Raw genomic sequence first — 115,343 nt, 5'->3', positions numbered from 1 at the left:
TTTTTCCTGTTCCTTAACCTGCTGTCGGAGCTTTAAGAGTTCCTCATTAAGCGTCATGGCGCTTTGCGGGGTCTGTGAACCTGCCCCAAGGTCGAGGCTGCCAGGGCGGTTGGCCCGTACCCAGCCATACATAGTATTCTTTGGTACCCCCAGTTCTTTGGCGGCTTTTGCTTGTCCGATTTCCTTTGCGAGTTTCACTGCCTGTACTTTGTATTCATGGTCGTATTGCCTGTTTTCTGCCATTTTTGTTCACTCCTTATTCTCTTGATTATATCTCAAATCCTTGAGAATGGGCTGTCAACTTTTTTTATACCATATCAAGGATATGGGCAATCGCATTGACTTGATGCGGTCTTAGCTGAATCTCTGGGCTGATGCCGCCAAATGTGATATGGCTTCCGTCATATTCACGGGGGCGGATAGAATTAAATGTGTCATTATAATAGCGTACAAGCCTGTTCCTGCGCTCTGGGTCTTTCCAAATCCAGTCCTGAAACGCCTGCTTTATCACCTCCTGCTTTGCCTGCGCCGCCGTGGTTTCCTTATGGTTCAGAACCACTTTCTTATTGTTGTGTTCGTCATAAACATAGTCAAAGATACGGGTGTCACGGAGATTCAAAGTGTCCTCCATGATGCGGTAGGCACTTGCCCGCTTCGTGCCGTAAGTGCTGTCCGCCTTGACGTTCCCCACGTCGGAACTTTTATTCTCAATAAACCAGTCGCCGTTATATGCCGTGTAGCGTACTTGCAGCCTGCCCGCCGCATAGCTTGACGGCGTTAAAAGCTCCACCATGAACTGCTGTATATCCTCCTGCGGTATCCACGTCGCACCCAGACGGACGGAGATTTCGCTTGCGGGCAAATCCTTTGGGATGACCTTTTCCAGTGCCGCCACGTTGACCGCAAGCTCTGGGTCTGACTTTGCCGCTATCTCTGCGATTTTCAGTTCCTCCCGCACATTCCCCGATAAATACTCGTCTGCGGTCACATACCTTGCAGGCTCGGAAGATGGAACTTTATAAATAACTCCCTGCAATTCCTTAATGATTTCTTCCTTCGACCTGCAGGTGAGCCGCGCCATATAAGATAAATCGACACGGGCTTTCTCCCCGATGGAGAGGGCGAGGGCTTCGCTGGCGGTTTCCACAAAGGTCATTTCTCGGTGGGGCTTTATCGTCCGCTTCGTAAACATATCCGCTTTGCGTTTGAATTTTCCCTCGTCATCAAGCACCTCCAAAGAGCATAAAAGGAAGTAGCTCTCGTCTGCCGCAAAAGCGAGGTAGTTGCCCCTGCTGTTGATTAAGCCGTACTTTTTGGTAAAGGCATCATATAATCGGTTTAGGTTTTCCTGCTCGGTCTGTATCATTTCCTCTGGGCAGTCGTTGGTCTGGTACTGGATGAGCTTCCTCACGCAGTCACGGATTTCCAACAGCCCCTTGATGCGGTTCTCCGCCGTCATGGACACGTTGGCGGGGGTCATCCCGTTATTCTCTCGGAAGTAGACCTTTCCTCCCACAAGGGCAAAAGAGAAGTTCCGCACGTTCGGGTCGGCGGGGATGGCTTTCTCCTGTTCATCGGAGATACGGTCAACTTCATTTTCTATCTCTGGGATTTCGCCGTCTATCCGCTGCATGGCTTCATGGAGAAGCCCCGCAAGCGGCACGTCTGGGTAGGCTTTGCAGGCACTGTCCATGCCGAACCTTGTGCTTTCCATCTTCATCTCGCCAAGCACCATCTCTGGATGCTGGACAAAATAGCTGTTCATCGTAATGCCGTCCTCATTGGTATCGAGGTGTACCCACTCTGGCTCTATCTCTATCATGCGGTCACGTTTTTGTAAAATAAGGATGTCGCTCGTGACCTCCGTCCCTGCGTTTGCCCGAAACGTATTGTCTGGAAGCCTTACCGCACCCAAAAGCTCGGCTCTCTGTGCGATATATTTCCGCACCTCTGGGCTTGCCTTGTCCATCGTCCCCTTAGAGGTGATGAACATCACAACACCACCTGCCCGCACTTTATCCAGAGCCTTTGCAATAAAATAGTCGTGGATTAGGAACTTCTGGGCGTTGTAGCGGCTGTCGTTGACTTTGAACTCCCCGAACGGGATGTTGCCAAGCACCACGTCAAAATGATTGTCTGGGAGCTTTGTTTCCTCAAATCCCTCAATGGCAATGCTGGCTTTCTGGTAGAGCTGCTTCGCAATCCTGCCCGATAACGGGTCAATCTCGATGCCGTGCAGCTTTGATTTCTCCATGCTGTCGGGCAGAAGCCCTAAGAAATTGCCCGTGCCGCAGGACGGTTCTAAGATATTCCCCTGTGAAAATCCCAGACGGTCAAGTGCTTCATACATTGCCTTAATGACGATGGGCGGCGTATAAAAAGCGGTCAGCGTGGATTCCATAGCGGCATGGTATTCCTCATCGGAGAGAGCTGATTTTAATTCCTTATATTCATTTGCCCATGCCGCATTGTTGCCGTCAAACGCCATCGACAGACCGCCCCAACCGACGTATTTTGCAAGAGTTTCCTGTTCTTCGGGCGTGGCAAGGCGGTTTTCTATCTGAAGGTCATGGAGAAGCCTTATTGCTGCCATATTGTTTTGGAACTTCTCTTTTGCGCCGCCAATACCTAAATTATCATCGGTAATGCGGTAGTTGCGGCGGTCGGCAGAGAGGGCAAGGGCAAACGGTTTCGCTGCAATGGGCGTTTCCCTCGGCTGCTTATGCTCTGGCTCGTCAAAACGTATCTTCTCCACCACAATGTCATAAGGAAGCCCGTTCTCCACGGCGGGATACTCCGCCACGGTTTCCGTGGTCGGCTCTGCGGGGGATTCTGTTTTTTCTTCGGACTTTGGTTCTTTCTGTGCCAGTCTTTGCCGTTGGTTCTGTTCTCTTTCCTGCTCTAAAATCCTGCGGACATAGCCCACTTTCTCCACACGGTTTATCTGGAAACCCACGTTATTCTGAAATGTGATGTCACGCATGGAAACATCGCCGCTGATTTTTCCAACGCTTTCTATCATATAACGGCGGTTGTCAATCATAATCTCTTTGCCGATAAGGTCAGAATTATCCTGCTTTTCATCTGTTCCAGTCGGGGCAGGCTCTAAGTCCTGTTGTGCTTTCCGTTCCGCATCTTTCGCCGCAAACAGCTCCGTGATATGCTCCGCACTGTTTAAGGTATCGGCGTATTCCTGCGCTTCTTCCTCGGTTTCAAAAGTCTGGTAGATGCCACCTACGTCGTAGTATCGGTCGGCACTGTCCTCTGGGGCTTCGTTATTCCGTATAATAAACGGGTCGGCAAAGGCATCGGAAGTCTGCTCTACCGTGTAATGCGGTATCTCCTCTGGGGTATCGGGTACAATTTCTTTCCCCAATGTTCCATCAGTCTTTGCACTTCCCTCTCGATAAAACGGCTCAAGCTGTTCCTCCGTCAAGGACACTAAATCGTGGTAATACAGATTGGAAAGTGCGTTCTGGATAAGGTCGGCAAGGTCACTGTACTGCGTATATTCTGCAAGAACGCCATCCACATACGTTTCCATGCGGTACTGCAAGAGGTTGACGGATGCCTGTATCCCGTGCAAGTCATCCTCGGTATTCCGAAATGCAATCTTGACGTTGGACAAATCCGTATAGTCCACTTCGGCGTCGCCGCCAAACTCCGCATCGCAGTATGCGTCGATGCAGCCTTTCGCCTGCTCCAAAAGTTCTTCCTCGGCAGGCTCTTTCCTCCTGTGAAACCAGTCCTCCTCGGTAGCCATTATCTCGCCAAGCCGCTTTTCATCCTCTGGGGTCAGTTCCGTGTTCTGCTCCAAGAACGGGATAAACACGTCACGCCCCAGACGCAGGGATTCCATTTTCTCTCGGTAGTAATCTTCCCCCTGCCGTTTCCACTCTGGGATAAACGGACAAGTTGGGGAGAGGGAATATTCATAGAAATTTCGGATATGGTCGGTTAAATCCCCCTCGCCGTCGCCGATGTCAAACCGCCCCTCGTAATTAAATTCCTCACCGCCGATGACGGCATGGATTTCAAAATCGGTCTTATGATACCAGCCGACATGGTTCTCCTCATTCTCCCTTTCCCGATGCTGTTTTTCGTCCAGAACGCCGAGCAGCTTATTTCCCAAAGCGAAACTTAAATCCGTAAATCGGTCGTTCAGCTCCCTGTCATAAAAGGCGGGATGCTCGGAAAATCCGATAGCGAGTGTGATGCTGTCTGGCTTTTCCTCGGCAAGTGTTTCTGTTTTCTGGCTCTCGGTGATGACCGTTTTCAGATGGTCGTTCGCAGGGTTCTCCTTTAGCTTTTCTTCAAAATCGGCTCGGCTGAACTCTTTTCCGAACAATGGGAACTCCGCATTTCGCAAAGACACGGCGTTCTCATCAAAGGCGATGACCTCATATTTGTCCGCCCCGATATACACCACGTCGCCCTCGTGGTAGAGGTAGCGGAGAGGGTACAGCTCCGTAAGCTCCTGCGAGAAACGCCACGCATTGCTGCGGCTGTAAACGCTGGTCGTCTTTTTTTGCACAAGGGAGAGGAAGTCTAACAGCTCCTGCACGTTGTCGGGATGCTGCAATGCCTGTTCCATAAGGTCAGCGGGCATATCCGCAAAATCCCCGCATCCAATTACGCCCAACAAATCTTTCTCATAGCCGTCCAAGTCACGGATAAAGTCGGAGAGCCGCAGGGCGAGCGTGTCCCGCTTGTCCGCAGGGGGCAGCTCCCTTTTTTCCTCAATAAAACGCTGCCTTGCCAGTTTCCTCTGGGTGTCGATTTCATACTGCGGGGCAGATATGCTTTCCAGATAATCGGCATAGTGGTTTTTCTCTTTGGGATTGAGGTAGCGGTTATCCTTAACAAGCTCCCGCATCCGTTTTTCCGCTTTCGACCAGCTCAACAAGGTCGTGTTCGGTGGAAATGCCGTCACGGTCAATGGAGATGCCCTTGCCGCTGTACCACACATACCCCTCCGTGCCGTCTGAAAAATCAACGAAAAAGCCGCCCGTGCCGTATTCCCTTTTCAGAAAATCAATGTTCTTCTTTTTATCTTCCTGCTTCTGGAACTGGTGGTAAATGCGGTATTTCCCGTTCGCAACGCTGTTCCCTTTTACAAGGACGGCATCAATGTCCTCCTGTGAAACGGCAAAAGCAGAGGCTTTTTCGTCCTCTGCTTCAGCTATCATTTCAATCTGTTCGTCTACGGTCGGGAGATTGGCAGCAACTTCTTCCTCGTTGGCAACGCTGCCTTTTTCAGTTCCCGTCTGTTTTTCTGGCTCTGCGGTCTGTGCCGCAGCCGCTTTTTCTTCCTGCCTGCCGCCGTCCGACTGCGGCTCTGGCTCTGAATTTCCTAATTGTAAATCAGTTCTTCCAGTATCAATTCCTCCGCCTGGCTGCGGATATTGTTCATCATGCCGAGCCACTGCATCGGGGCTTTCTCTTTCAGCTCCTCCGTCACTCCCTGCTCGGCTGCTAACTGCTTCGTTAGAAGCTCCAGCCGCTGCAACGCCGTCTGTTCGGTCTGGTGTAAGTGTTCGTTCAGCCTGCCCGCTGTCAGCAGGTTGAGGTACGCCACCCTCTTGTGGTTTTCCAGATAATCCCTGTGCATCAAAGCGTACCTGCCAAGCGGAAGCTCTGGCTCTGTCGGTAATGTCAGGTCGGGAATAAGATAATCCGCCTGTTTCGTGTAAGTGATTTCGCCCATTATCTTCGCTCCTTTCGGGTTGTTTCCTGCCTTTATCATACTGGCTTGCGATGTCCCTTGCAAATGTGCGGTTCTGACCTCTAGCTTCGATTTGCACATTTCGGACTGCCGCCGAGATTTCCCGCAACGCCATCTCAGAAATGTCGCTCGTGGCTATGCCGATGGCGTTCAGCGTCTGGGGCGTGTTGAAATTTATAATCTCTGCAAAGTCCTCATGCTCAAAATACCCATCCGTATCCAGACCGCAGCGGCTCAGCAGCATATAGGCGACGCTGTTTGCGGCAAGCCGTCTGTAAATCACTTCTATATTATAGTCGTCCAGTTCCTCCAAAAAGCTGTCTTTCGTGCAGCCCTTTAGCTGTGAGAGGTAATCGGGCAAGTTGTCCTCCACGGCGTTCTCCGCCGTCCCTATTAAAAATGTGGCAAAATCGCCGCCCTCCGTGCCGCCGAACCTGTCCGCAAGCCGCTCCATGACGGGCTGCTCGTACCGCTTATCCATCTGCCATATCGGGACGGCTCGGCTGCCGTAGTAGCCCTCATGGGTGTCGGAAACGTCAAAATAATATTTCAGCGTGTTCCTGCGCCCTTTCGGGTCAAAGACCGCTATGCCTTTGCTGTCTTTATTTACCCAACGCTTAAAGAGCCTGTTCCATGTGCCAATCTCGGCGACTGCCGTAGCGTCGGGGCGTTGGGCGTAAATCAAGAGCTGCTCGTCAAAGCGGCACTTGTAATTGTGGCAGGCAGAGGATAAAAAGCCCTGCCAAGCCTGCGGGTTCTTTGCGACCGCCATCCCCGTGCGGCGGTACAGCTCCGTAATAAGCTGGTACTTTGCAGCCATAGGCTCACACCTCCTTATCGTTCCATATCTTTGTTTTTCTGCTTCCTGTCGTATTCCCCGCACCGCTCGGCGATTTCGGAATACATCTTGTCCCGCATGTCCCGCTCATAGGCTCGGTATTCCTTTGCCTTTTCCGTGGGCTTGTACCAGACACTCTTTTTATCTGCTTCATCTAAGCCCTCATAGCGGTCGTCTATCTTGTCCATATATTCCTTGTAGATGGCATGGGCGGCGGGGGCGTCCTTTGCGTAGCGGTAACGGTCAAGGCTCTTATGCGTCCCACGAAGCTCTGCGTATTCATAGAGCATACGGATAACCTCACGGTCAAGCCCTTTCTGCCCCTCGGCATCATAGATTTCCGACAGTCCCTTACATCTCCATGAATGGTAGGGAGAGGTGTCGTTGGAGCTGTGGGAAGATACATACACGCCGTCTTTCTTTACCGTGATGCGGTTGATTAGCTCCGTACTCATTCCATCCCACCTCCCAGAAATGAGATGACCTTGTTCCCCTTGATGCTTTTTTGCAGCTCATTGATGAGCGTGATGTCCGCTACCGTGATGCCCTGCATGGAGAGAATGTCGTCCATCGTCATGGCAGCAATGGCTTTTTCCTCGGTAAATCCTGCGTCCAGAACCTTGTTTAAGGCTCTGACGGCTTTTGGGTTGACTGGCATATCCCATACCTCCTATCGTTCATGGTCTTTTTGCTTCGGGGCTTTCTGTGCGGACGGCGGCTCCTGCGGCTTCGGCTCATACGTTGCCCCGTTTTTCTCCATGCGCTCGGCAAACTCACAGATGTGGTAAATGTCGCCGCCCCTGCCAGAGCTTAACTCTAAATGGGTTTCGTCGATATAGCGGCAGGCGTGTTCAAATTTTTCTTTCCACGCCGTCGTAATGATGATTTTCCCGCCGTCTGGGATGCGGAACAGTTCTTTGTAATGGGGGTCAATAAATCGGATTCCCTTTTCTGCTCTGGATATATGCCTGTCGAGCCATTCTTTCACATAGCAGTAGCAGTAAAAGTTATAGTCGCCCTTTGTCGGGTTGCAGCGGAGCAGGAAAGCGTGTTTCTCTGTATCCACACGGAAGCCGTACTCCGTGCAATAGTTCCCATTAAAGCCACTATCGGGAAATTCCTTTGTAAATGCACCCATGTCATAGCGGTTATGCAGAAGCCCCTTATCTTCACGCAGGGCGTTGATAATATCGTCCAGACCTGTCTTGAACTCGTCCGTTTTCCATTGTTCTCTGGTATCAAACCAAGTGGTATGAAAGCCATATCCAGAGGGGGCAAAATCACCTCGGAGATGCCCAATACATCCCGTCTGCCCCTCAAGCTGCATACTCTGGGCGTAGGTGTATTTCTGTTCGGATTGCGTCAAAGCCCGTACCTCCATCAGCGTTCCTCCCTGCTCTTTGATTTCTTCGCCTTTTCCTGTTCCTTGATTTTTGCGAGTGCTTCCTTTGCCCAGTCGGGCATCTTCTCTGGCTTGATTTCCCCAAGCACGTCGCACCGTTCCCATCGGGCGTGCTTTCCGTCCGCAAGGGAAGTGCCGAACACCGCCTGCCCCCTGCCGCCCAACGCTCCGTGACCGCCGTCCGCCAATACAAGCTGGTAGGCAGAATGTCGGTATTCGTGGCGGTTGACTTCGGCATTGATGACAACGACCTTTCCCACAATGCTGCCGCATTTGTCGTCTGGGATGCAGTCGTCTATGGTAAACGGGGTCATGTCAAACTTGAACTGTTCCTGCTCGGCTCTTACACTTTCTATCTGTTCCTGCACCCTGTCGGTAAACATCTGCATGGCTTCCAGATAGTCGTCAGAGCCGACCGCATCCGTCACCCATTCTGCGGACAGCGGGTTATCGTAAGTGCAACAGCAGACAAGATACGGGTATTCTTCTTTCTCATCTATGCCGAACACGACTTCCTTTTTGCCGATGTGGATGCTCTGCGTGACCTCGTAGGAGCTAATCATCCGTTTTTCTTCGTTCTCCATCGGGATTCTCCTTTCTTTGCTTTTTCTCCCTCTGCCAGTCTAAAACCTTTCGGATGCAGACGTCGCAGAAGATGACACGGCTGTCCTTATATCGGGGATAAGGACAGTCCGTGCAGTCATATTTCTTGTCATTTTCATTGTTTCCCGTGCTACCGCTCACGCCCATCGTGCTGCTTCGCCTTTTTATCGTGCTGTTGGTTGTATGGCATCTGGCACTCCGACTGGTAGCGTTCGTTCAGCTTTTCCCTCGCCGCTTCAAGGGTGTTGCAGTAGCAGCCCCAATAATAGTTGTCGCCGCCCTTGCAGTACCAGCATACATAAGGGTTCGGGGCTTTCGGGTGATGCCCGATGACAAGCTCCGTGTTCCCGATAGTGCAGCTCTCTATGATTTCATAGCCCTGATTGGAGCGTGTTTCACCGTCCATAGGCGTTCCTCCTCTCTTTAAATTTTTTATTCACTTCAAGATTCTTTCGCATATCTATGGTATGCCTTTTCCCCTTTGGCTCTGATTTTCTGCATCCGCACGCTCCCTAAAAGCTCTGGGTATTTCTCCTGCAATTTGCGGCGTGTCCTGCCCACGCTCTCAAAGCTCGGCAAGCCAAGCCCCTTATGGTTCAAAAGTATCTGGGCAAGCGGCATAGCTCCCGCATCTTTCAGATACAGGTTGCAGAGGGCAAGGTACAGCACCATGTCGTCATTTCTAGCGTCCTCATTCTCTTGCAGGACAGACTTCACTTTCCCCTCTATGGTTTTCAGATTTTCCATATCTACCTCCATACATGGAAAGAGGGCGGTCATTGAAAACCGCCCCAATCCACATCAGTAAAATATTTCTCAAACTATTTCCTGCGGAGATGCAGCCACGCAGCCGCACCGCCGATAAACGCCACAAGCACAATGGCGATGATGGTTTTTCCCCTCATCCTGCTTAGTCCTCCTTTTTCTTTCTTCTGCACTGGTAGCCTGCAAACCCGAAGATTCCCGCACCGACTGTAAATGCCGCCGCAAGGCTTACCCAAAAACCGAGGCTGAAGTCGTCGCCCGTTTTCGGGGTGTCACGCAGCTCGTTGTGCATGGTTACGGTTGCCGTTTCGTCCGTCTTGACGGTCACTTTCTGGTCGGCGGGCAGGATATAGCCAGAAGATGCCTTGTCGCTGACCTCAGACACGGTGTACTCGCCGATACGCAAGCCGTCAATGACGATTTCTCCGTTCTTGTCGGTAGTAAAGGTCTGGTCGTAATCTTTGCCGATGACACGGAAAGAGAAGCCCTCCACCTTACCGTCAGAGGATGTCTTGACGATTTTGAGTGAGCCTTTCTGTGCTTCATTTAAGAAGCCCTTGCCCGCTTCATTCTCCACATTGTAGGTCTTGCCGTTTTCCTCGATGGATACGGGATAGACATTCTCATCCAAAACAAAGCCTGTCGGGGCGGTTTTCTCACGGACAAGATATTTGCCGTACCGCAGGTCGTTCATCTGATACACGCCTTTCTCCACCTCGCCCATCTCGCCGAGAAGCTCGTCTTTCTTGTCCAGTTTTCCATCTTCGTTTGTATCAGAGTAGACCTCGAATACTGCACCCGTGAGCTTGTTGTCTTGGTAGTCCTTGTCTACCTTAGTCAGAGAGATATTGCCTTTGATGAAATAATTTACAAACTCAATCTCCACAACCTCGTCAACCTCACTGATTGTCACGCTGATTTCTTCCTCGGAGAGTACATATCCTTTCGGGCTTTTGATTTCACGGATTACCCATGTGCCATACGGAACTTCGGCAAAAGAAAAACTGCCGTCATCCTCGGATGTGGCAGTTGCGATTGCATTTTCCTTTGTATATTCCGTTGTCCCCACCTTAAAGATGCCGATTAACGCATCGCCTAAATCTTCGCCGTCCTCATTGGACTTTTTGCCGCTGACAGAGCCGTAAATCAGTTCGTTTTCAATGGCTTCGCCCTCGTTTGCCGTGATGGTTACAACGGCTGTTTCCTGCCCTGCGTACTCGAAGTCAACAGGGTACTTCTCATCGCTGATAAGGTAGGCGGCATTTGTGCTGATTTCCTGCACATAATAGCTGCCCATCGGCAAGTCGCTGATTGCTTTTCCGTGACCGTTCTCATCAAGGAAGATGACTTCAATCAATCCGTCCGCAGGGATAACAGAACCGTCTGCGGCGGTCAGCTCCTCGGCTGCATACAGACCGAACGTGACGTCCTTGATTTCGCCGTTGCTGCCCACGCCGTATGCTTCATCAACCTCAAGGCTCTTGATTACGTCAATTTCTACACGCTGACGCTCATTGTAAAACTCCGTGCCTGTTTCCGTCACTTCGATTTCCTGCCCCGCATACACAAGCTCGACCGCATGGATTTCATCATTCAGCACCATGCCATACGGGGCGGACACTTCCTTTACCTCATACTTTCCGAGATAAAGCTCCTGATTTTGTCAAGATTAGTTGACACATTTTTCTCAAGGGTTTTGTATTCTATGCTGCTTCTTCCAGAGAATCATAGTATCGCTGTCGTTTGATGATGGGAGGAAGCCCTCCATTAGCAGAACAGATCCTCCGGTTATTCCAATAGCTGATGAAATATCTCCAGATCAGGGTTTTCAGTTCATCTGTGCTCATCTTCTCAGTATCATAGCGGTCATATAACAGTTCTGATTTCATTCTGGCCCACATGCTTTCACAGCGGGCATTATCATGGCATCTTCCACCCGCGCTGTTCATGCTTTGTCGGATGCCATATTGATTGATTGCGTCCCGATAAAGCCGGCTGGTGTACTGGCTTCCCCTGTCACTGTGGATAATTGCTCCGCGGATGCCTGGATACGCTTCCGCCGCGTTTTTCAATGTCCGCACACATAACGGAGCTTTCATGTTTGTATCCATTGCCAGGCCAACCACGCTGGAATCGAAGCAGTCGAAAACAGCGGAAACATACAGCTTTCCATCGCTGGCTTTGATCTCTGTTATGTCTGTTACGCACTTGGACAGCGGTTCCTCTGACTTGAAATCACGTTTTAACAGATCTTCTGATTTCCGGGCTTCCCGGTCTGCTTTCGTGATTCCGTTTGGTTTACGCCTGGGATGATGGCTGATTCCAATATCCTCCATGACACGGTAAACAGTACGTTCGCTGGGAATATCCACATTTTCAGGCTGTTTTAACATTAATGCCTGATACATGCGGATCCGGCCGTAGGTGTCATTACAATCGTCTTCCTCAAGGATCTCCATCATGGCATCTGCCAGAGCCTGGTACTTCCATGGGCGGTCTTTATTTGCAAGGTACCGGTAAAATCCCTGCCTGCTGACACGAAGGGCTCTGCAGTAAAAAGAAAGATTTCCTTTTAATTCGCCGTCTTTGGTTTTAAACGCAATAAACTTCATTCTTTCGTTTTTGCTGACCTCAGACGGCTCGCGGCGAAAAAAGCGCTGGCTTCCTCAAGAAAGTCATTTTCCTTTTTCAAACGGCGGATTTCTTTTTCCTGTTCCTTAACCTGCTGTCGGAGCTTTAAGAGTTCCTCATTAAGCGTCATGGCGCTTTGCGGGGTCTGTGAACCTGCCCCAAGGTCGAGGCTGCCAGGGCGGTTGGCCCGTACCCAGCCATACATAGTATTCTTTGGTACCCCCAGTTCTTTGGCGGCTTTTGCTTGTCCGATTTCCTTTGCGAGTTTCACTGCCTGTACTTTGTATTCATGGTCGTATTGCCTGTTTTCTGCCATTTTTGTTCACTCCTTATTCTCTTGATTATATCTCAAATCCTTGAGAATGGGCTGTCAACTTTTTTTATACCATATCATCCTTACTTTCCGCCGTTCCGTCCTCGCCAGTCGTTACAGTATCTACCACCTCGCCTTTTTCGGCTCTGACTGTTCCGTCTGTCGTGATGATGTCCTCGGCTGCGGTAATCTCGTAAACTGCACCCTCTAAATTATCCACGGCAAAAATCGGCTGGTACAGCCCCTTGTTTCCTGATACCCTGCTGAATACCTCCCCAGACTTTCCTACCGTGATTTTCCCTTTCTGTGCCATATTGGAGCGTTCCACCTTTACAATGGTGACGCCGCTTTCTTCCTCGGAGTTTTCCTGCCCCACGTCAAAATAAACTGGCTCGGAGTCTAAAACATAGCCGTATGGGGCTTGCACTTCCACAAGCGAATATCCCTTGCCGTATTCTAAGGTCTGCGGCGTGATAAGCCCGCCGTCCGCCGTGGTGTAGAATGTGTCAATCTCCGTCACTTCTGGATAAGTGAATTTCATTGTTACAAGGTTTCCCTCTGGGTCGTAAATCTGGAAGCCTGCGCCCGCATAGGGAATAACTTTAGCCGTTTCTATATCCTTTTTCACAATCTTGATATAGCTTTCAAAGTTGGCGTTGTTGATAAGGTAGCGGTAGGTCTGGCTGTCCTTGCAGATGAACACGTCAAAATCTTTCATCAGCTCCCGACCGTCCCATCCAGAGGTCTGATGCACGGTATAAATGCCGTATGGCATATCCTTTGTCTGGGCAAAGCCGTTCTCATCGCAGATAAGCGTGTCACGCTCGGTTTCCTCCGCCGCATCAAAGCTGCCTGCGGATTTCAAATACACCTCAAAGACAGCCCCCTCCTCTGGTGTTTCAATCTGGGTTTCGCCGTTGTCGGTGTGCTTGATGACGGCGATGTTCCCCTTAATGACCTGCTCATTTACGTCGTTCTTCGCAGAATTGTATTCCACGGTATAAAGTTCTGGCTCTGCCCCTACATGGTGTACGGTCGTGTCCAGAAGATAGCCCTCGGACGGGGTAATCTCACGGACGCTCCAATCATTCCCGCAGATATAATATTTCGTTGTGAACTGCCCGTTTTCATCGGTGGTGTAGGTGTCAACCAATTCCTCGCCCTTATAGATGCCGTAAACCGCACCTGCAAGGGTGGCGTCGCCCTGCGGCTTCTCGCCCGTTTCCACGTCGGTCTTTAATACCGTGACATTGAATTTCTTCAAGATGTTTGTAAAGCTGCGTTTCGTGACCTTTTTCCACTCAATCGGGGCGGTCTGGGATGCAGGGACAACGTAGCGGATAGCCGTGTCCACTTCCTCAAGGGTGTACGGCGTGCTGCCGCTGATAAGGACGTTCTCAAACTTAGCCAATCCATTCTTATCGGTCACGGCGTATTCATCAACCGCCAATCCGCTTAAAGAAGTGCCGTAAAGGTGGAATTTCACGCCCTCCACCAGATTATCCTCGGATGTTTTCACAACCTCAAGGCTTCCACGTTTCAAGGTATTGCTGAACGTCACCGTAGAGGTTTTCCCGCCGATGATTGTCACGGTCTGGGTTTTCTGCGGCTCATAACGGTCGATGGACTGCTCCGTGACGGTGTAAGTGCCAGGGAATAATCCCTCAACCGTGATATTTCCGTCCTTGTCTGTTTTTACGGTCTTGTTGAAGCCGTCGCCCTTGATGGTAAAGGAAATCCCCGCAACAACGCCGTCCTCGGAAGTCTTTTTCAATGCGACCGTGCCTGTCGGCGTTTCCACGTTGATATACGCCGTCATGGTGTCCACGTTTTCCACGCCCGTAATGACATCCTGTAAATTCGGGTCGCCGTAGGCAATCATCTTCGCTCCGCTGCTGACCGTCGGCGTGTTGTTCCTCGTTGCCGTAATCCTCGCCTTGCCGTCAATCGCCTTTTTTGACGTGATGGTGAGCTTGTTCCCAGATTTGGAAACTTTCACATTGCTGTCGGAACTGGTAAAGGAATACTCGGAAAGAGCATTATTCTTATCCGTCAATGTCAGGCTGTACTTCCCGTCCTTATAGGCAAGTTCTTTTGTAATATCTTTTTTGCCCGCCGACATGAAGCTTGGAATCGTGCTGTGCCTTGTCATGAATGACACAATCTGGTCGTAAGCCGCCCTCGCCCCGCTGTTGGCATAATTAGAGCCAAAGTGTAGGCTGTAAACGGTCGTGCTTGTCTGGCTGTACGGGCTTGCTGAATTACGGCATCCCGTGACGAACTCCCATACAAGGGTCTGCGTGGCAAGCCATTTCTCATCATCGCTCCCAGATAAATTCCCGCTGTTCCCCTGATAGCCGTAGAGCAGGGCAAGCCCCACCGCCTTTTTCTGGTCTGCGGAGAGGGCGTTCCATGTGTTGGAAGACGCCTTTGCCAGCGTGTTGCCTGTTTTTAAGGGTACGCCCGGCTGAAGGCAGAACGCCGTTTCCCCGTCTACATACATGCGGTATTTGTATTCGCCCGTGCCGCCTGCGGTATGACCTCCAATGTTTGCACTGGAATTATAACGGATGGCGTTCCCTGCGCCGTCGTAGGTGTGGGTAAAGGAAATTGTGCCGATGTCGCCCGCCGCAAACGCTGTCGTGGCAGGGACGGCGGACAGTGCCGTGACCGCAGCAAGGGCAAACGCCGCAGCCCTTTGAAATAGTTTACATATCTTCATTCATTACCTCCTGTTCGTACTCATGTTAATAGTTGACTTTCTGGCAGAAAAAAAGCCGCCCATGTGGACAGCCTTTAATATTTCTTTTCTCGGATAGTTACTGGCAGTATCTAGTATAGCGAATATTAAATTGTTGATAGTTTAAATAGTTGCTGCTTCATCGGGATTAATTTCATCCATTTTATATGTCCAATGATAAACGATTGGATCGGCATTGATCTCATCGAAGTAGCGGTATATCCGCTCCGACAGTTCCTCCTTTGAATTGACGCGGATGCCTTTTAACATCTGCTTTGTCATTTTGCTGAAAAAGCTTTCAATCATATTCAGCCATGAAGTGTGTGTCGGGGTAAATACAAACAAAAAACGGCCTTCGGGTAACGTTGCAAGAAACTGTTGGGTTTCCTTTGAAGTATGGGCTGAGTGGTTGTCCAGTATCAGCCGTATTGTGTCACCCTCCGGGTATTTTACATCAAGAATCTTTAGAAACTCGATAAAATCAGAACTTTTGTGTGTCTGGCTGACCAATGGAATTGCCTCCCCTGTCAAAAGGTCAATACCTGCAGGCAGTGACAGCGTCCCAAGCCGCACATACTCATAATCCCGGCGGACATAACCTTTTTCCTCTGTCGGGGTATGGTCGGGATATTTGTTGGCAACAGCCTGGATGCCGGGTTTTTCATCATATGAAACAGTATGTGTCAAATGCCCGTTTTCCGGTATGATGATATTCCCATCAATGCCAAACTGCATCTCGACCTGCTTATAGACCAGGAGGACGTCATGCATCTTATTCTCAAAATCAGGGTCTTTCCGTTCAAGATAATACTTGATCCTGAATGGTTTTATATCCATCTTTTTGAGATATTTTTGGAGCCATGGTTTGGTAACTGTCTTTAAGCGTGGATAGCCGGCTTCTTCAGCATATGCCTGTATATGTCTGTGCAACGCAGCCAGTGTCCATAATTCTGCAGCATAGCCAGGGTCACAGGGTTTTTGGCAGGCTATACTGACAATCCATGCTTTTGCATCGTCAGTAATCTCAACTGGTCTGCCGGAACGCTCGTCATCAAATATGGCAAGGTTAATTCCATTGTTAAGATAACGGTCAATACAGCGCCGGACGGTATTCACACTAATGCCCAGGCCGTCTGCGATAGCCTTGTCTGTCCTGGCTTCGGATTTCCATAGCAATATTCGGGCACGGTCAACAACCTGCGCCTGGATAGTTCTGGCTTTTATCAATGATTTTAGGTAATCACGTTCTTCATCTGATATTGTAATGCTATAAGATAACGCTGGCATAATCAGCCTCCATAAATTATATTTATTAAGTCTATTATACCAGATACCGAAACTATCAACAACTTAATTTATGATATACTAGGGGGAGAGGTGTGGAGAGGGGGAAATTAAAAAATTTTTTCTGTTTCCCAAAGGGCAGACTTCCCCCTCGGTGTCCCATCCTAAAATCCCTATTTTTCCTGCCTTACCTCTCGTGAGCCTTGTTCCGCTGCAAATGGCGGTTATAGAATTCCAACGCTTTTACGACAAAATCCGTTTCCTGCCCTCTGGGGATGGATTTCGGTATGAGCTTGGTTATCCGCTCGTCCTTAAAGGGGGGCTTCTCTTTCTGGTTCGGCTTTTCCTCCTGCATGATGCTCTGGATAACCTCATCCGTGAGTTTCCCCTCCTGCATGAACTTTTTCATCTTGATAGCCTGTGCAAGAGAGGGCGTGGCATCGTTGTAGCCCATCGCTTCTAAAAGCGTATATTGCTGTTCCTCGGACAGATAGGAGATTTCCACCGCAGGGCGGAAAGCAATCTGGCGTTCATCAACCATTTGCAGGATTTCGGGTACAAGCTCGGTCAGACGGATAAAACGGCGTACCTGTTCGTGGCTGTCGCCCGTATCTTTACCAATCTTTGAAACTGATAAAGCATCTTTTCCCGCCGACTTCTCCACCAGTGGTGGAGAAGTTAAATCACTTCGCTCACCTTGCCGCTTCATGGCTTCAAGCCGCATCTTATACGCAAAGGCTTTCTCACTCGGCAAGATAGTCGTCCTTTGGAGATTACTCTCAACCATGACAATAATCGCTTCGTCACGGGTCAGCTCCTTAACTTCGCATTTGAGCGTTTCAAGCCCTGCAAGCTCGCAAGCCTTTTTCCTCCTGTGACCGCTGATAAGCTCATACCGCCCGTCCTCTTTCAGTCGGTCATTTTTTGCGGACAGTTCATACATGCTATCCTTTTCTGTTCTCTGCTCCTGCGTTTGCTCTCGTTTGATTTCTCCCTCCGTATCTTCTTGGCACAAGCAGGACAATACCTTGATGCACCAGAGCCCGGGACATATTCAACGCCGCACACCGTACAATTTTTAGCGGGCATTGCTGCCCACCGTTTTGTAGGTATGATATGTAATTCATCGACAAAGCCGATGAATTTATAGTAAATCTTGATTTCCTGCTTCACTGTTCCGTCTGCCATCTTCTCACGCTCCGAAACAAGTATCTTGTCTATGAGTGCGTTTATAACTGTTGCATCCAGTTCTTTTAAGCCTTGATAATTTCGGATAAGGGCGAGGAAGTCACGGATTCCCCGTGATTTCTCGTAGCTTTCATTAAGAGTTTCCGTCACCTCTTTCAGCCTTGCTTCAATTTCAAGCTGCTCTTTCTGGTATTTCCCCGACATCATCTCAAAATTCCGCTCGGTAATACGCTCCATGACCTTATCCTCGTAGAGAGAGGAAAACAGCCTGTCCAGTTCCGCAAGGCGTTTGTTCAGCTTCTTACGTTCTTTCTCTAATGCTTTCGCCCTGCTCTGGTCTGTTTCCGTGAGCCGCTTTTCTATGGCCCTGACCGCCTTTTCATCATTCACTGCCATATCCGCAAAACAGTTGATGTCGGCAAGAACGGCATTGAATAAATCCCTTGCTTCTATATTGTGGGCACTACACTCGCTTCTTCCGTTTCTTGCATAATTATTACATGAATACTGTACACAGTCGATAATCTCTGGGCGTTTCCTCCTGTGTACGTTCATTGCCCGCAGAGCACATCCGCAGTCCACACACTTGATAACGCCTGCAAAAATATTTACAAATCCTCCCTTGTTCTGTGGAAGCCTACGACTTGTAATAAGCTGTTGGACAATATCAAATTCCTCCTGCGTGACTATTCCCTCATGGGTATTGGGTATCACTTCCCATTCTTCGGGCAGCTTAGAGGGGCGTTTCTTGCTTTTCATATTGGCGGCAATCCGTTTGTAGCCTACAAGATTTCCCGCATATATCGGGCTTCTTAAAATGCTCCTCACGCTGTTCCCACTCCAAATATAGCGTTTGTCCTCGTTCCCCTCAAAATGACGTTCAAAGCCTGTTTCGCCACGCTCCGCCGCATAAGCGGCAGGGCGTAGGATATGCTGTTTATTAAGATGTCTGCAAATTTTGGCAACTCCATTCCCTTTTAATGCAAGGTCGAATATCTCTTTTACAACATGTGCCACTTTATCATCTATCAGCAGATGGTTGTGGTCGGCAGGGTCTTTGATATAGCCATAAGGGGCGGTAGTTCCCATGAATTTCCCCTGTTGAAACCTCGCCCGATATGCCGATTTTATCTTAACAGATATGTCAGCGGCATACATTTCGTTTAAAATGTTGCGGAAAGGCGTGATGTCCATAGCAGATTTATTCAAGGTATCTACGCCGTCATTGACCGCTATATACCTCACGTTATGCTCTGGGAAGAAAACTTCCAGATATAACCCACAATCAAGATAGTTTCTCCCCAGACGGGATAAATCTTTCGTAATCACGCAGTTTATCAGACCGCTTTCAATGTCTTTTATCATATTCTGGAAACTTGGTCTTTGGAAATTTGTACCAGAATAACCATCGTCCACATACGTTTTTGCTATGTGCCATCCCTGCTTTTTCACATAATCCGTGAGGATGGATTTCTGTGTCGCAATGCTCGCACTCTCGTTATCCGTACCATCGTCTTTAGATAAGCGGCAATAAATGCCGACTAAATAGATTTTCTTTTCTTCTTTGATTCCTGCCATACTGTAAAACCTCCGTATCTGTCCTATCTGTTTTCATGTCCCATTGCGTACATTCTAAGCGGACAGCCCCTCATTGTCGAAGGTGTCGCCCTCGGCAATCTTCTTCCGAATATCCTCGGAGATAATCGGGACAAACGCTTCTGTAACGGTCTGTGTGCCGACATATTCACGGCTGATTATCATCTGCACTGGTGCTTTTGGCACGATACGCTTTCTCTTTTTATCTGCTTTCTTATCCTCGCCCATACTTAAATCTTCCTTTCCAGACAGGGCAGGGAAGAGTTTGGAAATGTCCCCGCCCTGCCAATCAGATACCATTAATCCTCGCTGTTTAATTCTTTCTGTAATGCTTTAAGGAGTGCCGCCGCTTCATCAGCGTTCAGCGTGATTCCCTTGCCGCACTTTTCACGGTTCGGGGAAAAGCTGCGGATGTCATACTTCGGCTCTTTCCCATTCCATGAAATGAGATTGATTTCCTTTGTGTAGCCACTGTCGCCCGTAGACAATACTGCGATTTCCTTTACGATTTCATACTGGATTTCTCTCATTCTCCATACCTCAACTCTCTGTATTTACTTCCCGAAAAAAGAAGATTAGCGGCTGTCACGGTTGCGTTTCCTCTGCAACTCACGCTCCAAAAGTTTGATGATGGTTTCCTCCATCTGCTTCGGCGTTGTGTTCTTCGGAAAGTATTTTTTCAGCTTGCTTGTGTTGATTTTCAAGGTTTCTTTCTGGTTGCCCTTTTCCTCCGTCATAATCGCAAATATCGTATCCATGTCAAGCCGCCCGCTCTGGCTTAACTGTTTCATCCGCTGTGCCTGTGAGAGTGAGGGCGTTGCTTCTTCGCTCTCCATCGTGGCAAAGAGGTTTTCCTGCTCGTCTTTCTTCAAGAAGGACAGTTCCACCGCAGGCGTGAGGGCGATTTTCCCCTCGTCCACCATCTGCAAAATCGGCGGTATCAGTTCCGTCAGGCGGATAAAACGCTGCACGGTCATCCTGCCCACGCCGAAGCCCTGTGCCACCTTGTCGTCCGTCCGCAACTTCGTCACAACTTGTGACGAGGTTAAGTCTGTGCGGAAACCCTGCCGCTTCATGGCTTCGGATTTCATCTTGTAAGCAAACGCCCGCTCCGATGGCAGGATATTCTCACGCTGCAAATTGCTGTCTACAAGGGTGATGATGGCTCGGTCACGGTCTAAGGGCAGGACAAACGCAGGCACGGTATTTATCCCTGCAAGTTCAGAAGCACGGACACGCCGCTGTCCTGCAATCACTTCATAACCGTCCCCGTCCTCTTTCGGGCGTGTGATTATCGGCGTGACAATGCCAAATTCCTTGATGCTTTCCGCTAACTCTGACAGTGTTTCATCTTCTGCCACATGAAACGGATTGTCGGGGAACGGGTACAAGTCTTTGGTCTTTAACACCTTAAAATCCTGTTTCTTCATTCACATATCTACCTTTCTTTCGCTCTGCTTCTATGATTTTTCTGCAATTCTTCCAACACTTCGGGCGGTATTTTTGACAGCAGCCGCCCCATCTGCTCGTTGGTTCTCTGCAATTCAAATATCTTCTGATTCGCTTTCTGCACCTTTAGTTCCTGCTCGTACTTTTCATCACGCATACGCCCCGCATAGTCTGATTCCTGCCCAATTCTCTCTTTCAAACTGTCGATATACGCCTGCTGTTTCCCGATTTCCTTAGAGAATTTCTCCACGTCTGGCAGCCATGCAGAGAGTAAATCTAACGCTTTATCCCTTTTCTTCCCTGCGTTAAAGGCGTTGATGTCGGATAGGGCAGACACGATTTCTTCATACTGTTTATCAAGCCTGCCGCCTAATTTATAGAGCCATGTGGGGACGTGTTTCCGCTTGGTTTCCATTGAGGACTGCCCCCGTTCAAGCTGATTCCACCGTGAGGACATCCGCTCATGGTAGGCGGTCTGCCACTCGGATAATGATTTCTGGTTGCCTAAGATAGCTTTCGCTGACAGCTTATTGTCTGGCGTAATCGGCACAAAGCAGAGGTGCATATGGGGCGTTCTCTCGTCCATATGGACGACAGCGGAGAGGATATTCTGCTTTCCAACACGCTCCGAAATGAAGTCAAGAGCCGTCTGGAAATACGCTTTTTGTTCTTCGGGCGGTAACTGGTTCATAAATTCTGGTGAAGCTGTGATGAGCGTTTCCACCATCATCACGCTGTCTTTCCTTGTCCTGCACCCCGCTTCGGCTACCATGCGGTTAATCTCTTTCTTGTAGGTGTACTTTGGTGGTGCTATGAGATGGTAATTGTTTTTAGAGCGTTCCATATCTATATCTGGGTTGCTTTTGTAGGCTTCTTTCTTCCGCTCGTTGTGGCGTTCACAAGCCGCAACGCCGCCCGCTTTTCGTTTCTGGAAACGCAGGATTGCATAAGGCATAGGCGGATTCCTCCTTTCTTTCGGCGGGTGACCGTCCTTTGGGGTGACAGCGGTGACGGTGGTGACAGCAGTTTTGGGATACCCCCTGCCGACTGCCGCAACTGTCACCCTCACCCCCTGCATGACGGTCATGTCGATGATGACGGTGTTTTTGGGATACCCCCCTCGCAAGAGCCGTCACCGTCATGCCGCCATTCTTTTATCCGAAGCCGTAAGGCGTAGGATAGCAGGGCACAGCCCTGCCTTAAGGGAGTCCAGAGGGAACGTCTGGCACACGACTTTGCAGGGCAAAGTGTAGTGTGTTACACCCTGTAAACGCAGTCGGAAAAATCGGAATGATTTTTCTGACCGCAGGGGTGGTTTTACACGACCGAAAAGGGCGAGTAAATCTCACGCCTGCATTTTGCGTTTACGGGGTGTTCTCCCGTAGGGATGACAGCGGCAGGGTATCCTAAAATCACTGTCACCACCGTCACTGCTGTCACCCGCAGGGCAGAGCCGCCAGCTTTACATGGCTTTAAGCGTCAATGACAGTAACAGGGGGGTATCCTAATATCGCTGTCACCACCATCACCGCTGTCACCCGCCCTCCTTGCAAGGGCAATCCGCCTGCCGTCTTTCCTGCGGCTGTACTGGTAGCAGATACGGTTCTCGCTTAAAAATGTGGTGCGGTATTCATTCAGCCATTTCGTAATCACCGTGGGTATGGTTTCCGTTTCCCCCATAGCGGCTAACAGTTCCGTTGCCGTGCCTATCCATTCTTCCTTATCCCTCATAAAATCCACCAACCGAAAAAGGACATCTGGTATCGTTTCTTTCGCAAGCTGCTCCTGCGTTTTCCGCTCCACAAGCTCCCAACGGCAATCACGGAAACGCAGCGTGTATTCCTGATAAGGCGTGTCCCTGCCCGTCACATACAGCTTGGCGGTGTCAGACGCACGTTTCTCCTTTTCCAGAACAAAGGTAGCGTCCGCACTCCCCGTTAATCCTGTCGTCCCAGACACCTTGTTGAACACGTCGCTGTCATTCTGCTTTCGGATGTGGTGTACGACAATGACCGCCAGAGAGTGCCTGTCGGCAAAGTCTTTGATGAGGGAGATGTCCCCATAGTCGCTTGCATAGGCATTGTCTTTTGAAGCTGTACGGACTTTCTGCAAGGTATCAATGACAATGAGCCTGCTGTCTGGGTAATCTTTCAGATAATCTTCAAGCTGCACGATAAGACCGTCTGACAGCTTGCAGCTTGCCACGGCAAAGTGGAGCCGCCCGCTTGCTTCGTCCGTCAAACGAAATAACCTGTCCTGTATGCGGCAGAACGTGTCCTCAAGGCAGAGGTAAAGCACATCGCCCTCCATTGTCGGCATATCCCATAAAGGGATTCCCTGCGACACGCATAAGCATAGCTTCAGCATGAGCCAGCTTTTGCCTATCTTCTGTGAGCCGCAGAACAGCGATAAGCCTGTCGGGATAAGGCTGTCCACCACAAAGGATGGTTTCTCAAGCGGTTCATAAAGGAGCGTTTCGGCGTTGACTGTCTGTAACTTCTGCATGGCTTTCCTCCTTTCGGGCGGTGTCTTTGTTTTCGTTGCACATAGGCGTTGACCTCCTTAAAAATAGATTTACTCCCACGGAAAAAAGTGAGAGTATGTAATGCCGCCAATCCCACACAAATAAAAAACAGATTTCTTTTTCGGGCGGTGTCGGTCACGGTTGGAGATATTTCTTCAATTTCCGCCTTTACTTTCTCCTTTGCAATCGCAACAGATTTCTGTATTGCCGAAGCGGTGCAATGCTCCATAGCGGCGATTTGGTAAAAATTGAACTCATACTCGTAGTAGAGCAGGAAACGCCGCCTTTGTATCTCTGGAAGGCTCCCAACCGCCTTATAGAGCGTTTCATTCCGTTCTTCCTCAACCATGCGTTCATCAAGGCTCTTAGGCACACGCAACGCCCGTCTGTAAAGGGTTTCGTCCCATACCTCGTTAAACTCCCTGTGCCGCTCGTCCCATTAGAAAAGATTCCTGTTCCTGCGCTCCATCTGCCGAAACTCCATAAAGAACTGTTCCGACACTTCCAACTCGTGGGATTTGCCCTGCCCGTCCTTAAAGCTGATAAAATACCTTGTGCCGCTTTCCGTGGATTCCTCCCGAAGCGTGTATGCCTTAACCCTGTATGCCATCCTGTTGTCCTCCTGCAAAAAATGAGTGAGGGGATTTCCATCCCTCACCCAGTAGCCCGCAGGATGGCAGGCTGTTTTAGAAGCTATAAAATTTTCCGCAGCTTCTTCCGCAGATGGTCTAACCTCGCATAGATGGCACCAGTCGTCAAATGCACAAGCGGGGCAATCTCCTTTGTGGAATACCCCTGCATTTTCAGCAGGACGATTTTCAAGGTACGCCCGTCCACCGTGACTAATACTTGATAGAGATTTTCGCTCTCAATCTCTTCCAGTAACTCCGCAACCGTACCCACTTCCGCCTGCCGCTCCCTGCCTGCCATGTCCTCAAGATATTCCGCAACGTCATTCGTCCATCGGTAAAACCGCCTGTTGGAATTGAAGTCTGCCCTGTCCGCCATGCGTATCTGCTCAATGGTCGCTTCATCAACGCCGCACTCACGCAGCAGCTTTTCCTCCGCTTCTTTCCAGATACGCCATTTCCTGTCCTCCCGTCCGTGGTTGTATGCCATTCTTACTTCCTCCAATCAGAATTGATTGAGAGGGCAGAGAAAAGCCCCCTCATCTTCCCAAAGGAAAAAACAAGGGGGCTGAACGCCTTAAATTTTAATTTTCTATTATCTTTCTTAGTTTTATTAGGATTCTGGCTTTGCGTTTGTTTACAACGCTCTGGGTTATGCCCAACCTCGCCCCGACTTCACGCTCGGAAAGTCCGTCAAAAAAGATTGCCTGTATCAGCTCCTGTTCACTATCCGACAGCAAAGGCAGGGCGGCTTTCAGCCTGTCCACCATGACCGCATTGACAACGGTTTCTGCAATGTCCACCGCTTCATCAGTGATAAAGTCCAGAGGATTCCCCTCGCTGTCCGTAAATCCGTCGAGAGATAGCAGTCTATTCTTTGTATCTAATTTTTGCAGATAACGCCACCGTTCCTTGTCACGGTAGAAGTCTGTGTATTGCTCCCTCACGACTTCAAGCAGACAGCCTTGAATGGGGATAAACAGCTTGTCCATATAGGTCTGGTCGGATTCCCTGCAACGGCAGAACTCCGTGTAGGATAATTCCACATAGCCGCCACTTTCTCTGATATATACCTTTCTTGGTGCATATTTCACCATAAATACCTCCCATCTGAATTTTTGAAATGTAAAAAATCCAGATGGAGAGGCGGAGAACGACACCGCATATCAGAAACAGCCCTACGGCACTTTCCAACAAAAATCGACAAAAGAAAAACCGCAAAGGCTCTGTGACCTTTACGGTTATAGGAAATAGTAATTCTATTGTATGGAGATTGTACTTCTACTTTCAAGGTGAGAAGTACCGTTGCACTGGCAGAAATTTTTTTAACTGGTTTCCTGCCGTTCTCTGATATGCTATGTATTGATAAATTTTGCTTCGTATGAGCAGATAGATAACTGCCCGAAAAAAGGACATAAAAACCTGCTAACAAAAGTCAAGACTTTTTAGCAGGTTTTTAAATATATTTTTCGTATGAATTTTTCCTACGACAATTAGACCGGTGGAAAATCCGGTCTGCCGTATCCGCTGTTTTAGTTCTTTTTACTTCTGGTATACTTCCATCACACGTGCATAATAAATCCTAAGGAATTTATTTAATCCCGCTATTTTTGCTGCACGTTTTGACTTTCCTTCTTTTTCTTTCTTCAAAATAAATCTATACACTGCTGCGTCTGCTGGCTCTTTATGGGTTTTCAGACATCTCATCACTTCATATCCAATCTTTCGCAGGCTGGAAGAACCTCTCTTGGATATTTTCCTCTCTGTCCCCATAAACTGCCCTGACTGATAGGGCGGCGCGTCGATTCCTGCGTGGGCTATCAGGGCTTTTCCGCTATGGAATCTTCTCACATCCCCAATCTCTGCAATCAATTTAGGCGCAAGGACATTTCCAACACCTCCCATTGCCCTGACAACCGGATATTCCGGCAGACTCTTGGCTAATGCCTGCATCTGTGTTAGAATGGTCATCAGAGTGTTATCGACTTCTCGTAACACCCGTACTGCCTCCTGTACCAGCATTTTGGTCGATGGGGTATCGGAGGGTACTGTGGGGATGCCTTCTTTTGCCAGTGCATAGATCTTGACGGCTTTATCCTGGCTCTGATGGTATCCCTTCTCTTTTGCCCATTTCAGATAGCTCTCTATAAACTGTTCCTCCGGTTTCTTCGTGATATTGTCATAATGCCAGTATTCTTCCGCAAAATCCCCCAGCTTATCTTTCCCATTTGTTTCATTCCAGCCTTTCAGCAGCGTTTTGATCCCAGGCATCGTATAGTCCAGAAGATGAGTCAGTTCCAACACGCTCTCCACACGCATCCGCATATAGTGACGGTACTGCCTTCCCAAAAGCTTCAGCTCCGCATAGACGCTTTCTTCTGCCTCATAGTCCTTCAGCCTGTACCAATGGTCAATCCCATAGTTAGAGATTGTAATGGCATCCTGCTTATCCGTTTTCACACGTCTTAACCCCTGACAGCGGTATTCCTTCATCTCAAATGGATTAATCACTGCCACAAACAGCCCTTTTTCTTTCAGATAGCTTAATACAGGCAGATGGTAGATCCCAGTAGCTTCCATGACCACACGGATGTCATCATTCAGACGCAGCAGCATGGAAGTCAGTTCGGACAGTTCTTTCTCCACATGACAGACTTCAAAAGGCCTGCTCACAACCTCACCATAAGGCTTTAAGATACATACGGTACTTTTTTCTTTTGACACATCAATTCCTACACTTATCATCTGTAACCTCCAAAATAAATCTGTAATTGTCCCATCCACACTTATTACCACTCATTTTAGTTCGTTACACGAAAGCACCTTACGGGTTTCAACCTGCTTAAACGACTGCTTATAATAAGGGATGGTTGACGGTTTTTATGACGGATGTGGTTAATCCAAAAATCGCTTCGCCAGACCAATTACTCCCTTATCATAAAAAAATAAGTGCAGAAGGTAAAGCACTATTGATATGCCTTATCTCTTACACTTATATGGTACTAAAAATCCCTCCAAATTTAAAAACAAATTCAGAGGGTAATTTAGGGTATAACAAAATAACCCACCCGAATATCGTTTTTTTTATTTGGTGAGTTTGTTCTTTCAAATACGAAACAAAAAGAGCCGATGATTCGTGAATTGTTCCACAATTTCATCGGCTCTGCGTCTTAAGCGTCTGGCTCTTTGATGACAGTTATCTTCAAGTTGTCAACTTTAATCAATCTTTCTTGTCTGCATTTTGGACAATAAAGGGGATAATTCTCCAAAACAGTGTCCTTCCTAATTTTATTACGGGTTTTGCTCCCACAAACAGGACACAATATCCATTCGCATTTCATCATAATTAGTCTCTAATCCTTTCAAATCTCATTTTATATGACTTTTGCAAGCTGTTAAGCTAACTTGTGGAACATATGCCGAACCTTATCTATACGGCTATTCGGGCGGCGGGGTTGGCAAATAAATTTACCAATAGCTGGCTGGTATCCTTTTAACTCTGTCAAGCAGACTCCCTGCCCATTTGTGAAATAAGTTAAATCGTTCCTGTATTCTTGAATACATCTAGCAGGGATTTCTCCTTTCAGAATGACCTCGTCATTCTTTATCTGAGTACTTACAATATCTGCACAATACCTTGGAGCATCATGATACGCCCGTGAGAGATATTCCTGCGGTGCATAAATTTCAAAGTGGAGATATGGCTCTAATAGTTCTGTCCCTGCTTTTTTTAAAGCCTGCTCCAATACGATAGGGGAAAGCAGCCGAAAGTCTGCGGGGGTACTTACAGGACTATAATACAATCCATATTCAAAACAGATTTTACAGTCTGTCACTTTCCATCCATACAGCCCCTGCTCGCAGCCATAAAGAACCCCCTCCATAACCGCATTTTGGAACGATTGATTTAAATATCCAAGTGAAACTCTGCTTTCATACTGCACTCCGCTTCCAATAGGGAGCGGCTCTATGGACAACCCGACAGAAGCCCAGAAAGGATTTGGCGGGACTTCTATGTGGATGGTATATTCTGCTTTTCTAAGCGGTCTTTCCATATATATAACAGTAGGCTCTTTTATTTCTGCCTCCACATGATATTTTTCCTCAAGGATGGCACAAATGACTTCCATCTGCACATTCCCCAAAAAAGAAAGTATAATCTCATGCGTTGTAGTATCCACATAATATTTTAAAAGAGGGTCGCCATCTGAAATTTCTGTAAGTGCCCCAAGCAATATTTCCCGCTGTTCAGATTTCTTTACTGCAATCGTTGTTTGGAGCATAGGGAGAGGATTTTCAATAAATTTTCTCTGCGGCAACAGTATTTCGTTCCCCAAAATACTGTTTAGCTGCAAAACATCATTTGGTAAAATTACAATATCACCAGAGCAGGCTGTATCGGATGAATATAATTCACCGTTTGTCGGAACACACATCTCTGTGATTTTTATTTTCTCTTTTTCAGATATTCTAATAACATCCCTCAAATGCAATGTTCCGCTATATATACGCACATAAACAAAACGCCGCCTTTTCTCTGAATATTCAATCTTAAAAACCTGCCCGCATAGTTCAGATTGACCTTCAGGCGTTGATGAATAAAATTTACTGGCAATTACTTCTATAAGCTGCCGAATCCCCAGATTGTTTTTAGCGCTTCCGTGATAAACGGGAAATAACGTTCCGTTTTGGAATCTCCTGTTTTCTTCCTGTTCCAGTTCTGACATTTTAAACGGTTTCCCTGACATATATTTCTCTAATAGTTCATCGTTTCCCATAATTACCGCATCCCACTGTTCCATATCGTCATTGTCCGTTACATTTATATGGGGATGCTGCCCAACCTTTTGCTTCACTATAATTTCCGAAGAAAGCTTTGCTTTCATTTCCCGATATACCATTGGCAAATCAATCCCCTCTTGGTCAATTTTATTGATGAAAAAAATTGTCGGAATCTTCATTATCTGTAGTGCATGAAACAGTATACGGGTCTGTGCCTGTATGCCATCCTTTGCAGAAACTAATAATACTGCTCCGTCTAATACGGATAAAGAACGGTATACTTCCGCCAAAAAATCCATATGGCCTGGCGTATCTATAATGTTGACTTTTACATCCTCCCACTGAAAAGATGTCACTGCTGTCTGGATAGTGATTCCCCTTTGACGCTCCAAATTCATTGTATCTGTCCTTGTTGTGCCTTCATCTACGCTCCCTAGTTCTGCAATTGCACCACTGGTATACAATAAACTTTCCGTTAATGTTGTCTTTCCTGCGTCAACGTGAGCCAGAATGCCTAAGTTAATTATTTTCATGTGATTTTCCTCCTATCAACACCCAAAAAAGGGCATAAAAATACCCAGTGATAAATACTCCTATCACTGGGTAAATAACTCCAATAGCCCCAAAACACTTATATGTTTTCGGGCATATAAAATTACATGATAAAAGTATTCTTAAACTGGGTACAAAAAACTAAGCCCCATATTAAAAGTGAAACGGGACTGCTACTTTTTGTTCCCACTATCAAATTGACAGTTTATTTAAGAATACCTTGCCGCATATTTATTAACTCCTTGTATAATACTGAATCTAATTATATTCCTTAACCCTTTATTTGTCAAGCTGACAAACTAAAGCAGAAAAAGCGGCAGGATTTCCCCCTGCCACTAATCATCTGTTTATGCAAAAATAATTTCCTTTTCCACAATCTCCCTCGCACAAGCCCTTATGTTATTGAGGCATCCTGTCCATTCTAAGGCGTTTTCTGCCTTTAGCTGTTCCGTTATGCCCTGTGCCTGTTTCATACCCTCTATGAGCCTTTCAAAGCGTTCCTGTGCCTGTCTGTTGATGTCGGCAAGGTAGGCGTTTAGCCTGCCGCTTGTAAGAAGATTGGTGTATGTAACTTTACGGTACTGTTTTAGATAATCTAAATGCCGTTGCCCCCAGATGCCTATTGCCTGTTCTTCTTCGGCGGGTACAGTTAAGCACGGTATCAAATAATCCCCTTGCCTTTCGTATTTGCCGCCCAGTTCCTCAAATAATGATTTTGCCATTGTCTGTTACCTCCACATTCTTTTTTATTTTGAATGTCCGCAAAATCCGTCCTACATCTGGCGGACTGTGGCAGGGGTCATCACGCCGCTCCGCCTTACGCTGTCCACAAGCTGCTCCATGTCCTCGTCCATTAAGACCTTGAACGGGTGGTCTGGAAACTCGTCAATCTCCGCAATCGGGATTTCCCTAATCTTGCTTAGATTCACTTCCGCACGGCTCTCGTCCGTTTCAAAGAGGTCATCGTATGCGGTCAGCTCGATTTTGCTTCCTCTGTTTCTCGCCAAGCTCTGCCACCTCCTTTCCGAACTGCTCGTAAGCGGCGGCTACTTTGCCGCCTTTGTCGTAGGCAAAAATGCTCTTTCCCTCTGCGGTGGCTTCCACGGCACGGATGGAGTGGGGTATCTGTGCGTCGAATACCTTGATTCTCTGCCCGTAGGCACTTTTTACCGTTGCCGTGATTTCCTTAGAGATGTTCGTGCGTGGCATTACCATCGTCATAAGGATGCCGTCAATCCGCAGGTGTGGGTTGATTTGCCGTTTCACTTTAGACACGGAGCGAAGCAACAGCTCTAAGCCTTTGGCGGAAAGATAATGGGGCTGTGTCGGGATAACCACGCTGTCAGCAGCCGCAAGAGCGTTGATTGTCAGCATACCCAAGCTCGGCATACAGTCAACAAGGACAGTATCATAATTCTTTTTTACCTCGTTGATGCAGGTTTTCAGCACGCTTTCACGGCTTATGGCGTTAATCAGCCTTACTTCCAGCCCCGACAGCTCAATGTTGGACGGGAGCAGGTCAACGCCCTCGTCATGGTGCAGGATGCTTCTGGAAACATCGACAGGTTTATCGTCAATGATGTCCTGCATGATGGTGGAGAGCGTATCGGGCAAGTCGTCTGGTCGGCTGTAACCGAGCGACATGGTTAAATTTGCCTGTGCATCGGCATCAATAAGCAGTACCTTTTTGCCCTGCTGTGCCAGAGCCACGCCCAGATTGACCGCCGTGGTGGTCTTTCCAACGCCGCCTTTCTGATTGGTTAAAGCGATTACTTTGCAATTTGACATAGGGTGCGTCCTCCTTTCGCATAGATTTAGCCACTTTGTCAAGGTGGCTATGTAAGAGTACCAGAGAACGCAAAAAAGCCACTTACTCTTAAAAATCAATAAGAATAAGCGGCTCTGTGATGTGCCTTAGACATATTCAATTTTCATTCTCTTGACTGGTGCGTTTACGACTTTGAATATCAGCTCGTCAACGCAGTCTGTATATCTGCCTTGCTGAATGAGCTGATTTTTCAGCTCCACAAGGCTATGTAATAAAATGCTCCGTTCTTGGCTATCCACATACAAATGGACTTTCTTTTCTCTCATAAATTTCACCAACCTTACTTGTCCAACTATGCAACATCGGGAGTAGATACCAAAAGGTTAATTGTACGTTCATTACCTCGTTGAACCACTGTCGGATGTTCCGAAAACTCAACTTGATTATTTTCACCATACCGTACCACCTTATCCGAAGTCTTTAAAGAATATACTAAAAAGCCTGTAAAATCAGATGATTCATTACTTTGTGATAATGGAACATTACCGCTGCTTCTCTGGGTCGAAATTTTTTCAAATAGCACACTTCACTTTTTATCATTTTAATCAACTCTGTGGGACAATCCTAAAAGCTCTATCCATAAAATCAAGAATTGCATCGTACATCTTAATTATATCGCCATATTCCAGATAAAGTTGATGGTCTTCTTCTCTGTAGCCAATACCAAACTTATCATATTTTTCAAAATCCTTGTGTATTCTACCTCCATTGTGTACAATCATATTCCGAGCGTCACGAATAGCAGTAATATATTCCCATTGCTTATCAGCAGTAAATCCAATTATGCCGACTTCTTCTTTTAAGTATTTAGCTGCCCTCTCTAATCCGCTTCCCTTAATATCTTTCAACTCTTTATCTAAATGTTTTATGCCATGATATAATCGACAAAGAGTATTTACCGCTTCCTCCAACAACGCTACCATTGTTAAAAGCAATGAATATTGTGTCAATAAATCCACCCTGCAAGAATGCAACCCTCCACTTGTCATTGCCCATTCTTCGGTTACAAAATCTTTATCACCTCTAGCTTCTTTTGCTATTTTTCTATAACTTTCAGCTATTACATCAAGAGCTATTTTATTATTTTCTATAACACTTTTAAAAGGATAAAAATCACAATGAGCTAAATACAAAGCCATATCACTTGCCTTATCCATATCATAGTATTCCATGTTTGGAAACTTTACATTGCTATTAAGGCTATACATATTTGTCATTTACACCACTTTACAACTTTTCCATAAAAAAAATGTCATACAGGACTTTCTGATGTATAATAAGTTTGCAAACAAAAAAATACGAAAGAAAGTGATCCTGTACGACAGACTTATTATACAACGAAAAAACTATAATTGGTAGACTTTATCATTATTTTTACATTTATTTTGAGGCTTGTTCCATTCCTACAGCCGAGACATTGGTCCTGCTCCTGCTGTCCATACTGACACTGGAGTCAGCGGATTCCATCCGTTTCCTTTACAGACATTTCCTGTCAAAGCTAACAGATAAATCCCTGAATGCCTTTTACTATGCCTGCTCCTATGCCAAAGTGGATTATTCCAGGTTTATGAATGCAACAGCATCTATGGCATTGAAACTAATCCCGAAATCCTTAGAGACGCAGCCCGTTTTTTTATGCATGGATGATACCATTGTTCCCAAATATGGAAAGAAATTTGAGGATGTCTCAAAACTCTTTGACCATTCCGCGCACAACGGCAGCGGCTACCTGAATGGGCACTGCTTTGTAAGTGTCATGCTCTGTGTGCCAATGTGGGATAAAGGCAAGATTGTTTACCAGGCGTTTCCGCTTTCCTACCGTATGTGGCAGAAAGAAGAGTCAAAATTAAAGCTGGCTGCTTCCATGGTACGCCAGGCCATGCCTGAATTACAGGAAAAGGCGAATGTCATTATCCTATGCGACAGCTGGTATACAAAAGGGGATCTGGTTTCTGTCGTGGATGAATACCCAAACCTTGGCCTAATCGGAAATGCAAGGTATGACTCTGTCCTTTATGACCTTGCCCCGCAGCCGACCGGAAAAAGGGGCAGGCCTGCAAAACATGGGAAACGTCTTTCGGCGGAAAAAGATTTTACACTTTCGGATGAAAAAATAGGCGGTTATTATATTGGGATGCGCCGTGTCCTTACAAATATTTTCGGCACAAGGGAAGTTTTTGCCTATGTGACAGCCACAGAGAAGGAAGGCGGTTCCAGGCGCCTGTTCTTCAGTACGGTTTTCCCCACACAGCTGCAGATTTTTTGTGCATGGCAGGAAAAGACCCCCCTGAACCAGACGGGGAGTGCATGGATGGATTACATCCCCTTGTTCCTGTACTCATTCAGATGGAAGATAGAAGTCAGCTATTACGAACAGAAAACCTTCTGGTCACTATGCAGCTATATGGTGCGCAGCCGGAAAGGGATTGAAATGCTGGTTAATCTGATCAACATAGCTTATTGTGCGATGAAACTGCTGCCATATCAGGATGAAGCATTTTCAAAGTACCGTAGGGAAAGCGCACAGGATTTCAGGTTTGTGCTCAGCGAGCGGATCAGGCAGGAGGTATTTTTTGCCACTTTCGTGAAAAAGAGCGAAAGTATAATAAAATCATCTGCCCTTATGAGAGCCTTAAAATACCTTGTTCAGCAAAAGGAGCGCTATTTATAATAGTTGTAAAGTGGTGTGTCATTTACTTACCTCCAAAAATTTCACGGTGATGTATTTATATTAAACCTTTGTCGTCTCTCCAATTACAACGAACATATCTTTTAAATTCCTCTTTGCACTCTAAATTCTCTCCATCCACATGGTCTACTATAATAATTTGTGGTAAAATTCCTGTATCTTTGCTAATAGCTTTAATTTCATCAAAAATTGTTTTATACATTTTATTAACTGCCATTAAATCAGCCTGTGTTATCTTGTCATTATCACTATCACCTTGCGGAAAATAAACTTGGCTTGGTTGGTCAAAAAACATAGTTAATGGCATAGGAGAATTCTTTTGCTTTGCAAAAAAATGGAGAAACCTCAAAAACAATGCAATATGACAGGATACCCAATTAGCCCCACTTCCCATTTCATATAAATAAATGTTTTCTCTATTATTCTGATGTTGATAAATATCAAAACTTCCATCAGTCAATCCAAAGTTCAAATTAATGGGTCTATATTCCTCCTCAAAATCCAGAGTAATGGCAAGGTGATTCATATTTTCTGACAAAAAAGATTTAGCCTTTGACATTTTTGTATCTACATCAAATCCTTTAATCTTTTTTTCTAGCCGTTCTATTTTTTCTTTAAGGTCTTCAATATCTTCATCAACTGTTTCAAAAATTCCAGAATCACTCATTTCAACAAATAGTGATATATTTGCTTTTGCATAATTTACCTTTTCTCTTTTCGAAGCAAGGGTTTTAGACGAAATAAATTTTTCCTCAATTGTTCTAATCTGCTTCCATACTTCTCGAATTTTAGCATCAATTTGAGATTGTATTTCCTTAAGTTTTCTGACATCCTCTGAAAAATCAGCAGTATATTTTTCGGTTATCTTTAATTCATTATCTAACCATTCAGTAGCTTCAATAAGTTCAGAATCTTTTTCTGCAATTTCTTTGCAATCATGACCGCAAAGCGGGCAAACATATTCCGTAGTCTCTATTTCTGCGACTCTCGTTTGTTGCTTTAACTCATTTAACATTTCTGAAAAAGCATTACCAGTATTTGAAGCCTTATCTATATTTTTAATTTTCAATAAAACTTCTCTTTCCTTATCCCTCAACTCATCCAATTCTTCATTTAACGCACTATAACGAGCCGCTATTTTAGATTCTCCAAAAAGTTGTGAATCATCAAATTCGGGTAGATTAGTCGCCAATCTCAACATTTTTTGTACAGAAATATTACTATCAAAATCCTGTTCAATCAGTGCAAAGTAATTTGCTAATAATGGGGATAAGTTCTCTTTTATATAAATAGTACTTTTTTCATTAGCCTTTTGTTTTTTATATTTTTGCTTTAATTGAGCTTTTAAACTATTGAGCTGAATCAAATCACTATAGTATTCTTGACTAATCATTCCAGCAAAAACAGGAAATTGGTCTATCACATCTTTTCTTTTATAATAATCAGAAAATCTATAAAACAATGCAAACTTACTTGCCATTAAATTCTGATGTTGAAATAAATATGAAACCATATTTCTTAGTGAAGCCCTTTTACTTTGCATTTCACCATCTGTAGCCATATTTGTTACAAATAGTCCCAATGCACATTCAATCTCATACTTAACATCTTTATGGGACAATGGATTCATCTCTGCAAAATAGCCTATCTCTATTGTTTCCGGCTCAAAATTTATGGATTCTTTAGAAAGGTACATTTTACCCCCATTTTCCCAATTTTGACGAGCAATCACATAGGTGTGCTTACTTATAGCCATTACAAGTACATAGAGAAAGGAAAACTCCGTTATTTTGCCCTTAGGTATAGTACAGCGAGTACTACACAAGCAGTAATCCATTATCTCAACTAAGGCACTTTTTCCTGTTTTTGATTCTCCAGTAATTATATTAACCCCCTGTTTGAGCGGGACAATTCTTTTTTCCCCATTTTCATTAAAAATAATGATTGCTTTTACATAACTTTTCATTTACACATCAACTCCTAAATAGTAAGATAAATGGTCTTCGGTTGTCTTTGAAAACACTACTCCAAGATAAAATGCACATTTAATCCAGTCTCTAATTGTTCCTTCAAAATTTTTATATTCAATCTTTTTTATAAGCCTTATTTTATGATTGTTGAAAACTATTTTATCTTCGGAAGAAAGGATTATTAAGGCTTCCTTACAATACGGTTTAAGCGAATTATATCTATCCACATATCCTGACAAACGTGTCTTTCCAGAAATTTTACTTTCTTCTATAATTTGGGACGACTGAAATAAAGTATCAATTCGACTTCTCTTATTTGCAGTTACTAGTTTTTCTCGCGACTCTACATATAATAAAATAGGAAGTGCCATAAATGGCAATTTCATTTCGCAAGGCTTATCATAACCAGAAAGGAATCCTTGTATGAGCAATGAATAAAAATGAGTATTCATCGAAAGTTTCTTAATATTAGTTATGCTCATCTATTTCTTCACCCACTTTCCATTTAAAATCAGTTTCATCTACTATGTTATGTATAATTCCCCGCTGAAAAAATCCCTGATTACGAATAATCGAGCCAAAATCGTGTACATCCCACATCATTACATCATCATAAAGCGATTGTGCCGTATCAATTTGTTTCTCAAAGGATTGTCCCTTTGCATTTCGTTCGCTAATTCGTTTTTGGCGGTGCAACTTTTTATCTAATTCATCTATGTAAGGCTCAAGGCTATCCAAATACATTAGATTATTGTGAAAATAATTAACAACTGTCATATCAGTTTTCCAGTAATCTGAAATAGCTTCCGTAATCTCAGAAGTATATTCTATTTCTCGGATAGCTTCAACAAATTTTTTTTGTTCAAGTTTTTTAGCTTCTTTTTCAGAAACAACCGCTTTGATATATTCTTGGGGAAGTGGAATAGAACCTTTAGTACCATATGCTGACGCTTCAACTTGGCAAATCTCATCAAATTCTTTTTTTGCCACTTCCCACTTATGTGGTGGATTCTTTACTTTATTTAATATCCGCCCAAGTAATGCTCCAATATATCCATCTCTATTCTCTTCTGGAATTGAGCGTATATATTTTGAAAATTCACCAGATATGCCAACTAATGATGTTTTTGCAGCATCAATTATAAATTTATCCAAAATTTCTAAAAGGCGATTTTCATCATAAGAATCAGTAAAAATTCTATTATACTGACTTCTAAATGTTTCTTCTTTCTTTTTATATACTGCTCCTATACCTTTTAGTCGTTTTAATTTTTCACCTTTTTCTATGTTGTTCCATTCATAAAAAGGAGACTCTTTAGCAATTTTAGCCGTGGTACTGAGTATATAGTGAGAAAAATTCTTTACCCTTTCATAGTCTACATACCAATTAGCTAATGTTTTCCAAAAATCCACATCTCTATCCGAAAGAAATGTTTCACTAAAATGATGTTTCACCTCTCTTTGAAATAGACCACCTGTATTATTTATAATGCTTACATCACCATTTATCTCTATCTGAAGAGTCTCACCATCATTCAATTCAAAGCAATCTCTTAAAGCATTTAGATATTGATAAATATCGCCAGCTTTGGTTAGTGTTGCATCATTAACTGCTCTTGTCACTTTCGATACCTCCTTTCAAATCCAACCATGTGCCTGAATTGCTGTTCCATTCTTTATCCCATTCTCCCTCATCCACTATCGCATCAAACACTGGCTCAAGAAATTTCTGCATCTCCTTAATAACCACCGCAAATTCCAACGAACCATCTTTAATATTTTTCAAAAAATATCTCCACCGCTTCTGCATATCTTCATCTTCGGAAAGTGCCAGAATACGCTTAAAGCTATCTCTGTCATAAGGTGTTTCTCTTTTCTTCAATGTTTCAAAAATTGCCGCCCGCAGCTTCGCTCCCTCAAAATCGAATGTTCTTGCCAGATAATATATATCGTAAAAGTCTTTCATCCTGCCAGTCAATTCAAATCGCTGCAAGATAGCGTCAAATTTCTCTGCTATCGTACTTTCCAAAGAATAAGTTTTTATCACTGGCTTTTCAAAATCTGGAAGCTGTGTATTGATTCTCCTTTCCTCCGCTTTCGGCACAATAATATCTCCCACACCAATATCCACATTAAACGGCACACGTACATTTTTTATCTGACCGATAATTTGAGTGCTGATGCCGTGGTATTTCCTCTGTGGGGAAATTTCTTCAAATCCCTTTGCTATCATGGAAACAAAGTCATTTCCTGTTGATGTCTCAATAATCTTACCAATCATACTTTTTACATCTTCTATGGAATTGGAAAATCCACGAAGCAGGAAATCAACATCTATCGTTGCGCGGCTTTCAAAATTGGTAAGCGTATAGATGAACAATCCGCCTTTCAGAATAAGATTGTCTTCATAACCAGATTTTGAAAGTTTCCGCAAAAATTCCTCCTGCATAAACAACTGTAAACACTGTTGATAGCTGATTCCAGAAATCTTAGCTTTGTTTTTCAATTTTGCAAGAACGGACGCCGCCTTATCTGTCATTACAACCACACTCCAATCAAATCCTTTACACGCTTTTGCACCCGCAAAGTCTTTGCGTACTGCATAAGGTTCGGAATATTTTTTTTCTGGTCTTTTACATAGCCTTGTATTGCCTTATTAAAAATCTCTTTATCCATCTTATTCATATTCCTCAGCACATCACAAATGGTACGGTCACGGTCATAAATATGAACTTCTTGGAAGTCAATTTCTCCTTTTGTTTTTCCAATGAAAAGCAGCTCTGGCTCCACCCGATAAGCCTTAATGAAAGGATAATCAATATTTGTACGCTTTCTGGAAGTATTTTTGTCAATGGTAATATTCCATTCAGCGGGATTCCTGTCACTGTATCTATAATAGAAAAGGGCTGTTTCCATACAAAGAACTGCATCAGGGAACAGGCGGTTGACAATAACCACCTCACTCGTACCATAGTCATCCACCCAATGGTAACAGCCCCTTTTTATTCTTTCAATCAATCCTTGTTCCAGCATACGTTGAATATCTCTATAAAACAATTTTTCATTTGTAAGCTGTGCCGTTGTCATGACATAGCCATAATCAGAAAATATTTTGCTTAGTATTCTTATATCATTTTGTGTTAGCATTATTTCCTCCTTCTGACGCATTTACTGCGTCATTCAGGTAGATTTGGAAGTTTACTTCCAAACTTTCACCTCTGCACTAAAATACGCATAAATTTTTTATCGCTTGTGTGCTTTACTACATTATATCTATTCAACGCAAAAAAATCAAGCGAATCAAATCGAACAACTTCAAATCTTATACTTGTGTGCTTTACTACATAAAATCAGACCTACTTGTCCACAATAAAACAAATAGGTCTGACACAATTTAACCTGCTATATCAAATCTCGTTGAAGCAATGCCATATATAGTTATCGTTCTTTCCGTATCTCTAACTTCGATAGAATAAGGCTTCCCGACATTCCCCGCATCCTCATTTTCATCATACTTCTTTATCCTCTCAAATGTCGAAAAGCTATGTATCGGGAATCCCACCGTTTCATGCCCGTCCGAAAATACAATAAGTGGAACATTACCGCTGCTTCTCTGGGTACAGAAGAACTGGCTCACATGGAAATGATTTGCACTATCGTCTATCAGCTTACCAAAGACCTGTCACCGGAAGAAATCAAAGCATCCGGTTTTGACAAATATTATGTGGACCATACACTGGCACTGTGGCCCCAGGCAGCAGGCGGAATCCCCTTCAATGCCTGTGAGTTCCAGTCCAAAGGCGACCCCATTACCGATTTGACTGAAGACCTGGCGGCAGAACAGAAAGCCCGCAGCACCTACGACAATATCCTGCGTCTGGTAAAAGACCAGGAAGTTGCAGATCCTATCCGGTTCCTGCGCGCCCGTGAAATCGTTCATTTCCAGCGGTTTGGCGAAGGCCTGCGGATTGTGCAGGATAACCTGGACTCCAAAAACTTCTATGCGGCAAATCCCGCCTTTGACTGCAGATAACAGCATCCGCATAAAAACGCATTTACAGCAACAGAGGACTGTCAGAAAATTTCTGACAGCCCCCTGTTCTTCTGAATCAGGGGCGTTGGCATATTCATATCCGGAGGTGGGAAGTCACTCCGTTATAATCCGCTGCTCCAGCTCCTGTATGGGCTGATTTGTACCCGTTCCGGAAAAAATTGCCCAGGTCGACGCAGGCACAGTATATTCTTCAAACTCCCCGCCTGTTTTTGTACTGGAAACGGCGATAAAATATTTCCACTGTTCCTCATCATTGCAGGCACTCACGCCTAAAAGTCCCATTGGCGGCGTATCCATCATTCCTGCCAGTTTCTGTATGGTTCCATTTGCAGACAAATCCTGCCACATTTTTGGCACAACCATAAAATTAGTTTCGATTTCCTTATCAAGCGGCGCAGATACGCCCGCAGTCTTAACGGATGACGGGGCTATCCCGTGAAAAGCCTGAAACGCCCTGTTAAATGCAGTCGGGGGACTGATAGCCGTACTTCTCTGCAATATCAATAATCCGTTCCTCCCCACCCTGCAGGTCCACCGCCGCTAAAGACATTTTTCTTCTTCGGATATACTCTGCCAGAGGAATACCGGCCACGTAAGTAAACATCCTCTGATAGTGATAAGCGAAACAGCAGGCAATCCGCCCAAGCTGTTCATAATCAATTTCATCTGTCAAATGTTCCTCAATATAATTCATGCTCTGGTTTAATTTTTCGACCCATTCCATGAAATACCTCCTTATCCGCACATACAGTACTTTGTGGACATATATTTGTCTTTATCATTATAATTCTTATTCTTAAATTTATCCTCTCTATCTCTGCACAAAAAAGAGAGGCGGCAGGGTTTGTTTCCTCAATCAATGCCCTATATCATATGGGAAATCCACGCACTTTACAGAAAGAATGCGCCTGCGCATCCCGCCCGGAGGGCTTTATCTTATAGAAAATCTATATACTTAGTACTTCACAGTAACACAGTGGTTCCTATAGGATAAAAAACCGCCACTCTGCAACAAGTGACGATTCCTTTTCTGATTATTTCATTGTTACCGTACCAGCCATCCATAATCCTGCCTGCAATCCACTACATAATCTGCATAAACAATATCATCCACAACCTGGAAGATTATCATATACCGTTTTTCAAACATGATAAACCGATAAGCGTTTCCGGGTATATATTCCCCTGTGTGTGAGCCACGAACATCTCTGCGGCATAATTTCCTGTGAATTTGCGGCTTTTTCAAATTCTGCGGTCAGCTGTTCCGCAGCTTCCGGGTTCACCTGCGCCAAAAATCCAGCATGGGAAACCAGCATCTGCGTTGCCCGTTCTGACACAATGACATGGTATCTATTCCGCTGTTCCATGACCTGCCGCCTCTCTGACTGCATTACGCATCATTGCAGCTGCTTCATCAACGGAATAACCTTTACTGCCACGCATTCTGTCCTCCTGGGCTGCTAAAAGTTCTTCTCGGAGCCTCAGCATCTTTTCCCTGCGGTTATACGTCCCAATATCCATAACACCCAAATCCCCTCGCCATTTTTGGTAAGGAAAACCGGCTCTGCAGTCTTTCTGCACTGCTCGGCAATCTTATTGTAATTCTGTCTGATTGCCGCTGACGGACGAATATTCATAGCGGCACCTCCTCAAATCAAACATAGTAATATTCTATCCATGTTATATCCATTTCATGTAATGAAGTCAACAGAGTAACGCATTTTACAAGCCCGGCGTAACGGATTCATGAGACAGTTCGCACCTTTTCCTGACTATGCTCAGCCAATCCCGCACAGCTCATCCAGAGAATCCAGAACTTCTTTGATTTCTCTGCTGCCTCCCGGACGGCTTTTTACCAGATTTTCAATTTCTTTCCGCACATTGCGCATATCTTCCACCTGATGTTCGATTCCGCCCCGCAGCTTCTGGCGGCGTACCAGAAGCTCATGCTTCACTTCCACCATTTCCTTCGGCTCCAGCAGCGCCCTGGCCTGATGAATCCAGATTTTGGCGTCATACAGCTTATACCGTTTGAGCTGGCGGATTAATTTGTCGTTAAAATACTCCAGGTCGTCATTGGTACGCTGGTATTTCTCCCGTTCTTTTACCGCTTCCAGATACTGGTCCCAGATATAGCCCAGTTCATAGGCATTTTTTACATGGTATTTCTCACAGGCATAATCCACCGCATTTGTTACATTCACATATTTGAACTTTACCTTGTTCATCAGCACAATGGCGCGGTTGATATTGGCCTGGGATTTCTTCTTCTCCATTCCGTCATTCTGAAGGCGCCAGACCATAAGGCCGCCGGCGGCCCCCGCAACCAGAGCAGCTATAAAAAACGGCATGATAATGTCAAATTTCATCACGGTTCCCAGTATGACAATCACTGTAGCTGCCACAACGAATAATCCCAGCAGCCCAAACAGCAGTCTGCGCAGAATTTTTTCTTCCTGCTCCAGAGATTCCTGGTAATAGCGCCATTCTTCCCGTTCTCCCTCCAGGTACTGCATATCCCGTTTCACCACAGTCTGATAAGATTCATTTTCCTGAAGGCGGCGGATGATTTCCGGCATTTCCCCTTCCAGCTGCTCCATCTGGGCAAACTGGCTGTCGGAAATGGTTTTGGCCTTATTCAGATACGCGTCTCTGGCCTCATTCAGATTCACAACGTTCTGGGCCGTTTCCTGAATCTTTGCAAACTCAGGCTCCGGAAGATTCTCAATCATCTGAATGTCGGTAAGATAATCCGTGACAATTTTATATTCCCGCTTTGTTTCTTCCAGGTTTTTCGCCGCATCCTTAATCTGCTCGCAATATTCCGAGGCAAGATTTTTTTTCGGCTCTTTCGGCTTCGGCCCTTTTGATTCCTTCTGCTTCTTCCTGGTCTCCTGCTTCGGTCTGGCCGGAACCTCCCCTTCAAATTCCAGTATTTCCTCTACATATTCCGGTTTTTTCTTTTTTCTGAATAATCCCATTTTTACTCACTTTTCCTGTATTCTAATCTAAAATTCTCCAGCAGCCGCTCTATCATCCTCTCATACCCGGCCCGGTTCCCCGCCTGTTTCTGTTCCGTCAGCTTCTGCCTGGCTTCCGTCAGGCTGTCCGCCTCACCGGTCATTTCTTTTCCGTCCCTGCAGGCCAGGGCCATAAGATAAGATTCTCTGCTTTCTTCTCTTTTACTTATTGCATAAGCAGTCTCATAACATTCTGCTGCCGGAGCAAACAACATCTGACGAACATAGGCGGTACCCATATTATGCCATATCAGTCCCAGCACCGGGTCATTGTCCTGATCTGCCTGTCCAAGGATTCTGCGGTATTCCGAAACAGCATCCCGGTACTTCTCCGCCCTCAGCAGCCGGTCTCCCCGGAGCTTTGCCCGCTCCAGAGGGGTCTTCTGCTCCATCCGCTCCGCAGTTTTAAGCACCTGCTTCAGTTCCTCAGAACTGTAAAACCCTCCGGCTTTTAAAATCTGTTCCATACACCAACAGCCGCTCCGTTCCTGCTCAATACCTCTCCTGAGCCGGTCGGAAAGCTCCGGCTGGCCCACATCCTGCGCCAGCCAGAAACAGAGTCTCTCATTAAAGAAACTTTCTTCCAGCACACCGGTGTTCCGATACAGATAATAGCACAATTCTTCAAAAGAGTACAGGTTCACCTTTTCTTCTTCCAGGAAAAACGGATGCTCTGCTGTCAGTTCCTCACATAACCAAACTCTGCTCATAACATTCTCCTATCTCATATTCCCATTCCCGGCCGGTTCCGGGCAAAAGTTCTCCCCAGCCCATATCTCTTATATTTAAGAGGATTTTTCCTTCTTCGCCGGAATAAAGAGACAGTGACAGACGATATCGTTCCATGTCTGAGGACAAAAGCTCCGGCAGTTCCAGGCTCTCAATTTTGGCTTCCCGGCTTCCGGGTTTCTGCATCCACAAATCCAGCGTTCCCTCTCCTTCCAGAAGAATCCGCAGTTTCTTCTCAATCTGATGGCGGTTGCAGCCTGCCTCCAGCAGGGGATAAAAACCCGTATCGTCTCCTCTTGTCACTTTCAGAAATATATGCTCCTGAATCTTGTATTCACAGAAATAGACTGTATCTGCTTCTTCCTGATGTACTTCCAGCATACCGGCATAACAGGCCCCTTTGGTATACAGGTTTTTCCCCTGAAAAGCCCGTTTGCCCCGGCAGATGACCTGCAGAGATTCCTTCATCCAGTTTCCTTCAAATCCGCTTCCAATCAGATATACCGAAGATACAATTCTGCCGGACATGGCATTCTGTACCATATGGGCAAAGGTAATATCCCATTCCCGCACGTCTTCCGGCAGCCTGCCCAGGCACACTTCTTCCACTTCTGCAATTTCAGGCCGGGTTTTCTTATTGCAGACCAGATGTTTCATCCAGATTTCCTCGCCGCTGCAGGAAAACAGCACCACGTCATACTGCCATAATTCCGGTTCCTGGCAGACTGCATAGGCATAAAAACTTTCCCGATGATCCTGAACCACCAGCTGCTGCCCGGTGAGTCCAAGCTCTCTTCCCATATGCTTCAGCAGGGCCACCAGTTCGTCCGTCACCTCTTTTATGGAAAACACGCACCTGGTAACTGCCTCCACGCCTTTGGCCGGAAGGGCAATCCGAAGCACTTTCCGGAAAAACACCAACAATAAGTCCTCCGCCTGATACTCTTTATCCAGAAGAATTGTTTCTTTTTTTAAAGCACGATTTAATAAATCGTCCACATAAATCCCTTCTCCGGTCTCTGCCATCCGGCTGGCCTCCTCGCCAAAACACCATTTTCCGCTGATTCTGCGTTTACAGATGGCTGTGGGAATCCGGTACAGTTCTGTTCCCGCCACGGTGCTCCGGGTTTCCGGCTCCGTCAGGTTCCCATGGTAACAGCTTATCTGTGTCCATCTGCTTCCTGCGTCTATTCCTATGTACCATTCTCCTGCTGCCGGCTTCATTTCCTGCACCTGCCTTTCATAAAATACCGAACTGTTCCCTTATCATTCCATCCAGCCTTCCATAGGCATCCAGCCGTTCCAGAAGAGTTGCCTCATCCTTTATCTGCCAGCTCACCATCATATCATTTAAAATGTCATAGCGGCTTCCCTCTGCATTTACGCAAAGTTCCTGCGTCTGTACCTGTCCGCTTTCCGTTACCATCCAGGTATCCTCTTTTTCCTCTTTTATATAATAGGGAATCTTCTCCCCGTAAAACACCAGAAATTCTTTTACAAAAATTCCGTCATACATTTCCTTCATCTGCAGTTCCACATAGTCCTCGCTTCCCACCGGAAGATAATAAAGCATAACTCTGCTGCCCGGACTGGTGCGGTATTCCAGAAATACCCTGTCGTGATACAGGTATTTTCCGGCAAATTCCGGCGGAAGTGTCTGGAAAAAGGCAAAACAGCACTCTCTGGCACTGCATTCCGCCAGTATAATCTCTGCCTGCTGCTTTTCTTCCGGAGATAACTCCCTGCCGGAAGCGCACCATTTCAGAAATCCGATTCTGCACACCGGATTCAGTTCCCGCCCTTCCTGCAGCAGGCGGAAAATTTTCTGAAATACATAATCCGCCACCACCGCGTCCTTTGTGACAAACTGATGCGCCATCCAGGAAAGATATGCCTGCACCACCGTCTCCCGGCCCAGATTTTCCCCATAGCTTTCAAATATTTTCTCCACGCTCAGAGAAAAATCTTCCGTATACAGAAACTGTACGATACAGCGTTCCTCCAGCCTGTAAGTATCCAGTTCAAAATCACAGGAAGCCTGCCATAGCTGTATCATCTCATCCAGCGTCCCATGAAAGAATCTGCACATGTAATTCAGGATCCGCTCATTATATTTGCCCCGCAGAAAAACACTCCGGCACAGGCCAAGTAAAAATTCATCCGATTCATCTTCCGATTCCAGATGTTCCATCTGGTGGCAGACAACATGCACCAGTTTGGCAGCCGAAAGATTCTCACATCCATAGGATAACAGCAGGTCATAGGCCCGCTGATAATGGCGCCTGGCCACCAGCAGCTCCATGATTTTCTCTCTTGCCCGCTTCTGCATTCCTTCAAAGGACAGAGACAGCAGAAACTCATCCAGCTCAGCTCCGGTATAATTATAGTAATACCAGGAAATCATCTGAGGCCGCAGCTCCTCCCGGTATTCATCACTGATTGCTTCAGAATCCATAAGTATCTGAAGATATGGCAGGTCTTTTTTTTCAAAGGTCTGCCATATTTTCTTTCCGTCAAAATATTTCAGAAGCCAGGGCAGCTTTTCCTCCGCACAGTTCATTCCCTTTTCCAGAAATTTTTCACAGTCCAGAAGCGGGGTCACAGAAATCTCTTCTTTCGGAAGAAACCGCCCGCCTCTGGAATCTTCCAGCAAAATCTGGTATGAACTGCTGTACAGATTCACGTAACCCATTCCGTGATTCAGCGAAACCGTCTGCTCTGCCTTCAGCGGATGCTGGCGCACCACCAGACGCAGCGCCCCCGCATCCTTACACCTGACTTTATGCACAAACAGGATTCTGGCCAGCGGTTCCACTAAATCCTCGGTTATCATCTCCGGCGTCAGGACTTCCTGATAAATCACTGCCATATCCTTATCTATTCTGCCCGCAGAAATCTGCTTTTTTGCGAACTCTTCCATCATTTTCAGATAATGAGGATACTGATTCTTCCAGGACGTTTTATTCTCAATGATTGTCCGGAAAAGTATGGTACGGGGATGATATGCCAGTTCATTGTGATACTGGAAATAGAGCACGGCAGATTTGGGAATCCTCTTTAACTGCTGCTTCCCCGCTGACAGAATCCAGGCTTCATAAATCCCGGCTATGCGCAGCTCTTCAATCACTCCCTGATGATACCATCTCCAGTAAGATTTCCCGTAACAGTTCCATTTCATACAGCAGCTGCAGATGGCGTGGAGCATTTCCTTTTCCGGAAATACCCTGTAGCATTCACACAGAATCTGATACCAGATGGGATGATATGACGGAATCTCCGGTGCAATCTGACAGACCTGTTCCGCCATTCCTCTGGTCAGGACTTCATGCTTCACAGACCAGTTCAGTACCTTCCGCTCAAATTCATCGGCCCGGTACATCAGAAAGGGCTCCCTGGCCAGAATCCGCCAGGCTTCCAGATACAGTATGGGGCTTTCCCCGCCTGTTGCAATCTGCCTGGCAATTACTTCCAGCTTTCTGCCTTTGCTGTAATTTAATTCTTCGTCCAGAAACAGAAGTATCCACAGCAATAAATTATTTTCCTGATGTCTGTGGTATATCCTGCGGATTTTTCCCGTTAATTTATTCACATATACCGGCTCCGGCTCCCGCAGTGTGCACAGATACATATACCAGGCATACAGGGGCGATTCTTTGTCCACCTTATGTTTGGGAAATGCATCCAGAGCCCATTCCCCTTCCTGCCGCTGCCGGTTGACCAGAAATGCCTGAGCCTTTGCCAGCAGGTACCAGAGGTTGTCAGGCTCCAGAGCCATAAGTTCTTCCGCCCGCTTTACCGTCTGCTTCGCCCATTCCCCTGTTACGATTTTCTTTATCCCCATATCTATATAAAGACTGACCAGTTCCGCCTGTTTCCTGCGGATTATCTGACGGGAAGATTCCCGATCTCCGCTGCCCTGGTCCACCACAAGCTCCACCTTCCTGGTCAGAAATGGCGTCTGCAGGGTAATTCTGCCGAAATTCTTACCTGCATGAAGATATTCCGGCTCAATCATATATTCTGCCAGCCCATGGCCGCCCACAAAGTCTGCGGAAGTAATCATATGTTTTACCGGCAGCAGCCAGGTCGCATCACTGATTACCTCAATGGCAATATGGCCCCATTCTTCTTTTTTCAGCGTGATATGCTGCTTTACCGGCTCGTGGATTCCTGAAAATTCCCGTTGGGCTTCCTCAATCCGGAAAGTGACCCGGTTCTTTTTCCGGACGGCTATTAAAAATTCTTCCACCTGTCCCATAGTACAGGGCCTGCGCCTGAGTATCCGGTAAATCAGCCGTTCTTCCGTCTCCTGGGGCTTAAAAACATGGATAAATTCCGGCTGGCTGAAAACCTTCACTGCTTCCTCATAAGAATTCCCGGCCAGATTGGCAAATTCAAACAGGCTCTTTATTTTTCCCATGGAGCTGTCCGCATAATTGCCGGAAACAGACACAGTAAAAGGAAGGTCGTATTCCCCCTGATTGCTGACAATATGAAAACTGCCCTTCTGCACATCCCCTTCTGTGAGGCCCTCGCTGTGAAATTCAAATGTCTGCGTAATTTTTACTCCCTGAAACTTTGGATTATGACACTCCATCCTTGGACTGGAGGAATAGATAATACCGTTTACCGGCATCTCGCTGGTGCTTTCCATGGAAAATTCACCTGTATAATCGGTTCCCTCCACCACTTCAAATTCCAGCTTCTCCGCGGAAAACTGAAGAATGGAAGCATTGCTGCCGCAGTTCCCGGCTGCCAGTTCCTCTAATTTCTTCTGCAAATCGTCACCTGCTTTGTGGTTGCTTTTTTGTGTGTATTCGTTATAATATCAATTGTATTAATTATAAACCATTCAAACATTTGTGTAAACATTTTTGGAGGAAATTTATGTTACAGCATAAGGATCATTTTCACGGAAGTGATTTGGAAAAAATTGAACAGATTTACGGTATCCGCAAAGAAGAAATTACCAGCTTCAGCGCCAATGTGAACCCTCTGGGGATTTCGCCCCTGCTGCGGGAAACTCTGGCCAGCCATATTGACGCCATCAGCACCTATCCGGACCGGGAATATCTCTCCCTGCGTAAATGTATCGGAGCATATCTGGATACGGATTATGAATCCATTCTCATGGGAAATGGTTCCACGGAGCTGATTTCTCTGTTTATTCAGATTGAACACCCGAAAAAAGCTCTGATTATCGGCCCCACCTATTCAGAATACGAGAGGGAAATTGCACTGGGGGGCGGCACATGCCTTTATTATCCCCTGAAGGAGGAACTGGACTTTAAACTGGATGTGGAACATTTTACTTCTCAGCTCAACGAAAGCATTGATTTTCTGGTTATCTGTAATCCAAATAATCCAACTTCCGGCGCCATTTCCCGCAAAACCATGCGCTGGATTCTGGACGTATGCAAGCAAAACGATATTTTTGTGATGGTGGACGAAACTTATGTGGAATTCGCCGACAACTATGAGGAAATTACCTCTGTTCCCCTCACCGCTTTCTACAATAACATTGTGATTCTGCGGGGAACTTCCAAATTCTTTGCAGCTCCCGGTCTCCGGCTGGGCTATGCGGTAACCGGAAACCGGGACTTTATCAAAGCGGTCAACACCCGGAAGAATCCCTGGACCATTAATTCTCTGGCTGTAATTGCCGGAGAACTTATGTTCCGGGATACCGATTATATTCAGAAGACCAGAAGCCTGATTTCTGCTGAGCGAGCCCGGATTCACCGAATCTTTTCCGAAGATCCCCGGTTCAAAACCTATCCTCCCAGCGGCAATTTTATACTGGTGCGCCTGCTGTCGGATTCCATGACCTCCGGAGAACTGTTCGACCGGGCTATCCGGGAGAAAATGATGATTCGGGACTGCTCCACTTTCCCCTTTCTGGATAACCGTTATATCCGGTTCTGCTTCATGAGCCGGGACATGAATGACAGGCTGGCGGAATGTCTGATGAGGTAATGGTCGTTAAGGGGTATGTAAAAAGCAGGAGAACACATCTCTGTGAATCCTGCTTTTATTCCCGCGGACAATAAACCAACAGACGCCTGCGGGGTATCTGTCTTCAGCACCTGCAAAAATTATGTCCAGATTCAGAACCCTCCTGCAAAATACGCTCTTGCTATCACATAAGACGGCTCAAAATATGCGCTGCAGTTATAGTTATCCAGCACGTCACAGATTTCATGATTATAAACTCGGAAAATTCCTTCCACGTAATCCTCATCCTGCTGGGATGTATCTCTGATCAACCTCTTGTAGACCCTTCCCATCTGTGTGGCAGTGGGCACATGGGATACCAGTTCTTTTTCAACCCTTAACACGTCAAACTCTCCGTCCTGAAGATGATAGGACGCAATCCACTCATCTTCCACAGATAACGGATTTTCTGCATGAAGTACATTTGCAACGCTGATTAAATGATACATTTCATCTTTACCAATTTTATTTACCACATACTTATTTTTCTGATGCAATTTCCTTGCAACACGCTCAATCATATAGCATATAAAATATAAATCATTACTCTCTATCTCTTCATCTGCGAAATAGCGGTTTTTCATAATTTTATGCTCCCTTCAAAGGTCAGAGTATTCAGTGCAGATTCTGTACAGAACACAATTTGATGAGTGGGGTATTTAAACTTTACCAATTCCCAGAATGCTGCTTTTGAAATATTGTTTTCCATAAACTCCTCTACATAATCCCATATCTGATCATCGGCCATCGGCCCCTCCACAATATCATACTGATGTTCTATTCCTCTCCTGCAATTGACAACAAACTGCAGCCATTCTTCTGTCATCTGCTGGAAAATGCATATTTTTAACCTGTCATTTTTTGTATAGGAGTAATGGTTTACAATAGATTCTCCATGTCTTGTCAATGCCCATCGTTTTGCCTGTTTCTCCAGATTCGTACAATAAAACCCGTATCCAAAATCTTTATAATGCCCATTTATCATAATTTCAGGTCTGCTCACGATTACATTGCTTCCATGATAAATTTTATAATTTGTCATGTCGTTCTCCTTTTGCAGATATTGCTACAATAAATCCAATTTTTTCTATACAGACTGAAAACCTGCCAGTTCCTCTACTTCCTCAACAGTAAGACCGGAACCAACAGCTATATCTTCAACAGTGAGCTTTCCCATTTTCAGAAGTCTCTTTGCTGTTTCCACTTTTGCTGCATTTTCAGCCTCTTCTGCCGCCTCATATCTTTCACTTTCCACATATGATTTGATTACTTCTTCCTGGTCATACAGTTCCATCAACATATATTTCCACCTGTTCCTCGCATACTCTGGTAAATGACACATACTGATTTATTATATCTCCATCCCGGCCATCGTATATCATCCTGACTTTTACATCCAGACTAAATCTCCTCCAGAAAACTCCTCTAAAAAACTAATCTCTTCCGGCCTTTTCTCCCTCTCTCCTGTATAAATCACATATAATTCCGGCCGGGGGATTTCCAGTTTTCTGCTTTTATATATGTCCTGTCTGGTTTCCCTGAAATATTCCCGGTATGTCTGTACCAGATACATCAAAGCCCTGAATATAAAACCGTAACATCTTTCAGATCATCTTCTGTGACTTCCATATCCTCCGGATGAATTGCTCTGTATAACTGTATCAGGTTTTTCTTCTTTCCCTTCCAATCATTTCAGCTCCCGTACAGTCCTTTTCCTATAACAATATTACTATTCTAATAATCAGAAATCTTTTCCATCCGGCAGTATTGTCGGATTTTTCTCTATACAGACTGCAAACCTGCCAGTTCCCGGACAACTTCTATTGGAAGGTCGGAAAATTTAGCTATTTTATCCATTGAAAATGTTCCATCTTCCAGCATCCTCTTTGCTGTTTCCATTTTTATTGCATTTTCGGCTTCATATTTCTCACTTTCCACATATGATTTGATTACTTCTTCCTGGTCATACAGTTCCATCAACATATCCAGCACCTCCTGTTCTCTGCTTTCCAGATAATCTTTCAGTACATCTCTGTCCTTGCAAATCCGGATGGTTTCTTTTATGGCTTTCCCTGTCCTTCCATAAATCTCCACCTGTTCCCTGCACACTCTGGTAAACGACACATACTGATTTATTATATCTCCATCCCGGCCATCGTATATCATCCTGACTTTTACATCCAGACAAATCTCCTCTCCTCCAAAAAATTCCTCTGAAAAACTAATCTCTTCCGGCCTTTTCTTCCTCTCTCCTGTATAAATCACATATAATTCCGGCCGGGGGATTTCCAGTTTCCTGCTTTTATATATGTCCTGTCTGGTTTCCCTGAAATATTCCCGGTATGTCTGTACCAGATACATCAAAGCCCTGAATATAATATTGGGCGTCCATGTGGACTGGCATTCTATCAGAATTAATAACCTTCTTCCTACTCTGAACCCCACATCATTATAGATATCATTTACCAGTACATTGCTGACCGTAACATCCTTCAGATCATCTTCTGTGGCCTCCGCATCCTCCGGATGAATTGCTCTGTATAACTGTATCAGGTATTTCTTTTCCCTGAACAGAGATGTAAATACACTGTCCTTTATCGTGTATTTCGACACTTTCTCATTCATCTTTTCTTCTTTCCCTTCCAATCATTTCAACTCCCGTACAGTCCTTTTCCCATAACAATATTATCATGAATTATTTTCATTTTCAATTTCAATTTCCCGGCCGGATTCAGAATTTCCTCCGTTCACAGACAAAAACAGAATGAAACAGGAACCCCTCCCGGCAGGCTCACCATTTCATTCTGTTCTGTAAAATTACCTTATCCTGTTCTGAAATAATCAGAAAACTTTTCCATCCAGCAATATTGCCAGATAATTCAAAAGTATAATTCCGAAAAAGTTAATCAGTATGATTCCCATCCCTTTTAACAGGTCTTTTACGGTCTCTTCGATTTCCCCCTTCATCATTCTTCCCCCTTAATATGTTTTAGAAACGCTGCTGCAGGATACTTCTTCTCCTCCCACAGTAAAGATAGCATATACGCGATAGGTTCCTCTGGTACTTAACGTAAAAGTTTTATTCATAATTTTCCCCCCGGCATTCGCTGATTCCACCCAGGAAGATACCGTATGCCAGGAACTGCCTTCCTTCCGCTGCAGACGCATAACCACATTGATAAAGCATACTTTTTTTGCCGCAACTTCTGCATTACAATAGGCTGTATTTCCCTCAATTTTTAACCCGGCGCTGATTTTTGAGGTATTTACATAATAAGGCTGTGCGATTCCGCCTCCCCCTGCGGCTGTGGGCTGTACACCTGCAGCCCCTGCGGCATAGCTGACCGTGGACAGATTCAGCAGTAAACACAGCACTGCCAACATCATTGATACTTTTCGCTTCATAACATCTCTCCTTCCATTTCTCTTTTGTATAATCTGGTAACAGGCATACTGCTACATTTAATATAACAACCGAGTATGGAAAAATATGACACTTTTTGCCCACTTTTTTATATTTATTTTTCCTGCATAAATCTATGCAAAACAATTCATCTTTTCCATTTATGATTCATCTGCAAGTTCCAGTTTGCCTGCAATTTCTATCAATTCCTGTTTTGAAAAAGGCCCGGACAACACCAAAGTATAAACGCCATTAGAAAGTATCAATGAACCATTTTCTCCATCTTCTGCATAGTAACCGGTAAATCCACCTACCTCCACATCTTTCAATGGTTCTGTGTCAGATGTAATATTTTCTGGTATTTCATCTCCTTGCCAAGTTTGTTGGAAGAATAATACATCTTCTTCATCACTACTATAAAATATATGATATCTTTGCAATTTTTCATCAAATTCTTCCATATCTAATGAATACCCTTCCGGAATCTCCGTCAACTGATACTTCCGAAATGTACCTCTTTCCCCGTCCTCTGCTTCCTCCGGGTTATCTCTCTGAATCTTTACATGGTCGTCATACTGGTCCACATAGTAATTGCACAGCCATCGTATCACTGGTTCCGTGGCAAATGCAGTTCCGCCAAGTACCATGATAATCAGCAGAATAATTGCTGTTCTCCGCTTTCTGGAATGAACGGAGCGATACAGCCCCATAAGAGAATGGCCTTTTTCGTCTCCGGAATTATCTTTCCCTGTTTTCATTTTCCGTAAAATCCGGTGCATTTTCCACCGAAATTTCAGAGAAAACTTATGTTCCGGTATTACCTCCGGACGATTTTCAAATTCTTCTTTTGCAATTTCATCAAATGCCTGTTTTAAGAGCTTGTCCATATCAGCCATTTTTCCCCTCCTTAAATGTATGATGGTAGTTTATCTGTTTCTGAATCTATTCTATCATATATTATAATAACAATCCAGAATATCCTTTCATGACATATTCTGATAAAATAATCAGAAATAGTAAAATAGTAACATTCAAATTCTGATTTCAGACAAAAAGAGGCTCCCAATACCAATAGTATCGGGAGCAAGCTGATATATCAACTGAGGGGAAAGAGTGCTGATATATCGTAGCTATGTATATATAGTATCACTAATATGCGGATTCGTCAAGATGTTGTGTATAATTTTTTATAACAGTTCAGCCATAGCCTGTATTCTGTGCGAATCATGCTGGCATGGAGGGTCAAATACCCCGTTGCTTGCAGTGGGGTATTTGATTCCGGAGATTCAGCTGTTCCAGAGGGGCTGTTTTCCGAAAAGAGCTGTTCAGATATCGCCGAAAAGAAAATCTGCGTTTCTTTTCTCTCAGCAATTCCTGTAACTGATGAACCATCTGTTCCTTTTCTTCTATGGTAATACACTCTTTTTCATACTCGAAAATGTCTGTATCAATACGGTTCAGCAGCTCATACATATTGCGGCAGGGGATATTCCGGTTTCTCTTTCCTGTACACTCCGGTTCTTCTCCCACATAGAACCGATAAAACAGTTCCTGTTCCTGTTCATTCAGGCAGCTCAGCATCATCTCTTTTTCTTCGAGAATTTCTTTTTCTATCAGCCATGCAATGGTAGCTTCTTTCTGATGAGCGGCCAGATATTCCAGACAGCGGTACCGGGCCACAGAGCCAATCCAGTTTTCAAATTCATTTTCCGAATCAAAGCTGTCTATATGATTCCAGACAGAAACAAAGGTATCTGTCAGACATTCCTGCTGCAGGTGAGGAAGCGTGAACAAATGTTTCCGAATAATGGATATCAGGCGTTCTCCATGTTCCAGAACCAGAAATTCCAATGCTTTTTCATTATGAAGCTGTAGCTGTGCGATAAAGTTGTCTTTTCCTATCCTCATAAAAACACCTGCCTTTCTGCCATGGAAGGATTCTGTTTCTTATGTTTTAATTCTATCACAATTATTTTCATTAATTCTTTCTCTAATTCTTAAGTTTTTCTTAAATGATTTTTGGAATTTTCCCCCTGTGCGAGTGCGCATATTATTTTTTATCTTATAGGAAGATACTTTGACGATTTAGCGTGAAAAAGCCTTTCCTGTAGAATAAAAAAGAGAACGGTGGCAAGTTCCGCTCTCTGCTGTTCCTCAGTCCTCCAAATCCTGCTGAATTTCTTCAATCATTACATCAATCTTCCTGTCCCTCTCCTTTGCGTCCTTTTCGTTTATATCATCTGTTCCTGAATCCTTCAAGCATTTTTAAACTTTTTTATAAATATACCGGCTGCATATGTAACCTGTTCTGTATTGATATCATCAAATGAAAAAGCTGCAGCCTGTCCGGCCCGCCAAAGGAAGCAGTTCCATTCATTCTGAACGAAACTGCTCCTTTTTTATCTTCCGGCCGGTCAGAATCCTGGCAGCCCGGCCTTTGCTTTGCTGTAATCTGCCAGAGTTTCCGGCCCTTCCAGTACGTCCCGGCCAATATAGACCATATTATCTTCCCGCACTTTCATACTCCACTTTACCAGGGAAAGAGCTCCGCGCTCCAGCTCCAGCGCGGTAATACAACGGGGATGTACACAGCTTCCGTCATTAAAATAATACCCTTCTCCGGGTTTTGGAAATACCGGCCTGTGGGTATGTCCGGCCACCAGCAGGGTCTCATGCTTCTGTGCCCAGGCTGCCAGCCGCGTTTCGATTCTCTCCATTTTCTGATAGTTTTTGGCCGCGCTGGTGGGATCATTGCCTCCGGCCAGCTCCAGAGGGCGCCAGAGATACCGCACCAGAAAGCGTGTGAGCTTCCAGAGGGTATCGTTCCACAAGTCTCCCTGATGGCCGTGAACCAGAAATAACTCCATTCCGCTGCAGGCGTCCTGCAAACGGATGGCTTCATGCACCTTCATGCCGGGAAACAGCGCCACCTCCTCATTTTCAGCTTCACAATAGTAGGAATTGCATTTGTTTTTAAAATACTTTTCTTTCTCTTTCTTCCGGTCATGATTGCCATACAGCATATACATGCGGTTTTCCTGGTAAAATTTCCCCATCATCCAGAACTGATTGCTGTGTATCCGCACAATCTCCTGTAAATTACGGTTTTCCCACAGCTCATCACCGTCTCCCAGTTCAATATATATAAATTTTCTGCGGTTATAATACTGCAGCGCCGCAAAATACAGGTTCTGGTTGGCCTGAAAATTATCTCCCCAGTTCCCCACGCCTCGATGGCAGTCACTCATAAGCACAATACGGCTTCCCATATGGACTGGAACGCATAAAGCCTCCCCATAGGCTTTATCCAGCCTTCTGGCGGTACGCTTCATAAGCCTTTTTTCTCCCAGGCAATTCTTCCGGTGTTTGTAATCATGGCAAATATTCGGGGATATGCCAGCATCAGATAATTCAGTTTATCCAGGGTTTTGGTGAAATCCCTGGTTACTCTGTGATACGTGTTGCAGTTATGATGATTCTGCCACTGAATCAGTCTCCGAAACAGCCTTCCGTAATGAGAATTCCGGGAACTTTCAGGCTGATACATGGAAAATGCCGCCCGCTGGGCCCAGACATGAATATCCTCCGGCTGATAGCCTGCCTGATAACAGCCTTTCAGAAATGCTTCCAGCATTTCATGATTCCGGAATGTAACGGCAACTTTCATCATCAGTTCTCCCGGCCAGGAAAATTCTCCCAGTTCAAAGCCCGTCAGCCACCAGTGATTTTCCTGTCTCCGGAACACCTGTCTGCCGTTTTTGTAAAGAACCATTTCCATCGGAAGTTCTTCTTCCTCTGACACGCATTCATAAAATACATCTTCCGGATTCTGCTGGCTGCCCCGTTCCCGTTCCACATAGAGCCCGATTTCCGCTCCGGTAGTAATTCCGTACTGGCCTTTCCAGCATTCAATCATCCATCGTTTGTTGTCATATTCAAAATAAATGGGCTCACAGTCGATAATCATATTCATAACAGGAGCCATTTCATCATATATTTTCCCATATCCAAATTTGCGCTGCCAGGCGTCTTTCCTGGAATAAAAAATATCTTTCTGCTGGTCATATACAAAACCAAAAGGCGCCAGTGCCTGATTAAGTTCCGTGAGTTTTTCATAGTCGCTCCTGGTACATACCAGGCGTTTTGCCTTCTGGCAGCACCGGTATCTGTACCATATCCACAGGCATAACAGCAGCAAAACGGCTGTGATAATACCAAAAATAATCCAATTAATATTCAAAACTCTCCAAATCCTTTCTTTTTTTCTAATATATGTCAGAAAGGTTTGGAGAGTTCTTTTGATTATTTTTTCCCGGCCTCTGTTTCAAACAGCTCGTTGGCATATCTTACGGAGCCCATGGCGTCTCCGGAATAAAAATCTGCACCAATCATGTCCGCATAGGTCTGGGTCAGTACTGCGCCTCCCACCATGATTCGGCAGTCCGGCAGCTTTTTTTTCAGCATCCGGATAGTCAGCTCCATATTTGCCACTGTGGTGGTCATCAGAGCACTCAGGCCCACCAGCCTGACCTTATGCTCTCTGGCTGTTTCCAGCACCAGTTCCGGCGAAACGTCTTTTCCAAGATCCAGAACCTGGAAACCATAATTTTCCAGAAGTACCTTCACAATATTTTTTCCGATATCGTGAATATCTCCTTTTACGGTTGCAAGCACAATCGTGCCTTTGGATTCTGAGCTGCCGCCCTGGGACTTCAGATGTTCTTTTACAGCGTCAAATCCTGCCTTCGCTGCCTCCGCACTCATCAGAAGCTGGGGCAGAAACACCGTTTTTTTCTCAAATCCCTGCCCCACCGCGTCCAGGGCAGGAATCAGTTCCTGGTCTATCACTTCCAGCGGCCCTCTGGTTTCCAGCTCTTTGCGGGCTGCCTGTCCGGCGCTTTCTGCAAGTCCTTTCACCACAGCGTCAAACAAGGTAATCTCCCTGTTTTTGGAAGACTGCAATCCGGGCTGGGGCGTCTGGCCGGAATAGCGGCTGATATAGGTCCTGCACTGGCTGTCGCTGCCGTTCAGGGCGCAGAAAGCGTCATAGGCTGACATCATAACGTCGCTGCCTGGATTGATAATTCCGGCGCTGAGCCCCTGGGACAATGCCATGGTAAAAAAGGCTGTATTGACTTTTTCCCGCTGAGGCAGGCCGAAAGAAACATTGGAAACTCCCAGTGTGGTATGGACGCCCAGCACATAACGTACATGACGCAGGGCTTCCAGTGTAATCTTTGCATTGCTCTGTCCGGTGCTGATGGTCATAGTCAGTGTGTCCATCAGCAAATCCTTTTTCCGAAGCCCGTATTTCGCCGCTTCCCGGATGATTCTTTCAGCAATTTCAATTCTGCCCTGCACCGTATCCGGTATACCGGATTCATCCAGCGTCAGACATACCACCATACAGCCATATCTGGCTGCCAGCGGAAATATCGTATCCATGGACTCCCGTTTCCCGTTGACAGAATTCAGAAGAGGCCTGCCATTGTAAAGGCGCAGTGCTGTTTCCATGGCTTTGGGGTCAGAGGTATCAATCTGCAGAGGCAGGTCTGTGATTGCCTGGAGTCCGGGTACCACTTTCCTCATCATCTCCACTTCGTTGATTTCCGGAAGTCCCACATTCACGTCCAGAATATGGGCCCCTCTGTCCTGCTGGCTCAAAGCCTCTTTGTAAATGTATTCCAGGTCCCGTTCCCGCAGTGCCTGTTTGAAGCGGGATTTCCCCGTGGGATTGATACGTTCCCCAATGATTTTCGGATGATCTCCGAACACCACCGCATGGCTGTAGGAGGAAACCACCGAACGGTTTTTATCTGTGATTTTCAGAGGTTCCATTCCTTTGCAGGCCCTTACCAGCTCCCGGATATGTTCCGGTGTGGTGCCGCAGCAGCCTCCCAGGGCGGAAACTCCTTCCTGGGCAATTTCTTTCATAACGGAGGCAAATTCTTCAGGTCCCACATGATAGGAAGTTTTGCCGTCCACCACCACCGGAAGCCCTGCGTTGGGATTTACCACGATAGGAACAGAACATATTTCCCGCAGCTTCGGAAGGAATTTTTTCATCACATCCGGGCCGAAACCGCAGTTCAGCCCCAGTGCGTCCACCCCCAGTCCCTCCAGCATGGCTACTGCGGCCTCCATATCCGCTCCTGTCAGCAGTTTTCCGTTTTCGTCAAACACCATGGTGACTACCACCGGCAGACTGGTATTTTCTTTGGCCGCCAGTACTGCTGCTTTCATCTCATAGGTGTCGTTCATAGTCTCAATCAGGCACAGATCAGCTCCTGCCTGTTCTCCTGCCAGGCACACCGGCCGAAATGCTTTATATGCCTCCTCAAAGGGCAGATCCCCCAGAGGTTTCAGCAGCCTTCCAAGGGAACCGATATCCAGTGCCGCATACGCATTTGTTCTGGTCTCCGTAATGGCCTTCCTGGCCAGACGGACTCCCTTTTCCGTCAGTTCTTCACAGGTATACCCGCTGTCTTTCATTTTAAATGGATTAATCCCAAAGGTATTGGTTTTTATGATGTTGCAGCCGGCTCTCAGATAGCTTTTATGAATCTTTAATATCACATCTTCTCTGGTTACATTCCAGATTTCCGGCAGTTCTCCGGGCTGCAGGCCCTGATCCTGCAGCATGGTTCCCATGGCACCGTCAAAAAATAACAGTTCCGTTTTCAACCGTTCTGTAAAATTCATGCTGTTCCCCTTTCAATTTGTCTGTTTTCAGGTTATTGGGCAATCACCTGACCCCATACCGTTTTTTTCCGTATCACTGCTCCTGCGTCCGCCGGAATTCACAGTCTGTTTTTCCACACTGGCTGCAGTCTGTTCTGTGACAGGATTCCCGTTCCTGGGTAGTCAGCCCGATAATTGCGGTGACCGATTTGGAAGGCAGCATCAGATTCCCCTGCGTCAGCGTAATACCCACCCTCCTGCTGCATTCCAGCATGTTAAAAATGTCTTTCTGATATTCCAGGGCAAAATCTCCGTACCCCGGACTGAATCTGGGCCTCAGATACAGTCCGCGCTTTTCCGCTTCCCGGCGTATGGAATCTTCCACCTCGTCCACATAGCTTTCCATGCAGGCTGCTCCTGCTGCCTGTACAATCACGGCGCCTGCCAGATTTGTCACCGAATACTGCCGAATCATCAAATCTGCAGTCCGGCCAATGGTGGCTGCCAGCAGCACCACCTTTTCACATCCCCTCAGATTCCTGGCCAGATTCCTGCTGGTAATGGTAAGCCCTCCAAAGGAAACGGTGTCGTCCGTGACCCTGCAGTCATATTCCCGGTATATACTTCCGGGGGAACTGTTTTGCTCCAGTTCCGCGCTTATTTTATCCAGAAGTTCCTGTGTCCGGCTGTCAATTTCCTGGCCCCGGTATCCCAGGTAACGTAACGTTTCCGCTCTGTCCGCTCTCATATATTCTGATTCCTTCCGTCTTCCTCATCCTGTTCCGAACTGTAGATTTCAGAAAGATTTCGGAAAATCGCTCCTGCCACATCCGGCTTGTTCATGGTATAAATGTGTATGTTGCTGACTCCATTTGCAATCAAATCAATGATCTGGTCCGTGGCATAGGCAATGCCTGCCTGCTTTAAAGCCGCCGGTTTATCGGCAAACCGTTCCACAATGGCCCGGAACCGGGCAGGCAGCGTGGTTCCCGACAGAGAAGTAATCCGCTTAATCTGGTTCACATTGGTTACCGGCATAATACCTGCAATCACCGGCACCTCAATCCCCTTTTTCAAAGCTCTGTACAGGAAATTATAGAGGATATTGTTATCAAAGAACATCTGAGTGGTGAGAAATTCGCAGCCTGCTTCCACCTTCTGTTTCAGATATCCGATGTCCGCCTCAATGGAATCTGCTTCCGGATGGCCTTCGGGATAACAGGCTCCTCCAATGCAGAAATCTCCGAATGCTTTGATTTCCTCTATCAGCTCGCTGGCATGGTGATACTGATTGGGCAGCGGAAAATCAAGATCCGCCGGGATATCCCCCCGCAGCGCCAGAATATTTTCAATTTTCCTCTCCTGTAATTCTCCCAGAACTTCCTGAATCTTGTCCCGCCCGGAAGAAGCACAGGTCAGATGTGCCAGAGCCAGCACACCGTTTACATTCTGCACTTCATTTGCCAAATCCACCGTATGCTCGCTGATGCCGCCGCTGGCCCCGTAGGTTACGCTCATAAACGCCGGCCTTACCCTGGCCATTTCCCGGACTACCTCATGGGCTTTGGCCAGTTCGGAACCTTTTTTCGGGGGAAACAATTCGCAGCTGATGGTTACTTCTTTTGTTTTTAATAATTCTGAAATTTTCATATTTTATGCCTCTGAATCCTTATAATTTTTTTATATTATAAGGATTTATCCCGTAAAAGTCAAACTGCCTGCCGCATAAAAATTCCTTTTTTCGTCATACTGTTACTGTAAGGAGGGATTTTATGAGTGAAATGGACAGAAAAAAAGACACCCATCCGGTGCCTGACCTGCATGATGAAAATTATGATTATTTAAAAGCAAGTTCTGTCATGGACTGTACCGGCGCAGTGCCGAGGCCGCCGCAGACCAGCGCGGAACTGGATTCCTATCTGGATGTTTACAACTTCCTTCCCCAGTGTGCCTTTGCCCACCCGAATGAAGTGGAAATCGACATGCTGAGCAATAAAAAGGAGCGGGAACAGACAAAATAAATAAGTCTGTATGCAGGGGGTGCCATGTATCCGGACACCCTCTGCCTTTTTCCTTCTTTATTCCGTCTGCTCACCTGCTTCAGCTTCCAGTTCTTCTGTTGGGATTCCGAGGATTTGAAGTTCCACCTTTGCAGCTCTTTTCTGGAAATTAAATTCTTCTTTCCCGTATTTCTCGATTCTTAAAAGATTCATGTACTTGTCAATTGCTACTTTCTTCTGCCCGTTTTCGTTCATCTGTTCCGTTGCCTCCATCCTCCAGTCTCCTTTCCGTTCGTCAGATTTACCTGCCTTTTTCTGCACTTCCGTGTACGCCATCCATATTCAGTTCCGACAGAATAAAAATCAAATACTGTAATCAAACCGGCCGCCCACCCAGGTCTCTTCTCTGGTTCTTACATCATCCCCATAAGCGGACACCGTATCATTGATTTTCCGCAGAAGTTCGTCCCAGGAGGAAGCTGTCACCGTCACAGTATCATCTTTATCTTTCAAAGCGTCTGCACGTTTCTCCTCCGCCCGTTCCTTTTGCTCTTTTGCGTCCGTTTTCTTCCTGTCTTCTCTCCTCTGCTCTGCTTTGTCCTCAATCCGTTTCTTCTGTGCTGCCAGAGATTTGTCAACTACCGCGAAGAAAGAAGCTGTTCCGTCATCATTCACTTTCATGCCGAAGGATTTCACCATATCTGCATTGCTTCCCAAATCACTCTTCATCTGGGCAAACTGAGTGGTTGCGCCCCGCAGTATCTTCTCATATTTTTCACGATACGCCGGGTCTTCAGCCATTTTCTCAATTTTCTCTTCATCAATCAGCACTGTCAGGCTCTTATTGCTGTTTCCGCCGTACTGAGCGGCATTTGCCTGCACTTCTTCTTTCTTATCTTTGCTGACCAGAATAAAATCCATATTGGAAAATTTCTTCTGTAACTGGTCGTAATATTTCTGCGCTTTCTCACTTAACTGAGGATTGCCGATTTCCTTCTGTCCGGTTCTTCCTGTTCTGGCAGTTTCCCTGGGTTTCGCTGCGGCTGCAGCCTGCGCGTACGCATTTCCGATTCCGTTAGTGTTCATATCTGTTTCCTCCCTGAAATAAATCTGTACTCCATGTCACTACTTATATCGGATAAATACGGGAAACGTTTAATCGGCATTTTCCTGAATATTGGGGCAATGCTCCAGAAAATATGCTTCCGCTTCTGCATTCCACAGACCGTCATGTTTCTCCACCAGGGCTTTCAAAGCCGCTCCCAGCTCATCCTGCTCTGAAAATGCCCCCACATCTGTAATGGGATAATTTTTCTGAGAGTAGACAATCTTCTTCCCGCCGGGCAGTTCCGGAATTTTCAGAATAGATTCACACACATCATTGAGCCCCATCACATGAGTGGCAATTTTGGCCAGATTGACCGTTTTCTTCTCAATACAGGCAATGGCGTCTTTCATATCCTGGGTATTGCTTCCGCTGGTGCCCACAAAATGGGTGGCATTATAATGCAGGTTATAAAAATTCATCCGGGCGGAAAATCCGGAATCTGCGGGACCTGCAAAGAAATTCAGGCAGCCGTCCGGTGCCAGCAGAGCTTCTGCTTTTGTCACCATGGATTCCTGCGCCACCATCAGGAAAATATCGTCAAATCCCTGATTTCCAGGCGTCAGAGATTTTAATTCTTCCACAAAATCGCTCTCTCTGGGCGTTAATACATAATGAAGGGAGACGCCGTGTTTCTCTGCTTCCTCCGGAGGATACAGCTTCCGGCTCCGTTCCAGCTTCTCTTTCGTGCTTCCGGTCACCACCAGCACCGAAGGCTTCTTTTCCCCGTGGACGGCGTAATCCACTGCCAGAGAACCCATGGGGCCTGTTCCGCCCAGAATGGCCATGGCGCCTCCCTCCCGGATTCCCATGGTATGGTCATATTCGTTCCGGTCCCTCAGATGGAAATTGGCTTTAAAGCCTGCAATCACACAGGAAAGGGGCTCCACCAGGGCACCCTCAAAAAAGCTCTCTCCCTGGTAGGGAAGGAGACAGCCCTTTTCCATGGCCTCATTCATAATAATAACTTTTGTGGCTTCACCGCCCACATAAGGGAAAGAATATCCAAGAGAAAAGGTATCTGCCCGTCCCAGATTGGGCTGGGCCACAAATTTATCCCCCGGTTTGTAAAGATGCTGCCATTTCTTTCCCACAGCCTCAATCACACCGCAGAATTCATGACCCATAATGACCGGATTCTCCGCCAGGTTATCCGGCAGTTTTTTATGCCGGGCTCCCTGATTCGCCACTTTGTACGTGGACATGCAGAGACTGTCTGTTATAATACGGGCCTGTATTTCATCTTCTCCCATAACCGGAAGTTCAAATTCCTCCAGTCTTAAATCTTTTACTCCATAAATGCGCACTGCTTTTGTCTGCAAACGACTCACCTTTCCTTTCCGGCTCTTTACAAGCTGTTCTGAAACTGTTTTCACTATCATACAGTATAATAAAAATACCGGATTCTGGCAAGCATTCCCGATTAATTGGACAACTCCAGCAAATCTTCCAGCCTCCTTCTGACACACTCCTGCGTCACCTTGAAAATATCAGACAGATATTCCACTTTCCGGTCATAGTTTTCTTCCTCCTCAGACCTGGAAATACTTCCCGCCAGCATTCTGCACACCATCTGAAAAATATCCAGCGGCATTAACATACTTCTGGCAAAATAATCTGCCTCCAAATCCTCCCGGCTGCTGCTTTCTCCCGTATCTTTATGGGCAAATTTCTTTAAATTTCCCCGGTGCAGCATATAGTGGCCGTATTCGTGGGCTGCGATAAACCGGCTCTTTTTCAGTTCCAGCCCCGCCTCGTTTTCCGCATTTACAAATCCTCTGTTGATTACAATCCATTTGTGGCTCTCGGTTCCTTCAATAAACTCTTCCTCGTTGACCGCCAGAAATCCCACCGTTTCCGGGGGAAGATACACCTTCTGTACCAGAAACCCTTCCCGTTTCGCAATGGAAACGATGTCCACGCCTCCGGCCGCTTCCACACCTTTTTCCTGTAAAAGTTCACGTACAGCAGCTTCTATTTTCTTTTTGTCTGCTCTGGAAATATCCTTCCGTTTCTCTCTTTTCGTATATTTTACGCCCGCAGGGCATTTTCTCTGGTAGTTCTGAAATTCAATAATATTGCTTTTCATACCTTACCTCGTCATTTTTTTCTGATAAATCCAGGAATTACCAATAATATGACATACCTCTCTTATCTGCATTTGTAAAATACTGTCGACAAAATTTCACTTTCAACACCGTAAGGGTTTTAACCGTAATTATAAATTCTCCCCTCCATAAAGAAGGATACACTCATCTACAATACTTTCCACCAGTCTGACCTGCCGGGGTGTAAGCCTGTCCAGTTTGTGTGACAACAGCAGCTTATCCTTGTCAATAATGTCACCGGTAAGAAGGTAATCTGTGCTGACGCCCAATGCCTCTGCCATCTTCATCAGATTCTCAGGTCTCATGCCTCTCTTTCCGCTCTCTGCATAAGAAACAAACTGGGTCGTCAGATCACTTTTCTCAGCAAGGGCTTCCTGGGTCAATCCCATGCCCTTCCTCCTCTCCATAATTCTTCTCCCCATTTCCTTCAGGCACAGTTCTACATCCATTATTCTCTCCACCTTTCCTTTTGATGTTAAATTATATCAACAATGTGCCTTGTTTGTAATCCTGTATTGTTGACAAGTTACAACAGTATGATATACTTTATTTGGAAACCTGTCCGTAATTGTCTGCAAAATAAGCAGCCCGCCAAAAATGTTATGATTTTCCTACAATTTAAAAGGAGGTTGGTTTATTATGCCAGACACAATTCTGAAATCCATAAGTGCATGGAAATACCGGTTTGATTTTGCCAGTGATGAAATGCTGTATTCTGTTTCTTTTGAGGGGAATATCCTTCCGGAGGAAATCCGGAATATGCTGGAAACGGTACAGATTCATCCATATCACAGTATGGCCGGAGCCATCCGGACGTATCTCTTACAGCATTGTCTGAAACATTCAGGCTTCGTTTCCTGCGAAATTCCTGCAGACCCCGATAAAACAACAGAATCCGCCGATTCCATCCTGCATTCCGGCACATGCAACATTCTGGACAGGCTGTCCCGGAATGCAGATTTCTATTATGCAGCCGCAGACTGCCGGCAGCATGGCCCGGAACACCAATGCAGAGGCTGCTATCTTGCGGCCAGAAAACTCCCGTCCGACACCGGAACACCCGAATACCATGTGATTGGACAGACATTTTCTTCCGATATACCTGACTTCGACGAACATGGATATTTTGCTATCCGTAAGGGTAAAAACGGCCGAATGTATGATCTGGAACGGTCAGAAGGGGAATCTGTCCTTCCATCCCTTGGCTGTGTGGACGTAGTGGGTCTGCTGCTGCATATCGAAACAGTCCGGACCCGGAAACAGGCAAAAAAGACTGCGGAACGATAAAGCTGCATTTTGCGGCGTCCCCATATAAAAAAGAATGTGTGCAGCGCATATTTGTTTTTATCTTACAGGAAATTCATACACTTTAACACATCGCAGTAACACGGTATTTCCTATAAGACAAAAAACTGCTGCACCGTCGGCTTCTCAACCGCCGGTGCAGCAGCTTTTCCGGATGCAATGCCCCTCGCTGTTCTGCCCTCATCTCATTTTCTCATTATATCGGGAAGTCTCTCAGAATTCTTCATATTCCACGCTTCCGTCCGAATATGTGATTTCATAATACCCGTGTCCGGAACCGTCGCAGTCATAAAATGCCTTTTTCGATACAATCTCTCTTCCGGAACCGCCGGAGGATGATGATTCTTTTGTTCCCACTTTCACGACCTTATGAACCGGTTCTTTTGTGACAGTTTCACTTACCACTTCTCTGGATTCTTCAACTCCGTCCACATAGGTAACTTTATAAGTCACTTCCTTTTGGCCGTTCTCCCCTTTGACACTGACTTCTTCCTGCCCTTTTGCCATGGAGCTGTCGTCTTCATATACCGTTTCGTACTCTGTTTCCTCTGTTTCCACAACTGTGTCAAAGGTCACCCGGTTTACCACAATTTTCATGCCTTCTGTCACTGCTTCGGTGACTGCCGGAGTAACCCGGTCGTCTTTCCCCGGTGTAATATTCAGTTCTTTCAGCACGTCGCCGACGGTTTCCGCCTCCATGTCCTGGCTGTAAGTCTTCCCGTCGCACTGAACCTCAATACTGAAAGAATACGAAACTTTAATTTCCATTCCATCTGTCAGATACTCGTCCAGCGCATAATTCACGTGCTGCTTTTCTCCCAGGGTGATTTTCTCCTGCTCCAGCAGATCGCCGACGGTTCCTCCAACCATCTCCACTTCTCTGGTCTTCCCGTCCATAGAAAGGCTGACGGTATTTTTTCTGGAAATCACAATCTCCTGCGCCTCAGAAACCTTTGTGTCTGAGGCAGGGCTTACCTCATCCCCTTCATTTAATGCAATTTCTCCTTCCTCCAGAGCCTGTTCCACCGTTTTTGAGGAGGAAACCTCCAGCTCTGTCACAACGCCTCCATCATTAATCTGAACGGTCACCTTTCCGCAGGCGCACAGCCCCATCAGAAAAAAGACGGCCAGACCGGACGTCAGTATTTTTTTTATTATTTTCATGGCAGTAATTCTCCTTCTTCTATGTTCTTTCTCTGCACTGACCTGTAAATTCCCTGCTCCTCTGTCAGTATCTCAAGCTCCGCCGGCCAAATCCGTATTTCTTCTTTCTTCATATAGAGTTCATAACTATTTTCTCCGGTATAATAGGGCCTGTAATACGTGTCATTAATCCGTACCACAATGTCTGTCTCATCTCCCAGAAGCTCTTTTTCCACCTTTCCGCTGATTTTATAATAGTTAAAATCATAATCCAGTGACTCCAGGGAAACCGTGGCGCCGGATTTCAGAGTTTCCTCAATCTGTGAAATCTCCGTCTCCATTCCGGAAATAATCGGCGGCATATCAATGTATTCGGAAAGGTTGCGCTCCACTTTCTCAAATATCACCGTATCCGGATGATACTGTTCCATCAGGCTCTCCAGTCCATAGGGAACCTCTTTCGTAAACCAGGCTTTTTCAAACTGGTCTGCAAACAGAGGAAGCAGCGTATTTCCAAAAGAATCACGGAACATAAGCAGTGTGCCGTTTCCGGCTCCGCCCGCCGTTTCAATCCATGGGGCTTCCACGCTTTCCGCCCCGTTGGTACAGGTATATTTCTGCTTTGTATCGTATCTGTAATTGAGTTCTTTCTCACCGTACAGGGTATAGAGCATTCGGTTCAGATCTCCGTCTTCATCTTTTGCCCGTCTCACAGGAGTGTCTCCATAATCTTCATGGACGTATCCCAGCTCATCCATCATGCAGTTGTATGCCAGGACAGCTCCTTTCCCGTTCCAGTGGGAATCCCGTTTTAAATACAGAACCTCGTCTTCCTTCCGAAACAGTTCCGGCAAATCCGCACAGGGAATCTTAAGTTCCCGCAGCTTTGGCGCCAGCAAATCCACATTGTGCACCGAATCTACAATCCAGGAATCATACCAGGGCATATGTTCCCCGTACAATGTATTTTTATTGGGCGGAACTGCCAGAAGAAAATCGCTTCCGGCTTCTTCCACATACTGATGAACCAGAGAAAGATTATGGGCAAGGCTGTATATCTTCCGGTCTGACATCCTGCCGGTTCCCAGATAATCATCCAGCGTGGACGTATAATACAGCCATCCGTCTGTTCCATACGTTACGGTATCCACACTGGAAACCTGGAACAGGGAAGTCTGAATTACCGCATCCGCATAGACCAGTTCATTGCGGAATGCGAAATGCTCATTGAAGTATTCCTCGAATTCCCGGAAAAAATCCCAATTCCAGGAGCCATCCTTCTTTTTCAAATCCGGGAACTCCGACATTGTTCTGTTCTCCGTACTCACCGTTGTGGGATGTACGGTCATCCCTGCCAGCGGCAGCAGACAGACTCCCATGCAGGCCAGGATGAATATCAAATTTTTCTTCATATACATTCTCCTCTCCGCGCAGACATTCACCTGCCGACTTTCCTAAAATCTGAAATAAATAAAGGGATTATAGGAACCTCCTGACAGTCTGATGATACACCACAGAAGCAGTACAAACGCAGCCAGGTACAGCATTGCCTGCACCGCCTTTTCTTTTGCAGTCACTGCAGTCGCTTCCTCCTTTCCGGAAATGTCTCTTAACCGCAGGGTAAGGGGACGGACCGGAGCACATCCAAGTACAGCCGCCAGCAGCATGGCAAGGAAAAAAGGCGTTATCTGCTGACATACAAAGGACATGGAAGCTGCTGAACATGTGAAGCCCGTAAACATTTTTCCAATGAAACAAAAGGCCAGACTTAAGGTGTCTGCCCGAAAGATTACAAATCCCACGGTGACCACCAGCATGGTATACACATGGAGCAGCACACGGGGCACTTTCCTCAGGGATGGTACGAATTCTTCCAGAAAGCTGAAAGCCCCATGGAACAGCCCCCATACCACAAAGGTCCAGTTGGCCCCATGCCAGAGTCCGGTCAGAAAGAATACCGTCATCTTATTGAGTCCTGTCCGCACTTTTCCTTTCCGGTTGCCCCCAAGAGGAATATATACATATTCCTTAAACCATGAGGACAGGGAGATATGCCAGCGGCGCCAGAATTCCCGAATGGTAAGGGAGCCGTAAGGATATTCAAAGTTCTCTCTGAAATGAAAACCGAACATCCGTCCCAGACCGATGGCCATATCGCTGTAGCCGCTGAAATCAAAATAAATCTGCATGGTATAGGCAACTGCCCCAAGCCATGCCCCCAGAATATTCAGGGAAGCCATGTCCTGTGCAAATACCCGGTCCGCAGTCAGGGCCATGGTATTGGCAATTAATACTTTTTTTGCCAGGCCGCAGATAAAGCGTCTCAGCCCCGCGGCAGCTTCCGGCAATTCCACTTTGCGGCTGTCAATTTCCAGGGCAATGTCCCTGTATTTTACAATGGGTCCGGCAATCAGCTGAGGGAAGAACGATATATACAGCAGTACTTTGCTGAATTTCCTCTGTACTTCCACCTGCCCCCGGTATACGTCAATCACATAGGATAATGCCTGAAACGTGAAAAAGGAAATCCCGATGGGCAGTGTTATCTGAGGAACTTTTATATGTACATGCAGCAGGCTGTTTATGGTTGTGATAAAAAATCCGGTATACTTAAATACGCTTAACATCCCGATATTAAGCACAACTGCCCCGGTCAGCACCGCCTTCCGGTTTATTTTTTCCATAAGTACTGCGCACAGGTAGTTGAGGAATGCACTTATCACCATTACAACCACGTAAACCGGCTCGCCAAAAGCATAAAATATCAGGCTGGCCAGAATTAAAAGGGCATTCCTCAGCTTCACGGAAGGGAGCACACTGTGCAGACAAAATACAATCGGAAAAAATATGCATAAAAACACCAATGAACTGAAAACCATTTTTTCTCCTCTGTTCCGAAACTATCTCACATTATCTCATCAGATTTTCACGCGCATCCAGGGTTTTCCGGCTCCGATGGCTCCTTTGTAGCCCTGGTCCGTAGGGGTATCATAGCTGAGGGCAAAGTAGTTATAGACATGATGCCATTTGCTCCATTCCGGGTCATAAATCAGTCCGTCAATTTCAGCCCATCCGTGACCGCCGCTGTTGCAGCAGTATACTTCGTCGTATCCAATGGCCTTTGCCATATATGCAAATGCCGCCGCGTAACTGCAGCAGTTGCCGGCTCCGTTTACAAACATATCATTTGCATAAATCACCGGCCAGTCCATACCAAGATAATGAGGGATTCTCGGCTTGATTTCCAGGTAAGCCTCTTTCACGTAGTCAAAGCAGACTCTCAGTTTTTGTTCTTTCGTCATGCTGTCATTTGTGATACCTGCCACAACCGCCTGCGCTCTCAGCAGCGTTTCCAGGGATTCCGGACTCATTCCTTCCATTGCTTTTCCATTTATATACACGGTGGTTGCGGAAAGTGTCTGTATTTTTTTTGCATTCTGGCTGTAATAACCGGTGCCGGCATTCAGTGTTGCAGTAACCGGTGAGCAGGTTCCTTTATTTACACTGTACATAAGATTTCCGCTGTCCTGATAATATCCTGTGTACACTTTTCCATCCACATACAGAGTATCTTTTGACAGCTTCTGATTTTTTCCTGCTTTATACCCATAATATTGGGTTCCGGCCTTCAGGATTCCGGTTTCCAGGGTACATGTTCCCTTTTTCGCAGTGTACATCCTGTTTTTACTGTTCAGGTAGTACCCGGTGTAAGTTTTTCCTTTGACATATAAGGTTTCTTTTGACAGCTTTCTGGTTTTTCCCGCACTGTAACTGTAATATTTACTTCCTTTTTTCAGGATTCCGGTTTTCAGAGTACGGGTTCCCTTTTTCACACTGTACATCTTCTGTTTGCTGTTCAGATAATTCCCTGTATATGCTTTACCTTTGACATATAAGGTCTCTTTCGACAGCTTCTGTTTCTTCTTATCCTTATAACTGTAATATTTACTTCCTTTTTTCAGGATTCCGGTTTTCAGGGTGGGGGTTCCTTTCTTCACACTGTACATCTTCTGTTTGCTGTTCAGATAATTCCCCGTATACACGTTTCCATCCACATATACAGTCTCTTTCGGAAGCGTGGCCATTCCATTGTCCGGAATGCTGTAATATGCGGTTCCCGCACTCATAATTCTGGTTTCCGGCTCCGGAACTCCGCCTGTTACTGTGTACAGAATTCCGTCGGCGTCCAGATAATATCCGGTATACACCTTTCCTGCAACGTACACTGTCCGGGCAGGCAGGGTTATCATCCCGTTCTCCGGCATACTGTAATATGTACTTCTGGCGTCTACCGTTCCGGTCTTCACTTCTGCTGCTCCGCCGGTCACTGTGTACAGAATTCCATCCACATCCAGATAGTAACCGGTATAAATCTTTCCTCCCACAAATACCGTCTGAGCTGCAAATGTCTTCATTCCGTTCTCCGGCATACTGTAATATGCAGTTCCTGCGCTTACGGTTCCGGTTTTTACCGCCGGTACTCCATTGGCTGCCAGATACAGAATTCCGGCACTGTCCAGATAATAACCGTTATAAAGTACGCCGTCCAGATAAACCTGTCCGTCGCTGCTCACCTGCAGACCGGATGCTGTTTCCTGTCCTGCTTCTGTTCCCGGTTCTGAAGCAGTTTCCGGTTCTGAGCTGATTTCAGTTCCGGTTTCATTCGTCTGTTTCAAATCCGCCTCCGGAATGTCAGATATTCCCCCTTCAGATTCCGGCTGAATTTCTTCCGGTTCTGCGGCCGTCTCCATATCTTCTGCAAAACGGATGTTTTCATCGGCTGCTTCCTCAGTCTGCTGCTTATCCCCAGCCGACTCTTTCCATACGGAGGCCGCAAATGACGGCAATGTGTCTGCAACACTGAGACTTGCCGCCAGTAAACATGCACAGATACGAGCCGCAAATTTCTTTTTCTTCATAAACTTTTCCTTCCTTCTTCATTTTTTATAGCCTGCATGTAAAATTATATCATATTGACGATATAATTCAACAATAAATGATAAAAAACTGAACGCACCTTATGAACTCTTCTAAGGCACGTTCAGTTCTTTTAGTTTTCTGTTTATTTTCCTGGTTTTATTTTTTTCTGATTCTGCTGCCACTTAAACGATTGGGAGTGATGGTTGTCCTCCATCCGTCTGTCCAGTTTGCCATATACATCACGTTTTCATCTTCCAGTATCTCGCACTCAATTTTTCCTGATTTATTGGCAATATCAAGAAGAAGCTGATACAGTTCCAGGTTTGATGTTGTATCATTTTAGTTGACATCTTATACTCAAGGATTTGATGTATAATCAAAGAGAAATAAGGAGGCAACTACAATGGCAAAAAAACAAAGGAAATACGACATGGATTTCAAAATCCAGGCCGTGAAACTGGCAAAAGAAATCGGCGGTGCAAAAGCGGCTGCTGAATTAGGAATTCCCGAAAATACCATGTACGCATGGACAAAAGCAGCCAGGGAAGGACGGCTGGATGCCGGCCCTGGTTCCCATACGCCCCAGACAGCCATGAGTCTCGCAGAGGAACTGACAGTTCTACGCAGACAGGTCAGGGATCAGGAAAAAGAAATCCGCCGTCTGAAAGAGGAAAATGAATTTCTTGAGGAAGCAAGCGCTTTTTTCGCCGCCAGCCGTCGGAAGTCTGTAAAAGGCAGAGAATGATGTTCATTGCTATAAAAACCGAGGACGGCGTTATCAAGGGGAAGATTTCTTTTTACTGCCGGATGTTAAAAGTAACACGGCAGGGGTTTTATAAATATCTGGCAAACAAAGACCGCCCGTGGAAATATCAGGCTTTAGCTGATGCCATGCGGACAATCGTATCAGAGGATGAATGCAACGATGCCTGCGGAAGAATCCGTATGTATCAGGCGCTTCTTCTGAAACAGCCGGAAGGAGTCCGCATTCCCGGCGAAAGAACCGTTTACCGCATCATGAAGGAAACCGGACTCAGCCACCGCCCGAAACGCAAACCGAACGGAATTACCAAAGCTGACCGTGAAGCACGCAAATCGGATGACCTGCTGAAACGGGATTTCAAATCTGCAGAGCCACTGAAAAAATGCGTCACGGACATAACCGAAATCAAGGCAAAAGACGGAAAACTTTATGTATCTGCCATATTTGACTGCTATGATGCTGCAGTCCTCGGGCTGGCGATGGATACAAATATGAAAGCGGTATTATGTAAACGAACCCTTGACAATGCCGTCCACTCGTATCCGGCGCTCAGGGGAGCCATTATCCACTCTGACCGTGGAACGCAGTACACCAGCGAAGCTTACCGGAAAGCAGCTGCCAAATATGGCATCCGCCAGAGCATGAACAGTGCAGGGGGACGCTGCCATGACAATGCCCGGTGTGAGAGCATGTGGGCGAGGATGAAGGAGGAACTCCTCTATGACCGTCATAATACGGAAGAAATGACCATTGAGGAACTAAAGACACTCATCTGGAGATACTTCATCAGCTACTGGAATAACAGGAGGATATGCTCAGCCAATGAGGGACTTCCTCCTATGGTTAAACGACAGAGATATTATGAATCTCTGGGGATTGCAGCTTAGGCGTTCATATCCTTGTAAAAAAAGTGTCAACCAATATTGACAATATCAATTGGAGGCTATTACATGGCTGTGCGTCGTGTCCTTACAAACATTTTTGGCAAAAGGACAGTCTTGGCATATGTTACATCAGCGGACAAGGAAAATGGTGGCAGGCGTTTATATTTCAGCACAGTTTTTCCAGAACAGCTGCAAATATTCTGTGCCTGGCAGGAAAAATCCCCACTGAATCAGACAGGAAGCAGCCGTATGCAGTTTATACCTCTGATGCTTTATGCTTTTCGGTGGAACATCGAAGTTAGTTATTACGAACAGAAAACCTTCTGGTCATTATGCAGCTACATGGTGCGGAGCCGCAAAGGAATAGAAATGCTTGTCAATCTAATCAACATAGCGTATTGTGCAATGAAACTTTTGCCGTATCAGGACAAGACGTTTTCCAAATACCAGACAGAAAGCGTCCAGGAATTTCGTTTCGTACTGAGCGAACAAATTCGCCAGCAGGTATTTTATTCCATTTTCGTGAAAAAAGCCGAAACACACATAAAATCAAAAGCTATCATTAAGGTTTTAAAACAACTGATTCAGCATCAGGGATATTATTTATAAAGTTGTAAAGTGGTGTCAGTTTTATTAAAAAACACTAAAAACTCTAACCCTAAGTTTACAGGAGAAAGCTAAATATTTCACTACACGTTCTTATTTAACGCTTACGATATGGTTCTCTATATCATACCTAAGCGCGAAAATTAGCCCTATATTATTCTCTCAAACAAGGCAGGGCACCTATAAATGCTCTGTCTATTATACTTACAAATACATTTTTGCTGTTTCTTCCGCCAAATGAAACTTTTCCTGGATTTTATTCAAAATAATGCTATCTGCAATTTGTAAATCCTTTAATGCTGATACCATAGCTATTATTCCTTCCTGTCTTCCCTTTTCAATTCCTTTCTCCTCCACACCCTTACTTAAATTACACATAAGCGACACCTCACTTTCCAACGTCTGAGTCATTCTAATATGAAAATCTTCTTCCAATATCTGGCATTTGTCCTGTGAACCTGTCTCCGTGGACAGAAGCACATTCAACAGTTTTAATAAATCTGTACCCGAATCTCCTTCTTTCCCAAGACATATCATGACAGCCGCCATCAAATCATAATCTGCTTTTCGTTCCTTTACACTGCCTACCAGATTTTCTTCCGCAATATAATAACGTGTAATGCTGTTTTCACGGCTCTTTGGCGGATTCATGCAAATCCATATGCTGTATACTTTTTTGATATTCTCATAGTGGGAATTTGTAAACTCTGTTCCATATTGGGCGGAAATCATCCGGCTACAGTAATAGATTCCCCTCTTTATCAGCGGATAACCCGGATAAAAATCATTCTGGGCTTCTATATTGATAATTAAACGAATCAATTCCCCGGATACAGGAGCTATTGCAAGAAAGCGGATATCATAGGTAACAGTTCCCTCCGTTAGAGAAGTATCTTCGTTTCCGGCTCCCTGTATCATAGAAACACGGTTGGATTCATCCGGGGCAACTGCCACTTCGCCCACCTGTGGTGTACCTTCAATATATTTTTCCGCAATCTCTTCCACATCACAGTCACGGTATTCTTCCAGGCAGTTCTTCATAATCCATGCCAGAATAATCCTTTCCGAAAGCAGCCGCTTGCAGGCCGCATCATAACTGGCTTTCTCATCAGCCACACGGATGTTTTTCGCTATGGTAGCATCTGTATTCATGGCCTCACCTCCTGCTTCTCGTTTACATTTTATCATATTCCATGCTAACAAACCAGCTTATTATCACTTTAAGCTCTCTACAACATAGACGCCCATTATTTTATCCTTATGTGCTTTCAAAGCATAATCGTAATAAAATTCTGCATCATCCTTATCAAAATGAAATTTATCCTGTATCTTTAATACAATAGCATCATCACCTGCATTTACCTTTTTCAAATCTGATATTATTTCACACAGGCTTTTTATGAAAACTGTATACTTATCTATTTTTTTATAGCTTCTTCTGCTTCTTCAAGATATATTTTTGCACTTTCTTCTGATAATTTTTCTTCTTCCTGCAATATTTTCATAATGCGTTCTTCTGAAAAATTGTTTTTTCTACACACATTAATAATGCCATAAATTTCTCCTTCTTTCCTTTTTTCTCTATCCCGCATTTCCAATGTCATAATTTCCGCTCCCATCTACAACGTACCTAAGTGCATAAATTCGTCAAATATTATCTTAAAACAACATTTGCCAACCCTCTATTTCCCGCCTAAATCTTAGCTTTCCTGCACTTTCTGCCCTTCCTCAAAACTTCGCCTTTACCTATGGTACGGCTGTCCATAACATGCCTAAGTACGTAAAATACCTAAATATGAATCTCTTTTAAAGATCATCTTTCCAAAAGCTATGAAATACGGATAAGGCAGAACATTTTGATACGCTCTGCCTGTTCCTTTCTGCTCTTAGATAATATGGTACTTTACATAAAGTTTTTGACGATGTTCAATATCTGTTTTCATTCTTGCAATATCATCAAAACATCCATCTTCTATCAATCTTTCCATCAATAAAAACATCTTTTCTTCTCCACGTTTTTCTCCACGTTTTTCTCCACGTTTTTCTCCAATTTTTTGATTTTCCTGGTCTCTCATTAACAACGTCATATATTCATGCCTCCATTCCCTGTTTTTCTTTGCTTCTTTCACCGCTTCTTCCAGTTTCTCTACATAGGAATCTGCTGGTTTTTTACCAGTTATGTAATCAAGAAATGCCTTTACTTCCTTACTGACATCATCCATCGTTCCCTTTGCGTTCAGGAATATCTTTACTGTTTCATCTCCCATAAAAATGCTGTCATCTTCTTTACAGATATTTTCAAATGTATAGATGTGCCTGCCCTTTCCAAATGCATCGAACGGACAGATAAAGATAACATAGCTTCTGTTTAATTCATTGTAATACTGTCCTTTATCAATAAGCTGCAAGTCTATCATGCTCTGATAATATCTGCTCCTTTTTGAAAGCTCTTTTGTATCGCTTACCTGCATTTCTATGTCATAAACAACTGCTTTCTCATCTTTCACATATACATCCAGTCTGACACTTTTTGCGTCTATATCCTGTTTGATATTTTTTTGTAATTCCGGGTATTCTACGTGGTCTATCTTTAAATCCGGCAGGATTCTCTGTATCAATTCTTTACACAGTTCCGGGTTCTGCATGACTTTCCCAAACAGGAAGTCATTGGATATGCCTAATTCTTCCCAGCTTGTTTGGCTGTCTTCCATACTTTCCATCTGTTCTGTTTCATTGCCATTCATTTTGTTTTACCTGCTTTCTGTCACTTCCTTACCGGGAAACTGTATATATCATAATCTTGCTTTTTTCCTTATGATTCTATTATACACAGTCCCCGGCTAAATTACAATCATCTATGCTTCTGCTTTTATGGTTTTTACTCTTTCAAAATAACCAGCTTATTGGGGAAGCACTCCACACGCATACTGCACCCCGCTTCAAATCCCCATTTCCTGACCCGGTTTCCCTGCAGCATAATCTGCGGCACAGTTTTCCCACTTCCTGTTGTGGCCGCATATGCCTTTACCCTGCGGGTAATTACGGAAATCTTCCGTTCCCTCCATAGGAACCCAATGGTAACCCAAAGGCGCAATCCCTCCGCACCACTCCCCTGCACGGGCTTTGGCTTTCATCCCCATTTTTACATTCTGTGCAATGGTATTTCGCTCAAACTCCCCCACCAATGCCATCATCTGGAACTGCATTTTCCCTGCCGGTATATCGGATTCAAAAGGCTCGGAATAAGAGCGGTAAGCTATCCCGTATCTGTCCAGCGTGTTCACAATCTTTATGGCGTCTTCCAGTTCCCGGCTTAAGCGGTTGATTTTCCATGACATCACGATATCAAACTTCTTTTCTGCGGCTTCTTTTAACAGTTCCTGTATGGCTGGCCTGTGGGCAATGTCTTTTCCGCTGATTCCGGCGTCAGAAAAGACCTTGTAGACTTCATAGCCCTGCTTCATGCAGTATTCCCTTATCAGACGCTCCTGCTCCCCGATACTGTAGCCTTCTTCCGCCTGCTCCCTGGTGCTTACCCTGCAGTAAATAGCAGCGGTTATTTTCTGTTCTGTATGGCTCATAATCTTTCCCTCCCTTTCTTTCATGGTTCAGAGTTATAATATATATTCCGGTATCATAGTTGATTCAGGTTCTTTTCCATGTTTGGATATGCTGCCAGATAAAGGGGCAGGATTACAGGGAAACTTACTTCCTGCAGCATGCCTGCAATTCCATCCCATTATCCGGCTTTCTCTGTCAGGACAGTTACCTGTCTTCCTGTTCTTTCTTCGCCTTTTTCTCATTAGAATAAACAGTGGCTACAATTTGTGCCATTAAATCCATAACTGTTTCCAGCCACTCTTTATCTATATGCTCCATCCCCTTTCTCTATGGCGACGGTGGCGGCAAACCGGAAACTCCCTGCTTAAACTTATGCAGTTTCCTTTTCGGCTGCATCGGCGCGACCTTCTATTCTTTCCATATCTCAATATATCCGGCGTCTTTTCCTTTTCTTACATCATAAAAGATTCCGATATCCTCAAGGTTGCTCCTGTTCTCTGACATTCTCCTTGTTATAACCTCCGGCGCACCCGGAAATCTTCTACCATCAATGCCATACTCTTCCAGGGCATACAGCTTCATTTCTCTGTAAAACTCTGACACTTTGGCTTTCAAACCCTCTTCCATCCCCTTCTGGCTCATGTACCCTTCCAATACGGTAAGCAGAATATTTCCTGAAACAAGGGAGTCATTGATTTTTTTCCGATTGGTGCAGAATGCTTCATGTACCTGTTCTTCTTTATAACCAATCTGTCTGCCCGCTTTCACTGCCATCTCGTAAAAATCAACCAGCCTGACCGGGGAATAATTTACAGCCGGTTTTTTATCCCCCAATATCCCGCTGACAGCCTGGCATAATGCGCCGAAGAAAAAGGGCAGGTCATCTTCCCGTTTTTTCTGCAGTTCCTTATCCCCCTGCATTTTTTCCGGGCTGATACGCGCAAGCTCAAGAAAAATCGCACGGTCAGCCAAATCGCTCCTTACAATGCACTGTCTTGTGCTGTTGAAGCATACAACAGCGTCCGGTTCCAGAATAGACCGGGAATCATCTGTAAAGAGTTTTCTCTTTACCTGTGAACCTCCCGTACAGTTCCGGCAGATTAAATCGCTTGTATTCTGGGAAATAAAGCTGATATTGTCAAAACATACCATATATTCCGCCGCAAGGCACATAGCCACCTCATTTTCCCTCTTTGGCATGGAGAACAGGGGATTGACCGTAAGCGGGTCTATTAAATTCTGCACCCTCTTTAAACAGGTAGATTTCGCGCTGGATTTCTGACCGTAAACTTCCAGCACAGGTTTTGAAAACTGCTTCCCGAAAAAACAGCCTGCCAAAAAAGCGGCAAACAGTATCTGGTCCGTTTCGCTGTGGAAATTAAAATGCTGTGCAATAAAATATTTTACATCTCCTGCACATACCTGTTGCATTTCCGGTTCTACCTGCGGTGCAAAGAGTTCACTGCGCTGGAACAGGATATGGGAATTTTTTGCCATCCTTACCCCGTCAGCAGTTATTTTCAGGTATTTTCCATCGTTTCGCCCCAAATCATAATAGACGGTATCCGTTTTGGCATAAATACGTTTATGAATCCTGGAACGCTTCCCATTCCTTTTTGCCAGCATTTTTATATGCGCCTGTGCCTGTATATGCCCGCCGGATGGCAGTATTATCCCATACCCGTCATAGCAGTAGGAACGGAACCATTGCTGGAATGATTCACTTTCAACTGCGATAAGGCGCATTCCCTCTTTCTCATTGGCAGCCCTGATATATGCCTGCCCTGTAGTGGAACAGATTAACTCAATCTCCTGTTCTGCTTCTTTGATAATCTGCTCCATTGATATATCATTTCTCGCCATTTTCTCCCCCGCTTTCCTGTTCTTCATCCATACCATAATATTGGTAATCATAGGAAACTCCTGCAATTTCCCATCCATTTTCTGTACTGGCAAGTCTTATAAGCACTCTCATCCCAACCAGCCAATCCATGTCCAGCTTCCCTTCTTTCGTAAAAGCTGGGAAATTTTTGAAAAATTTGCAGGCTACTACAATATATTTATGGTTAATACCCCTTACAGCCAGTAAGGAATTACCCATCTTGTTGCTTAAGCTGTTAGAATGAGTAAGGCAATAGGTCTGGCCTCCTCCTTTCAGGACTTAGCGTCCGTAAAAAAGTCAGCCAACCAGCCCTCATTCGCAGCATTCGTTTTACGCAGGTTGAACCTAAAGGCGTTCGTGTGATACCCAGTAGATTGAACAGGCAATGGGAAAACTGGTATTGACCATTGCTAATACATTACAAAGGAGTACCTGTTATGAACGCTGTTGGTATTGATGTTTCCAAAGGCAAGAGCACTGTCACCATCCGCAGATCCGGGGATGTCGTTATCATGCCTCCCCGTGACATTCCACACACGCAGTCCGAAATCAACGCCCTGATTGAACAGATCCAGGGGCTTGACGGGGAGACAAAGGTCTGCATGGAGCACACCGGAAGGTATTACGAGCCGGTCGCCACATGGCTTTCCGACGCCGGTATCTTCGTCAGTGCGGTAAATCCCATCCTCATCAAAGACTTCGGGGACGATTCCCTGCGCTCTCCCAAAACCGACAAGGCTGATTCTAAAAAAATCGCCCGCTATACCCTTGACCGCTGGTCCAAACTGCGCCAATATGGAAACATGGATAAAACACGCAACCAACTAAAGACAATGAACCGGCAGTTCGGCTTCTACATGGCGCAAAAGACTGCCATGAAGAACAACCTTATTGCCCTGCTCGACCAGACTTACCCGGGTGCCAATGACTTCTTTGACAGCCCGGCCCGCAGCGACGGCAGCCAGAAATGGGTGGATTTCATCCATACCTACTGGCATGTGGACTGTGTCCGCTCGAAATCCTTAAAGGCCTTTACCGTGCATTATCAGAACTGGTGCAGGCGCAAAGGCTATAACTTCAGTGCAGACAAGGCGGAGAAAATCTACCGTCTCTCATCTGACCTGATTGCCGTATTCCCAAAAGATAATAACACAAAGATGCTGATACGGCAGGCTGTAACGATGCTGGACACTGCATCCGAAACCGTGGAATCCCTCCGCCTTGAAATGGATGGGCTTGCCGCCACCCTGCCGGAATACCCGGTTGTCATGGCAATGAATGGTGTCGGTCCCACGCTTGGCCCACAGCTTATGGCTGAAATCGGGGATGTTACACACTTCACGCACCGCGGGGCGCTGACCGCTTTTGCAGGTGTCGACCCCGGAAGGGATGAATCCGGGCAGCGTGTCCGTAAAAGTGTGCCTGCCACAAAGAAAGGCTCTCCTTATCTTCGCAAGACCCTCTTCCAAATCATGGACGGGCTTATCAAGCGTTCCCCCGCTGATGATGCCGTTTACGCCTTTATGGATAAGAAACGGGCACAGGGCAAGCCTTACTACGTCTACATGACTGCCGGGGCAAACAAGTTCCTCCGCATTTATTACGGTCGGGTAAAGGAATATCTTTCTACGCTTGCAGAAGCCGAAGAAATCTAAATCAATGCTATCGCCTATTCATCAGGCCAGCGTATCGCGGTTGCCTTTTTGTAGTGCTTATTTTTCAACCTGTATAAAATTTTCAAGTTCACAAATTTCTGCCTGACTTTTTATTTGCAGACTACTACTGTCACCCTGCATTTTAATGTACGCTTTCCCACCTTTGCATATCACTCACTTCATCACGATACACCTTTTATTATGCGGTAGTCCGCCAATACTTTTCTCTATACGCTTTCGTACATTCCAATGTCCTTTTATCATAATACTCTCCGTTTGCATATCAAAACTGCTGACTGATTCCCATGCCAATCAACAGCCTTTACCTTCTTAATTACTTCGCATACATTGAAATGCATACTGCAATCGCATTTATTAATGAAACGCAGTATGCCCTCCAAAATACATAATATTCTTTTATTATCTATAAGCACATCAAGCCATTATCGAAAGTACTTAAATTCTTTGCTTTTGTTGCATAAAAATACCCGTACTCCCCGCTTCCCAATCGCTGAAAATCAGAGAATCTTACCTGTTAATTCTTTCTTATATTTTGCTTCCAACTTAAAACTACTTCGCACTCCTATTCCCAATTTTACGGTTGATTATCATCGTAGTAAGTACATATATTTTTTCAACTATCCCCGAACAAAAAGCATACTTATGATACAAAGCAAACAACCTAATAGTCCGCTCCAATCATACTGATATTCCGTTTGTCAAATTTCTATATGTTTCATCACATCATTTAAATCATCAATGTTATCTTTTCATGATATGGCAGCTCTCCAGCGTCTGTAATGCCGCCCTGTGTTTATCCGGTGTAATTCCCGCACAGCAGGATGCATCCACATAGATTGGCACTTCCGGCATATATGCCTTTAGTAAGAGAGCATTGGAAATCACACATACATCCGTACAAAGCCCAATCAGTTCAATTTCCTTTATGGACTGCTCTTTGTGGATTTCCCTCAAATCCTCCGCAAGTCGCTGCGATGCGAATGTTGGCTTATAATATACTGCTCCGTTTCGTTCCGCCTGCACCTTTGCCAGCTCCTGTACTAACTGCCATCCTTTTGTGCCAGCTACACAATGCTTTATTGGCAACAGCTTTCCTTCCTGAGTAAAAAGATAATCTTCTGTATGGGTATCCATTGAAAAAAACACATAACCGGGATATTCTCTGGCTTTTTTTGCAGCAGCATTTACAATGGATTCCGCTTCTTTTGTTCCAAGTGCCCCTGATACGAAATCATTCTGCATATCTACGACAATCAGATAGCAGTCAGGACTTTCCACAGGTTTTATCCCCTGCATTTGACAGATTAAATTCTTTGCAAAAGTTACCATCCCTTTTGCTTCCTCTGTCCTTAAAAATTTTATATCCAGTCCATTGGCGGACAGACGGAATCTGTCCAATGCATCTGCATCCTTAAAAATCTTGTAAAGCACCGCTCTATTCTGCTCCAATGGACTCCTTCCTGAAATGACATCAATTCCAGTCTGGTCGTCACGATCATGATAATAAATAATATCATAGCACTTCTGTTTAAACTCCAGTTCATGGGATACACAATATTCCCGATAATAATCTGCCGCACGCTGTCCATGTCCAACATCCAGCCAGTCATCCAGCCGTCTGGAATCATGAAATGCCGCAGCAGCTCCCAATATATCCTTATCTTCTTCCGGCAACCCCTGACGCTGTGCGATTGCTAATGCGTAGAGCATTACACGCCTGCAATGTGCGCCTGTGTGCTTTTCACTGTCCTCCAATGTAAACGTAACCTGATTTTCCAGAATATCATTCCACTTATCAAATACAGGTTTTATCCGTTTCCATTCCGGTAATCCCTCCATCCATTTTTCCTGCATAGCCTTACCCCGCTTTCACGATTTCACGCAACGCCGCTGCAATATCCTGATCCACACCAATGGACTTTTCCTGTATCCCGTCAGGAATGTAAATCTCACCTTTGTTGAAAGTAATATACTTTGCATGAGGTTCTGCTGCCGTAAGCTGCATAAATGGCATTTTTATCATCTGATTGCGCCAGCCAACACCAAACTCTAAAATGACAAGGTTTTTTCCATGCATACGATTTACAAATCCCTGATAGCGGGCAGCTTTTTCCTGCCAGTTCTTTTTCCCCTGAAAAGAGGAGTACTCCCCATAATTTACTTCCATACTCCCACTGCATTTTGGGCATCTGGGCAAAAGTCTTTCCGGCACTCTGCCATCTGTTTCCGCCTCTGCCATGCGAAGAACTGCCTCCCTGTCCGAATAAACATCATCACAGCAGCCCTTTGTGCAACGCATTTCTGTCAGCTTGCCTTCCATTTCAAATACACGTTCTTCCTCGAAACCTGCCGGGATAAAGTGATCCTCCCCATTGGACATGACCACAAAATAATCCTTTTCCTTTACAAGTTCATACATATCCTTCATAATCTGCGTCGGTTCATCCTGCAAACACTTTTCTTTGATGATCCGGCTGAAATATGCCCATCTTTCTTCCTCGGAAGAATAGGAAACAGCCATCCCCTGCAAAATACAGTAAATACCATATTTTTCCCTGAAATCACCCATTCTTTCACGAAACCACGCATCATCCGCAAATAAATGATACCCCTCTGCTATGGATAATCCGTTGCTGGCTCCGATCAACACCCCGTCAGCTTCACTGATGATTTGCTTTATTTTCTGATATACATTCACTTTCCTGTCCCTGCCTTTCCTTTCATAATCTGTTTTAAATCCCGTAAGGTTTTCAATAAATCATCATTTATATACAGGCTTTTGTTTTTCAAATGCTCCGGGGAAGAAGAATCTTCCTGATTCATACAGACATAAAAAGCACCTGTATTTTTATATGCCATTTCCCAAAAGGGCAATTTAATAATACCTGGCGTCATTTCTCCTACCCCTAATTCCAGCAGCAAAACGCTTTTTGCATTTTCTTTTGTCAGATATTGTTTCAGAAAAGATTCGTAGCGTATTACACCATCTTTCCAGTCCTGCCCCTCCAGAAACGTATCATCTCTTACCCACGGAACCATGATCCGTCCACATTCCCGGCATCTTGGAAGCAGTTCCGAAGGTATCCGCATCCCCAGCATATTTTCACACATCTCCCGGATGATGTTCTCATTCGGATAAATCCGGTCATGGCAGGGCTGGCTACATTGAAAATAGCCCACATTCCCCTGATAACTGCAAATAGAATTTTGGGGAAATACCCGTTCAAACTGCATATCCACATTGGTTGTTAATACAAATACTTCTTTTCCACTTACAATTTCCGCCAAGTCATAATAGGTCTGCCCCGTTGGAGCATCCCACAGACTTTGTATATAACGTGCGTAATATGCCCACTGTTGTTCCGGTGAAGAATAGCAATAATAAAATCCTGCAAAGGGAGATTGAAAGCCATATACTTCTTTAAAATCCTGCAACTGTCCTTCCAGATAAGGCATCCAATGGTAGTGATTATAGCCTGCTGCGCTGGAAAGCCCGGAACCACCCCCAATCACAACTGCATCTACCTGACGGATTTTTTCTGCCAGGAGTTCCAGATTTTCTTTATTCTTCATTCTTTGCACCATATTTTTTTATTTTTTCAACTGTTCTTTCCAGAACCACTGCAATATCCTCTTTTATCGCAGTTCCTTTTCCTTCTAACTCCTTTGGAAGCAGTGCATCTTTTGGGTTGATTGTAATGTAATAGGCTTGCGGCAGGGAGTATGTCATATTCCAAAAGGGCTGCTGAATGAACATGGGCGTCATGCGCCCCACTCCAAGTTCCAGAAAAAGTATTTTTTTATGTTTATTTTCCATCAGAAAATGATTCCACTTTTCATATTCCTCTTTATATTTTCTGCCTTCCAAAAACGTGTAGCCTCGAACCCACGGCTCCAGTTCCCTTCCACATTTCGGACAGTGCGGAATCAATTCTGTAGGAATCCGGCAGTCCTTTATATTTGCATACATCTCCTCAATCATACTTTTACTTTCAAACAGCTCGTCATGACAGGGACGCACACACTGAAGCCATCTGAAATCTCCCTGAATGGTACTGACTCTTTCTTCCGGAAAGCGTCTGCTAAATAAGGTGTCCTGATTGGTTGTCACCACAAAATAATTCTTTCCTTTCAGAAGTTCAAACAGATTTTCATAGGCAGGGCCGTCCGGAAGCTCCAGATTTGCATGGATGGAGGTCGCCAGAAATGCCCAGCGTTCTTCACTGGTCGGGTATGGGTAATAATATCCGTTAAAGCTCCCCTGAAACCCGTACTTTTTTTCAAATTCTCCAAAATATTTCTTGAAATATTTATCGCTGTGATATGCCATATCATAACCAGTAGCAACAGACATTCCCGCAGCCGCTCCTACACAGACAGCTTCTGCCCACTCCATCTGTTCAAGCAGAATCTCCGCTTTTTTATCATATTTTCGATTCATGTTTGCTTTCTTTTCCTTTCAACTCTTTTTATTGACTTTTATCCTATTTGTTGTTATTATATAAATAACAACCAGTTAGAAGTATAGCACTATCCATATAACAAGTCAAGCGGCTGTTAAAATTAAATTTACAGCAAAGGAGTTTTTCATGAAATATTCTACAAAATTAAGTGACGCAGTGCATATCATGGCTTTTATTGCAATCCATCAGGAGTATGACCTAAGCAGCACTGTAATTGCTGACAGTATTCAGACAAACCCGGCTTTTGTCCGACAGATCATGATGAAATTGAAAAAGGCAGGATTGATGTCCAGCGTAAACGGTCATGCAAAGCCTTCCCTGGCAAAACCCACAGAGGAAATCACACTTTTGGATATTTATAAAGCTGTTGAGGGAAGTAAGCCGCTTCTTCATCTGGACACCCACACCAATCCGGAATGCGGAGTAGGGGTTAATATCCAACTGGCTCTGCAGGATTACTACAACGAAATACAAAAAGGAACCGAAAAACATATGTCCAGCATTTCTTTACAGGATATAATCGAACTGTATCACACAAAAACAGGTCAGACAGATAACTGACACAGAAGGCAGGTTGAAATACCTCCGGAATAGAGAACTTATGCCAGAGGTATTTCAATTTATCAGTTTATTTTTTATCTGTACAATGAACAACACATTCAGCACAATTCCCATTGCATTCGTTTATTCCCTTTCTTCGGAAATAAACAATGGATAATATCAACAGACCAGCTACAATGCAAAGTACAGCGATACTTGCCAAATTCATCATCAAATCCTCCTCTATACAAGCCCAACAGCAGCCCCTACACTGTGAACAGCAAATGCCACAATCCAAGCGATTGCACATTGTACGATTACAGTTCCAGCCGCCGCCTTAGCTCCGCCCATTTCCCGTTTCACAGTTGCAACCGCCGCAACGCATGGTGTATACAGCAAGGTAAATACAAGAAATACAAATGCGGTAAAAGGTGTAAACAGTGTTCCAAGCAAAGATACATCCCCGCCCAAAAGAACCGTCAGCGTAGATACAACACTTTCTTTGGCAGTAAACCCGGTAATCAATGCGGTAGAAACTCTCCAATCTCCAAATCCAAGCGGTGCAAATAATGGAGCAACCACCCCGCCCAACAATGCCAAAAGACTTTCTTCCGCAGAAGCCGCAACATTCAGCCTTATATCAAAGGTCTGTAAAAACCAGATTACAAGAGAAGCCACAAAAATAATGGTAAATGCTTTCTTAGCAAAGCCCTTCGCCTTTTCCACGATAAGCTGCCACACGCTTTTTGCCGAAGGAAACCGATAGTTTGGAAGCTCCATCACGAAGGGAACCGGCGCTCCCTTATATTTCGTCCCTTTTAAAATTAACGCATATAAAATGCCACAGATGATCCCCAGAGCATACAGCCCAACCATAATGAGCGCCTGATAGCTTCTTGGGAAAAAAGCACTGATCATTAGTGTGTAGATTGGCAGCTTAGCAGTACAGCTCATAAATGGAACCAACAGAATTGTCATCTTATGATCCCGTTCACTGGAAAGCGTTCTGGTAGCCATAATCGCAGGAACAGAACAGCCAAAACCAATCAACATAGGAACTATACTTCTTCCGGAAAGACCAATCTTACGAAAAAGCCTGTCCATCACAAAAGCCACTCTTGCGATATATCCAGTGTCCTCCAAAATGGAAAGGAAGAAAAACATGGTAACAATCGTTGGCAATAAACTGAGTACACTTCCCACGCCGCTGCAAACGCCATCAATCACGAGAGAATGAACCACCGGGTTGACCTGCGCCTTTGCAAGTACCCCATCAAGCAGAGCAATCAATATATCAATTCCCATACCCATCAGGTCAGACAGTGCCGCACCAATAAAGCTGAATGTCATAACAAATACGAGTGCCATAATCCCGATAAAACAGGGAATCGCTGTATATTTTCCTGTTAAAATCCGGTCTATCGCCATACTGCGCTTGTGTTCTCTGCTTTCATGAGGGCGGACTACGGTTTTTGCACATAGAGCTTCAATAAATGAAAATCTCATATTTGCAAGTGCAGCCTCCCTGTCAAGCCCTGTTTCCGTTTCCAATACAGAAACCAGATGTTCAAATATGTCAGCCTTTTCAGGCGCAATAGTAAGTTTCTCTTTCATCAGGCGATCATTTTCTACCAATTTTGTTACTGTAAAGCGAACTGGCAGCCCTTTTTCTTTTGCCTCCGGCTCCAATATATGTATTGCCGCATGAATGCACCGATGTACCGCACCAACGGAATCATGTTCATTATTACTTGCCGGACAAAAATCAACCCTACCGGGACTTTCCCTGTGCCTCGCCACATGAAGTGCATGGTCAATCAGTTCCGTGGTTCCCTCATTTTTTGCCGCTGAAATCGGCACTACCGGAATACCAAGAATTTCTTCCAGTGCATTTACCCGGACAGAGCCGCCGTTTGCCCGGACTTCATCCATCATATTCAATGCCAGCACCATCGGAATGCCAAGTTCCATGAGCTGCATGGTAAGGTACAGATTCCTCTCCATATTGGTAGCATCAACAATATTGATAATCCCGTCCGGATGCGTATCCATCAAAAAATCCCTTGTCACAATTTCCTCACTGGAATACGGGGAAAGGGAATAAATACCTGGTAAATCTGTTACAACCGCCTCTGAGTGTTTGCGGATCGTACCATCTTTACGGTCAACTGTCACTCCGGGAAAATTCCCTACATGCTGGTTTGCCCCTGTAAGCTGATTGAATAAAGTGGTCTTTCCACAGTTCTGATTTCCTACCAGCGCAAAAGTAATCTTTGCACCTTCTGGAATCTCATTCGTTGCATTATGAACATGATAGCTGTTCGCCCTTCCAAGTTCACCGACTCCCGGATGTTCCACTGCCATTGTCCTTTGTGTAGAATGGTTTTTTTCCGCTTTTGTATGGACTTTCTCCACTGTGATTTTTTGCGCTTCATCAAGCCGCAATGTCAGTTCATATCCCCTTAGCTCAATCTGCACCGGATCGCCCATAGGTGCAATTTTTTGAAGCGTAACCTCCGTTTTTGGTGTAAGCCCCATATCGAGTAAGTGATGCCGAAGTGCGCCTGTTCCTCCTACGGAACGGATAAAGGCGCTCTGCTTTGGCTTCAATTCATCCATTGTCATCTTATCATCACCTCATTTTTACCGTTGCAGAATGTGTTCTGTTCCTTTTTCAAGAACCATCTGCACATGTTCATCCACTAAAGTATAAAAGATCATTTTTCCATCCCTACGCCGCCTCACCAGCTTATTTGACTTTAAAAGGTTTAGCTGGTGGGACACCGCAGACTGCGTAATTCCAAGCTGCTCTGCCAAATCACCAACACATGAATCCTGCTCCATTAAAAGGAGCAGGATTCGGATACGGGTAGGGTTCCCAAGCACCTTGAAAAATTCCGTTAATATATACAAATCACTTTCCTTCAATTCTTTGGAAAAATGACTATCCTGATATTCTGTCAAAGGAACCCCCTCCTTCCTTACAGTTTTTTCACAAACAGGCAGCGGATCGCATTCAGCACCGCAAGAATCATAACACCTACATCCGCAAAAATAGCCAGATACATATTTGCGATTCCCACAGCCCCTAATACAAGGCAGGCAAATTTCACTACAAGCGCCATCGAAATATTCTGGTAAACAATCCGCAGACATTTCCTTGAAATCTTGATTGCCTTTGCTATCTTGATTGGATCGTCATCCATCAGAACAATGTCAGCCGCTTCGATTGCCGCATCTGAACCCATTGCGCCCATAGCAATACCTATGTCCGCTCTGGAAAGCACTGGTGCATCATTGATACCATCGCCAACAAATGCCAGCTTTGCTTTGCCTAACTTCACCTGCAGAAGTTCTTCTACCTTTTCTACCTTGTCAGCCGGAAGAAGCTCACTGTAAACCTCATCAATTCCAAGTGATGTGGCAACCTGATTTGCCACTTTCTTTGCATCCCCAGTCAGCATGACGGTCTTATCTACCCCTGCTTTCTTTAATTCCGCAATTGCAGCCTTAGAATGAGGCTTTATAATATCGGAGATTACGATATGTCCCGCATATTTCCCATTGATTGCCATGTGAATAATCGTACCTGTCTGATGACAATCCTGATAAGGAATGTTTAAGTGCTTCATCAATTTGTCATTACCAGCGGCAACCTTTACGCCATCTACTTTTGCAGTCACCCCATTTCCGCTGATTTCCTGTATATCTGCCACACGGGTTCTGTCAATCTCTTTTCCATATGCCCGCTGTAAGCTCTTGCTGATTGGGTGGGAAGAAGCGCTCTCTGCAAGAGCCGCATATTCCAACAGTTTCTCATTGTCTATGGTGGAGTGATGAATCCCATTTACTTCAAAAACACCCTTTGTCATCGTTCCCGTTTTGTCAAAAACAACATACCTGGTCTGTGAAAGGATTTCCAGATAGTTGGACCCCTTTACCAGCACGCCCTCTTTGCTTGCGCCTCCTATTCCTGCAAAGAAACTCAAGGGAATACTGATAACAAGCGCACAGGGGCAACTGATAACAAGGAATGTCAATGCCCGGTAAATCCAAACACCCCAATCAGCAGACAGTCCCATAAAAAGCATTCTGACAACTGGAGGAAGCAATGCCAACGCCAATGCTGAGTAGCAGACAGCCGGAGTATATACTTTCGCAAACTTCGAGATAAAATCTTCTGATTTTGATTTGCGGGAGCTTGCATTTTCCACCAAATCCAAAATCTTAGAAACCGTAGATTCTCCAAATTCTTTTGTTGTCTGTATCTTCAATACTCCAGTCATACTGATACATCCACTGATTACCTCATCACCAACTTTTGCCTCTCTGGGCAGACTTTCCCCGGTCAATGCGCTGGTATTCAGGCTGGAAGATCCCTCAACTACATTGCCGTCAATCGGCACTTTCTCGCCCGGCTGTACAACAATCACGCTGCCAATCCCTACCTCATCCGGATCAACCTGCTCTAATTTCCCATTTCTCTCAACATTTGCATAATCAGGACGAATATCCATCAGGTTACTGATATTGCGGCGGCTCTTGCCCACAGCATAGCCCTGGAACCATTCCCCGATCTGGTAAAACAGCATAACGGCAATCGCTTCCAGATAATCACCGTTCTCATAAATAGCAAGCGCCATCGCCCCAATCGTAGCCACTGCCATCAGAAAACTTTCATCAAATACCTGACGGTTTCTGATGCCTTTTGCCGCTTTCCTTAAAATGTCATATCCGATGATAAAATAATTTATCAGATAGCACGCAAAACGAATCCACCTTCCTGCGGACGGAAATAAATAACTGTCAGCCTTATCAAACAGCTCTGCTGAAACAAACTGGAGTGCCAGTAAGATTCCGGCGCTAATCAAAATACGGATCATCATAACCCTCTGTTTTTTTGTCATACCATCCTTGCGGCTGCCGACAAAAATAAGAAGTACAGCAGCCATTATAATAACAACTGTCAGCAATATGCTGATTACTAATTCCTGCATGGTAAAAACTCCTTTCAAAATATGCTTAACTGTTTAATCGTTTCTGATAAAAAAGACACCCCAAAACTGCAGCCGGACATTTTCAGGGTGTCACCTTTTCATAGGCAGCTCTGGCTTACAGGAAAATCTCGCAGTCCGGCTCCACTTTCTTGCAGGCATCCAGCACGTTCTTCATAACGTCTTTCGGCTCCTGCCCTTCGTCAAATTCCACGATCATCTTCTGTGTCATGAAATTGACCGTTGCGCTCTGTACTCCTGCTGTTTTACGGGCTGCATCCTCCATCAGATTTGCACAGTTGGCACAGTCTACCTCGATTTTGTAAGTCTTTTTCATTGTAAAGTCCTCCTTGTTATTTTTAAATTCAGTGATTAAGTATTTGTTTAATCATCATAGCCGTAGTATAATACAGAGAAAGGCACACGTCAATATCCCTAAGGCATTCCTTCCTAAACGGGCGAAAAGTATTTCCGTTTGGGCGAAATGCAAACGAGAAGAAAGGAAAAATAATATGGACAATATGAAATTACCACACCAACATGGAGAAGGACCGCAGACCGCACTGATCCAGAAACAATTAGACCATGTAGACTATTTCCAAACCGTAGCTGAAGTTTTCAAACAGCTTGGTGATACCACCAGAATCCGAATTTTCTGGCTCCTATGCCATTGTGAGGAATGTGTCCTCAATATTTCAGACATGCTCCATATGTCAAGCCCGGCAGTTTCACATCATCTCAGACCATTGAAAAACAGCGGTCTGATTATTTGCCGACGTGAAGGAAAAGAAGTTTACTATCGTGCCGCAGATACACCACAGGGGCGTCTGCTGCATCAGATGATTGAGCAGGTTATGGAAATCACCTGCCCTGAATTGTGAGGTCTGTCTTATGAATGAGGAATTGAGAAAAATACAAAAAGAAATGGAAAGATTTCATCAAAAGGTAGCAAATGCTGGCATTCCGCTTTATCCCGGTATAGAGTTATGTTATCTTACTTTTTCAACCGATTCTTTTTCTGTGCAGCATAAGGCTCTATCACACATCATTCAGATTAACTACTGCAAAGCCGGACAGATGATGTGGGAGATGAAAAACGGAAACCGAATTTATTTGAACCCGGGAGATTTCTCCCTGCATACCATGAAAGCCTGTACGGATTCCGTACTTACCTTTCCAAACGGTACGTATCAGGGACTTGGCATCTATATTGATCTGCAGGAAGCCTCTGACACTCCCCCCGAATTGTTAAAAAACTTTGGTATTTTTGAAACCATATTACCCGAAAAATTCTGCAAAGATGACAGACCTGTCTTTCTTGCCGGAAATGAACAGACAGAAAGTATTTTTTCTGCATTTTATAACCAGCCTGAAACGCTTATGCTTCCATTCCAAAAAATCAAGATTTTGGAATTGCTGCTTTACCTTGTCAAAATGGAGTTTACGCCCCAAAACAAACTGGCTGAATATCAATTCGAGCTGACTGAAACGATCCGGAAAATCCATGACCAGCTTTTGCAGCACATGGAGCAGAGAATTACCATAGAGGAACTTTCAAGACAATATCTCATCAATCCAACAACTTTGAAAAATGCTTTTAAGTCAGTCTATGGAACTTCCATTGCGGCACATATCAAGGAACATCGAATGCGACAGGCTGCAAAACTGTTAAAAGAAACGAATAAGAGCATAGCTGAAATCGCACAGGCTGTCGGCTATGACAGCCAGAGCAAATTTACTGCGGCATTTAAAACATATTTTGAAGTCCTACCGAAAGAGTACCGTAAGAATTGAGCGGGAGCAACACATCATTCTAAAACAAGTTGCTCTTGTGGTAATACTGTTTCCATGCATAAAGAAATGGATGAGAAAAAAGGCTGCCAAAACAGCCTTTTTTATTTTATCTCTCTATACGCTCTTTTTTATCATTTTTATATTACTATCTCAAACTTCGCACATAGATTTTAGCTATGCACCTTGAAAATTCAATATCTGGCAATGATTCAGTTATCAAAGAACAGCCTTTTGGAACACTATGCTGCTACTAATTGGGATTGTAGCAGGGCTGGTAAGGTGCTGATGAAAGTGTCAACCAGTTCATCTATCTTTTCATCAACAAGATCACAGTGTTCCTCTAAAAGTTTCCGGAACATTTGAAGCAACATTTGAAATGCCTGCATCCATGTGATGTCAGACATTTCATCAGCAAAGTACAGAAACAGTTCTCCAAGTGAGCGGTTGTCGTTTGATTCCCTGTTTTCGATGGACAGCATCATATACCTGGTAAAAACAACTGCTGCCTGTGCAGTGTTTATCGGTCGGTGGTATACCAGATACTGGTAATTTATTTCGGAATACTGGAATGATTATAAGGCTTTCATTTTTCATCGTTTAACGCATTTCCTGTAATTTTGTTTCCTCAATTTCACGTTGAAATGCCCATCCTGCCTGATTATAATAATCCATTCTTTCTTTGTCTGTCATGTGCTTTGTTATTTCGTAATTATATTCCCGTAACTTATGAATGTCTTCAATTGTAAAATCTGGGCTTAAAACAGGTTTTTCCATAATCATCCCTCGCTTTCTAACAATACAGACGGGCTCCAAATCTCTATCGGTTTATAACCCTCCAGATTTGTGATAGCCCTCACACCACGGATAGTTTTAATATTTACAATATGTTTAAAATTCCACGATATAATACAATCGCAGTTACCTGAAACAGCCGCACCTATATGTTGACAATCATCAAGGCTCTTTTCTGTCAATATGCCCATACTGATAATCTGCTTTGCAAGTTCTGACACTTCCTGCGTAATATCAATCGTAGAATATTTTATCTGCTTCAAATAATCTCTCAATGCACTTCTTTTCGGTTCCGGACAGTCCGAAACCTCCTTTAATGTCACCGTAGAAAGGCATACCTCATACACACCACTCCGAAACATTCCCCACAATTTCCTTGTATCTGCCATTTTTTCCGGTACATCTTCCTGCATCAGATGGCTGATAACAGATGTATCTAAATATACTTTTAATTTCCTGCCCATTTTTCTCACTTCCTTTTTATTTATTTTAGCACGATTCCTTTTTTCTTACAATAAAAACTATCGTTGTATTTTAAGCAATATGAGGGAACTCTCCATTATTAGGATAGCTCCCTCATAAACAATCTCGAAAACCTGTATTTATTCTGAACTGGCATTAACTACTCTTTAAACAACGCCTTAAAAATAACAACTCCTATTAACAAAAGCATTAACAAAATTGCTCCATAGGTAATATAAATCAAGAATGAAAGAATCTTAGAGCCAAACCATGCCAATAATGCCACAATCCCCAAAAACAAAATTGCCTTTCCTTCATCCGAATTTGTCATGAATCCCCATATAATAGCAATCACTATAATAGCAATAATTATTCCCATTTTTTCTCCTTTGCTTACTAAAAAATATTATCCCTTAACCCAACTATGCGGTTTTGGCATCCCTGCTCTGTTTTTACCTTTTTTAACACAAATTCCTGGAAGCGGACGCCCGCTTGTCGTCAATCTTCTTCCACAGTATGTACATACCCAATGCTGCATTTTCATTAAACTTACCTCCTGTTCATTTTCCATTTTATCTTTTACCAAGTATATCATATTATTTAGACTTTTGCAATATATCTATTTGCATTTGCATATGTATAGATTGTTTATGCAAATAATTTTATTCACTATACTTTTACTTGGAAGGAAAAAAGAATGGATAAAAAGACAAAATATGCTGAAAAATATATACGAATTGGATTGAACATTGCTTATTACAGGAAACTGCGCGGTATGACACAATTACAGTTAGCAGAAGCTGTAAATATCAGCAGGACGCATATGAGCAATATCGAAGCCCCTAATGTCCCAACTTCTGTGTCTTTGGACACACTTTTTGAAATAGCTGATATACTGGACGTTGACATTACCTCTTTATTTGACCTGAAAAAATAAAGATTATATTTACAATGGCAGATACCACAAAAGATTTTCACTCCTATGGTATCTGCTTTTTTATGCTACCACTTACCATACCCCTGCTTTTTATTCTTTCAGGATAACCAGCTTCTTCTGGTAGCATTCCACACGCACACTGCAGCCTGTTTCAAAGCCCCACTGCTCCACCCAATTTCCCTGCAGTACAATCTGCGGCACGGTAGCCCCTCTGCTCCCTGTGGCTCCATAGACTTTTACCCTGCGGGTGATTACATTGTAGTCTTCGCATTCGTTTACCATGCTGCCATCCATGCCGGAGTTCTTCATCACCTGGAACATCCTGGACAGTATGGTGTCTTTCCCAAACTTGCAGGGTTCCATAAAATTACGGGTTTCCTGCGGTTCTTTCTGCCCATTTATTTCACGGAACAAATGCTGCCTGTTCTGATATACAAACCCTGACAGCATCCAGAAATTATTCAGTGCATATAAAGTGTCTGCCACTGAATAGAACTCCCTTCCGGTCAGGATTCCTTTGGAATAGTAAGCGGAAAACTCCCTTTCACCTGCCATCATCAGGAAACGTATCTTTTCCACAAATTCCCTCTGCTCCCTCTCTGTTTCAAGCCTTCCATATTCCCTTACAATATACTGGTTCAAATCATGCCCCATCTTCTGTCTCCTTCTCTTTCACTTCCCGGTATCATTGGTTCTGGTTTTGAAACATAAAACACTGGTTTACAGATACCACAGAGGAATCCCTGCGGTATCTGCTTTTCTATGCTCCTTCTGGTTCTTTGATACTTTCCGGGAACCCTTTTCTTTACTTCCCTTTCTTCCAGGAATCCACCGCACGGTTCACCTTATCGGATTTTGTGCGCTTTCCTGTTTTAGCAATCTCATATACTGTTGTCACACTGGTAAAACCCAGTAAAAATAAAAATACATTTGCCATTTTCTTTCCTCCTTACTCTCCATACGCCAAAAACAATTCTGCTCCTGCAATTACCACACATGCCGCCAATATACCATAAATGAGGTATTCCATAAAACCACTCCTTCCTGTGTTTTTCTATGCCGGGCAGTATAAAACTGCCAGGATAATCTTTCTTTCTCTTATTCCTGCCCTGCAGGATAGACCAGCACCAGTGCGTCATCTGAGGACAGCAGGTAAAGTTCTTCCTGCCATGCTCTCCCATCTTCCGTACCGCTGATTCGTTCTGTATATTCCGAAAGGTTTTTCTCAAGATGGTAACACTCCATAAGTTTTGAAAAATAGCACTCATATGTTTCCCGTTCTGTGAAAAGCAGCACATAGCCTCCCATATCAGAAGAACCCCGGCAGCAGCCATATTCACGGTCTAATACCTCCACCAGTTCTTCCATGCGCCTTAATACAGCGTCTTCCACCTTCTCAGCCTTCAGGGATTCTTTCACGATTTCCAGGTCAAGTTTGTTCTTTATCCTCTGGTACATCCTTTTTCGCCCCCTTTTTCTTTTTTACAGCTTCGCTTTCTTTTGTTGCCTTTTTCTCCCCGCCCTTTAAGTCCTGGAGGGCTTTCTCCAATGGATATGGCTTTAACTTCCATACGTCTTTGGAATGGCGCAATCCCAGATACAGAGGGTGTACGCCTTCTGTTTTCAAATTATCGGTGACAATGCATTTGACCTGTTTTACAAGCCCTTTCCCTTTCATCATTGCAAGGAGGTCTGCTTTTGCATGGATAGTCTGTGTATGGGAGGTAAGCGTGTTGCCCCATGCAATGATAATGTCATAGTCCTTAATGTCCGGCTCTTCCAGAATCTCTTCGATATAGGAAATGTTGCTGCTGTCTTCCGCCAGTTCGCTTACCTTCGGCTTTTCGGAAAACACTTTGGAATAAAGGTTCACAATCCGCACTTCTCCCCACCCAAGTTCCTGCACATGGTTCATTAAATGCATGGTTGATACGTCCATGCTGCCGCACCTGCTGGCTGTGAGTGTGGGGTACAGTTCCACCACTAATGATTTCTTCCCTTTTTCTCTCCACTTTCTCTGAATCTCATAGGTATGCGTCCCGTCATCGGAACCCACTGCTGTTACCTCCATCTGAAACCGTTCTGTTACCATATTTCCCTCCTGTTCTTTCTGGAACCATAATAGCGGCGGCAACACGTCACTTCCATGTTTACCGCCGCATTTTTTCTGCCTGTTCTTCTTTGATACGGGCTTTTATCTGCTTTCTTCTGTAATATGGGCTTCCACCTGCTTTCTATGCTGCAAATAATTTCTGCCTGTTCTTCTTTATTTTGCAATAAAGATTTCTACCTGTAAGTCCCTCCACTGGTTCGCCCGTATGAAATTCCCATACTGTTTTCGGTATGCCTTTGCTTCCTCAAAGCATAAGCAGAAGGAATCACAAAAGGTATACTCTTTTTCATCAAATGTTGCGTCTTCTGTGGCTTTGCAGTTCAGATACCATTTAAAAACGCCTTCTTCTGTCGGTGTCACCCGCTCCACCAATGCTTCTATCAGGTTTCCATCTATTTTCTTCTGCTTCAGGTTGCAGGCATTTTCCAGCACGTCTTTTACTTTCCGTATGGCACTGCTGATATCTTCTGTGCTTTCTGTCACTTCCTGCCCTATGCTGGCTTCCAGCCTTTTTTCTATTTCTGTGGTTCGCTCCTGAATCTGCCTTCTTTTTTCCTCAAATGCGCTTTCTTCTATCTGGTTATCCAGGCGCATATCCAGAAGCCTTTCTTTCCTGCATTTCAGACGTTCAAGCTCCCGTTTCAGGCATCCCAATTCCGTATTGGTTTCCTGCCCTTCCACATAGTTTTCTTTGATGGTTTCCGTCAGTACTGTGATGGTCTCTTTTGGGTTTTTCCAGATTTTCTGTAAGATATGTTTCAGCATGAAGTCCAGCTTCCATTCACAGATGGATGGCACGTCACAGTACCCTTCTGCGTCCAGCCCGTTTTTAATTCTGTAACTTTTCTTCCGGTTGTTCACCTGGTTCCAGCACTGGTAGCCGCAGCACTCCTCCCCGGATTTATTGACTCTCCACTTATATTTATGGTATGTCCTTCCACACCCACAGACAAGAACCCGCACCCAGCGGTCTTTGGAGCGTTTCTTCCCATATTTTCCCTGCCCTGCACAGGTCACTTTCTTCTGTTTTAAGGACTGCACCCGGTTCCATTTCTCTTCCGGGATGATTGCAGGGAAATCCCCTTTCACATACTCGTATTGGGAACGGTCTCTTACAGGAACCCTTGTATGGTCTAAAAAGCTGGCGGTATGGGATTTATGGTAGCCGATATAGCCTGCATAGGTCTTGTTGTCCAGAATCCTTAAAACCTTTGTTGCGTCCCATTTACAGCCGGATTTGGCTGTCTGCCTGTGAAGCTCCTGCATTTTTGCCGCAATGGTTTTTACCCCCATTCCTTCCAGATAGAAGTCGTAAACCATGCGCACCGTCTCCGCATCCTCTTCTATAATCTCATACGTGTTTTCACTGGATTTGCTGCCTTTTACAAGCCGGTAGCCAAGGATGTTCCCATTCCCGTAAAGGACGCCTTTTTTTCTGGATATGGACTGCCCCGCAAGCACCCGCTCGCTGATATGCCTGGATTCCTCCTGCGACATGGCGGACATAAGTGTGAGCCTTAATTCCCCATCTGATTCACAGGACCAGATATTGTCATTGTAAAAATATACTTCCACACCCATTCTGCCAAGCTGCCTGGTATAGTTCAGGCTGTCCAGGGTATTCCTTGCGAACCTTGACACCTCACGGGTACATATTAAGTCAAATTCGCCTTTGGAAGCGTCCTCTATCATCTGCATGAAGCCCTGGCGTTTCTTCGCCTGTGTACCGGTAACCCCTTTATCCACATAGACATTTATTTTTTCCCAGTTTGGATGGTCTGACAAAATGCTTTCATACCACTGTATCTGGTTTTCCAGTGCGTTCATCTGCGCTTCATGCTGTGTGGAAACCCTCCCATAGAAGCATACGCGCACTTTATCCAGCGGTGAAGTCCGGTATTTGTTGCTGGTATGGCTCTGCAGCTTTTTCATTGTCAAATCCCCCATCTGACTGTGCCTCCTCCTTTCTTTTCAGGCTTTTCACAGCCCTGTCATAAGTTGGCTGGTTGATGGCTTTTCCATAGAACAGCATCTTAAGCAGCCGGGCAGAAAATAATTCCTCCATTTGATTCTTCTGCTGTTTTCCATTCATAAGACCTCCTTTCCGCCTTATCAGTCATAGGCGTTTGCGAAACGCCAGAACCCACATAAATACGGGATTCTCTTTGTTACAAAATAAAACAACTCCTCACTGGTCTGTGGTATAATTGAAATCTCCAGTAACAATTATCCATATCCACCAGTAAAGGAGTCGTATCTATATGATAACACATAAACAGCTCTCTTTGGCAGATATTTTTACCGATTGCCAAAATAAATTTGATAATGATAAATATCAGTTCCTTGCACTTCTCGAAAATACCATCAACTTAGATGAAATGGTCCCAGTGTCCTTTATTTCTCATTTCCATGCTGCCACTGGCAGGCCCCGTAAGCATCTGCTTTATCCAATGCTCAGGGCTCTGTTATTACAGCTTATCTTCTCAATCCCAACAACATCCCTGCTGATCATATTCCTGAAATACTCCCAGGAACTGCGGGACTTCTGTGGGTTTGATGTTGTCCCGGATGCCTCTAAATTCACCCGGTTCAAACAGGATTTTTTATCGGACTTACAATCCATGTTCGATCATCTTGCTGACTTGACCGAACCGATCTGCCATTGTATTGATACACAGAAAGCTTCCATGCTTCTCTTTGACACCTCCGGCATTGAGGCATGGGTTACAGAAAACAATCCCAAATATGCCAACCGTATCATCAAACAGCTGAAAGCCTTCAAAAAAGCAAAAGGGATGGCCGATTCCTTTGACCCTTATAAAGCCGCCTACGGCTCCATGCCTTCCCATGCTGCCGCCAGTCCAGCCATTCAGCAGATGTACATTAACGGGCATTTCTGTTATGCTTATAAATTCGGCATTATTACCAACGGACTCGGCATTGTCCGGGATATTTCCTTTTATAACAAGGACTTTCTTGCGGCTCATCCTGACATCATTGTTGGAAAAAAATCTGATTCCCCGGATGAAGATAAGAGTCTTGCCGATTCCAGGGCATTGATTCCCACTTTAAAGGATTTCTTTCGCAAGCATCCGCTTATCAATCCGAAAACTTTTCTGGGAGACGCCGCATTTGATTCCATTGAAATCTACAAATACCTGTTACAGGAAGCTTCCTTTGAGCAGGCTTACATTCCCCTCAACGGCAGAATCTCCCTTCCAAAATCCGACTGCCCGCTGAATAAGGACGGCATCCCCTGCTGCCCCAAAGACCCATCCCTTCCAATGAAACGGGAAGGAAGCAAATCCCATCTCCGCTGCGGACTGCCAACCATGAAGTTTGTATGCCCGAAAATGAAATGGGAATATGATAAATCAACCGGTAAGAGCAAACGCGTCTGCCACTGTGAAAATCCCTGTACTGAATCCCCCTGCGGCAGGATGTTTTATATTTATCCCGAGAAAAACCTGCGCGCCTATCCTGGTACGCTCCGTAGTACGGCCGAATGGGATTCCACCTATAAGATCAGAGTAAATGTTGAGAAATCAATCAACCATTTCAAGGACAGCTTCTGTGTTGCCGGGCGTAAAACGCAGAATGAAAAAACGCTTCATGCTGACCTGCTTCTCGCCGGGATTACCCAGCTTATTACTGTAATGGTGGCTGATAAACTGCACAGGCATGAATATATCCGCAGTTTAAAACCTCTGATTGCATAACCTTACATACCGCATACCATTTCACGGGCAGATATCCTTATCTGCTTTGTTTTCATGTCTTAAAATCCTTGTTATCCACATCCACCTCCTGTAAGTCCGGCTCAACCGGGCCTTTGCCCTATTGGAATCAAGATTTTGAACTTGTTTCGCAATTACCTATTATCAGTCAGCCAAAGATATAATATATACCTGATATCCCTGTTTGTTCCGCTGGCTGGTAAAGCAGAAAAATTTTTGATTTTTTTGCGGCTGTTGCGAAACTATATCCCGCCTTAGTTTATCTGTATGGTTTTTCAGCCTTTCGCAAATTTCGCAAGGTTTTGCAAAATTTTTTATTTCTTCCAAATCGTTATTTCTTTGAAGGTTGAGGTTGGCTTCACTTCATAATGGATGCCGGACTCATTCTCCAGATTGCTTTTTATCTTGTCAATCCTGATTCTTAAGTGGTTGGGTGTCTTTGGAAGCACATTCCCTGCCATTCCGTTCTCTGCCGCAATGTCCTGCAAGTCGCATAGTAACATTGACATAGAATTTGTATATCTTTTTCTTTTCTTCATCAATTCTATAATGCACAGTGCAACAATGTCCCCGTCCAACGTGCTTCTGTTAATATTTTTCTGGTTTTCCCATAGTATCTCCGAAACTTCTTCTTCCGCCATGCCCAAAACTCTGCCCGCTTTGATACATGCAACATGGAAATCAGCCATACGTATCAGCTTCTGTTTTCCCACAGGTTTTTTATCATAAAAAGCTGCTGCCAGTACCTTAAAAATACAGCCTAATATTTTGGGTCTGTCTTCTTCAAACTGGTTCTGTAACGCTTCCTCCGTCACGATTTCATCCGGTTCTATCCTTTTGAGCGCGATAATCAGGGAACGGTCGAGCAAATCGCTTTCCTTTGCAACCAGTGAAACCCCGTTCATGGCGACCACTGATTTCAAATCCAATACGATTTCATTTGTATTCTGATACAGGGCGCGCTTTGATACGCTGCCCCCTGTCACTGCAACTGCCAAAATATCAGACACTCTCCGGCTTAAGGATGATAAATTATCCAATGAGGTAAAATAATTGTTGTTCAGCTTCAATTCCAGACCGTCACTTCCTTTTGGAATGCCGCCGCCTACATCCGTGGCTTTGGGGTCGATAAGGCTTTCCAGTTTCCGAAGAGTCGAGCTCTTTCCCGCGCCTTTCTCACCTGTCAGCACCAGCATGGGATGGTTAATGCCCAGCCCCCAGAATGATGTGACAAGGAACAGCGTAAGAAGTTTTACCTCCCTGTCAGATTTCAGGTTGAAATTCTTTCCTACATAGTGAAGCAGTCTTCCCGGCTTGATTCTCAGGTCGGGCTTTACCTGGTCTGCGTAATTGGCGGAATGCCGGAAAATGACGCCTTCTACTGTTTCTATGGACGCCTTCCCGTTTTCAATCCATACAACGGTTCCATTTTCCCTGTTTAATTCGTAAGCATATTGGGAACCATTGTTATAAATCCTCTTGCATACCTCTACCTCCTGCAGGTTATCTGCCCCAAGAATCTCGGCTATGTCCACTGCATTCTGTACCTCCTGCATAAGAAGCACTTTTTGAAACTGCTGGTAATATAACTTTTTGAAGGCTGTCCTGAAGTCATTTTCGTAAATTGGATAAGCCATCGTACTATTTTTTTCATTGTTTATCAGTCCATAGTAATTTCCCCTGATGTCTTTCGCAAAGCTTAAAAGCCTTTTGTTTACCAGTTCCTGAACGTTTTCTGTTAAATCTGAATTTTTACCCATTTTCAGTCCCCACTTTCTATTCCGTAATAAGATACGTCATAGGCTATTTTTTTCACAAATACCCTGTTACCGCTTTGAATTATCTCAATAGATACTGGCATACCTTCCAGACTTCCAAAGTCCAATGAGCCATCCTTTCTGAAAACTGGAAGGTTCTGGAGCCTGTGATTCAGTCTCCATACTGGTATTTTGTAAGCAAGGTTCTTTCTATGTCTGTTACTATCATAAAATGACAAATGTAATATTACATGCTTCTTCCTGTAGCTATAGCTTTCTACTGTGCCATAACAATCCCTTCTCCTGCATTTATTCTTCATCCTGCTCCTCCTGTTCATAGAATTCAGCATCCAGTTTTATCTTGTCAATGAAGAACTGACCGTTATCTCCCTGATGAAAAGTCACCAGCACCCTGGTTTCTATAAGCAAATCCAAATCAGCCGACAGGTCATCATTAAACAAATCAAGCTCATAGCACAATTTATAAAAATGGGAATTCACTTCAAGCCTCACATCTATTTTTCTCATGAATCGAATTGTCGGCTCTTTATCTACTATTACATAAATCCTCAGCGTATTTTTTTCCATATCCAGCGAGTAATCTACAATCTCACCTTTGTACCATTTATTTTCTCTCACCTTTGGTTTTACAAATTTAACAATGTTCATTTTGACAACCTCCTAATAAAAAATTGATACTTCATTAAAAATCCACTTTTCGGTTTTCCCGTGCGCACAGGAAAGTTTGATGTTTCTTCGTTGAATCAACTATCTACTATTATACAACATGCAAGTTTGCAACTATTTTTACATTTTTTGGTATATCGCCTAACTATCGTTCATAAGATACCGTATATACACCAGTCCTACTGGACTTAAAATTCATAATAAAACCAGTACTTTTTCATTTTTCCAAATCAAGTACTTTTTTTCATTTTTTTAAATTTTTGGAGGTACATATCATGAACGATTTTATCAATGAGCTAACAGAAGATTCTACAAATGATACCATGAATAAAAACATTCAATCACAAACCAAAAAAAAATCAAAGGGAATTACTGGAAGGAGTTCTAACAAAGATATCCTGCAAAGAAAAAAAATCTGTAAAGAAATTATTCGGAAATCGCCAGGAATAACAAAATTACAATTTATTAAACTATATAAAAAAGAATGCACAAAAGCAAAAATAAAGATACCAGCACAGCCAACTATTTTAAAGGATGCCCGTAGTTGTAAAATAGCATTTGATAGAAAGGGAAATTCAATGACATCCCCCATATTTTCATCCTTTAACAGAATTGGGTATGATATAGGTTATTATCTTAGTCAAATACGCGTCTTATGTTCTTCATATGACATTACTGTATTTGATATCAGGGAAGACAAAATTACTAATATAACAAGAACATTACCATTAAAAAAATTTCTTTCTCGTATAGATTCAATTTATACTACAAATACTAATGATTCTGATAATTATCAAAAGATAAACAACACGTCTTTAACTACGATACTTCTAATTTTCAATGAAAAAGGATTAGAAAACTATATTGAAAGTATATTTGAACAAGAGTTTCAGATTAACAAACCTTATTTATATACTGAAACATCTGGTTATTGTTTCAAAATAATATTTGAATTTCAGGATTTAAAACTTATCATGCGCAATGTCTACGGAATACTCGAATTTACCCAGCCTTCTTACTTTTCACAGGAGAATTAAATCTTACTCCCCTTATACCTTGACGGTGTAAGGGGAACCTTAAGCCAAAATATAAAAAGTATATTTGTTTCTTTAAATACTATAGAGAGTTTAAGGTATTACCACCCTCTTCTCTTTGGATATATCACCGTAATTCCATATTCATTCGTAACCATATACAAATCAGAATGCCATTCCCATTTTCCAGATTTACAGAGAAGCGTTTCCATTTCTTCGGTATCTATGCATAAGTGGAATTCTTCCAATAACTTCAAATACAAAGAATCCATATCCGCTGATTCATCCTCCGGCAGCAGCAAAACCACATAACCGCCATCTTCGTTATCCACATCCCGTTCAGAACCATAATGGTAATTCAGCAGTTGTACCAGTCGTTTTACTTCTTCCATCACCTGTAATGGCACTGTAATTCCTGTCTTTAAGCCATACAATTTCTCTGCTTGCTGTGCTGTCCAAATCTTTTCTGTCATACGTTTTAATTCCTTCCATATCAGATTCTGAAAACCTTAACAATACCTGAAATCTTTCCAATACATATACATTTGCTGCTATACAGGAATTTCCTTATGCGCCACTGTGCATAAAAAAATCCCCTGCTACTTTTTTGATAAAGTAACAGGAGATTTCTATTTATATATCCTGTGATATAACCAATATACTATTTACACAGCTTCCAGTGTACTACTTCTGGGCGATAGCCGCCTGTGCTGCTGCCAGTCTTGCAATCGGTACACGGAATGGTGAACAGGAAACATAGTCCAGACCAATCTTATGGCAGAACTCAACGGAAGAAGGATCTCCGCCATGCTCGCCGCAGATACCGATATGGAGCTTCGGATTTACCGGTTTTCCTAATTTGATTGCTGTTTCCATTAACTTGCCAACGCCAGTCTGGTCAAGTTTTGCAAACGGGTCATTCTCAAAAATCTTAGCGTCATAGTATGCTTCCAGGAATTTTCCGGCGTCATCACGGGAGAATCCGAAAGTCATCTGTGTCAGGTCATTGGTACCGAAGCAGAAGAAGTCAGCTTCTTTTGCGATTTCGTCTGCGGTAAGTGCAGCTCTCGGAATCTCAATCATGGTACCTACTTCATACTCTAACTCTACGCCTGCAGCAGCGATTTCTGCGTCAGCAGTTTCCACTACTACTTTCTTCACATATTTTAACTCTTTGATATCGCCGATTAACGGAATCATAATTTCCGGTTTCAGAGCCCAGTCAGCATGTGCTTTCTTCACATTGATAGCTGCACGAATCACTGCGCTTGTCTGCATTTTGGCGATTTCCGGATAGGTAACTGCCAGACGGCATCCGCGGTGTCCCATCATCGGATTGAACTCATGGAGAGAATCAATCAGTGCTTTGATGTCTTCTACAGATTTGCCCTGAGCGTCTGCCAGTTTCTTAATATCTTCTTCCTCGGTAGGAACGAACTCATGCAGAGGCGGATCCAGGAAACGGATGGTAACCGGGTTGCCTTCCAGAGCTTCGTATAATTTTTCAAAGTCTCCCTGCTGATACGGAAGGATTTTAGCCAGAGCAGCTTCTCTCTCTTCTACGGTATCTGCACAGATCATTTCACGGAATGCAGCAATTCTGTCTTCTTCAAAGAACATATGCTCGGTACGGCAGAGACCAATCCCTTCTGCACCCAGTTCACGTGCTTTCTTAGCGTCAGCAGGTGTATCTGCGTTGGTACGAACCTTTAAGGTTCTGTATTTGTCTGCCCATGCCATGATTCTTCCGAATTCACCTGCGATGGTTGCGTCAACGGTAGGAATCAGGCCATCATAAATGTTACCTGTGGTACCGTCGATGGAGATAGGATCTCCTTCATGATACTCTTTGCCTGCCAGGGTAAATTTCTTATTTTCTTCATCCATGGCAATGTCTCCGCATCCGGATACACAGCAGGTTCCCATACCACGTGCAACAACGGCTGCATGGCTGGTCATACCGCCGCGGACAGTCAGGATACCCTGAGCGGCTTTCATACCTGTAATATCTTCCGGAGAAGTCTCAAGACGTACTAATACAACTTTTTCACCTTTCTCTGCCCATGCCACAGCATCGTCAGCAGAAAATACGATTTTACCACATGCAGCTCCCGGAGAAGCGCCAAGGCCTTTGCCTGCAGGTGTTGCTGCCTTCAGTGCGGCAGCATCGAACTGGGGATGCAGCAAAGTATCCAGATTACGCGGGTCAATCATGGCAACTGCTTCTTCTTCTGTTCTCATGCCTTCGTCCACTAAATCGCAGGCAATTTTCAGAGCAGCCTGAGCAGTTCTCTTACCATTACGTGTCTGAAGCATATAGAGCTTCTCATTTTCAACGGTAAACTCCATATCCTGCATGTCTCTGTAGTGATTTTCCAGGGTAGCGCAAACTTCTGTAAACTGTTTGTATGCTGCCGGGAATTTCTCTTCCATCTGAGCGATTGGCATTGGAGTACGAACTCCTGCAACCACGTCTTCACCCTGAGCATTTGTCAGGAACTCGCCCATCAGTTTCTTCTCGCCGGTTGCCGGGTCACGGGTAAATGCCACACCGGTACCGCAGTCGTCGCCCATATTACCAAATGCCATACTCTGTACGTTTACAGCAGTACCCCAGGAATACGGAATATCGTTGTCACGACGGTATACGTTTGCACGGGGGTTGTCCCAGGAACGGAATACAGCTTTTACTGCTCCCATTAACTGTTCCTTCGGATCATCCGGGAAATCCTCACCGATTTTCTCTTTATATTCAGCCTTGAACTGAGAAGCAAGCTCTTTCAGGTCGTCTGCTGTAAGCTCAACGTCCTGTGTTACGCCTCTGTCAGCTTTCATTTTGTCAATCAGTTCTTCAAAATATTTCTTGCCAACTTCCATAACCACATCGGAATACATCTGAATGAATCTTCTGTAGCAGTCCCATGCCCAACGGGGATTGTTGGATTTTTCAGCAATAACATTTACAACGGTTTCGTTCAGACCAAGATTCAGGATGGTGTCCATCATACCAGGCATGGAAGCTCTTGCACCGGAACGTACGGATACCAGAAGGGGGTTCTCTTTATCGCCGAATTTCTTTCCTGTAATCTCTTCCATTTTGCCGATGTACTCGTTAATCTGAGCCTGGATTTCTTCATTAATCTGACGTCCGTCCTCATAATACTGAGTACATGCTTCTGTTGTAATTGTAAAACCCTGTGGTACCGGAAGACCTAAGCTGGTCATTTCAGCAAGGTTTGCGCCTTTTCCTCCAAGAAGTTCACGCATGTTTGCATTTCCTTCTTTGAAGAGATAAACCCATTTGTTTGCCATTTGAATTCCTCCTAATATTTACTTTGGTTTATTGTTATGCGAATACGGATTGCGGACCGGCAACTGCCCCATCCCACCATATTCTGCCATTACACAAATGAGACAGCACACTTCACAAAGCGCACATATATATTCTAACATATTTTGGAATAATAGCAAGTCTGTTTTTTCGTTTTTTTACCAACTATAATGTGCAAATGAAAAACTGCACAGGAGCTGTCATCAGTCAGAGACGGATGGCAGCTCCTGTGCCCTCATTCAGATATCATTCTGCATTATCAAAAATCAAATTTATCTGCAAAATATGCGTCCAGTTCTTCAATTTTCACACGTTCCTGTTCCATACTGTCACGGAACCGCACAGTTACTGCATTGTCATTTTCCGATTCAAAATCGTATGTAATGCAGAAAGGCGTTCCGATTTCGTCCTGTCTCCGGTAACGTTTTCCGATATTTCCTCTGTCGTCAAACTCACAGTTATACTTTTTGGACAACTGCGTGAAAATCTTCTCCGCTCCCTCGTTTAATTTTTTGGAAAGGGGAAGCACGCCGATTTTTACAGGCGCCAGCGCCGGATGGAAATGGAGTACGGTCCGCATATCCGGTTTCTCCTCTGTTCCCAGGTTTTCCTCATCATAAGCGGCGCAGAGGAATGCAAGTACCACCCGGTCTGCTCCCAGAGACGGCTCAATCACATAGGGAATGTATTTTTCTTTCTTCTCATCATCAAAATAACTCATATCCTGTCCGGAAGTCTCCTGATGACGGGTCAGGTCATAATCAGTACGGTCCGCAATGCCCCAGAGTTCTCCCCAGCCAAAGGGGAACAGGAACTCAAAGTCTGTGGTGGCTTTGCTGTAGAAGGACAGTTCCTCCGGGTCATGATCTCTGAGACGAAGTTCTTCTTCCTTCATGCCAAGGCTCAGTAGCCAGTCGCGGCAGAATCCTCTCCAGTACTGAAACCATTCCAGATCTGTTCCGGGTTCACAGAAAAATTCCAGCTCCATCTGCTCGAACTCTCTGGTACGGAACGTAAAGTTACCGGGTGTAATTTCATTTCGGAAAGATTTTCCAATCTGGCAGATACCAAAGGGAACTTTTTTCCGGGAGGTACGCTGTACATTCTTAAAGTTTACGAAAATACCCTGAGCAGTCTCCGGCCTTAAATAAACGGTATTTTTCGCATCTTCCGTAACGCCCTGGAAAGTCTTGAACATCAGGTTAAACTGACGGATATCAGTAAAATTATGTTTTCCGCAGGTAGGACAGGGAATCTTATGTTCTTCAATAAAATTCACCATCTGCTCCTGATTCCATCCGTCCACGCTTCCTTCCAGTTCAATTTCTTTTTCTTCCGCAAAATCCTCAATCAGTTTATCTGCCCGAAAACGCTCATGGCATTCCCGGCAGTCCATAAGAGGATCTGAGAATCCTCCCAGGTGTCCGGAAGCCACCCAGGTCTGAGGATTCATGAGAATGGCGCAGTCCACACCCACGTTATAGGGATTCTCCATTACAAATTTCTTCCACCATGCCTGTTTCACGTTATTTTTCAGTTCCACACCCAGATTACCGTAATCCCAGGTATTGGCAAGGCCTCCGTAAATCTCGGAACCGGGATAAACAAAACCTCTCGCCTTGGCCAGCGCCACGATTTTTTCCATGGTTTTTTCCATACTGTTACCTCTTTCTTTTCTATATTTACTGATAAATTACATACACAAGAGACGATTCCTCCCCGTCCTCCACTTCCTCCGGAAGCTGGATGGATACCGTATCCTTATCCTTCATGGTGGTGTACCGGGAAGAAACGTACTGAATGGTTCCGTCCACCTTCACGTCCACCTTTTCACTTAACACAATAACCTTCGCATCCAGATCCGTTATAGTCTTACTGTCCACGGTTCCGGCTGCTTTTCCATCCGCAATCTCTGTAAATTCTTCGTCAAATCCATAGCCTTCCGCCAGCGCCTGGGGAATGGTTCCGGAAAATAAAGTCACTCCGTTAAAATCTTCGTATTCCTCACATCCCGCATATTGAATCAGCAGTTTTGCAACGCCTTCCTCCACAGAAAATTCATCCACACTGACGCTCTTTTTTCCATGTTCTTCCTGGTAATCCTCCACACGCTCATCAATATACTTCTTCAGTTCTTCCTCATCATAATAATCTTTGTCAAAATCTGCGATAGCCGCACTGACGACTGTGCCTTTTTTCTGTACGTATACGGTATCACGATCCGCCTCCAAAGATTTTCCGCATCCTGTCAACAGCCCGGCCATCAACAGACACACCAGACCGATGGAATATAATTTCTTCATCCTCAACCTCCTCAAAGTCTTATACGTGAATCCCACATATTATACTCTTTTCCGGCGGTTATTGCAACTGTTGATTTTCATCGGAACCTTCACCGGTACTCTGAGAAGAAAGCAGAGCGGCCGTCAGCCTGTCATTTTCTTCCAGAATCTGAAGGGCATGAAAGCTGCGCTCCACATAAACTGCAAAATAATCATCCATAATTTTCTCCAGATTTTCAAGAACCTGCGGAGCAAGGGCAAAAGTATAGAGCTTTTCAATGTCGGAGGTAATAATATACTGCATGGCATAAAGAGTGGAACGGTCCAGCGGAACCGCCGTTCCCAGGGTTCCGCAGCGGCTGCACAGGGTTCCGCCCCGTTTCGTGGAAAACCAGTGCAGTTCTTCTTCCCGTCCGCAGTTCAGGCAGGAAAATACATTTGGATATTCTCCGTTGATTACCAGTGTTTTCAGTTCAAAAACCCGGCGTACCAGCCGGTTGGAAAGGCTCTCCTTTTCCAGAGCCCGCAGCGACTGGTACAAAAGTTTTAACATATGTATTTCATCCGTATTTTCTCTGGCATAGTAGTCCGCCAGTTCCAGAAAATAAAACCCATAACAGGCATTATCCAGATTCTGCGCCAGTTCCCGGAAGTAATTGGATATCTCTCCTTTTACCACCGTATAGGAACTGCGCCCCTCGTACACTTCAAACTGGCCGAAGGAAAAAGGGCTGCAGGCCGCCATCATCTGGCTGCCCGGACGCCTTGCCCTGCGCGCAAAGGCTGATATCTTTCCTCTCTCCTTCGTCAGAAGTGTGATACGCTTATCATATTCTCCCACCGGGACTGCAGATAACACCATGCCCGTCAGCACTATGGTCTGTCCCATATTCTTTCACGCTCCCGCTTATATGTTCCCTGTCTGCCATCATGGAAACCGTCGCGTCCCCTGTGACGCCCTCCGAATCCCTGCGGCCCCTGTAGTTTAAGTAATCCTGAATACTTCCTGTACTTGCAAATTTCATCCATTCCTGTTCTACCATCTGGATTCCCCCTTTGTTCTTCTGTTCCTTTCCGCAGCAGCAAGCCGGTACCGTGCGGATTTCATCCGGCCTTTTGGCCTTCTGTCACTCATTAGGGTATCCTGTCCGTATCACAGATATACTATATAAATTCTGGCAGAAATGTCAGGCTTCCTCGTCCCTGCGGTATCCAAAATTCTTAATCAGGAATTCACTGTCCCTCCAGTCTTTCTTCACCTTCACCCAGAGCTTTAAGTTCACCTGATGTTCCAGCATTTTCTCAATCTCAAACCGGGCGTTGCTTCCTATCTTTTTCAGCATGGCGCCCCCTTTGCCAATAATAATTCCCTTATGGGAATCACGCTCACAGATAATAGTCGCTTCAATATCAATGATTCCACTCTTTTTCCGCTCCTTCATCCGCTCAATGGTAACCGCAATCCCATGGGGAATCTCCTCGTCCAGCGCATGGAGGGACTTCTCCCTTATAATTTCTGCCACAATCTGGCGTTCCGGCTGATCTGTCACCGTATCTTCATCGTAAAACATGGGGCCGTAGGGCAGATATCTGAAAATCAAATCCGGCAGAATCTCCGTATTTTCTCCCCGCAGGGCAGAGAGAGGCACAATTTCCGCAAAGTCATATTCTTTCCGGTACGTGTCAATATACAGAAAGACGTCTTCTCGTTTCACCGTATCTGTCTTGTTGATAATCAGTATCACCGGGGTATTTACCTTTTTCAGCTTTTCCAGGATATGGCGTTCCCCGGCTCCGATAAAAGTGGTGGGCTCCACCAGCCACAAAATCACATCCACGTCGTGCAGGGTCTGTTCCGCCACATTTACCATATACTCTCCCAGCCTGTTTTTGGCCTTGTGGATTCCCGGCGTATCCACAAATACAATCTGTCCTTTTTCTTCATCCGTATACACGGTCTGAATCCGATTCCGGGTGGTCTGGGGCTTTTTGGAGGTAATGGCGATTTTCTGTCCGATCAGATGGTTCATCAGTGTGGATTTTCCCACGTTGGGTCTGCCGATTAAAGTAACAAATCCTGATTTAATTTTTGAATTCATATCCTCTCCTTAGTGCTGATTCTTCTGTAATTTAATATGGATTAACAGTTCAGCCACAGCCTGCATTATGGATGAATCATGCTGACATGAATGAACACATAATACGGGCGGTCTGTGGCCTGTTTTAAGGGGCGTGAGCTGAACTGTTCAATATAGATTTCTTTTCCAGGGAACATTTTATCTCTAGTACAGATTTTTCAGTTCCATAAACAGTTCCTGTTCTGCCTTCAGCTTTTCTTCATTTCCGATTACGCAGAAAGCATGTTCTGCCAGCACTGCCTTTACCAGACCGGACAGATTTCGAATATCTTCCTGACTGGCATTCAGTATTTCTTCCCGCTCTTTCTGAAGCATTTCCTCCGTAACACCGGTAAGATATGCGGTGGCGCTGCGTCCGGTTTTCCCGGCGGGAGTCAGCGGTGCATCCACGCTGCTGAATGTTCCGATGATATATTTTGTCATTTCCTGTTCATCTGCCTGGAAGTGCTCCAGATATTCCGGTATTTTCTCATAAACCTCATTGGTTTTCCCCAGATTCGGATCCCGGTAGGAAGCAAAATATCCGTCGCCGCTTCGGGTAAATCCGCTCATGCAGCCGTAAGCGCCGCCTTTTACCCGTATATTTATCCAGAGATAATCATATCCCAGCAGGACTTTCAGAATCCGAAGAACGCCCGTATACCGATACCCTGCCGATTTATAGCTTCCGGCCCGCGATACATACTGAACCTGAGAAGCGTCCAGAAATCCCTCGTTCTTCTTTTCCAGAGAAATGCCTGTATGGATTTCCTCCGGGCCCTTCCGGGAAAGAACCGCTTTCATGGCAGGAATCTCCTGTTCCACCAGCTTCATGCCTTCCGGCTCTGCCCCAACGCTGAACATCAGATTATCTCTCCGGAAAATCTTCTCTGTCAGTCTTTCCAGCCTGCCGCTCAGCTCATCTTTCCTTTCCTCAAAATGCTCCTCCAGTTCTTTTACCACCTGATAAAATTCAATGCCCTGAGTCATATCCGTATATCTGGCGCTCTCCGAAAAATAAGACATGGCACGCATGGCGGAGGTGGAGTGCCCGGCGCTGTTTAAGCTCATCTGGAGCCTGGACTTTAACTGGGCCAGAATTTCATAAAGCCGCTCCTGCCTCCGGAAATTGCTGCAGGAAAGAATTTCCCGGACAAGCTCCATGGCTTTGGGAATTTCCCGGTATAAGGTCTTGATTTTTATTTCATATTTCAGGAGAATGCTGTCCTGCTCCGCATGGGGATAAATGCCGAAATTGCTGAAAATCCCTCCCGTATACAGATTGATTTCATTGGCAAGTTCCTGAAAACTGTAAGTTTCGGTATCCACATACCCCAGTACGGATTTCAGAATCCCCAGGTACGGATAATCTTCTGCCGGCAGGTCTCCCACATCGAACATCAGACTGAAATAGGCAATTCCATTGGTATCAATATCATGGCAGAGCACCAGGGTATCATCCACTTTCTCAGGACGGATATACAGTTTTTCTCCTGTCTTTTTGATGTCTTCTCTGGAAAGCATGGGTATTCTGGCCAAATCTTCCGGAGCGGAAGGCTCCTCCTGATACTGTTTCAGATGGCGGGTGAAATCCACAATCTCCTGCAGCTCCTGAGTATTCAGAGAGGCTCTGTATTCTGCAAGCCGTTTCTTCAAGGCTTCTTCTTTTTCTGTATTCAGTCCGTATTCCGGCTCCGCAATTACCACTGTGCTATGGGGATTATCCAGAAGATACTTCCGAACCAGTTCTTCAAAATATCCCGTTTCTACCTGCGTTTTCAAAAATTCAATGACTTCCAGTTCTTCCAGATGAAGAAAGGGCTGGCTGTCTTCATAAAGCCAGCTGTCCAGACATTTGATTCCCAGAAGCAGCCCTTTGGGGAACTGTCCGTAATCTGCCTCACGGTACCGGAATTCATAGCTGTTAATACCTGCCCGCAGAGATTTCTGATTGATGCCCTGGTCTGCCTGTTCTTTTAAAACAGTCCGAATAATATTCAGAAATTCTTCTTTTTTCTCCCGATTGCTGTTTTTGGCCATAATGGTGAAGAAGGGCTGCAGGCTGTTGCAGTCAAAGGAAGCCAGGATATCCTTTCCGATTCCGGCATCCAGCAATGCCTGCTTTAAGGGCGCTCCCGGTGCGCTGAGCAGGGCGTAATCCAGTATGTCAAAGGCGACATACAGCGTTTTGTCCAGTATGCATCCAACACTGACATTATAAGTCAGATATGTGTTGTCCCGAAGGCTTTCACCTCCGGCAATATTGTAGGGAATGACGGTTTCTCTTAAGGCTGTAAAAGGCTCCTGGCGTCTGACTTCGGAATCCACCGTAATTTTCTCATAATTACTGAGATATTCCCGGTCCATCCACTCCAGCTTTTCTTCCATATCCATGTTTCCATAGAGATAAATATAGGAATTGCAGGGGTGGTAATATTTCTGATGGAACTCCAGGAACCGCTCATAAGTCAGTTCCGGAATGTTCTCAGGATTTCCGCCGGACTCATAGGTATAGGAAGTGTCCGGATAAAGGCTGCTTAAAATCTCCCGCTCCAGAACCCCGTCCGGGGAGGAAAAAGCTCCTTTCATCTCATTATAGACCACTCCATTAATCGTAAGAGGGCTGTCCATATCTTCCATTTCATAATGCCAGCCTTCCTGGCAGAAAATCTCCCTGTGCTTATAAATATCCGGATGGAGCACAGCGTCCATATATACTTCCATGAGATTCTGAAAATCCCTGTCATTGCAGCTTGCCACCGGGTAAATGGTCTTGTCCGGATAGGTCATGGCATTTAAGAATGTATTCAGAGAACTTTTTTCCAGCTCTATAAACGGGTCCTTCACCGGAAATTTCTCAGAACCGCACAGTACGGAATGCTCCAGAATATGAGCTGCTCCGGTGCTGTCCAGAGACGGCGTGCGGAATCCGATATAAAATACTTTATTTTCATCTTCATT

General features: G+C 44.9%; 107 protein-coding genes and 10 pseudogenes (2 of these 117 running past the window's edge). 15 read left to right on the top strand and 102 right to left on the bottom strand.

All coding sequences use genetic code 11. The features are described 5' to 3' along the window. The 34 genes and pseudogenes from VSQ32_05255 to VSQ32_05090 form a co-directional block, all read right to left on the bottom strand. A protein-coding gene (locus VSQ32_05255; protein ID MEH2942276.1) for a transposase crosses the window boundary here: on the bottom strand, positions 1-243 show its 5' portion. 96 nt of this gene lie to the left of the window's left edge; only the first 243 of its 339 coding nucleotides appear in the window; the start codon lies at positions 241-243; its stop codon lies off the left edge, out of view. Between the two features lie 76 nt (positions 244-319). Next, positions 320-4,594 (bottom strand): annotated as a pseudogene (locus VSQ32_05250) (LPD25 domain-containing protein). 265 nt (positions 4,595-4,859) lie between these two features. Then, entirely contained in the window at positions 4,860-5,426 is a 567-nt protein-coding gene (locus VSQ32_05245) for a hypothetical protein (protein MEH2942275.1), read from the bottom strand. After that, positions 5,354-5,707, bottom strand: coding sequence for a TnpV protein (locus VSQ32_05240; protein MEH2942274.1), 354 nt, complete (start codon positions 5,705-5,707; stop codon positions 5,354-5,356). The genes VSQ32_05245 and VSQ32_05240 overlap by 73 nt, the downstream gene beginning before the upstream one ends. 852 nt (positions 5,708-6,559) lie before the next feature. After that, a complete protein-coding gene (locus tag VSQ32_05235) occupies positions 6,560-7,018 on the bottom strand; it encodes a hypothetical protein (GenBank protein ID MEH2942273.1) in 459 nt (152 codons plus the stop codon). Then, on the bottom strand, positions 7,015-7,221 hold the full coding sequence (locus VSQ32_05230) for a hypothetical protein (GenBank protein ID MEH2942272.1): 207 nt from the start codon (positions 7,219-7,221) through the stop codon (positions 7,015-7,017). Before VSQ32_05230 ends, VSQ32_05235 begins: the two co-directional genes overlap by 4 nt. A gap of 12 nt (positions 7,222-7,233) precedes the next feature. Continuing rightward, complete coding sequence (locus tag VSQ32_05225; protein ID MEH2942271.1) at positions 7,234-7,944, bottom strand: hypothetical protein; 711 nt, start codon at positions 7,942-7,944, stop codon at positions 7,234-7,236. After that, positions 7,944-8,549 carry a hypothetical protein gene (locus VSQ32_05220; protein MEH2942270.1) on the bottom strand — a complete coding sequence of 202 codons (606 nt, stop codon included), beginning with the start codon at positions 8,547-8,549 and terminating at the stop codon, positions 7,944-7,946. Before VSQ32_05220 ends, VSQ32_05225 begins: the two co-directional genes overlap by 1 nt. Then, positions 8,521-8,715, bottom strand: coding sequence for a hypothetical protein (locus VSQ32_05215; protein ID MEH2942269.1), 195 nt, complete (start codon positions 8,713-8,715; stop codon positions 8,521-8,523). The genes VSQ32_05220 and VSQ32_05215 overlap by 29 nt, the downstream gene beginning before the upstream one ends. Continuing rightward, on the bottom strand, positions 8,699-8,974 hold the full coding sequence (locus tag VSQ32_05210) for a hypothetical protein (GenBank protein ID MEH2942268.1): 276 nt from the start codon (positions 8,972-8,974) through the stop codon (positions 8,699-8,701). The genes VSQ32_05215 and VSQ32_05210 overlap by 17 nt, the downstream gene beginning before the upstream one ends. A 35-nt stretch (positions 8,975-9,009) precedes the next feature. Then, positions 9,010-9,315, bottom strand: coding sequence for a hypothetical protein (locus VSQ32_05205; GenBank protein MEH2942267.1), 306 nt, complete (start codon positions 9,313-9,315; stop codon positions 9,010-9,012). A 163-nt stretch (positions 9,316-9,478) separates the two neighbouring features. Continuing rightward, positions 9,479-10,996: pseudogene (locus tag VSQ32_05200) on the bottom strand (SpaA isopeptide-forming pilin-related protein). 40 nt (positions 10,997-11,036) lie between these two features. Continuing rightward, positions 11,037-11,945, bottom strand: coding sequence for an IS3 family transposase (locus VSQ32_05195; protein ID MEH2942266.1), 909 nt, complete (start codon positions 11,943-11,945; stop codon positions 11,037-11,039). Further along, complete coding sequence (locus tag VSQ32_05190; protein MEH2942265.1) at positions 11,942-12,280, bottom strand: transposase; 339 nt, start codon at positions 12,278-12,280, stop codon at positions 11,942-11,944. The genes VSQ32_05195 and VSQ32_05190 overlap by 4 nt, the downstream gene beginning before the upstream one ends. 44 nt (positions 12,281-12,324) lie before the next feature. Then, positions 12,325-14,999, bottom strand: a pseudogene (locus VSQ32_05185) (SpaA isopeptide-forming pilin-related protein). 141 nt (positions 15,000-15,140) lie between these two features. Then, on the bottom strand, positions 15,141-16,304 hold the full coding sequence (locus VSQ32_05180; protein MEH2942264.1) for an IS630 family transposase: 1,164 nt from the start codon (positions 16,302-16,304) through the stop codon (positions 15,141-15,143). Positions 16,305-16,488: 184 nt separating this feature from the next. Then, on the bottom strand, positions 16,489-17,244 hold the full coding sequence (locus tag VSQ32_05175) for a ParB/RepB/Spo0J family partition protein (GenBank protein ID MEH2942263.1): 756 nt from the start codon (positions 17,242-17,244) through the stop codon (positions 16,489-16,491). After that, entirely contained in the window at positions 17,211-19,067 is a 1,857-nt protein-coding gene (locus tag VSQ32_05170; protein MEH2942262.1) for a recombinase family protein, read from the bottom strand. The genes VSQ32_05175 and VSQ32_05170 overlap by 34 nt, the downstream gene beginning before the upstream one ends. 54 nt (positions 19,068-19,121) lie before the next feature. After that, the gene (locus tag VSQ32_05165) at positions 19,122-19,313 is read right to left on the bottom strand and encodes a stage II sporulation protein R (protein MEH2942261.1); all 192 of its coding nucleotides are present in this window, start codon (positions 19,311-19,313) and stop codon (positions 19,122-19,124) included. A 71-nt stretch (positions 19,314-19,384) separates the two neighbouring features. Next, complete coding sequence (locus tag VSQ32_05160) at positions 19,385-19,615, bottom strand: PC4/YdbC family ssDNA-binding protein (protein MEH2942260.1); 231 nt, start codon at positions 19,613-19,615, stop codon at positions 19,385-19,387. Between the two features lie 45 nt (positions 19,616-19,660). Next, positions 19,661-20,515: a ParB/RepB/Spo0J family partition protein gene (locus VSQ32_05155; protein MEH2942259.1), complete on the bottom strand. Its 855-nt coding sequence runs from the start codon at positions 20,513-20,515 to the stop codon at positions 19,661-19,663. Positions 20,516-20,523: 8 nt separating this feature from the next. Then, on the bottom strand, positions 20,524-21,489 hold the full coding sequence (gene mobV / locus VSQ32_05150; protein MEH2942258.1) for a MobV family relaxase: 966 nt from the start codon (positions 21,487-21,489) through the stop codon (positions 20,524-20,526). Between the two features lie 524 nt (positions 21,490-22,013). Next, entirely contained in the window at positions 22,014-23,039 is a 1,026-nt protein-coding gene (locus VSQ32_05145; protein MEH2942257.1) for an AAA family ATPase, read from the bottom strand. A 154-nt stretch (positions 23,040-23,193) separates the two neighbouring features. Next, positions 23,194-23,668, bottom strand: a pseudogene (locus VSQ32_05140) (sigma-70 family RNA polymerase sigma factor). An 83-nt stretch (positions 23,669-23,751) separates the two neighbouring features. Continuing rightward, positions 23,752-24,177 carry a sigma-70 family RNA polymerase sigma factor gene (locus VSQ32_05135; protein MEH2942256.1) on the bottom strand — a complete coding sequence of 142 codons (426 nt, stop codon included), beginning with the start codon at positions 24,175-24,177 and terminating at the stop codon, positions 23,752-23,754. 94 nt (positions 24,178-24,271) lie between these two features. Further along, positions 24,272-24,784: a sigma-70 family RNA polymerase sigma factor gene (locus VSQ32_05130; GenBank protein MEH2942255.1), complete on the bottom strand. Its 513-nt coding sequence runs from the start codon at positions 24,782-24,784 to the stop codon at positions 24,272-24,274. Positions 24,785-25,229: 445 nt separating this feature from the next. Beyond that, positions 25,230-26,432, bottom strand: a complete 1,203-nt coding sequence (locus VSQ32_05125) for an IS110 family transposase (GenBank protein ID MEH2942254.1) — start codon at positions 26,430-26,432, stop codon at positions 25,230-25,232. Between the two features lie 425 nt (positions 26,433-26,857). Next, complete coding sequence (locus tag VSQ32_05120) at positions 26,858-27,031, bottom strand: cysteine-rich KTR domain-containing protein (GenBank protein MEH2942253.1); 174 nt, start codon at positions 27,029-27,031, stop codon at positions 26,858-26,860. A gap of 51 nt (positions 27,032-27,082) precedes the next feature. Then, the gene (tet(O), locus tag VSQ32_05115; protein ID MEH2942252.1) at positions 27,083-29,002 is read right to left on the bottom strand and encodes a tetracycline resistance ribosomal protection protein Tet(O); all 1,920 of its coding nucleotides are present in this window, start codon (positions 29,000-29,002) and stop codon (positions 27,083-27,085) included. A gap of 366 nt (positions 29,003-29,368) precedes the next feature. Beyond that, positions 29,369-29,743, bottom strand: coding sequence for a TnpV protein (locus tag VSQ32_05110; protein MEH2942251.1), 375 nt, complete (start codon positions 29,741-29,743; stop codon positions 29,369-29,371). A 60-nt stretch (positions 29,744-29,803) separates the two neighbouring features. Beyond that, a pseudogene (locus VSQ32_05105) lies at positions 29,804-30,028 on the bottom strand (chromosome partitioning protein ParB). Next, on the bottom strand, positions 29,982-30,809 hold the full coding sequence (locus VSQ32_05100; GenBank protein ID MEH2942250.1) for an AAA family ATPase: 828 nt from the start codon (positions 30,807-30,809) through the stop codon (positions 29,982-29,984). Before VSQ32_05100 ends, VSQ32_05105 begins: the two are co-directional and overlap by 47 nt. Positions 30,810-30,935: 126 nt before the next feature. Next, on the bottom strand, positions 30,936-31,115 hold the full coding sequence (locus VSQ32_05095; GenBank protein MEH2942249.1) for a hypothetical protein: 180 nt from the start codon (positions 31,113-31,115) through the stop codon (positions 30,936-30,938). A 279-nt stretch (positions 31,116-31,394) separates the two neighbouring features. Continuing rightward, positions 31,395-32,006 carry a hypothetical protein gene (locus tag VSQ32_05090; GenBank protein MEH2942248.1) on the bottom strand — a complete coding sequence of 204 codons (612 nt, stop codon included), beginning with the start codon at positions 32,004-32,006 and terminating at the stop codon, positions 31,395-31,397. Positions 32,007-32,296: 290 nt separating this feature from the next. Here VSQ32_05090 and VSQ32_05085 point away from each other — a divergent pair, with 290 nt between their 5' ends. Beyond that, positions 32,297-33,520, top strand: a complete 1,224-nt coding sequence (locus VSQ32_05085) for a transposase (GenBank protein ID MEH2942247.1) — start codon at positions 32,297-32,299, stop codon at positions 33,518-33,520. A gap of 55 nt (positions 33,521-33,575) precedes the next feature. On the opposite strand, the gene VSQ32_05080 is transcribed toward VSQ32_05085, so the two are convergent. From VSQ32_05080 to VSQ32_05060, 5 genes are read right to left on the bottom strand one after another with little or no spacing between them, the layout of a single operon-like run. Further along, positions 33,576-35,504: a DUF3732 domain-containing protein gene (locus VSQ32_05080; GenBank protein ID MEH2942246.1), complete on the bottom strand. Its 1,929-nt coding sequence runs from the start codon at positions 35,502-35,504 to the stop codon at positions 33,576-33,578. Beyond that, the gene (locus VSQ32_05075; GenBank protein MEH2942245.1) at positions 35,505-35,990 is read right to left on the bottom strand and encodes a three component ABC system middle component; all 486 of its coding nucleotides are present in this window, start codon (positions 35,988-35,990) and stop codon (positions 35,505-35,507) included. Further along, entirely contained in the window at positions 35,977-37,131 is a 1,155-nt protein-coding gene (locus VSQ32_05070) for a hypothetical protein (protein MEH2942244.1), read from the bottom strand. Before VSQ32_05070 ends, VSQ32_05075 begins: the two co-directional genes overlap by 14 nt. After that, positions 37,115-38,047, bottom strand: a complete 933-nt coding sequence (locus VSQ32_05065) for a nucleotidyl transferase AbiEii/AbiGii toxin family protein (protein MEH2942243.1) — start codon at positions 38,045-38,047, stop codon at positions 37,115-37,117. The genes VSQ32_05070 and VSQ32_05065 overlap by 17 nt, the downstream gene beginning before the upstream one ends. Beyond that, a complete protein-coding gene (locus VSQ32_05060) occupies positions 38,047-38,655 on the bottom strand; it encodes a type IV toxin-antitoxin system AbiEi family antitoxin domain-containing protein (GenBank protein ID MEH2942242.1) in 609 nt (202 codons plus the stop codon). Before VSQ32_05060 ends, VSQ32_05065 begins: the two co-directional genes overlap by 1 nt. A gap of 421 nt (positions 38,656-39,076) precedes the next feature. Here VSQ32_05060 and VSQ32_05055 point away from each other — a divergent pair, with 421 nt between their 5' ends. Further along, positions 39,077-39,541, top strand: coding sequence for a manganese catalase family protein (locus VSQ32_05055; GenBank protein ID MEH2942241.1), 465 nt, complete (start codon positions 39,077-39,079; stop codon positions 39,539-39,541). A 117-nt stretch (positions 39,542-39,658) separates the two neighbouring features. Here VSQ32_05055 and VSQ32_05050 read toward each other — a convergent pair. The 7 genes and pseudogenes from VSQ32_05050 to VSQ32_05020 all read right to left on the bottom strand — a co-directional run bounded on the left by VSQ32_05050 (position 39,659) and on the right by VSQ32_05020 (position 48,091). Then, positions 39,659-40,286, bottom strand: a pseudogene (locus VSQ32_05050) (helix-turn-helix domain-containing protein). A 418-nt stretch (positions 40,287-40,704) separates the two neighbouring features. Further along, positions 40,705-40,929: a type II toxin-antitoxin system RelE/ParE family toxin gene (locus VSQ32_05045; protein MEH2942240.1), complete on the bottom strand. Its 225-nt coding sequence runs from the start codon at positions 40,927-40,929 to the stop codon at positions 40,705-40,707. Further along, positions 40,913-41,199, bottom strand: a pseudogene (locus VSQ32_05040) (type II toxin-antitoxin system Phd/YefM family antitoxin). Before VSQ32_05040 ends, VSQ32_05045 begins: the two are co-directional and overlap by 17 nt. Before the next feature lie 141 nt (positions 41,200-41,340). After that, positions 41,341-42,543: a hypothetical protein gene (locus VSQ32_05035; GenBank protein ID MEH2942239.1), complete on the bottom strand. Its 1,203-nt coding sequence runs from the start codon at positions 42,541-42,543 to the stop codon at positions 41,341-41,343. A 2-nt stretch (positions 42,544-42,545) separates the two neighbouring features. After that, positions 42,546-43,292, bottom strand: coding sequence for a hypothetical protein (locus tag VSQ32_05030; protein ID MEH2942238.1), 747 nt, complete (start codon positions 43,290-43,292; stop codon positions 42,546-42,548). Further along, positions 43,270-44,535 (bottom strand): DUF5716 family protein, encoded by a 1,266-nt coding sequence (locus VSQ32_05025; protein ID MEH2942237.1) that lies wholly within the window; start codon positions 44,533-44,535, stop codon positions 43,270-43,272. The genes VSQ32_05030 and VSQ32_05025 overlap by 23 nt, the downstream gene beginning before the upstream one ends. A 16-nt stretch (positions 44,536-44,551) precedes the next feature. Beyond that, positions 44,552-48,091: a DUF5717 family protein gene (locus VSQ32_05020; protein ID MEH2942236.1), complete on the bottom strand. Its 3,540-nt coding sequence runs from the start codon at positions 48,089-48,091 to the stop codon at positions 44,552-44,554. 107 nt (positions 48,092-48,198) lie between these two features. On the opposite strand from VSQ32_05020, the gene VSQ32_05015 reads away from it, so the two are divergent. After that, positions 48,199-49,287 (top strand): aminotransferase class I/II-fold pyridoxal phosphate-dependent enzyme, encoded by a 1,089-nt coding sequence (locus tag VSQ32_05015; GenBank protein MEH2942235.1) that lies wholly within the window; start codon positions 48,199-48,201, stop codon positions 49,285-49,287. Positions 49,288-49,418: 131 nt separating this feature from the next. On the opposite strand, the gene VSQ32_05010 is transcribed toward VSQ32_05015, so the two are convergent. The 13 genes from VSQ32_05010 to metF all read right to left on the bottom strand — a co-directional run bounded on the left by VSQ32_05010 (position 49,419) and on the right by metF (position 61,039). After that, positions 49,419-49,889, bottom strand: a complete 471-nt coding sequence (locus VSQ32_05010) for a hypothetical protein (GenBank protein MEH2942234.1) — start codon at positions 49,887-49,889, stop codon at positions 49,419-49,421. After that, the gene (locus VSQ32_05005) at positions 49,886-50,347 is read right to left on the bottom strand and encodes a DUF3990 domain-containing protein (protein ID MEH2942233.1); all 462 of its coding nucleotides are present in this window, start codon (positions 50,345-50,347) and stop codon (positions 49,886-49,888) included. Before VSQ32_05005 ends, VSQ32_05010 begins: the two co-directional genes overlap by 4 nt. A gap of 45 nt (positions 50,348-50,392) precedes the next feature. Beyond that, a complete protein-coding gene (locus VSQ32_05000) occupies positions 50,393-50,605 on the bottom strand; it encodes a hypothetical protein (GenBank protein MEH2942232.1) in 213 nt (70 codons plus the stop codon). 482 nt (positions 50,606-51,087) lie between these two features. Continuing rightward, positions 51,088-51,951, bottom strand: a complete 864-nt coding sequence (locus tag VSQ32_04995; GenBank protein ID MEH2942231.1) for a hypothetical protein — start codon at positions 51,949-51,951, stop codon at positions 51,088-51,090. A gap of 195 nt (positions 51,952-52,146) precedes the next feature. Then, positions 52,147-52,275, bottom strand: coding sequence for a hypothetical protein (locus VSQ32_04990; protein MEH2942230.1), 129 nt, complete (start codon positions 52,273-52,275; stop codon positions 52,147-52,149). A 9-nt stretch (positions 52,276-52,284) separates the two neighbouring features. Beyond that, on the bottom strand, positions 52,285-52,710 hold the full coding sequence (locus VSQ32_04985; GenBank protein ID MEH2942229.1) for a hypothetical protein: 426 nt from the start codon (positions 52,708-52,710) through the stop codon (positions 52,285-52,287). 159 nt (positions 52,711-52,869) lie between these two features. Next, on the bottom strand, positions 52,870-53,604 hold the full coding sequence (locus VSQ32_04980) for a DUF4367 domain-containing protein (GenBank protein MEH2942228.1): 735 nt from the start codon (positions 53,602-53,604) through the stop codon (positions 52,870-52,872). 346 nt (positions 53,605-53,950) lie between these two features. Beyond that, positions 53,951-54,616, bottom strand: coding sequence for a sigma factor (locus tag VSQ32_04975; protein ID MEH2942227.1), 666 nt, complete (start codon positions 54,614-54,616; stop codon positions 53,951-53,953). Positions 54,617-55,122: 506 nt separating this feature from the next. After that, positions 55,123-56,040 (bottom strand): metallophosphoesterase, encoded by a 918-nt coding sequence (locus VSQ32_04970; GenBank protein ID MEH2942226.1) that lies wholly within the window; start codon positions 56,038-56,040, stop codon positions 55,123-55,125. Beyond that, positions 56,037-56,948, bottom strand: coding sequence for a DUF4474 domain-containing protein (locus tag VSQ32_04965; GenBank protein MEH2942225.1), 912 nt, complete (start codon positions 56,946-56,948; stop codon positions 56,037-56,039). The genes VSQ32_04970 and VSQ32_04965 overlap by 4 nt, the downstream gene beginning before the upstream one ends. Before the next feature lie 62 nt (positions 56,949-57,010). Beyond that, complete coding sequence (locus tag VSQ32_04960) at positions 57,011-59,410, bottom strand: homocysteine S-methyltransferase family protein (GenBank protein MEH2942224.1); 2,400 nt, start codon at positions 59,408-59,410, stop codon at positions 57,011-57,013. Positions 59,411-59,483: 73 nt separating this feature from the next. Further along, on the bottom strand, positions 59,484-60,137 hold the full coding sequence (locus tag VSQ32_04955; protein ID MEH2942223.1) for a Vitamin B12 dependent methionine synthase activation subunit: 654 nt from the start codon (positions 60,135-60,137) through the stop codon (positions 59,484-59,486). Then, the gene (gene metF / locus VSQ32_04950) at positions 60,134-61,039 is read right to left on the bottom strand and encodes a methylenetetrahydrofolate reductase [NAD(P)H] (protein MEH2942222.1); all 906 of its coding nucleotides are present in this window, start codon (positions 61,037-61,039) and stop codon (positions 60,134-60,136) included. Before metF ends, VSQ32_04955 begins: the two co-directional genes overlap by 4 nt. Positions 61,040-61,161: 122 nt before the next feature. Here metF and VSQ32_04945 point away from each other — a divergent pair, with 122 nt between their 5' ends. Then, the gene (locus tag VSQ32_04945) at positions 61,162-61,410 is read left to right on the top strand and encodes a hypothetical protein (GenBank protein ID MEH2942221.1); all 249 of its coding nucleotides are present in this window, start codon (positions 61,162-61,164) and stop codon (positions 61,408-61,410) included. A 57-nt stretch (positions 61,411-61,467) separates the two neighbouring features. On the opposite strand, the gene VSQ32_04940 is transcribed toward VSQ32_04945, so the two are convergent. The 5 genes from VSQ32_04940 to VSQ32_04920 all read right to left on the bottom strand — a co-directional run bounded on the left by VSQ32_04940 (position 61,468) and on the right by VSQ32_04920 (position 65,051). Then, positions 61,468-61,725, bottom strand: a complete 258-nt coding sequence (locus tag VSQ32_04940) for a hypothetical protein (GenBank protein MEH2942220.1) — start codon at positions 61,723-61,725, stop codon at positions 61,468-61,470. A gap of 27 nt (positions 61,726-61,752) precedes the next feature. Then, positions 61,753-62,475 carry a DUF6033 family protein gene (locus VSQ32_04935; protein ID MEH2942219.1) on the bottom strand — a complete coding sequence of 241 codons (723 nt, stop codon included), beginning with the start codon at positions 62,473-62,475 and terminating at the stop codon, positions 61,753-61,755. A gap of 69 nt (positions 62,476-62,544) precedes the next feature. Beyond that, entirely contained in the window at positions 62,545-63,816 is a 1,272-nt protein-coding gene (locus VSQ32_04930) for a zinc-binding dehydrogenase (GenBank protein MEH2942218.1), read from the bottom strand. A gap of 101 nt (positions 63,817-63,917) precedes the next feature. Continuing rightward, a complete protein-coding gene (locus VSQ32_04925; GenBank protein MEH2942217.1) occupies positions 63,918-64,583 on the bottom strand; it encodes an ImmA/IrrE family metallo-endopeptidase in 666 nt (221 codons plus the stop codon). 129 nt (positions 64,584-64,712) lie between these two features. Then, positions 64,713-65,051, bottom strand: coding sequence for a helix-turn-helix transcriptional regulator (locus VSQ32_04920; protein MEH2942216.1), 339 nt, complete (start codon positions 65,049-65,051; stop codon positions 64,713-64,715). A 190-nt stretch (positions 65,052-65,241) separates the two neighbouring features. Between VSQ32_04920 and VSQ32_04915 the strand changes: the two genes are divergently transcribed. After that, positions 65,242-65,889, top strand: coding sequence for a hypothetical protein (locus VSQ32_04915; GenBank protein MEH2942215.1), 648 nt, complete (start codon positions 65,242-65,244; stop codon positions 65,887-65,889). Between the two features lie 231 nt (positions 65,890-66,120). Here VSQ32_04915 and VSQ32_04910 read toward each other — a convergent pair whose 3' ends face one another. From VSQ32_04910 to VSQ32_04895, 4 genes are all read right to left on the bottom strand, one after another. Next, complete coding sequence (locus VSQ32_04910) at positions 66,121-67,071, bottom strand: ubiquitin-like domain-containing protein (GenBank protein MEH2942214.1); 951 nt, start codon at positions 67,069-67,071, stop codon at positions 66,121-66,123. Continuing rightward, complete coding sequence (locus VSQ32_04905) at positions 67,068-68,462, bottom strand: hypothetical protein (protein ID MEH2942213.1); 1,395 nt, start codon at positions 68,460-68,462, stop codon at positions 67,068-67,070. Before VSQ32_04905 ends, VSQ32_04910 begins: the two co-directional genes overlap by 4 nt. Before the next feature lie 42 nt (positions 68,463-68,504). Next, positions 68,505-69,734 (bottom strand): MBOAT family O-acyltransferase, encoded by a 1,230-nt coding sequence (locus VSQ32_04900; GenBank protein ID MEH2942212.1) that lies wholly within the window; start codon positions 69,732-69,734, stop codon positions 68,505-68,507. Between the two features lie 234 nt (positions 69,735-69,968). Further along, a complete protein-coding gene (locus VSQ32_04895) occupies positions 69,969-71,969 on the bottom strand; it encodes a hypothetical protein (GenBank protein ID MEH2942211.1) in 2,001 nt (666 codons plus the stop codon). 404 nt (positions 71,970-72,373) lie between these two features. Here VSQ32_04895 and VSQ32_04890 point away from each other — a divergent pair, with 404 nt between their 5' ends. From VSQ32_04890 to VSQ32_04880, 3 genes and pseudogenes are all read left to right on the top strand, one after another. Next, complete coding sequence (locus VSQ32_04890; GenBank protein MEH2942210.1) at positions 72,374-72,715, top strand: transposase; 342 nt, start codon at positions 72,374-72,376, stop codon at positions 72,713-72,715. After that, complete coding sequence (locus VSQ32_04885) at positions 72,712-73,620, top strand: IS3 family transposase (GenBank protein MEH2942209.1); 909 nt, start codon at positions 72,712-72,714, stop codon at positions 73,618-73,620. The genes VSQ32_04890 and VSQ32_04885 overlap by 4 nt, the downstream gene beginning before the upstream one ends. A gap of 48 nt (positions 73,621-73,668) precedes the next feature. Further along, positions 73,669-74,226 (top strand): annotated as a pseudogene (locus VSQ32_04880) (hypothetical protein). Positions 74,227-74,427: 201 nt separating this feature from the next. Here VSQ32_04880 and VSQ32_04875 read toward each other — a convergent pair. The 5 genes from VSQ32_04875 to VSQ32_04855 form a co-directional block, all read right to left on the bottom strand. After that, positions 74,428-75,375: a hypothetical protein gene (locus tag VSQ32_04875; GenBank protein ID MEH2942208.1), complete on the bottom strand. Its 948-nt coding sequence runs from the start codon at positions 75,373-75,375 to the stop codon at positions 74,428-74,430. A gap of 266 nt (positions 75,376-75,641) precedes the next feature. Further along, positions 75,642-75,827, bottom strand: a complete 186-nt coding sequence (locus tag VSQ32_04870) for a hypothetical protein (protein ID MEH2942207.1) — start codon at positions 75,825-75,827, stop codon at positions 75,642-75,644. Between the two features lie 282 nt (positions 75,828-76,109). Beyond that, positions 76,110-76,967 (bottom strand): Rpn family recombination-promoting nuclease/putative transposase, encoded by an 858-nt coding sequence (locus VSQ32_04865; GenBank protein MEH2942206.1) that lies wholly within the window; start codon positions 76,965-76,967, stop codon positions 76,110-76,112. 195 nt (positions 76,968-77,162) lie between these two features. Next, positions 77,163-77,804: a recombinase family protein gene (locus VSQ32_04860; GenBank protein MEH2942205.1), complete on the bottom strand. Its 642-nt coding sequence runs from the start codon at positions 77,802-77,804 to the stop codon at positions 77,163-77,165. 388 nt (positions 77,805-78,192) lie between these two features. Then, positions 78,193-79,698, bottom strand: coding sequence for a hypothetical protein (locus tag VSQ32_04855; GenBank protein MEH2942204.1), 1,506 nt, complete (start codon positions 79,696-79,698; stop codon positions 78,193-78,195). Positions 79,699-80,103: 405 nt separating this feature from the next. On the opposite strand from VSQ32_04855, the gene VSQ32_04850 reads away from it, so the two are divergent. After that, positions 80,104-81,321: an IS110 family transposase gene (locus tag VSQ32_04850; GenBank protein ID MEH2942203.1), complete on the top strand. Its 1,218-nt coding sequence runs from the start codon at positions 80,104-80,106 to the stop codon at positions 81,319-81,321. Between the two features lie 762 nt (positions 81,322-82,083). On the opposite strand, the gene VSQ32_04845 is transcribed toward VSQ32_04850, so the two are convergent. The 4 genes from VSQ32_04845 to VSQ32_04830 are packed head-to-tail and all read right to left on the bottom strand — an operon-like array spanning position 82,084 to position 85,783. After that, positions 82,084-83,196: an isochorismatase family protein gene (locus tag VSQ32_04845; protein MEH2942202.1), complete on the bottom strand. Its 1,113-nt coding sequence runs from the start codon at positions 83,194-83,196 to the stop codon at positions 82,084-82,086. A 4-nt stretch (positions 83,197-83,200) separates the two neighbouring features. Beyond that, positions 83,201-84,040 carry an NAD-dependent protein deacetylase, SIR2 family gene (locus tag VSQ32_04840; protein MEH2942201.1) on the bottom strand — a complete coding sequence of 280 codons (840 nt, stop codon included), beginning with the start codon at positions 84,038-84,040 and terminating at the stop codon, positions 83,201-83,203. Continuing rightward, entirely contained in the window at positions 84,037-84,915 is an 879-nt protein-coding gene (locus tag VSQ32_04835; protein ID MEH2942200.1) for an NAD-dependent protein deacetylase, SIR2 family, read from the bottom strand. The genes VSQ32_04840 and VSQ32_04835 overlap by 4 nt, the downstream gene beginning before the upstream one ends. Next, positions 84,905-85,783, bottom strand: coding sequence for an NAD-dependent protein deacetylase (locus VSQ32_04830; GenBank protein ID MEH2942199.1), 879 nt, complete (start codon positions 85,781-85,783; stop codon positions 84,905-84,907). Before VSQ32_04830 ends, VSQ32_04835 begins: the two co-directional genes overlap by 11 nt. A 148-nt stretch (positions 85,784-85,931) precedes the next feature. Here VSQ32_04830 and VSQ32_04825 point away from each other — a divergent pair, with 148 nt between their 5' ends. Next, positions 85,932-86,366: an Rrf2 family transcriptional regulator gene (locus tag VSQ32_04825; GenBank protein MEH2942198.1), complete on the top strand. Its 435-nt coding sequence runs from the start codon at positions 85,932-85,934 to the stop codon at positions 86,364-86,366. A gap of 222 nt (positions 86,367-86,588) precedes the next feature. On the opposite strand, the gene feoB is transcribed toward VSQ32_04825, so the two are convergent. The 4 genes from feoB to VSQ32_04805 all read right to left on the bottom strand — a co-directional run bounded on the left by feoB (position 86,589) and on the right by VSQ32_04805 (position 91,676). Continuing rightward, positions 86,589-88,970 carry a ferrous iron transport protein B gene (feoB, locus tag VSQ32_04820; GenBank protein ID MEH2942197.1) on the bottom strand — a complete coding sequence of 794 codons (2,382 nt, stop codon included), beginning with the start codon at positions 88,968-88,970 and terminating at the stop codon, positions 86,589-86,591. Between the two features lie 18 nt (positions 88,971-88,988). Then, positions 88,989-89,309, bottom strand: coding sequence for a metalloregulator ArsR/SmtB family transcription factor (locus tag VSQ32_04815; GenBank protein MEH2942196.1), 321 nt, complete (start codon positions 89,307-89,309; stop codon positions 88,989-88,991). 17 nt (positions 89,310-89,326) lie between these two features. Next, a complete protein-coding gene (locus VSQ32_04810; protein ID MEH2942195.1) occupies positions 89,327-91,252 on the bottom strand; it encodes a heavy metal translocating P-type ATPase in 1,926 nt (641 codons plus the stop codon). A gap of 205 nt (positions 91,253-91,457) precedes the next feature. Further along, positions 91,458-91,676, bottom strand: coding sequence for a cation transporter (locus VSQ32_04805; GenBank protein MEH2942194.1), 219 nt, complete (start codon positions 91,674-91,676; stop codon positions 91,458-91,460). Positions 91,677-91,851: 175 nt separating this feature from the next. Between VSQ32_04805 and VSQ32_04800 the strand changes: the two genes are divergently transcribed. After that, positions 91,852-92,220 (top strand): metalloregulator ArsR/SmtB family transcription factor, encoded by a 369-nt coding sequence (locus VSQ32_04800; GenBank protein MEH2942193.1) that lies wholly within the window; start codon positions 91,852-91,854, stop codon positions 92,218-92,220. Between the two features lie 10 nt (positions 92,221-92,230). Beyond that, the gene (locus VSQ32_04795; GenBank protein ID MEH2942192.1) at positions 92,231-93,133 is read left to right on the top strand and encodes an AraC family transcriptional regulator; all 903 of its coding nucleotides are present in this window, start codon (positions 92,231-92,233) and stop codon (positions 93,131-93,133) included. Positions 93,134-93,372: 239 nt separating this feature from the next. Here VSQ32_04795 and VSQ32_04790 read toward each other — a convergent pair. The 4 genes and pseudogenes from VSQ32_04790 to VSQ32_04775 all read right to left on the bottom strand — a co-directional run bounded on the left by VSQ32_04790 (position 93,373) and on the right by VSQ32_04775 (position 94,766). After that, positions 93,373-93,633, bottom strand: a pseudogene (locus VSQ32_04790) (transposase). Positions 93,634-93,730: 97 nt separating this feature from the next. After that, positions 93,731-93,907 (bottom strand): hypothetical protein, encoded by a 177-nt coding sequence (locus tag VSQ32_04785; GenBank protein ID MEH2942191.1) that lies wholly within the window; start codon positions 93,905-93,907, stop codon positions 93,731-93,733. Positions 93,908-93,909: 2 nt separating this feature from the next. Continuing rightward, positions 93,910-94,389, bottom strand: coding sequence for a PIN domain-containing protein (locus VSQ32_04780; protein MEH2942190.1), 480 nt, complete (start codon positions 94,387-94,389; stop codon positions 93,910-93,912). Positions 94,390-94,547: 158 nt separating this feature from the next. Beyond that, positions 94,548-94,766 carry a hypothetical protein gene (locus tag VSQ32_04775; GenBank protein ID MEH2942189.1) on the bottom strand — a complete coding sequence of 73 codons (219 nt, stop codon included), beginning with the start codon at positions 94,764-94,766 and terminating at the stop codon, positions 94,548-94,550. A gap of 318 nt (positions 94,767-95,084) precedes the next feature. On the opposite strand from VSQ32_04775, the gene VSQ32_04770 reads away from it, so the two are divergent. Then, positions 95,085-95,324, top strand: a complete 240-nt coding sequence (locus tag VSQ32_04770) for a helix-turn-helix transcriptional regulator (protein MEH2942188.1) — start codon at positions 95,085-95,087, stop codon at positions 95,322-95,324. Positions 95,325-95,414: 90 nt separating this feature from the next. Here VSQ32_04770 and VSQ32_04765 read toward each other — a convergent pair whose 3' ends face one another. The 6 genes from VSQ32_04765 to VSQ32_04740 form a co-directional block, all read right to left on the bottom strand. Then, a complete protein-coding gene (locus VSQ32_04765; GenBank protein MEH2942187.1) occupies positions 95,415-95,978 on the bottom strand; it encodes a SymE family type I addiction module toxin in 564 nt (187 codons plus the stop codon). Positions 95,979-96,129: 151 nt separating this feature from the next. Next, on the bottom strand, positions 96,130-96,261 hold the full coding sequence (locus VSQ32_04760; protein MEH2942186.1) for a hypothetical protein: 132 nt from the start codon (positions 96,259-96,261) through the stop codon (positions 96,130-96,132). Positions 96,262-96,422: 161 nt separating this feature from the next. Beyond that, the gene (locus VSQ32_04755) at positions 96,423-96,782 is read right to left on the bottom strand and encodes a hypothetical protein (GenBank protein ID MEH2942185.1); all 360 of its coding nucleotides are present in this window, start codon (positions 96,780-96,782) and stop codon (positions 96,423-96,425) included. Beyond that, the gene (locus tag VSQ32_04750) at positions 96,754-97,416 is read right to left on the bottom strand and encodes a DUF1643 domain-containing protein (GenBank protein ID MEH2942184.1); all 663 of its coding nucleotides are present in this window, start codon (positions 97,414-97,416) and stop codon (positions 96,754-96,756) included. The genes VSQ32_04755 and VSQ32_04750 overlap by 29 nt, the downstream gene beginning before the upstream one ends. Positions 97,417-97,590: 174 nt before the next feature. Next, positions 97,591-99,384 (bottom strand): recombinase family protein, encoded by a 1,794-nt coding sequence (locus VSQ32_04745; protein MEH2942183.1) that lies wholly within the window; start codon positions 99,382-99,384, stop codon positions 97,591-97,593. Beyond that, the gene (locus VSQ32_04740) at positions 99,314-99,529 is read right to left on the bottom strand and encodes a hypothetical protein (protein MEH2942182.1); all 216 of its coding nucleotides are present in this window, start codon (positions 99,527-99,529) and stop codon (positions 99,314-99,316) included. The genes VSQ32_04745 and VSQ32_04740 overlap by 71 nt, the downstream gene beginning before the upstream one ends. 169 nt (positions 99,530-99,698) lie before the next feature. Between VSQ32_04740 and VSQ32_04735 the strand changes: the two are divergent. Beyond that, positions 99,699-101,094: pseudogene (locus tag VSQ32_04735) on the top strand (transposase). Positions 101,095-101,488: 394 nt separating this feature from the next. On the opposite strand, the gene VSQ32_04730 reads toward VSQ32_04735, so the two are convergent. Genes VSQ32_04730 through VSQ32_04720 form a run of 3 tightly spaced genes read right to left on the bottom strand, consistent with a single transcriptional unit; the run spans position 101,489 to position 103,600 of the window. Further along, positions 101,489-102,934, bottom strand: coding sequence for a hypothetical protein (locus VSQ32_04730; GenBank protein ID MEH2942181.1), 1,446 nt, complete (start codon positions 102,932-102,934; stop codon positions 101,489-101,491). Positions 102,935-102,936: 2 nt separating this feature from the next. Next, positions 102,937-103,251, bottom strand: coding sequence for a hypothetical protein (locus tag VSQ32_04725; GenBank protein MEH2942180.1), 315 nt, complete (start codon positions 103,249-103,251; stop codon positions 102,937-102,939). Continuing rightward, positions 103,241-103,600 (bottom strand): hypothetical protein, encoded by a 360-nt coding sequence (locus tag VSQ32_04720; GenBank protein ID MEH2942179.1) that lies wholly within the window; start codon positions 103,598-103,600, stop codon positions 103,241-103,243. The genes VSQ32_04725 and VSQ32_04720 overlap by 11 nt, the downstream gene beginning before the upstream one ends. 293 nt (positions 103,601-103,893) lie before the next feature. On the opposite strand from VSQ32_04720, the gene VSQ32_04715 reads away from it, so the two are divergent. After that, positions 103,894-104,655: a hypothetical protein gene (locus VSQ32_04715; protein MEH2942178.1), complete on the top strand. Its 762-nt coding sequence runs from the start codon at positions 103,894-103,896 to the stop codon at positions 104,653-104,655. Positions 104,656-104,753: 98 nt separating this feature from the next. On the opposite strand, the gene VSQ32_04710 is transcribed toward VSQ32_04715, so the two are convergent. From VSQ32_04710 to VSQ32_04675, 8 genes are all read right to left on the bottom strand, one after another. Continuing rightward, entirely contained in the window at positions 104,754-105,125 is a 372-nt protein-coding gene (locus tag VSQ32_04710) for a hypothetical protein (protein ID MEH2942177.1), read from the bottom strand. Positions 105,126-105,336: 211 nt separating this feature from the next. Beyond that, the gene (ppdK, locus tag VSQ32_04705; GenBank protein ID MEH2942176.1) at positions 105,337-107,964 is read right to left on the bottom strand and encodes a pyruvate, phosphate dikinase; all 2,628 of its coding nucleotides are present in this window, start codon (positions 107,962-107,964) and stop codon (positions 105,337-105,339) included. Positions 107,965-108,242: 278 nt separating this feature from the next. Next, a complete protein-coding gene (locus VSQ32_04700; GenBank protein MEH2942175.1) occupies positions 108,243-109,640 on the bottom strand; it encodes a glycine--tRNA ligase in 1,398 nt (465 codons plus the stop codon). Between the two features lie 25 nt (positions 109,641-109,665). Continuing rightward, positions 109,666-110,286 (bottom strand): hypothetical protein, encoded by a 621-nt coding sequence (locus VSQ32_04695; GenBank protein ID MEH2942174.1) that lies wholly within the window; start codon positions 110,284-110,286, stop codon positions 109,666-109,668. Positions 110,287-110,344: 58 nt separating this feature from the next. Then, entirely contained in the window at positions 110,345-111,154 is an 810-nt protein-coding gene (gene recO, locus VSQ32_04690) for a DNA repair protein RecO (protein ID MEH2942173.1), read from the bottom strand. Beyond that, positions 111,093-111,308, bottom strand: coding sequence for a hypothetical protein (locus VSQ32_04685; GenBank protein ID MEH2942172.1), 216 nt, complete (start codon positions 111,306-111,308; stop codon positions 111,093-111,095). The genes recO and VSQ32_04685 overlap by 62 nt, the downstream gene beginning before the upstream one ends. Before the next feature lie 144 nt (positions 111,309-111,452). Continuing rightward, positions 111,453-112,364 carry a GTPase Era gene (gene era, locus VSQ32_04680; GenBank protein ID MEH2942171.1) on the bottom strand — a complete coding sequence of 304 codons (912 nt, stop codon included), beginning with the start codon at positions 112,362-112,364 and terminating at the stop codon, positions 111,453-111,455. 183 nt (positions 112,365-112,547) lie between these two features. Next, positions 112,548-115,343 carry the 3' portion of an insulinase family protein gene (locus VSQ32_04675; GenBank protein ID MEH2942170.1) on the bottom strand. Its footprint extends 120 nt past the window's final position, so 2,796 of the gene's 2,916 nt are visible here — the last part of the coding sequence; its start codon lies off the right edge, out of view; its stop codon occupies positions 112,548-112,550.

This window comes from Lachnospiraceae bacterium JLR.KK002 (assembly GCA_036941025.1).
In the GTDB taxonomy this organism is placed as follows: domain Bacteria; phylum Bacillota; class Clostridia; order Lachnospirales; family Lachnospiraceae; genus Petralouisia.
This window is presented reverse-complemented; position numbering and strand designations above follow the sequence as displayed.

Coding starts and splice junctions, on each gene's coding strand:
- VSQ32_05090 (MEH2942248.1), bottom strand. CDS start 32,006: ATGGATAAGGCAAGTGATATGGCTTTGTATTTAGCTCATTGTGATTTT.
- VSQ32_05235 (MEH2942273.1), bottom strand. CDS start 7,018: ATGAGTACGGAGCTAATCAACCGCATCACGGTAAAGAAAGACGGCGTG.
- VSQ32_04915 (MEH2942215.1), top strand. CDS start 65,242: ATGCCAGACACAATTCTGAAATCCATAAGTGCATGGAAATACCGGTTT.
- VSQ32_05075 (MEH2942245.1), bottom strand. CDS start 35,990: ATGAGCATAACTAATATTAAGAAACTTTCGATGAATACTCATTTTTAT.
- VSQ32_05080 (MEH2942246.1), bottom strand. CDS start 35,504: ATGAAAAGTTATGTAAAAGCAATCATTATTTTTAATGAAAATGGGGAA.
- metF (MEH2942222.1), bottom strand. CDS start 61,039: ATGAAAATTTCAGAATTATTAAAAACAAAAGAAGTAACCATCAGCTGC.
- VSQ32_05000 (MEH2942232.1), bottom strand. CDS start 50,605: ATGTTGATGGAACTGTATGACCAGGAAGAAGTAATCAAATCATATGTG.
- VSQ32_05215 (MEH2942269.1), bottom strand. CDS start 8,715: ATGGGCGTGAGCGGTAGCACGGGAAACAATGAAAATGACAAGAAATAT.
- VSQ32_04770 (MEH2942188.1), top strand. CDS start 95,085: ATGGATAAAAAGACAAAATATGCTGAAAAATATATACGAATTGGATTG.
- VSQ32_04955 (MEH2942223.1), bottom strand. CDS start 60,137: ATGAGAGCGGACAGAGCGGAAACGTTACGTTACCTGGGATACCGGGGC.
- VSQ32_04825 (MEH2942198.1), top strand. CDS start 85,932: ATGAAATATTCTACAAAATTAAGTGACGCAGTGCATATCATGGCTTTT.
- VSQ32_04960 (MEH2942224.1), bottom strand. CDS start 59,410: ATGAATTTTACAGAACGGTTGAAAACGGAACTGTTATTTTTTGACGGT.
- VSQ32_04905 (MEH2942213.1), bottom strand. CDS start 68,462: ATGAAGAAAAATTTGATATTCATCCTGGCCTGCATGGGAGTCTGTCTG.
- VSQ32_04810 (MEH2942195.1), bottom strand. CDS start 91,252: ATGACAAAAAAACAGAGGGTTATGATGATCCGTATTTTGATTAGCGCC.
- VSQ32_05175 (MEH2942263.1), bottom strand. CDS start 17,244: ATGTATGAACTGTCCGCAAAAAATGACCGACTGAAAGAGGACGGGCGG.
- VSQ32_05100 (MEH2942250.1), bottom strand. CDS start 30,809: ATGTCAAATTGCAAAGTAATCGCTTTAACCAATCAGAAAGGCGGCGTT.
- VSQ32_05205 (MEH2942267.1), bottom strand. CDS start 9,315: ATGGAAAATCTGAAAACCATAGAGGGGAAAGTGAAGTCTGTCCTGCAA.
- VSQ32_04980 (MEH2942228.1), bottom strand. CDS start 53,604: ATGGCTGATATGGACAAGCTCTTAAAACAGGCATTTGATGAAATTGCA.
- VSQ32_05155 (MEH2942259.1), bottom strand. CDS start 20,515: ATGAAGAAACAGGATTTTAAGGTGTTAAAGACCAAAGACTTGTACCCG.
- VSQ32_04945 (MEH2942221.1), top strand. CDS start 61,162: ATGAGTGAAATGGACAGAAAAAAAGACACCCATCCGGTGCCTGACCTG.
- VSQ32_04875 (MEH2942208.1), bottom strand. CDS start 75,375: ATGAATACAGATGCTACCATAGCGAAAAACATCCGTGTGGCTGATGAG.
- VSQ32_04710 (MEH2942177.1), bottom strand. CDS start 105,125: ATGACAGAAAAGATTTGGACAGCACAGCAAGCAGAGAAATTGTATGGC.
- feoB (MEH2942197.1), bottom strand. CDS start 88,970: ATGACAATGGATGAATTGAAGCCAAAGCAGAGCGCCTTTATCCGTTCC.
- VSQ32_05240 (MEH2942274.1), bottom strand. CDS start 5,707: ATGGGCGAAATCACTTACACGAAACAGGCGGATTATCTTATTCCCGAC.
- VSQ32_05170 (MEH2942262.1), bottom strand. CDS start 19,067: ATGGCAGGAATCAAAGAAGAAAAGAAAATCTATTTAGTCGGCATTTAT.
- VSQ32_04970 (MEH2942226.1), bottom strand. CDS start 56,040: ATGAAGCGTACCGCCAGAAGGCTGGATAAAGCCTATGGGGAGGCTTTA.
- VSQ32_04785 (MEH2942191.1), bottom strand. CDS start 93,907: ATGGAAAAACCTGTTTTAAGCCCAGATTTTACAATTGAAGACATTCAT.
- VSQ32_04715 (MEH2942178.1), top strand. CDS start 103,894: ATGAACGATTTTATCAATGAGCTAACAGAAGATTCTACAAATGATACC.
- VSQ32_04830 (MEH2942199.1), bottom strand. CDS start 85,783: ATGAATCGAAAATATGATAAAAAAGCGGAGATTCTGCTTGAACAGATG.
- VSQ32_05180 (MEH2942264.1), bottom strand. CDS start 16,304: ATGCCAGCGTTATCTTATAGCATTACAATATCAGATGAAGAACGTGAT.
- VSQ32_05110 (MEH2942251.1), bottom strand. CDS start 29,743: ATGGCAAAATCATTATTTGAGGAACTGGGCGGCAAATACGAAAGGCAA.
- VSQ32_04900 (MEH2942212.1), bottom strand. CDS start 69,734: ATGGAAAAAATAAACCGGAAGGCGGTGCTGACCGGGGCAGTTGTGCTT.
- VSQ32_05160 (MEH2942260.1), bottom strand. CDS start 19,615: ATGAGAGAAATCCAGTATGAAATCGTAAAGGAAATCGCAGTATTGTCT.
- VSQ32_05225 (MEH2942271.1), bottom strand. CDS start 7,944: ATGGAGGTACGGGCTTTGACGCAATCCGAACAGAAATACACCTACGCC.
- VSQ32_05030 (MEH2942238.1), bottom strand. CDS start 43,292: ATGAGCAGAGTTTGGTTATGTGAGGAACTGACAGCAGAGCATCCGTTT.
- era (MEH2942171.1), bottom strand. CDS start 112,364: ATGAATTCAAAAATTAAATCAGGATTTGTTACTTTAATCGGCAGACCC.
- VSQ32_05165 (MEH2942261.1), bottom strand. CDS start 19,313: ATGGGCGAGGATAAGAAAGCAGATAAAAAGAGAAAGCGTATCGTGCCA.
- VSQ32_05210 (MEH2942268.1), bottom strand. CDS start 8,974: ATGGACGGTGAAACACGCTCCAATCAGGGCTATGAAATCATAGAGAGC.
- VSQ32_04895 (MEH2942211.1), bottom strand. CDS start 71,969: ATGAAGAAAAAGAAATTTGCGGCTCGTATCTGTGCATGTTTACTGGCG.
- VSQ32_04745 (MEH2942183.1), bottom strand. CDS start 99,384: ATGGGGGATTTGACAATGAAAAAGCTGCAGAGCCATACCAGCAACAAA.
- VSQ32_04725 (MEH2942180.1), bottom strand. CDS start 103,251: ATGAAGAATAAATGCAGGAGAAGGGATTGTTATGGCACAGTAGAAAGC.
- VSQ32_05190 (MEH2942265.1), bottom strand. CDS start 12,280: ATGGCAGAAAACAGGCAATACGACCATGAATACAAAGTACAGGCAGTG.
- VSQ32_05005 (MEH2942233.1), bottom strand. CDS start 50,347: ATGACAAATTATAAAATTTATCATGGAAGCAATGTAATCGTGAGCAGA.
- VSQ32_04865 (MEH2942206.1), bottom strand. CDS start 76,967: ATGAATGGCAATGAAACAGAACAGATGGAAAGTATGGAAGACAGCCAA.
- VSQ32_05025 (MEH2942237.1), bottom strand. CDS start 44,535: ATGAAGCCGGCAGCAGGAGAATGGTACATAGGAATAGACGCAGGAAGC.
- VSQ32_05125 (MEH2942254.1), bottom strand. CDS start 26,432: ATGATAAGTGTAGGAATTGATGTGTCAAAAGAAAAAAGTACCGTATGT.
- VSQ32_05220 (MEH2942270.1), bottom strand. CDS start 8,549: ATGGAGAACGAAGAAAAACGGATGATTAGCTCCTACGAGGTCACGCAG.
- VSQ32_04985 (MEH2942229.1), bottom strand. CDS start 52,710: ATGAAGCGAAAAGTATCAATGATGTTGGCAGTGCTGTGTTTACTGCTG.
- VSQ32_04695 (MEH2942174.1), bottom strand. CDS start 110,286: ATGAAGAAATTATATTCCATCGGTCTGGTGTGTCTGTTGATGGCCGGG.
- VSQ32_04750 (MEH2942184.1), bottom strand. CDS start 97,416: ATGGTAACAGAACGGTTTCAGATGGAGGTAACAGCAGTGGGTTCCGAT.
- VSQ32_04765 (MEH2942187.1), bottom strand. CDS start 95,978: ATGGGGCATGATTTGAACCAGTATATTGTAAGGGAATATGGAAGGCTT.
- VSQ32_04850 (MEH2942203.1), top strand. CDS start 80,104: ATGAACGCTGTTGGTATTGATGTTTCCAAAGGCAAGAGCACTGTCACC.
- VSQ32_05055 (MEH2942241.1), top strand. CDS start 39,077: ATGCCCGTCCGAAAATACAATAAGTGGAACATTACCGCTGCTTCTCTG.
- VSQ32_05130 (MEH2942255.1), bottom strand. CDS start 24,784: ATGGTGAAATATGCACCAAGAAAGGTATATATCAGAGAAAGTGGCGGC.
- VSQ32_04855 (MEH2942204.1), bottom strand. CDS start 79,698: ATGATTACCAATATTATGGTATGGATGAAGAACAGGAAAGCGGGGGAG.
- VSQ32_05230 (MEH2942272.1), bottom strand. CDS start 7,221: ATGCCAGTCAACCCAAAAGCCGTCAGAGCCTTAAACAAGGTTCTGGAC.
- VSQ32_04760 (MEH2942186.1), bottom strand. CDS start 96,261: ATGGCAAATGTATTTTTATTTTTACTGGGTTTTACCAGTGTGACAACA.
- VSQ32_05010 (MEH2942234.1), bottom strand. CDS start 49,889: ATGAAAAACCGCTATTTCGCAGATGAAGAGATAGAGAGTAATGATTTA.
- VSQ32_05035 (MEH2942239.1), bottom strand. CDS start 42,543: ATGGGATTATTCAGAAAAAAGAAAAAACCGGAATATGTAGAGGAAATA.
- VSQ32_05065 (MEH2942243.1), bottom strand. CDS start 38,047: ATGACAGATAAGGCGGCGTCCGTTCTTGCAAAATTGAAAAACAAAGCT.
- VSQ32_04925 (MEH2942217.1), bottom strand. CDS start 64,583: ATGAAAAGCAATATTATTGAATTTCAGAACTACCAGAGAAAATGCCCT.
- VSQ32_04755 (MEH2942185.1), bottom strand. CDS start 96,782: ATGTACCAGAGGATAAAGAACAAACTTGACCTGGAAATCGTGAAAGAA.
- VSQ32_04740 (MEH2942182.1), bottom strand. CDS start 99,529: ATGAATGGAAAACAGCAGAAGAATCAAATGGAGGAATTATTTTCTGCC.
- VSQ32_05060 (MEH2942242.1), bottom strand. CDS start 38,655: ATGCTAACACAAAATGATATAAGAATACTAAGCAAAATATTTTCTGAT.
- VSQ32_05095 (MEH2942249.1), bottom strand. CDS start 31,115: ATGAGAGAAAAGAAAGTCCATTTGTATGTGGATAGCCAAGAACGGAGC.
- VSQ32_04975 (MEH2942227.1), bottom strand. CDS start 54,616: ATGAGGATAGGAAAAGACAACTTTATCGCACAGCTACAGCTTCATAAT.
- VSQ32_04940 (MEH2942220.1), bottom strand. CDS start 61,725: ATGGCGTACACGGAAGTGCAGAAAAAGGCAGGTAAATCTGACGAACGG.
- mobV (MEH2942258.1), bottom strand. CDS start 21,489: ATGCCTTATGCAATCCTGCGTTTCCAGAAACGAAAAGCGGGCGGCGTT.
- VSQ32_04805 (MEH2942194.1), bottom strand. CDS start 91,676: ATGAAAAAGACTTACAAAATCGAGGTAGACTGTGCCAACTGTGCAAAT.
- VSQ32_04845 (MEH2942202.1), bottom strand. CDS start 83,196: ATGCAGGAAAAATGGATGGAGGGATTACCGGAATGGAAACGGATAAAA.
- VSQ32_04775 (MEH2942189.1), bottom strand. CDS start 94,766: ATGGGAATAATTATTGCTATTATAGTGATTGCTATTATATGGGGATTC.
- VSQ32_05120 (MEH2942253.1), bottom strand. CDS start 27,031: ATGATGAAATGCGAATGGATATTGTGTCCTGTTTGTGGGAGCAAAACC.
- VSQ32_04870 (MEH2942207.1), bottom strand. CDS start 75,827: ATGACATTGGAAATGCGGGATAGAGAAAAAAGGAAAGAAGGAGAAATT.
- VSQ32_04685 (MEH2942172.1), bottom strand. CDS start 111,308: ATGGTAGAACAGGAATGGATGAAATTTGCAAGTACAGGAAGTATTCAG.
- VSQ32_04720 (MEH2942179.1), bottom strand. CDS start 103,600: ATGAACATTGTTAAATTTGTAAAACCAAAGGTGAGAGAAAATAAATGG.
- VSQ32_04795 (MEH2942192.1), top strand. CDS start 92,231: ATGAATGAGGAATTGAGAAAAATACAAAAAGAAATGGAAAGATTTCAT.
- VSQ32_05045 (MEH2942240.1), bottom strand. CDS start 40,929: ATGGAACAGCGGAATAGATACCATGTCATTGTGTCAGAACGGGCAACG.
- VSQ32_04990 (MEH2942230.1), bottom strand. CDS start 52,275: ATGATGAAGGGGGAAATCGAAGAGACCGTAAAAGACCTGTTAAAAGGG.
- ppdK (MEH2942176.1), bottom strand. CDS start 107,964: ATGGCAAACAAATGGGTTTATCTCTTCAAAGAAGGAAATGCAAACATG.
- VSQ32_04700 (MEH2942175.1), bottom strand. CDS start 109,640: ATGGAAAAAACCATGGAAAAAATCGTGGCGCTGGCCAAGGCGAGAGGT.
- VSQ32_04780 (MEH2942190.1), bottom strand. CDS start 94,389: ATGGGCAGGAAATTAAAAGTATATTTAGATACATCTGTTATCAGCCAT.
- VSQ32_04730 (MEH2942181.1), bottom strand. CDS start 102,934: ATGGGTAAAAATTCAGATTTAACAGAAAACGTTCAGGAACTGGTAAAC.
- VSQ32_05015 (MEH2942235.1), top strand. CDS start 48,199: ATGTTACAGCATAAGGATCATTTTCACGGAAGTGATTTGGAAAAAATT.
- VSQ32_04890 (MEH2942210.1), top strand. CDS start 72,374: ATGGCAAAAAAACAAAGGAAATACGACATGGATTTCAAAATCCAGGCC.
- VSQ32_04920 (MEH2942216.1), bottom strand. CDS start 65,051: ATGGATGTAGAACTGTGCCTGAAGGAAATGGGGAGAAGAATTATGGAG.
- VSQ32_04935 (MEH2942219.1), bottom strand. CDS start 62,475: ATGAACACTAACGGAATCGGAAATGCGTACGCGCAGGCTGCAGCCGCA.
- VSQ32_04910 (MEH2942214.1), bottom strand. CDS start 67,071: ATGAAAATAATAAAAAAAATACTGACGTCCGGTCTGGCCGTCTTTTTT.
- VSQ32_04835 (MEH2942200.1), bottom strand. CDS start 84,915: ATGAAGAATAAAGAAAATCTGGAACTCCTGGCAGAAAAAATCCGTCAG.
- VSQ32_05195 (MEH2942266.1), bottom strand. CDS start 11,945: ATGAAGTTTATTGCGTTTAAAACCAAAGACGGCGAATTAAAAGGAAAT.
- VSQ32_04860 (MEH2942205.1), bottom strand. CDS start 77,804: ATGAGCCATACAGAACAGAAAATAACCGCTGCTATTTACTGCAGGGTA.
- VSQ32_04800 (MEH2942193.1), top strand. CDS start 91,852: ATGGACAATATGAAATTACCACACCAACATGGAGAAGGACCGCAGACC.
- recO (MEH2942173.1), bottom strand. CDS start 111,154: ATGGGACAGACCATAGTGCTGACGGGCATGGTGTTATCTGCAGTCCCG.
- VSQ32_04885 (MEH2942209.1), top strand. CDS start 72,712: ATGATGTTCATTGCTATAAAAACCGAGGACGGCGTTATCAAGGGGAAG.
- VSQ32_05145 (MEH2942257.1), bottom strand. CDS start 23,039: ATGCAGAAGTTACAGACAGTCAACGCCGAAACGCTCCTTTATGAACCG.
- VSQ32_05135 (MEH2942256.1), bottom strand. CDS start 24,177: ATGGCATACAACCACGGACGGGAGGACAGGAAATGGCGTATCTGGAAA.